General features: G+C 61.2%; 111 protein-coding genes, 1 tRNA gene and 1 pseudogene (2 of these 113 only partly in view). 39 read left to right on the forward strand and 74 right to left on the reverse strand.

Going from position 1 to position 115033, the window contains the following annotated elements:
* Window positions 1-76, reverse strand: the beginning of a protein-coding gene (locus tag HF682_RS05225; protein ID WP_168876166.1) for a hypothetical protein. 311 nt of this gene lie to the left of the window's left edge; the window shows 76 of its 387 coding nt (coding positions 1-76); the start codon lies at window positions 74-76; its stop codon lies off the left edge, out of view.
* 188 nt (window positions 77-264) lie between these two features.
* On the opposite strand from HF682_RS05225, the gene HF682_RS05230 reads away from it, so the two are divergent.
* The 4 genes from HF682_RS05230 (at window position 265) to HF682_RS05245 (ending at window position 3813) form a co-directional block, all read left to right on the forward strand.
* Complete coding sequence (locus HF682_RS05230; RefSeq protein ID WP_168876167.1) at window positions 265-984, forward strand: (Fe-S)-binding protein; 720 nt, start codon at window positions 265-267, stop codon at window positions 982-984.
* Window positions 984-2411 carry a LutB/LldF family L-lactate oxidation iron-sulfur protein gene (locus HF682_RS05235; RefSeq protein WP_168876168.1) on the forward strand — a complete coding sequence of 476 codons (1428 nt, stop codon included), beginning with the start codon at window positions 984-986 and terminating at the stop codon, window positions 2409-2411. The genes HF682_RS05230 and HF682_RS05235 overlap by 1 nt, the downstream gene beginning before the upstream one ends.
* On the forward strand, window positions 2408-3049 hold the full coding sequence (locus HF682_RS05240; protein WP_205881905.1) for a LutC/YkgG family protein: 642 nt from the start codon (window positions 2408-2410) through the stop codon (window positions 3047-3049). The genes HF682_RS05235 and HF682_RS05240 overlap by 4 nt, the downstream gene beginning before the upstream one ends.
* Before the next feature lie 74 nt (window positions 3050-3123).
* The gene (locus HF682_RS05245; RefSeq protein WP_168876169.1) at window positions 3124-3813 is read left to right on the forward strand and encodes a lysozyme inhibitor LprI family protein; all 690 of its coding nucleotides are present in this window, start codon (window positions 3124-3126) and stop codon (window positions 3811-3813) included.
* A gap of 8 nt (window positions 3814-3821) precedes the next feature.
* On the opposite strand, the gene bla is transcribed toward HF682_RS05245, so the two are convergent.
* Entirely contained in the window at window positions 3822-4709 is an 888-nt protein-coding gene (gene bla / locus HF682_RS05250; RefSeq protein ID WP_168876170.1) for a class A beta-lactamase, read from the reverse strand.
* 130 nt (window positions 4710-4839) lie between these two features.
* Between bla and HF682_RS05255 the strand changes: the two genes are divergently transcribed.
* The 4 genes from HF682_RS05255 (at window position 4840) to HF682_RS05270 (ending at window position 7991) form a co-directional block, all read left to right on the forward strand.
* Window positions 4840-5715 (forward strand): LysR family transcriptional regulator, encoded by an 876-nt coding sequence (locus HF682_RS05255; protein WP_168876171.1) that lies wholly within the window; start codon window positions 4840-4842, stop codon window positions 5713-5715.
* Window positions 5716-5807: 92 nt separating this feature from the next.
* Window positions 5808-6512: a BPL-N domain-containing protein gene (locus HF682_RS05260; protein ID WP_168876172.1), complete on the forward strand. Its 705-nt coding sequence runs from the start codon at window positions 5808-5810 to the stop codon at window positions 6510-6512.
* 91 nt (window positions 6513-6603) lie between these two features.
* Window positions 6604-7293, forward strand: a complete 690-nt coding sequence (locus HF682_RS05265; RefSeq protein ID WP_168876173.1) for a helix-turn-helix transcriptional regulator — start codon at window positions 6604-6606, stop codon at window positions 7291-7293.
* Window positions 7294-7370: 77 nt separating this feature from the next.
* Window positions 7371-7991, forward strand: coding sequence for a hypothetical protein (locus tag HF682_RS05270; RefSeq protein ID WP_168876174.1), 621 nt, complete (start codon window positions 7371-7373; stop codon window positions 7989-7991).
* An 18-nt stretch (window positions 7992-8009) separates the two neighbouring features.
* Here the strand turns inward: HF682_RS05270 and HF682_RS05275 are convergent, their stop codons facing one another.
* From HF682_RS05275 to HF682_RS05320, 10 genes are all read right to left on the reverse strand, one after another.
* A complete protein-coding gene (locus tag HF682_RS05275) occupies window positions 8010-8930 on the reverse strand; it encodes an SPFH domain-containing protein (RefSeq protein WP_308418694.1) in 921 nt (306 codons plus the stop codon).
* Window positions 8931-9001: 71 nt separating this feature from the next.
* Window positions 9002-9214 carry a formate dehydrogenase subunit delta gene (locus HF682_RS05280; protein WP_168876175.1) on the reverse strand — a complete coding sequence of 71 codons (213 nt, stop codon included), beginning with the start codon at window positions 9212-9214 and terminating at the stop codon, window positions 9002-9004.
* Window positions 9215-9218: 4 nt separating this feature from the next.
* The gene (gene fdhD, locus HF682_RS05285) at window positions 9219-10043 is read right to left on the reverse strand and encodes a formate dehydrogenase accessory sulfurtransferase FdhD (RefSeq protein WP_308418695.1); all 825 of its coding nucleotides are present in this window, start codon (window positions 10041-10043) and stop codon (window positions 9219-9221) included.
* A gap of 1 nt (window position 10044) precedes the next feature.
* On the reverse strand, window positions 10045-12906 hold the full coding sequence (gene fdhF / locus HF682_RS05290) for a formate dehydrogenase subunit alpha (protein ID WP_168876176.1): 2862 nt from the start codon (window positions 12904-12906) through the stop codon (window positions 10045-10047).
* Complete coding sequence (locus HF682_RS05295; protein WP_168876177.1) at window positions 12903-14456, reverse strand: NADH-ubiquinone oxidoreductase-F iron-sulfur binding region domain-containing protein; 1554 nt, start codon at window positions 14454-14456, stop codon at window positions 12903-12905. The genes fdhF and HF682_RS05295 overlap by 4 nt, the downstream gene beginning before the upstream one ends.
* Window positions 14453-14920, reverse strand: coding sequence for an NAD(P)H-dependent oxidoreductase subunit E (locus HF682_RS05300; RefSeq protein WP_168876178.1), 468 nt, complete (start codon window positions 14918-14920; stop codon window positions 14453-14455). Before HF682_RS05300 ends, HF682_RS05295 begins: the two co-directional genes overlap by 4 nt.
* Before the next feature lie 211 nt (window positions 14921-15131).
* A complete protein-coding gene (locus tag HF682_RS05305; protein ID WP_168876179.1) occupies window positions 15132-15656 on the reverse strand; it encodes a hypothetical protein in 525 nt (174 codons plus the stop codon).
* Window positions 15657-15740: 84 nt separating this feature from the next.
* On the reverse strand, window positions 15741-16076 hold the full coding sequence (locus HF682_RS05310) for a cupin domain-containing protein (RefSeq protein WP_168876180.1): 336 nt from the start codon (window positions 16074-16076) through the stop codon (window positions 15741-15743).
* A gap of 162 nt (window positions 16077-16238) precedes the next feature.
* Complete coding sequence (gene ybiA, locus HF682_RS05315; RefSeq protein ID WP_168876181.1) at window positions 16239-16733, reverse strand: riboflavin biosynthesis intermediates N-glycosidase; 495 nt, start codon at window positions 16731-16733, stop codon at window positions 16239-16241.
* A 4-nt stretch (window positions 16734-16737) separates the two neighbouring features.
* Window positions 16738-17592 (reverse strand): TIGR02452 family protein, encoded by an 855-nt coding sequence (locus HF682_RS05320; protein ID WP_168876182.1) that lies wholly within the window; start codon window positions 17590-17592, stop codon window positions 16738-16740.
* A gap of 145 nt (window positions 17593-17737) precedes the next feature.
* Between HF682_RS05320 and HF682_RS05325 the strand changes: the two genes are divergently transcribed.
* Entirely contained in the window at window positions 17738-18499 is a 762-nt protein-coding gene (locus HF682_RS05325; RefSeq protein WP_168876183.1) for an NUDIX hydrolase, read from the forward strand.
* A gap of 25 nt (window positions 18500-18524) precedes the next feature.
* Here the strand turns inward: HF682_RS05325 and betA are convergent, their stop codons facing one another.
* Together betA and betB are read right to left on the reverse strand one after the other, a co-directional pair.
* Window positions 18525-20186 (reverse strand): choline dehydrogenase, encoded by a 1662-nt coding sequence (gene betA, locus HF682_RS05330; protein ID WP_168876184.1) that lies wholly within the window; start codon window positions 20184-20186, stop codon window positions 18525-18527.
* A 62-nt stretch (window positions 20187-20248) separates the two neighbouring features.
* Window positions 20249-21709 carry a betaine-aldehyde dehydrogenase gene (gene betB / locus HF682_RS05335; protein ID WP_308418696.1) on the reverse strand — a complete coding sequence of 487 codons (1461 nt, stop codon included), beginning with the start codon at window positions 21707-21709 and terminating at the stop codon, window positions 20249-20251.
* Between the two features lie 228 nt (window positions 21710-21937).
* Here betB and HF682_RS05340 point away from each other — a divergent pair.
* The 3 genes from HF682_RS05340 to HF682_RS05350 all read left to right on the forward strand — a co-directional run bounded on the left by HF682_RS05340 (window position 21938) and on the right by HF682_RS05350 (window position 24243).
* A tRNA-Leu gene (locus HF682_RS05340) sits at window positions 21938-22024 on the forward strand.
* Window positions 22025-22184: 160 nt separating this feature from the next.
* Window positions 22185-23228, forward strand: a complete 1044-nt coding sequence (locus HF682_RS05345; RefSeq protein WP_168876186.1) for an acyltransferase family protein — start codon at window positions 22185-22187, stop codon at window positions 23226-23228.
* Window positions 23229-23439: 211 nt separating this feature from the next.
* On the forward strand, window positions 23440-24243 hold the full coding sequence (locus HF682_RS05350) for a hypothetical protein (protein WP_168876187.1): 804 nt from the start codon (window positions 23440-23442) through the stop codon (window positions 24241-24243).
* A gap of 241 nt (window positions 24244-24484) precedes the next feature.
* On the opposite strand, the gene moaC is transcribed toward HF682_RS05350, so the two are convergent.
* The 27 genes from moaC to HF682_RS05485 all read right to left on the reverse strand — a co-directional run bounded on the left by moaC (window position 24485) and on the right by HF682_RS05485 (window position 58450).
* On the reverse strand, window positions 24485-24961 hold the full coding sequence (moaC, locus tag HF682_RS05355) for a cyclic pyranopterin monophosphate synthase MoaC (protein WP_168876188.1): 477 nt from the start codon (window positions 24959-24961) through the stop codon (window positions 24485-24487).
* On the reverse strand, window positions 24958-25560 hold the full coding sequence (mobA, locus tag HF682_RS05360; protein ID WP_168876189.1) for a molybdenum cofactor guanylyltransferase MobA: 603 nt from the start codon (window positions 25558-25560) through the stop codon (window positions 24958-24960). The genes moaC and mobA overlap by 4 nt, the downstream gene beginning before the upstream one ends.
* Window positions 25557-26021 carry a molybdopterin synthase catalytic subunit MoaE gene (gene moaE / locus HF682_RS05365; RefSeq protein ID WP_168876190.1) on the reverse strand — a complete coding sequence of 155 codons (465 nt, stop codon included), beginning with the start codon at window positions 26019-26021 and terminating at the stop codon, window positions 25557-25559. Before moaE ends, mobA begins: the two co-directional genes overlap by 4 nt.
* Before the next feature lie 2 nt (window positions 26022-26023).
* A complete protein-coding gene (moaD, locus tag HF682_RS05370) occupies window positions 26024-26284 on the reverse strand; it encodes a molybdopterin converting factor subunit 1 (RefSeq protein ID WP_168876191.1) in 261 nt (86 codons plus the stop codon).
* Window positions 26285-26312: 28 nt separating this feature from the next.
* Window positions 26313-27521 (reverse strand): molybdopterin molybdotransferase MoeA, encoded by a 1209-nt coding sequence (locus HF682_RS05375; RefSeq protein WP_308418697.1) that lies wholly within the window; start codon window positions 27519-27521, stop codon window positions 26313-26315.
* Between the two features lie 15 nt (window positions 27522-27536).
* Complete coding sequence (gene mobB, locus HF682_RS05380) at window positions 27537-28064, reverse strand: molybdopterin-guanine dinucleotide biosynthesis protein B (RefSeq protein ID WP_168876192.1); 528 nt, start codon at window positions 28062-28064, stop codon at window positions 27537-27539.
* Window positions 28065-28068: 4 nt separating this feature from the next.
* Window positions 28069-29082 (reverse strand): GTP 3',8-cyclase MoaA, encoded by a 1014-nt coding sequence (gene moaA, locus HF682_RS05385; protein WP_308418698.1) that lies wholly within the window; start codon window positions 29080-29082, stop codon window positions 28069-28071.
* A gap of 73 nt (window positions 29083-29155) precedes the next feature.
* Window positions 29156-30376, reverse strand: coding sequence for a methyl-accepting chemotaxis protein (locus HF682_RS05390; protein ID WP_168876193.1), 1221 nt, complete (start codon window positions 30374-30376; stop codon window positions 29156-29158).
* 127 nt (window positions 30377-30503) lie between these two features.
* The gene (locus tag HF682_RS05395; protein ID WP_168876194.1) at window positions 30504-30794 is read right to left on the reverse strand and encodes a flagellar protein FliT; all 291 of its coding nucleotides are present in this window, start codon (window positions 30792-30794) and stop codon (window positions 30504-30506) included.
* Between the two features lie 2 nt (window positions 30795-30796).
* Window positions 30797-31243 (reverse strand): flagellar export chaperone FliS, encoded by a 447-nt coding sequence (gene fliS / locus HF682_RS05400; protein ID WP_168876195.1) that lies wholly within the window; start codon window positions 31241-31243, stop codon window positions 30797-30799.
* 81 nt (window positions 31244-31324) lie between these two features.
* Window positions 31325-32662 carry a flagellar filament capping protein FliD gene (gene fliD / locus HF682_RS05405; RefSeq protein WP_168876196.1) on the reverse strand — a complete coding sequence of 446 codons (1338 nt, stop codon included), beginning with the start codon at window positions 32660-32662 and terminating at the stop codon, window positions 31325-31327.
* A gap of 37 nt (window positions 32663-32699) precedes the next feature.
* On the reverse strand, window positions 32700-33101 hold the full coding sequence (locus HF682_RS05410; RefSeq protein ID WP_168876197.1) for a flagellar protein FlaG: 402 nt from the start codon (window positions 33099-33101) through the stop codon (window positions 32700-32702).
* A 75-nt stretch (window positions 33102-33176) separates the two neighbouring features.
* The gene (locus tag HF682_RS05415) at window positions 33177-34073 is read right to left on the reverse strand and encodes a flagellin N-terminal helical domain-containing protein (protein ID WP_168876198.1); all 897 of its coding nucleotides are present in this window, start codon (window positions 34071-34073) and stop codon (window positions 33177-33179) included.
* 128 nt (window positions 34074-34201) lie between these two features.
* On the reverse strand, window positions 34202-35896 hold the full coding sequence (locus HF682_RS05420) for a tetratricopeptide repeat protein (protein WP_168876199.1): 1695 nt from the start codon (window positions 35894-35896) through the stop codon (window positions 34202-34204).
* Complete coding sequence (locus tag HF682_RS05425) at window positions 35896-42216, reverse strand: glycosyltransferase (RefSeq protein WP_168876200.1); 6321 nt, start codon at window positions 42214-42216, stop codon at window positions 35896-35898. The genes HF682_RS05420 and HF682_RS05425 overlap by 1 nt, the downstream gene beginning before the upstream one ends.
* Before the next feature lie 32 nt (window positions 42217-42248).
* The gene (locus HF682_RS05430; RefSeq protein WP_168876201.1) at window positions 42249-43175 is read right to left on the reverse strand and encodes an NAD-dependent epimerase/dehydratase family protein; all 927 of its coding nucleotides are present in this window, start codon (window positions 43173-43175) and stop codon (window positions 42249-42251) included.
* 4 nt (window positions 43176-43179) lie between these two features.
* Window positions 43180-44181 (reverse strand): NAD-dependent epimerase/dehydratase family protein, encoded by a 1002-nt coding sequence (locus HF682_RS05435; protein WP_168876202.1) that lies wholly within the window; start codon window positions 44179-44181, stop codon window positions 43180-43182.
* A 90-nt stretch (window positions 44182-44271) separates the two neighbouring features.
* The gene (locus HF682_RS05440) at window positions 44272-45405 is read right to left on the reverse strand and encodes a DegT/DnrJ/EryC1/StrS family aminotransferase (protein ID WP_205881907.1); all 1134 of its coding nucleotides are present in this window, start codon (window positions 45403-45405) and stop codon (window positions 44272-44274) included.
* 17 nt (window positions 45406-45422) lie between these two features.
* A complete protein-coding gene (locus HF682_RS05445; RefSeq protein ID WP_168876203.1) occupies window positions 45423-46523 on the reverse strand; it encodes a DegT/DnrJ/EryC1/StrS family aminotransferase in 1101 nt (366 codons plus the stop codon).
* Entirely contained in the window at window positions 46523-47743 is a 1221-nt protein-coding gene (locus tag HF682_RS05450) for a class I SAM-dependent methyltransferase (RefSeq protein ID WP_168876204.1), read from the reverse strand. The genes HF682_RS05445 and HF682_RS05450 overlap by 1 nt, the downstream gene beginning before the upstream one ends.
* Before the next feature lie 27 nt (window positions 47744-47770).
* Complete coding sequence (rfbC, locus tag HF682_RS05455) at window positions 47771-48334, reverse strand: dTDP-4-dehydrorhamnose 3,5-epimerase (RefSeq protein ID WP_168876205.1); 564 nt, start codon at window positions 48332-48334, stop codon at window positions 47771-47773.
* Window positions 48319-49083: an S-methyl-5'-thioinosine phosphorylase gene (locus HF682_RS05460; protein ID WP_168876206.1), complete on the reverse strand. Its 765-nt coding sequence runs from the start codon at window positions 49081-49083 to the stop codon at window positions 48319-48321. The genes rfbC and HF682_RS05460 overlap by 16 nt, the downstream gene beginning before the upstream one ends.
* Window positions 49083-49964, reverse strand: coding sequence for a UTP--glucose-1-phosphate uridylyltransferase GalU (gene galU / locus HF682_RS05465; RefSeq protein ID WP_168876207.1), 882 nt, complete (start codon window positions 49962-49964; stop codon window positions 49083-49085). The genes HF682_RS05460 and galU overlap by 1 nt, the downstream gene beginning before the upstream one ends.
* A 37-nt stretch (window positions 49965-50001) precedes the next feature.
* Entirely contained in the window at window positions 50002-52374 is a 2373-nt protein-coding gene (gene ligA / locus HF682_RS05470; RefSeq protein WP_168876208.1) for an NAD-dependent DNA ligase LigA, read from the reverse strand.
* An 8-nt stretch (window positions 52375-52382) separates the two neighbouring features.
* Entirely contained in the window at window positions 52383-53603 is a 1221-nt protein-coding gene (locus HF682_RS05475) for a cell division protein ZipA C-terminal FtsZ-binding domain-containing protein (RefSeq protein WP_168876209.1), read from the reverse strand.
* A gap of 12 nt (window positions 53604-53615) precedes the next feature.
* Window positions 53616-57092 (reverse strand): chromosome segregation protein SMC, encoded by a 3477-nt coding sequence (gene smc, locus HF682_RS05480; protein WP_168876210.1) that lies wholly within the window; start codon window positions 57090-57092, stop codon window positions 53616-53618.
* A gap of 32 nt (window positions 57093-57124) precedes the next feature.
* The gene (locus HF682_RS05485; RefSeq protein WP_168876211.1) at window positions 57125-58450 is read right to left on the reverse strand and encodes a serine/threonine protein kinase; all 1326 of its coding nucleotides are present in this window, start codon (window positions 58448-58450) and stop codon (window positions 57125-57127) included.
* A 53-nt stretch (window positions 58451-58503) separates the two neighbouring features.
* Here HF682_RS05485 and HF682_RS05490 point away from each other — a divergent pair, with 53 nt between their 5' ends.
* Window positions 58504-59004: a PilZ domain-containing protein gene (locus HF682_RS05490; RefSeq protein WP_168876212.1), complete on the forward strand. Its 501-nt coding sequence runs from the start codon at window positions 58504-58506 to the stop codon at window positions 59002-59004.
* A 3-nt stretch (window positions 59005-59007) separates the two neighbouring features.
* Here the strand turns inward: HF682_RS05490 and HF682_RS05495 are convergent, their stop codons facing one another.
* Window positions 59008-59853 (reverse strand): DMT family transporter, encoded by an 846-nt coding sequence (locus HF682_RS05495; protein WP_168876213.1) that lies wholly within the window; start codon window positions 59851-59853, stop codon window positions 59008-59010.
* A 249-nt stretch (window positions 59854-60102) separates the two neighbouring features.
* On the opposite strand from HF682_RS05495, the gene dapD reads away from it, so the two are divergent.
* The 7 genes from dapD to HF682_RS05530 all read left to right on the forward strand — a co-directional run bounded on the left by dapD (window position 60103) and on the right by HF682_RS05530 (window position 64468).
* Window positions 60103-60957: a 2,3,4,5-tetrahydropyridine-2,6-dicarboxylate N-succinyltransferase gene (gene dapD / locus HF682_RS05500; protein ID WP_168876214.1), complete on the forward strand. Its 855-nt coding sequence runs from the start codon at window positions 60103-60105 to the stop codon at window positions 60955-60957.
* Between the two features lie 15 nt (window positions 60958-60972).
* Window positions 60973-61605: a glutathione S-transferase family protein gene (locus HF682_RS05505; RefSeq protein WP_168876215.1), complete on the forward strand. Its 633-nt coding sequence runs from the start codon at window positions 60973-60975 to the stop codon at window positions 61603-61605.
* Between the two features lie 13 nt (window positions 61606-61618).
* Window positions 61619-62179: a septation protein A gene (locus HF682_RS05510; protein WP_168876216.1), complete on the forward strand. Its 561-nt coding sequence runs from the start codon at window positions 61619-61621 to the stop codon at window positions 62177-62179.
* A gap of 4 nt (window positions 62180-62183) precedes the next feature.
* A complete protein-coding gene (locus HF682_RS05515) occupies window positions 62184-62483 on the forward strand; it encodes a YciI family protein (RefSeq protein WP_168876217.1) in 300 nt (99 codons plus the stop codon).
* A complete protein-coding gene (locus HF682_RS05520; protein ID WP_205881908.1) occupies window positions 62480-62743 on the forward strand; it encodes a BolA family protein in 264 nt (87 codons plus the stop codon). The genes HF682_RS05515 and HF682_RS05520 overlap by 4 nt, the downstream gene beginning before the upstream one ends.
* 78 nt (window positions 62744-62821) lie before the next feature.
* Window positions 62822-63610: a peptidylprolyl isomerase gene (locus tag HF682_RS17940; protein ID WP_205881909.1), complete on the forward strand. Its 789-nt coding sequence runs from the start codon at window positions 62822-62824 to the stop codon at window positions 63608-63610.
* Between the two features lie 63 nt (window positions 63611-63673).
* A complete protein-coding gene (locus HF682_RS05530) occupies window positions 63674-64468 on the forward strand; it encodes a peptidylprolyl isomerase (RefSeq protein WP_168876218.1) in 795 nt (264 codons plus the stop codon).
* A gap of 207 nt (window positions 64469-64675) precedes the next feature.
* Here the strand turns inward: HF682_RS05530 and HF682_RS05535 are convergent, their stop codons facing one another.
* Complete coding sequence (locus tag HF682_RS05535; RefSeq protein ID WP_168876219.1) at window positions 64676-65164, reverse strand: Lrp/AsnC ligand binding domain-containing protein; 489 nt, start codon at window positions 65162-65164, stop codon at window positions 64676-64678.
* 149 nt (window positions 65165-65313) lie between these two features.
* Here HF682_RS05535 and HF682_RS05540 point away from each other — a divergent pair.
* The 3 genes and pseudogenes from HF682_RS05540 to HF682_RS05550 all read left to right on the forward strand — a co-directional run.
* Window positions 65314-66624, forward strand: a pseudogene (locus HF682_RS05540) (D-amino acid dehydrogenase); the annotation flags it as partial.
* 67 nt (window positions 66625-66691) lie between these two features.
* Window positions 66692-67774 (forward strand): alanine racemase, encoded by a 1083-nt coding sequence (gene alr / locus HF682_RS05545; protein WP_168876221.1) that lies wholly within the window; start codon window positions 66692-66694, stop codon window positions 67772-67774.
* Between the two features lie 126 nt (window positions 67775-67900).
* Window positions 67901-68662, forward strand: coding sequence for a transporter substrate-binding domain-containing protein (locus tag HF682_RS05550; protein ID WP_168876222.1), 762 nt, complete (start codon window positions 67901-67903; stop codon window positions 68660-68662).
* Between the two features lie 79 nt (window positions 68663-68741).
* On the opposite strand, the gene rpsT is transcribed toward HF682_RS05550, so the two are convergent.
* Entirely contained in the window at window positions 68742-69014 is a 273-nt protein-coding gene (rpsT, locus tag HF682_RS05555) for a 30S ribosomal protein S20 (protein ID WP_168876223.1), read from the reverse strand.
* Window positions 69015-69226: 212 nt separating this feature from the next.
* Here rpsT and murJ point away from each other — a divergent pair, with 212 nt between their 5' ends.
* Entirely contained in the window at window positions 69227-70774 is a 1548-nt protein-coding gene (murJ, locus tag HF682_RS05560) for a murein biosynthesis integral membrane protein MurJ (RefSeq protein ID WP_168876923.1), read from the forward strand.
* A gap of 57 nt (window positions 70775-70831) precedes the next feature.
* On the opposite strand, the gene HF682_RS05565 is transcribed toward murJ, so the two are convergent.
* The 3 genes from HF682_RS05565 to HF682_RS05575 form a co-directional block, all read right to left on the reverse strand.
* The gene (locus tag HF682_RS05565) at window positions 70832-72517 is read right to left on the reverse strand and encodes a cyclic-di-GMP receptor FimW-related protein (RefSeq protein WP_168876224.1); all 1686 of its coding nucleotides are present in this window, start codon (window positions 72515-72517) and stop codon (window positions 70832-70834) included.
* An 18-nt stretch (window positions 72518-72535) separates the two neighbouring features.
* The gene (locus HF682_RS05570; protein WP_168876225.1) at window positions 72536-72898 is read right to left on the reverse strand and encodes a SpoIIAA family protein; all 363 of its coding nucleotides are present in this window, start codon (window positions 72896-72898) and stop codon (window positions 72536-72538) included.
* A 131-nt stretch (window positions 72899-73029) separates the two neighbouring features.
* Complete coding sequence (locus HF682_RS05575) at window positions 73030-73911, reverse strand: DMT family transporter (RefSeq protein WP_308418699.1); 882 nt, start codon at window positions 73909-73911, stop codon at window positions 73030-73032.
* A gap of 201 nt (window positions 73912-74112) precedes the next feature.
* Here HF682_RS05575 and HF682_RS05580 point away from each other — a divergent pair, with 201 nt between their 5' ends.
* Window positions 74113-74373, forward strand: a complete 261-nt coding sequence (locus HF682_RS05580) for a hypothetical protein (RefSeq protein WP_168876226.1) — start codon at window positions 74113-74115, stop codon at window positions 74371-74373.
* Window positions 74374-74416: 43 nt separating this feature from the next.
* Here HF682_RS05580 and HF682_RS05585 read toward each other — a convergent pair whose 3' ends face one another.
* From HF682_RS05585 to ald, 12 genes are all read right to left on the reverse strand, one after another.
* Entirely contained in the window at window positions 74417-75241 is an 825-nt protein-coding gene (locus HF682_RS05585; protein ID WP_168876227.1) for a hypothetical protein, read from the reverse strand.
* Window positions 75242-75504: 263 nt separating this feature from the next.
* Entirely contained in the window at window positions 75505-76614 is a 1110-nt protein-coding gene (locus tag HF682_RS05590) for an aromatic ring-hydroxylating oxygenase subunit alpha (RefSeq protein ID WP_168876228.1), read from the reverse strand.
* A 230-nt stretch (window positions 76615-76844) separates the two neighbouring features.
* Window positions 76845-78146 (reverse strand): NAD(P)/FAD-dependent oxidoreductase, encoded by a 1302-nt coding sequence (locus HF682_RS05595; protein WP_168876229.1) that lies wholly within the window; start codon window positions 78144-78146, stop codon window positions 76845-76847.
* 86 nt (window positions 78147-78232) lie between these two features.
* Window positions 78233-79078, reverse strand: a complete 846-nt coding sequence (locus HF682_RS05600) for an ABC transporter permease subunit (RefSeq protein ID WP_205881910.1) — start codon at window positions 79076-79078, stop codon at window positions 78233-78235.
* Window positions 79079-79089: 11 nt separating this feature from the next.
* Entirely contained in the window at window positions 79090-80043 is a 954-nt protein-coding gene (locus HF682_RS05605) for an ABC transporter permease (RefSeq protein WP_168876231.1), read from the reverse strand.
* On the reverse strand, window positions 80040-81158 hold the full coding sequence (locus HF682_RS05610) for an ABC transporter ATP-binding protein (RefSeq protein ID WP_168876232.1): 1119 nt from the start codon (window positions 81156-81158) through the stop codon (window positions 80040-80042). The genes HF682_RS05605 and HF682_RS05610 overlap by 4 nt, the downstream gene beginning before the upstream one ends.
* A gap of 104 nt (window positions 81159-81262) precedes the next feature.
* On the reverse strand, window positions 81263-82357 hold the full coding sequence (locus tag HF682_RS05615; RefSeq protein WP_168876233.1) for a polyamine ABC transporter substrate-binding protein: 1095 nt from the start codon (window positions 82355-82357) through the stop codon (window positions 81263-81265).
* Between the two features lie 97 nt (window positions 82358-82454).
* Complete coding sequence (locus HF682_RS05620; RefSeq protein WP_240947051.1) at window positions 82455-83555, reverse strand: polyamine ABC transporter substrate-binding protein; 1101 nt, start codon at window positions 83553-83555, stop codon at window positions 82455-82457.
* 194 nt (window positions 83556-83749) lie between these two features.
* Window positions 83750-85171: an aspartate aminotransferase family protein gene (locus HF682_RS05625; protein ID WP_168876234.1), complete on the reverse strand. Its 1422-nt coding sequence runs from the start codon at window positions 85169-85171 to the stop codon at window positions 83750-83752.
* A gap of 59 nt (window positions 85172-85230) precedes the next feature.
* Window positions 85231-86559, reverse strand: a complete 1329-nt coding sequence (locus tag HF682_RS05630) for a glutamine synthetase family protein (RefSeq protein ID WP_168876235.1) — start codon at window positions 86557-86559, stop codon at window positions 85231-85233.
* A gap of 138 nt (window positions 86560-86697) precedes the next feature.
* Window positions 86698-87450 (reverse strand): gamma-glutamyl-gamma-aminobutyrate hydrolase family protein, encoded by a 753-nt coding sequence (locus HF682_RS05635; RefSeq protein WP_168876236.1) that lies wholly within the window; start codon window positions 87448-87450, stop codon window positions 86698-86700.
* Between the two features lie 134 nt (window positions 87451-87584).
* The gene (gene ald, locus HF682_RS05640; protein WP_168876237.1) at window positions 87585-88700 is read right to left on the reverse strand and encodes an alanine dehydrogenase; all 1116 of its coding nucleotides are present in this window, start codon (window positions 88698-88700) and stop codon (window positions 87585-87587) included.
* A 482-nt stretch (window positions 88701-89182) separates the two neighbouring features.
* On the opposite strand from ald, the gene HF682_RS05645 reads away from it, so the two are divergent.
* The 9 genes from HF682_RS05645 to HF682_RS05685 all read left to right on the forward strand — a co-directional run bounded on the left by HF682_RS05645 (window position 89183) and on the right by HF682_RS05685 (window position 95715).
* Window positions 89183-89734: a cupin domain-containing protein gene (locus HF682_RS05645; protein ID WP_168876238.1), complete on the forward strand. Its 552-nt coding sequence runs from the start codon at window positions 89183-89185 to the stop codon at window positions 89732-89734.
* A gap of 53 nt (window positions 89735-89787) precedes the next feature.
* On the forward strand, window positions 89788-91281 hold the full coding sequence (locus tag HF682_RS05650) for an aldehyde dehydrogenase (protein WP_168876239.1): 1494 nt from the start codon (window positions 89788-89790) through the stop codon (window positions 91279-91281).
* A gap of 154 nt (window positions 91282-91435) precedes the next feature.
* Entirely contained in the window at window positions 91436-92080 is a 645-nt protein-coding gene (locus tag HF682_RS05655) for an FMN-binding negative transcriptional regulator (protein ID WP_168876240.1), read from the forward strand.
* A 39-nt stretch (window positions 92081-92119) separates the two neighbouring features.
* The gene (locus HF682_RS05660; protein ID WP_168876241.1) at window positions 92120-93325 is read left to right on the forward strand and encodes a vWA domain-containing protein; all 1206 of its coding nucleotides are present in this window, start codon (window positions 92120-92122) and stop codon (window positions 93323-93325) included.
* A 65-nt stretch (window positions 93326-93390) separates the two neighbouring features.
* Window positions 93391-93828 carry a type II toxin-antitoxin system RatA family toxin gene (locus HF682_RS05665; RefSeq protein WP_168876242.1) on the forward strand — a complete coding sequence of 146 codons (438 nt, stop codon included), beginning with the start codon at window positions 93391-93393 and terminating at the stop codon, window positions 93826-93828.
* Entirely contained in the window at window positions 93815-94129 is a 315-nt protein-coding gene (locus tag HF682_RS05670; RefSeq protein ID WP_168876243.1) for an RnfH family protein, read from the forward strand. Before HF682_RS05665 ends, HF682_RS05670 begins: the two co-directional genes overlap by 14 nt.
* A complete protein-coding gene (flgA, locus tag HF682_RS05675) occupies window positions 94126-94806 on the forward strand; it encodes a flagellar basal body P-ring formation chaperone FlgA (RefSeq protein ID WP_168876244.1) in 681 nt (226 codons plus the stop codon). The genes HF682_RS05670 and flgA overlap by 4 nt, the downstream gene beginning before the upstream one ends.
* Window positions 94807-94933: 127 nt before the next feature.
* Entirely contained in the window at window positions 94934-95242 is a 309-nt protein-coding gene (flgM, locus tag HF682_RS05680) for a flagellar biosynthesis anti-sigma factor FlgM (protein ID WP_168876245.1), read from the forward strand.
* Complete coding sequence (locus HF682_RS05685) at window positions 95242-95715, forward strand: flagella synthesis protein FlgN (RefSeq protein WP_168876246.1); 474 nt, start codon at window positions 95242-95244, stop codon at window positions 95713-95715. Before flgM ends, HF682_RS05685 begins: the two co-directional genes overlap by 1 nt.
* A gap of 6 nt (window positions 95716-95721) precedes the next feature.
* On the opposite strand, the gene motD is transcribed toward HF682_RS05685, so the two are convergent.
* Window positions 95722-96498, reverse strand: coding sequence for a flagellar motor protein MotD (gene motD, locus HF682_RS05690; RefSeq protein WP_168876247.1), 777 nt, complete (start codon window positions 96496-96498; stop codon window positions 95722-95724).
* A 231-nt stretch (window positions 96499-96729) separates the two neighbouring features.
* On the opposite strand from motD, the gene trxB reads away from it, so the two are divergent.
* Together trxB and HF682_RS05700 are read left to right on the forward strand one after the other, a co-directional pair.
* Window positions 96730-97683 carry a thioredoxin-disulfide reductase gene (gene trxB / locus HF682_RS05695; RefSeq protein WP_168876248.1) on the forward strand — a complete coding sequence of 318 codons (954 nt, stop codon included), beginning with the start codon at window positions 96730-96732 and terminating at the stop codon, window positions 97681-97683.
* 5 nt (window positions 97684-97688) lie between these two features.
* Window positions 97689-98252 carry a Smr/MutS family protein gene (locus HF682_RS05700; protein WP_168876249.1) on the forward strand — a complete coding sequence of 188 codons (564 nt, stop codon included), beginning with the start codon at window positions 97689-97691 and terminating at the stop codon, window positions 98250-98252.
* Here HF682_RS05700 and HF682_RS05705 read toward each other — a convergent pair.
* Window positions 98227-98679: a protein YgfX gene (locus HF682_RS05705; protein WP_168876250.1), complete on the reverse strand. Its 453-nt coding sequence runs from the start codon at window positions 98677-98679 to the stop codon at window positions 98227-98229. The two genes, HF682_RS05700 and HF682_RS05705, sit on opposite strands and share 26 nt — an antisense overlap.
* Before the next feature lie 70 nt (window positions 98680-98749).
* Between HF682_RS05705 and ygfZ the strand changes: the two genes are divergently transcribed.
* Both ygfZ and HF682_RS05715 read left to right on the forward strand, forming a co-directional pair.
* Window positions 98750-99748, forward strand: a complete 999-nt coding sequence (ygfZ, locus tag HF682_RS05710; RefSeq protein WP_168876251.1) for a CAF17-like 4Fe-4S cluster assembly/insertion protein YgfZ — start codon at window positions 98750-98752, stop codon at window positions 99746-99748.
* Window positions 99745-100029, forward strand: coding sequence for a DUF4936 family protein (locus HF682_RS05715; protein ID WP_168876252.1), 285 nt, complete (start codon window positions 99745-99747; stop codon window positions 100027-100029). The genes ygfZ and HF682_RS05715 overlap by 4 nt, the downstream gene beginning before the upstream one ends.
* On the opposite strand, the gene HF682_RS05720 is transcribed toward HF682_RS05715, so the two are convergent.
* The 6 genes from HF682_RS05720 to rluC form a co-directional block, all read right to left on the reverse strand.
* Entirely contained in the window at window positions 100017-101219 is a 1203-nt protein-coding gene (locus HF682_RS05720; protein ID WP_168876253.1) for an MFS transporter, read from the reverse strand. The genes HF682_RS05715 and HF682_RS05720 overlap by 13 nt on opposite strands.
* 152 nt (window positions 101220-101371) lie before the next feature.
* Window positions 101372-101551: a YjfB family protein gene (locus tag HF682_RS05725; RefSeq protein ID WP_168876254.1), complete on the reverse strand. Its 180-nt coding sequence runs from the start codon at window positions 101549-101551 to the stop codon at window positions 101372-101374.
* A 125-nt stretch (window positions 101552-101676) separates the two neighbouring features.
* A complete protein-coding gene (locus HF682_RS05730; RefSeq protein WP_168876255.1) occupies window positions 101677-102648 on the reverse strand; it encodes a S49 family peptidase in 972 nt (323 codons plus the stop codon).
* Window positions 102649-102681: 33 nt separating this feature from the next.
* Window positions 102682-103047: a Rieske (2Fe-2S) protein gene (locus tag HF682_RS05735; RefSeq protein WP_168876256.1), complete on the reverse strand. Its 366-nt coding sequence runs from the start codon at window positions 103045-103047 to the stop codon at window positions 102682-102684.
* Between the two features lies 1 nt (window position 103048).
* On the reverse strand, window positions 103049-103711 hold the full coding sequence (locus HF682_RS05740) for an HAD-IA family hydrolase (protein ID WP_205881911.1): 663 nt from the start codon (window positions 103709-103711) through the stop codon (window positions 103049-103051).
* Entirely contained in the window at window positions 103698-104672 is a 975-nt protein-coding gene (gene rluC, locus HF682_RS05745; RefSeq protein WP_168876257.1) for a 23S rRNA pseudouridine(955/2504/2580) synthase RluC, read from the reverse strand. The genes HF682_RS05740 and rluC overlap by 14 nt, the downstream gene beginning before the upstream one ends.
* Before the next feature lie 848 nt (window positions 104673-105520).
* Here rluC and HF682_RS05750 point away from each other — a divergent pair.
* Window positions 105521-108466 (forward strand): Rne/Rng family ribonuclease, encoded by a 2946-nt coding sequence (locus tag HF682_RS05750; protein WP_168876258.1) that lies wholly within the window; start codon window positions 105521-105523, stop codon window positions 108464-108466.
* 96 nt (window positions 108467-108562) lie between these two features.
* On the opposite strand, the gene HF682_RS05755 is transcribed toward HF682_RS05750, so the two are convergent.
* From HF682_RS05755 to lpxB, 7 genes are all read right to left on the reverse strand, one after another.
* On the reverse strand, window positions 108563-109348 hold the full coding sequence (locus HF682_RS05755) for a TrmH family RNA methyltransferase (protein WP_205881912.1): 786 nt from the start codon (window positions 109346-109348) through the stop codon (window positions 108563-108565).
* Between the two features lie 19 nt (window positions 109349-109367).
* Entirely contained in the window at window positions 109368-110822 is a 1455-nt protein-coding gene (locus HF682_RS05760) for an HDOD domain-containing protein (protein WP_168876259.1), read from the reverse strand.
* 24 nt (window positions 110823-110846) lie between these two features.
* Window positions 110847-111650 (reverse strand): class I SAM-dependent methyltransferase, encoded by an 804-nt coding sequence (locus HF682_RS05765; RefSeq protein ID WP_168876260.1) that lies wholly within the window; start codon window positions 111648-111650, stop codon window positions 110847-110849.
* Entirely contained in the window at window positions 111631-112542 is a 912-nt protein-coding gene (gene motB, locus HF682_RS05770) for a flagellar motor protein MotB (protein WP_168876261.1), read from the reverse strand. Before motB ends, HF682_RS05765 begins: the two co-directional genes overlap by 20 nt.
* Before the next feature lie 27 nt (window positions 112543-112569).
* Complete coding sequence (gene motA, locus HF682_RS05775) at window positions 112570-113424, reverse strand: flagellar motor stator protein MotA (RefSeq protein WP_168876262.1); 855 nt, start codon at window positions 113422-113424, stop codon at window positions 112570-112572.
* Between the two features lie 187 nt (window positions 113425-113611).
* A complete protein-coding gene (rnhB, locus tag HF682_RS05780) occupies window positions 113612-114208 on the reverse strand; it encodes a ribonuclease HII (RefSeq protein WP_168876263.1) in 597 nt (198 codons plus the stop codon).
* Window positions 114205-115033: the 3' portion of a lipid-A-disaccharide synthase gene (gene lpxB, locus HF682_RS05785; RefSeq protein ID WP_168876264.1), read on the reverse strand. It continues 332 nt past the right edge of the window; 829 of the gene's 1161 nt are visible here — the last part of the coding sequence; the start codon falls outside the window, past its right edge — the gene reads right to left on this strand; the stop codon is at window positions 114205-114207. Before lpxB ends, rnhB begins: the two co-directional genes overlap by 4 nt.

Here is a 115033-nt window from a genome sequence, read left to right on the forward strand (position 1 = left end):
ACGGTAACAGCAGGCTGAACTGCCAGCTGTGCTGAATATGGTGCTCCTGCCAGGCTTCCATAATGCACACAGGCATATTGAGCAGTACCAGCACAGCCCAGACCCACCTGGCATGGTAGGGCGACTTTGCATCCGGAGTATTCACACGCAGTCCTTTATAATGGGTTCACACCGCACCTTCACCCCCTGATCGGGTAAGCCCGCATTGACGCCCTCTCCCGCTGCTGGCAGCATCCGTCCCATCTGCTCTGGAGGACATCCTGCATGCGCGTTGGTCTGTTTGTCACCTGTCTGGCTGACCTCAATCGCCCCTCCGTTGCCCTGGCCACCCTCAAGCTGCTGGAGCAAGGCGGGCATGAGGTGGTGGTACCTGCGCAGCAAACCTGTTGCGGGCAACCGGCCCTCAATGGCGGTCACCGGGCGCTGGCACGGCAACTGGCGCAAAAACTGATGGCAGAATTTGCCGATTGCGACTGTGTGGTACTACCCTCCGGCTCCTGTGCCGTCACCTTGCGCCTGCATTATGCCGAGCTGTTTGAGCAGGCGGAAGAACAGGCACGCGCTCGCCAGTTTGGCAGCCGGGTGTATGAACTCTCGCAATTTCTCACTGAGGTCGCGCCACAGCCCGTCACCGTTCAGCGCGCCCTGCGCATCACCTATCATGATTCCTGTTCCGGCCTGCGCGAGCTGGGCATCCAGCAGCAACCCCGCGCCCTGCTGCAACAGGTGGCCGGGCTGGAACTGCAGGAGATGCACGAGGCGGATCAGTGCTGTGGCTTTGGCGGTACCTTTGCCCTCAAGTATGGTGAGCTGTCGTGCAAGATCACCGATCGCAAATGCAGCAACATCGAGGCCAGCGGGGCAGACATGGTGGTGGGGGGCGACCTCGGCTGCCTGATGAATATGGAAGGCCGCCTGCGCGCCCGTGGCAGTCGCGTACAGGTGCGGCACTTTGCCGAATTGCTGGTGGACGGGGAGGACTGATGGAATCCAGCGCACACCAGTTTAGCGGTAACGTCCGGCGGCAGTTGAACAATGAACCACTGCAGCAAGCGCTGACCCGCATTCCGCTCAAGTTTGTCACCAAGCGCAGCCTGGCCATCAACGCGGTTGGCAATTTTGCCGAGCTGCGCGAAGCGGGTGCAGCGATTCGGCAACAAACGCTGGATGATCTGGCGCACTGGCTGTGCCAGTTTGAGACCGCCGCCCAGGCGCGTGGCGTATTTGTACACTGGGCTGAAGATGCCGCCCAGGTGCAGCAGATTGTGCGTGACATTGCACTCAGCAACGGCGTGCAGAAGGTGGTGAAATCCAAGTCGATGGTCAGCGAGGAGTGTGACCTGAACACGGCGCTGGAAGCGGCGGGCATCACCGTGGTGGAAACCGACCTGGGCGAGTATGTGCTGCAACTGGCCAAGGAACCGCCTTCCCACATCATTGCCCCCATCGTGCACAAGCACAAGGAAGAGGTCGCCACCCTGTTTGAGCAACACCACCCGCGCGAACGCGAGCCGGGCTGGGCTGACGATATCGCCGGGCTGTGCCGTGAGGCACGCGAGGTGTTGCGCCCTCACTTCCTCAGCGCGGACATGGGTATCTCCGGTGGCAATTTCCTAGTGGCGGAGACCGGCTCGGTCGCCTTGGTCACCAACGAAGGCAATGGCCGTTTCTGCACCACCCTGCCCCGTATTCATGTGGCGATTACCGGCATCGAGAAAGTGGTGCCCACGCTGGAAGACCTGAGCACCCTGCTGCGGCTGCTGCCCCGCTCGGCAACCGGACAAGGCATCTCCAACTATGTGTCGGTGCTGACCGGCCCCAAGGACGCCGGAGCCAGCGATGGCCCGGAGCAGATGCACGTGGTACTGCTCGATAATGGCCGCAGCCAGCTCCACAGCAGCACCCTCGCCCCCATCCTGCGCTGCATCCGCTGTGGTGCCTGCATGAACCATTGCCCGGTGTATCAGGCGGTCGGCGGCCACGCCTATGGCTGGGTCTACCCCGGCCCGATGGGTTCGGTATGGACCCCCAGCCTAATCGGACTGGAGCACAGTCTGGACTTGCCGCATGCCAGCACCGGCTGCAACCAGTGTTCCGTCGCCTGCCCGGTGAAGATTCCCTTGCCAGACCTGATGCGCGAGTTGCGCACCCGTCAGGTCGAGCAACAGCTACGCCCCTGGCGTGAGCAACTGGCTTACCGCCTGTGGGGCTGGCTGGCGCTGCACCCGCGCAGCTACGCGCTAACTACCCGCATCGCCAGCCGAGTGCTGCGCTGGCTGGGGGGGCGCCAGGGGCAAATCCGCCGACTGCCTCTTGGCCAAGGCTGGACCCAGGGGCGGACCTTCCCGGCCGGTCAAGGCCGCACCTTCCGCGAGCTGTACCGTTCTCGCCAGCAAGGACCATCCTCATGAACAGCGCCCGCGAACGTATCCTTGCCCGCCTGCAGGCACAACAGCCGGACCGGTCCACCAGCGAGCGGCTCACGCAACGCTTGCAACAGCCGCCCCTCGGCCCGCTGCCACCCGGTGCGCAAGTCGAGGATCTGGTGACGCGCTTTACCGAGCAGGCGCTGGCCCTGTCCAGCACGCTGGAACCCCTCCCCGATCTGGCAGCGGTACCCGCCGCCGTAGCGCGCTATCTGCAGCAGCATGCGCTGCCGTCCCGCGCCATCTGCTGGCCGCAATGGCAAGGGCTGGATTGGACTGGCAGCGGCTTGTGGGTGGAAGCCCGCCCAGCCCACGGCGACGATCTGGTCGGCATCACCGGCTGCTTCTGCGCCATAGCCGAAACCGGCACCCTGCTGCTGACCTCGGGCAGCAAAACCCCGGCCGCAAGCAGCTTGCTGCCGGAAACGCATATTGCCATCGTGCCGCGCCAGCGCCTGCTGCCACACATGGAAGCGGCCTGGACCTTGCTGCGGGAAGAGCAAGGCCAGCTGCCACGCGCCTGCAACTTCGTCTCCGGCCCCTCGCGCACCGGCGATATCGAACAAACCATCACCCTCGGCGCCCACGGCCCCTATCGGGTGCATATCCTGCTGGTGGGGTGAGCGACAAACACTCTTGGTTTCTGCCTCGGGTTTGCATTACCATGCCATGACATCATCCTGCCGGGACGTGCATCATGAAGCGGTTCTGCTTGTTGCTGCTGACGAGTATGCTGAGCCTGCCCGTGCTGGCAGCCAGTTTTGATTGCAGCAAGACCAAAGCCGAAGATGAGCGCGCCATCTGCAAGACCCCGGAGCTGTCCACGCTGGACGAAACCATGGCGGCGCATTACAAACGCACGGCGCAGCTGCTCGCCAGCTACCCGGCCCGTCTGAAAGCGTTTCGCCAGAACCAGCAAGAATGGATCAAAGAGCGAGCACGCTGTGGTGACACCGTCGCCTGCCTCAAGCAAGCGTACCTCATGCGCATTAGCTGGCTGGCGCAGCCGTTGCACTTTTACTCCGGTACCTGGGCCAATGCCCGCTACAGCATGACGGTGCTGGTGCAGGCGGAAAGCAACCGCCCGCTGGTCCGGCTCTACCTGGCGCCGCGCAAGGCAGACAAACTGTTGCTGATGGAATTGCAGGCGCGCTTCGTCGATGCTGCACACAACAGCCAGGAAGGGCAGGATGCGGTACAGCTTACTCCGGCGTTCAGCAAAGCCTACCAACAGTATGAGGGCCTGTGCTCAGCGGTCAGCCTCAACTTTACTCGTGATGATGAAGCCTACCTCACCAGTAATGAAAACTGCCCGCTGTTCCGCGATGCCGGGGACGAGACGCTGCGCTTTATCGCACCGGCATACGATTACAGCCCACCGCCCTGACACATCTGTTACAGCCAGGCCCTCGCCAGCTCGCCGACCCGGGCAATGACCGCCTCTTGCTGCTCGCGGCTTTGCTTCGCCTGGGTCAGGTACACCGCGACCAGCAGTGGCTTGCCCTGCGGGCTGACATAGAGGCCGACATCCGCCGCAGTGCCGTTATCCCCCGTACCGGTCTTGTCTGCCAGCGTCCAGCCCTTGGGCAACTGATGGCGCAAGCGCTGATCACTGGTCTCTGTCGCCCGCATCCAGCGCAGCAGCCGGGCGCGTGATGCCGGCTTGAGCGCATCGGCCAGCAGCAGGCGTTGCAGATCGGCCACCATCGCAGCAGAGGTTGTGGTGTCCCGTTCATCGTTGACGATGGCGCTGTTCAGCTCCGGCTCCCACCGGTCCAGCCGGGTGACCTTGTCTCCCAGCCCCCGCACGAACTCGGTCCACATTGACGGGCCGCCCAGCTGCCGCAGCAGCAGGTTAGCCGCAGGGTTGTCACTGGTGGTCACCGTCGCCTCGCACAGCCCGCCAATGGTCATGCCATCCGCCACATGCTGCTCGGTAATGGGCGACCACGGCAGCAACTCCTCCTTGCCATAGTGGATGCGCTTTTGCAGCGACAGCTTACCTTCATCCACCCGCCGCAGGATGGCCGCCGCCAGCAGCCACTTGAAGCTGCTGCACATCGGGAAGCGCTGCTCCGCCTGAAAGGCCAGCGTCCGCTTGCCCTGCACATCCTGCACGCTCACCCCCAGCCGACCGCCCAGCGATTGCTGCAGCGCCTGCAATTGCTGCAGGAAGATCGCATCGCTCACTTTACCCAAGTCAGACTTGGGGTTGCTGGCGTGCGCGAAGCTGGGCAACAACAGGGCCGCAACACTGCCCAACATGAAGGTTCTGCGCTGCATGGGCTACTCCTTGAACAAGACAGGGGGCATGATAATTTGCTGCGCCACCCTGCAACAAACGCATATCCCCATGGCCAGACCCAAGTAAAACTTATGCCATAACCACCTGTCCTGTGGCATGCTTCGCCGCATGAATATCCCCTTGCATGCCTTACGGGCCTTTGCGGCCGCCGCCCGCCACCTGAGTTTTACCCGGGCAGCGGAAGAGCTTTACCTGAGCCAGCCCGCCATCAGTCAGCAGGTCAAACAACTGGAGGAGCGGCTGGGGGTAGCATTGTTCCGGCGTTTACCGCGCGGACTGGTGCTGACCGATGAAGGCGCGGCCCTGCTGCCCGTGGTCAACGACAGCTTTGCCCGGCTGGCGGGCACGCTGAACCATCTGCAAGGCGGCCGCCCCAGCGAGGTACTGAACCTGGGCGTGGTCAACAGCTTTGCCGTGGGCTGGCTCTTGCCACGGCTGGCCGACTTCCAGCGCACCCACCCACAGATCGATCTGCGGCTGTTTACCCACAACAATGCGGTGGATCTGCTGGGCGAAGGGCTGGACATGGCCATCCGCTTTGGCAGCGGTCATTGGCACGGCACCGCCGCCACCGAGCTGCTGCATGCCCCGCTGACGCCAATGTGCAGCCCGCAATTGGCCCTGTCGCTCAAACAGCCTGCCGACCTGCTGCAGCAGCCGCTGCTGCGCTCGTATCGGCAAGATGAGTGGCCACGCTGGTTTGACGCCGCCGGCCTGCCCGCCCCGATGATACGCGGGCTGGTGTTCGACACCTCGCTTGCCATGGCCGAAGCCGCCGCCCAGGGTCTGGGTGTGGCCCTGCTGCCAGCCCTATTGTTCCAGCACGACCTGAGCCAGGGGCGTCTGGTACAGTTGTTCCCCATTGCACTGCACGGCGGCAGCTACTGGCTGACCTGGCTGCAGGGCCGCCCGGTCAGCCGCGCCATGCAGGAGTTCCAGCAATGGCTAGGCAACAGCAGCCGTGCAGGCGGCCTGCAGCCTTAATATCGCCTGCAGGTTTGGCAACCCTTAGGCTTGTGCAGGAACCCGCGCACGCACCGCACCCTCTCAGCGCTTCCTGACCCCGAAAGATCATCATGCTGAAACCTGCTTTGCTGTTGACCACCCTGCTGGCCACCACCCCGGTGATGAGCCAGACCATTGCCATCTTCAATGGCGCCGGTACCTGCGACGGCTGCGCCGAAGCCGTTGGCGAACGCTATCTGGACCGGAACGACAAGGTGATTTACGTCAACGAGCGCACCCTGGGGCCGGATGTGCTGGGTCTCGCCGATGTCTACGTACAACCCGGCGGCTCCGACGACATCGACGAAACGTTGAGGGCGCTGAAGCCCGAACAAGTCCAGGCCATCCGCGATTTTGTAAAAAATGGCGGCCACTACCTTGGCATTTGCGCCGGCGCCTATCTGGCCGCCCAGTACAGCGACAAGGCGAATAACCACAAAGCGTACGGGCTGGTGGCGCTGGATGAGCTCAGCTCAGAGGTGCCCTACGCCAAGCCCTCGCTGCTAAAAATGAAATGGGGTGCCCAGACCCGCATGGTCTACAACCAGAGCGGCCCACACATGGGCAAGCGCGCCCCGGTCGGCAGCAGCGTACTGGCTACCTATGCTGACAGCGGCCGCATTGCAGCCCTGCTCAGCCACTACGGCAAGGGCAAGGTGCTGCTGATCGGCCCCCATCTGGAAGCGGACCAGAGCTGGTATGAAGATGCCAAACTGGATACGCGCCACGGCTACAATCTGGACCTGTTCCGCACGGCCCTCACTTACCTGAAGTAAGCACGGCCTTAACGGGGTAAGCGCACCCATGATGACATAAAATGTCACCATGGGTGTACACTGCAGGCCTGGCCTCTTTCGATTCATCACCATGTCCCGCGCCCAGCGCCTGCTCGACCTGATGCAATTGCTCCGCCGCTACCGCTACCCGGTGGCAGGCAGTGAGCTGGCCAGCAAGCTCGGCATCAGCCTGCGCACCCTCTACCGCGACATCGCCACCCTGCAGGCACAAGGCGCACACATCGATGGTGAAGCCGGTATCGGCTACCTGCTACGCCCCGGCTTCATGCTGCCACCGCTGATGTTCACCGAAGACGAGCTGGAAGCACTGGCGCTCGGCAGCCGCTGGGTAGCCGACCGGGGCGATGCCCGGCTGGGCGATGCCGCCCGGCAAGCCATCAGCAAGATTGCCGCCGTGCTGCCGGATGACCTGCGTTTTCGGCTGGACAGTGCCGCCCTCATTGTCGGCCCCGGACCCAAAGCAGAAGGCGACCCGGAGCAATTGCTGCCGATACGGCTGGCGATTCGCCGAGAAACCAAGCTGGTGCTGCACTACCGCGATCAGCACGGTCAGGCCAGCGAACGCGTCATCTGGCCATTTGCGCTGGCCTTCTTTGACCGCACTCAGGTGGTGGTCGGCTGGTGCGAATTGCGTCAGGGCTTCCGCCACTTCCGCACCGACCGCATCGTCAGCCTGCACGAAACCGGCGAACGCTACCCGCAACGCCGCCAGGCCCTGCTCAAAGCCTGGCAGGTGGAAGAAGGCGTGCCGCCGCAGTAAGTTACCTTACGTATCAAGCGCCTAACAAGCGCCTGCTCATGCTTACCAACCGAGCAATCGAACGCCGGAATATCACAATGAACTTCATACTTGAAATCGTGGATAGCCAAACCGGCTGCATTGTGGCGGATTATTCAATCAAAACGTGCCAGCAGGGTGACATTGCGGAAGTGTTGACCATCCCGGATTACAACCCAGATGCCTGCTATGGTCTGGAGAAAGCCGACATCCATACGTTGGGTCAAACATACGCGCTGGCGCTTGAAGGCACCGAAGAGCAAGGCTACCTGCGCGCCCGCCACTGGCTGGATGATCTCTCGTACAAGGTCCATACCGGGCGGGAGCTGCTGCTGATGCGTTCTGGCCTGAAACCTTTGGCGGTGTTCAGTGAGTGGGAAGCGACTGAGCAGGAAGCCTTTTTTGATCCACTGGTTGAGCAAGGCCTCTTCACAAAACAGGCTTACCTTGAGCCCGCGCCCAGCGCCTCTTTACCCGCTAACCGACTGACCCTGTATGCACTGCCGGAGGAAGCCTGGCGAATTCAGGCCTACCTCCTGATGCGCCGTGCCGCACGCCAGACGGGATGGAATGAGACACTGGAAAGGATGGAGGGCTTATTGCTGGGCTATACCGAAGCACAGAATGATGAATTCATTCACCTTCGCAAAGCAAGCATGCCCCCTATCCGTCCTGCGTAAGGCAACGCCCAGCCCTGATCAATGCCCCGCCGTACTGCTCCCGGTATTGATGATCGGCTGAGTTTCGCGGTCGGAGCAGAGCACCACCAGCAGGTTGCTGACCAGCGCAGCCTTGCGCTCAGTATCGAGGTCGACGATGCCACGGTTTGAGAGGCTGTGCAGTGCTTCTTCCACCATGCTCACCGCCCCTTGTACGATCTTCTGCCGGGCGCTGATGATGGCCTCGGCTTGCTGGCGGCGCAGCATCACCTGAGCAATTTCCGGGGCGTAAGCAAGGTGGGTGAGCTTGGCGTCGACTGCTTCGACACCTGCCGGGGCAAAGCGGGCTTGCAGTTCGCGCTGCAGCGCGTGGGCAACATCATCAATATTGCCGCGCAGGGTGACGGCCTTGGCATCGCCTTCGTCGCCTTCGTCGCCTTCATCGTAGTTGTAGAGGGAGGCGAGGTGGCGCAGCGCGGCCTCAGCCTGCACCGAGACATAGTTCTCGAAGCTGTCCACTTCAAATACCGCCTGCGCGGTATCCTGCACGCGCCAGACAATGGCGGCGCCGATCTCGATCGGGTTACCCCGGCGGTCGTTCACTTTCAGGGTGGGGGTGTTGAGGTTACGCGCGCGCAGCGAGAGCGGGCGGCGGCGGTAGAAGGGGAGCGCCCAGCGCGGGCCTTCGCTACGGTCGGTGCCGGCGTACTGGCCAAATAGCGTCAGCACATAGCTGCTGTTGGGCTGCAGGATGTAGAGGCCGGAAAAGCAGAACCAGGCCACCACCACCATCGCCGCCCCCACCAGAATCTGGAACAGGCTGGGGGTGCCGAACTGCTGCTGGACGATGTCGTAACCCATCCAGCCGAGGATGCCGAGCAGCAGCACGCCAAACAGGGCTACAACATAGCCATTGAAAGAGTAAAACTCGCGTTCCTGATGCGGACCATTCTGACTCACGGGACACCTGCAGCACAGTTAATGATGTCGCCATGCTGGGGGAGCCCTGTGCGGCTGTCAAGCCAGCTGCTTTAGCCGAGCTTGTGCACCGCCTGCTGCACTCTGGGCAGCAACTCCCCTGCTTCGCCTTGAGCCAGCGCAGCCTTGAGCTGCTGCCGCATGCGGGGTGCCCAGAACTTGCTGAGGTGGTTGTGGATTTCCTGCACCGCCAGGGTGTCGTCCGGCTCCACATCGAAGAACTGGCCGATCTGGTTGGCCATCTTGACCAGCTGTTGCAAATTCATGACATTATCCTTGTTTGACCCGCTGCGGGTGGCTGTACAGCGCCACCCCATGGCGCGGATGCCAGCGCAGCAAGGTTTGCCCGGCCTGCTCGGCCAGCCGCACGGCCAGTGCGGTGGGCGCAGAGAGGCTGACCACGATCTCGATTCCGGCCTGCGCGGCCTTGTACAGCATTTCATAGCTGGCACGGCTGCTGAGCAGCAGGCAGCCTGCCGTCAGCTCGGTGCGACGGCTGCGGGCACCAATCAATTTGTCCAGCGCGTTGTGCCGCCCGACATCTTCACGTACCAGTGCCAGTTGCCCATCTGCCGTCCACCAGCCAGCGGCATGGCTGGCGCCGGTGCTGGCAAACAGGGGCTGCTGCTGTTGCAGGGCGGTGAAGGCTTTCGCCAGTGCCGCCACCTGAAGGGTTTGCGTGTGGGTGACGGCGGGAGGCTGCAAGGGCAACTGCGCCAGCGCTTCCACCCCGCACACGCCACAGCCCGTACGCCCGGCCAGCTGGCGGCGGCGCTGCTGTAGCGCCTGCTGGCAGGCGCTGGCAATGTCCAGCCGCAACTCCAGCCCTGCTGCTGCCGCCACGATGTCCACATCGTAGAGCTGATCAGGGCGCTGAATGATGCCTTCACTGAGGCTGAAACCCAGCGCAAAGTCCGGCAGGTCGGCGGGCGTGGCCATCATCACCGCATGGCTAATACCGTTGTAGACCAGCGCCACCGGACATTCTTCGGCCACGGTGTCCGGCTGCGCCTGCCAGCCGTCCTCCCCGGCCCGCCAGACCGGCAGGCTGCAGGAGGGGGGTGCGGGTGTCATCGGCTCGCGTCCGTCGGCCACATCAACGTCCAGGCTCGGTGACCGCCTTGCGCCGCCCTTTCAGCAGCGCTTGCTGCTGCTGGGTAAAGCTGCGGTGGCGCTGCTGCCATTCCGACGGTTGGGTGACTTTCACCACCTGCACCGCCGTGACCTTGTATTCCGGGCAGTTGGTGGCCCAGTCGGAGTTATCGGTGGTGATGACGTTGGCCCCGGACTCCGGGAAATGGAAGGTGGTGTACACCACCCCCGGCTGCACCCGCTCGGTGAGCGTGGCACGCAGCACGGTTTCCCCGGCGCGGCTGTGGATGCCCACCCAGTCACCCTCGGCAATGCCGCGGTCCTCGGCATCGCTCGGGTGCAGCTCCAGCCGGTCTTCATCGTGCCAGGCCACATTGGCGGTGCGCCGCGTCTGCGCGCCGACGTTGTACTGGCTGAGGATACGCCCGGTGGTCAGCAACAGCGGAAAGCGGCTGTTGACCTTCTCGTCGGTCGCCACGTAGCGGGTGAGCATGAAGCGGCCCTTGCCACGCACGAACTGGTTCAGGTGCATGGTTGGCGTGCCATCCGGGGCGTCGTCATTGCACGGCCACTGCAGCGAGCCCTTCTCTTCCAGCCGGGCGTAGGACACACCGTGGAAGGTCGGCGTCAGCCGGGCGATCTCGTCCATGATCTCGGACGGATGGCGATAATCCATGCGGTAACCCAGCGCCTCGGCCAAGGCCACGGTCACTTCCCAGTCCGCCTTGCCAGCCAGCGGCGGCATCACCTTGCGCACGCGGGAGATACGCCGCTCGGCATTGGTGAAGGTGCCATCCTTCTCGAGAAAGGAGCTGCCGGGCAGGAACACATGGGCGTACTGCGCGGTTTCATTGAGGAAGATGTCCTGCACCACCACGCATTCCATGGCCGAGAGCGCCGCGGCGACGTGCTGGGTATTCGGATCGCTCTGCGCGATGTCCTCACCCTGGCAATACAGGCCCTTGAAGCTGCCATCCAGCGCGGCTTCAAACATGTTCGGGATGCGCAGGCCGGGTTCGTTTTGCAGCGACACGCCCCAGGCAGATTCAAACAGGTTGCGGGTGGCATCGTCCGACACATGGCGGTAGCCCGGCAGCTCGTGCGGGAAGGAGCCCATGTCGCAGGAGCCCTGCACATTGTTCTGCCCGCGCAGCGGGTTCACGCCCACGCCCTCGCGCCCGATATTGCCGGTGGCCATCGCGAGGTTGGCAATGGCCATCACTGCGGTAGAGCCCTGGCTGTGCTCGGTCACACCCAGCCCGTAATAGATGGCACCATTACCTTGCGTGGCGTACAACCGGGCGGCGGCACGCACGTCTGCCGCCGGGACGCCGGTTACCGCTTCCATCGCCTCCGGTGAGCACTCGACTTGCGCCACAAAATCGCGCCACTTGCCGAATGCTGCGTCGTCGCAACGTTCGGCAATAAAGGATTCCGCCAGCAGGTTTTCGCTGACGATGACGTGCGCCAAGGCATTGAGCATCGCCACATTGGTGCCGGGGCGCAGCGGCAGATGATGCACCGCGCGGGCGTGGGGTGAATCCACCAGATCAATCCGGCGCGGGTCAATCACGATCAGCTTGGCCCCTTGCCGCAGGCGGCGCTTCAGCCGCGAGGCAAATACCGGATGGCCGTCGGTCGGGTTGGCACCGATCACGATCACCACATCGGTGTGCATCACCGAGTCGAAATTCTGGGTGCCCGCCGATTCGCCCAGCGTCTGCTTCAGGCCATAACCGGTGGGGGAATGGCAAACGCGGGCACAGGTGTCGACGTTATTGTTGCCAAAAGCCGCACGGATCAGCTTTTGCACCAGGTAGGTTTCTTCGTTGGTGCAACGGCTGGAGGTAATGCCACCAATCGCATCCCGCCCATATTGGGTCTGCAGGCGGCGGAATTCGGAGGCAGCGTACTGCAGCGCCTCCTCCCAGCTCACTTCCTGCCATGGGTCGGTGATCTTCTTGCGGATCATCGGCTTGGTAATGCGGTCCGGGTGAGTGGCATAGCCCCAGGCAAACCGCCCCTTGACGCAGGCATGGCCGCGGTTGGCCGGGCCTTCCTTGGCCGGCACCATGCGCACCACCTTGTTGCCCTTCATTTCGGCACGGAAGGAGCAGCCCACGCCGCAATAGGCGCAGGTAGTGGTCACCGAGCGCTCCGGCTGGCCCCACTGGATCACGCTCTTCTCGGTCAGCGTTGCAGTCGGGCAGGCTTGTACACAGGCCCCGCAGGAAACGCACTCAGAATCAAGAAAGTCCTTGCCGCCTGCTGCCGCCACCCGCGATTCAAACCCGCGCCCCTCAATGGTCAACGCAAAGGTGCCCTGCACTTCTTCGCAAGCCCGCACGCAGCGGTTGCAGACAATGCACTTGGCCGGGTCGTAATCAAAGTAGGGGTTGGAGGTGTCTTTCTGGTCCTGCAGGTGGTTGGCGCCCTCCAGCCCGTAGCGGACTTCGCGCAGACCGACCTGACCAGCCACGTCCTGTAGCTCACAGTTGCCGTTAGACGCACAGGTGAGGCAATCCAGCGGGTGATCGGAAATGTACAGCTCCATCACCCCGCGCCGCAGATCCGCCAGTTTGTCGCTCTGCGTGCGCACCACCATACCGGCCTCAACCGGCGTGGTACAGGAGGCCGGGTAGCCGCGCCGCCCCTCGATCTCCACCAGACACATGCGACAAGAGCCAAACGACTGCAGGCTGTCAGTCGCACACAGCTTGGGGATGCTGCCGCCTGCCTCGCTGGCCGCCCGCATGATGGAGGTGCCTGCTGGTACGGTAACCGCCTGGCCGTCGATGGTCAGCGTCACCTGCTGGTCGGACTGCACCGCCGGGGTGCCGAAATCGGTTTCAAACTTTGAAGTCATGGCTGAGCCTCCTCCGGCGTCAGGCCGAAATCCTGCGGGAAATGGCGCAAGGCGCTCTGCACCGGGTACGGGGTCATCCCGCCCAGCGCACACAGCGAGCCGTGCAGCAAGGTGTCGCACAGGTCATGCAACAAGGCCACATTGGCGTGGGTATCCTGCTTGTGCAGGATACGGTCAATCACTTCCACGCCACGGGTCGAGCCAATACGGCAGGGTGTGCACTTGCCACAGGATTCTTCGGCACAGAAGGCCATGGCAAAGCGGGCCATCTGGCCGAGGTTGACGCTATCGTCCGCCACCACCACGCCACCGTGCCCCAGCATGGCTTGCCGTGCGGCAAAGGCCTCATAATCCAGCGGCAGGTCAAAATCACTGAGTGGCACCCACGCCCCCAGCGGACCACCCACCTGCGCGGCCTTGACCGGGCGACCGCTACGGGTCCCCCCGCCCAGCTCGTTGACCAGCTCATGCAACGTCGGGCCAAAAGCCAGCTCATACAAACCGCCAAATCGCACATTGCCTGCCAGCTGGAACGGCAGGGTGCCACGTGAGCGCCCCATGCCCATCGCCTGGTAAGTGGCTGCGCCGTCGGCCAGAATACCCGGCACCGCGGCAAAGCTCAGGACATTGTGCACCAGGGTCGGCTGACCAAACAGGCCGGCCAGCGCCGGGATCGGTGGCTTGGCCCTTACCGTGCCCCGCTTGCCTTCGATCGACTCCAGCATGGCGGTTTCTTCGCCACAGATATAGGCACCGGCGCCGACCCGAACTTCAAGGTGGAAGGTCTGCCCGCTGGCATCCTCTCCCAGCCAGCCCGCGGCTTCGGCGGCGGCAATCGCTGCGCGCAGGGTCGCCACCGCCTGCGGGTACTCAGAGCGGACGTAGATATAACCCTGTGTGGCCCCCACCGCCAGTGCGGCGATCTTCATGCCCTCGATCAGCAGTAGCGGATCACCTTCCATCACCATGCGGTCGGCAAAGGTGCCGGAATCGCCTTCGTCGGCATTGCAGACCACATACTTGCTGGCCGACTGCGCCTGCTGCACAGTACGCCACTTGATGCCCGCCGGGAAGGCGGCACCGCCGCGCCCGCGCAGGCCGGATTGCAGCACCTCTTCCACCACCGCAGCCGCGCTCAGGGTACGGGCGCGTTGCAGACCACGGCCACCGCCATGCGCCTGATAATCGTCCAGCGACACGGGGCGGGTGAGGCCCGCGCGGGAAAAAATCTGCCGCTGTTGCCGTTTAAGCTGGGGAATCTCTGCCACCGGGCCGATGGCCTTGGGGTGCATGGGTGCGCCCGCTGCCAGCAGCGCGGTCAACACACTATCCGCGTCTGCAGCCTGTACTGCGGCCAGGCCATGCCGTACGCCAGCCACCTCCACTTCCAGCAAAGGCTCCAGCCAGAACAGACCACGCGAACTGGTACGCCGCAGCTCCAGTGCAACACCACGCGTCGCAGCCGCAACCTGCAGGGCGTCCGCCACCGCATCTGCGCCCATCGCGACCACCACCGAATCCTGCGGCAGGTACAAAGTGAGTGCACTCATACACCCTCCCGACTGCTTGCCAGCAGTTGTGTCAGCCGCTCTGGTGTCACCTGCACATGCAATTGCCCATCCAGTTGCAATGCCGGTGAACAGGCGCATGCCCCCAGGCAATACACCAGGCGCACCTGCCATTGCCCGTCCGCCGTTTCGCCTTCGCGGATACCCAGTTGCTGCCCGGCGAGCGCTGACAGTGCCTCAGCCCCCGCCACCTGACAGGATTCCGCCATGCACACCCGCAAGCTATGCGCCGCAGGCGGCTGGGTTCGGAAATCATGGTAGAAGCTGATCACCCCGACCACCTCGGCACGGCTCAGATTGAGTGCCTGCGACAGCTGCGGCACCACATCCTCGGGTACCCAGCCCAGTGCATCCTGAATGGCATGCAGTAATGGCAGCAAGGCGCCCGGCTGATGTTGCCAGGTCGCCAGCAGCGCTGCCACGACCTGCTGTTGTTGCTCGTTCATGTGTCATCCTGCAAGGAATGAGAAAGCTGCCGCTATGGCAGCATCATGCTGCACTGTGGCATTGCGCACGGTACAGAAGTTGACTGTGGCCGACAAACGCTGGCGCAAATCAGACATGCCGCGCGAATGCTCACATTGTAGGCTTAAGAGCAGCCAAAGTGCAGACCGGTCACACCGCAGCAGGTCGCTCGGCAGGTCGTTGCAAACCGGATCAGCGCGGGCGGAACCAGGTGGCGAGCTGCTGCACGCGGCGCAGCAGCCCCTTCCAGAGACGGACTTCCAGCCACAGCAGCTTGGCCAGTCCCGGCGGCAAATCATACTGCTGCAGTTTGCGGTGCGCCTCTTGCTCATCGGGCTGGCGGAACAGCAGTCTGTAGAGCCCCAGCAGTAGCATCAACTCCGCCACGAACACACCGATCTCCAGCACGATGAACAGTAGCTCGCCCACCACGCCCGCCGGCGTCAACATCCGCAGCAGATCACGCTCTGCCGCCGGTATCAGCAGGAACGCCAGCCAGAAGCCGAGCATGCTCCACGCTGCCAGCCGCAAACCTCCGCGGCTCCCCTTGGGGTGATAGCAAGCGTAATACGCGAGCGGCAGCAGCAACATCAGATCCACCAGTACTGCCAGCTCCAGCCAACGGTCCACCGGGCCACTACGGACAACCCACCACTCGGTACCCAGCAGCAACAATGCGCCGGGCCAGAACCAATGCTGACGGAGAACGGTGTACATGATCCCTCCCCTGTGTGCGTGGCTCGCCGGGTTTACCCCGGCGCATCACTGCAGCAGCCCCATACGCCTCCGGTTCCCCCCGCGTCAAACGGCTGTGGTGCCTTGCTCAGCTGTCAGCGGCGGCTCCATCAGCAGGAAATACGCTTCCTCGCCCTCGGCTACCACCGGGCGATGCTCCACCCCGCGCGGAATCACATACAGGTCCCCGGCCTCCAGCGCCACCTGCTGATCACGCATCTCCAGCACCAGCCGCCCCTTCAGCACCAAAAACAGATCATCGGTATGCTCGTGCTTATGCCAGGGATACGAACCTTCCCCCTTGCCCACCATCACTTCCAGCCCGTTGTAACGCGCTGCCAGCACCGGTTGCCACGGTGCGGTACAGCCGGAAAACAAGGAAGTGAGATTAACCGCTGACATCGACAGACTCCAATCATGAATGGATCAAATAGCTTGCCGCCTTTTGCCTTAAGACAGGCCAAAGACAGCTACATTGACGATGTGATCGTTGTGAGCACCAAGGCTTGCGCCCATCATCAACGCTATCGTTCCAGCCGTACCTAACCCAATGGCCTCTCCCGCTCAATCTTCGACCCGCAATACATCCCTCACCCGCATCAGCGTCTGCCCTAACAGATTCAAGCCACGCCAGTGCCGGGGCTGTTGGGCGAGCGGATTATCCGGCGCCAGGCCAATCCCCCAGATGCGATCATAGGGACTGGCCTCTACCAGCTGTCGATCGCCGCTGGCCAGCATCTCCACTTGCAGTTGTGGATTGCTGCGGAATTTGGCGAGGCAGACTTCAAACACCAGCTGCTCACGCTGGGCGGTCCATACGCGCTCATCAAAACCTTCGACCTTGCGCCCCAGGTCGCGCACGGTGCGAGGGTCCTGATTATCCAGAATACGCTGCATGATGGCCTGATCACCGAACAGCCGGGCCTTCTGATACATCATGCCCGCCTCACCGTTGCGGAAAGTCTGGCCATGCAGCTCAAAAACCGAGGGCTGGTACCAGTTGGAAAAGATGCTGTCTGCTTGCCAAAACAGCAGCATGGTCTTGGTTTTAACTTCCATAACATCATTCATCCATATGGTGTTGCCCGCCAAACTGTTGGGCAAAGGCGGTATAGGTCCCGTTATTCCTGCGATCCAGCACAGCAAACTCAATATGCTTGAACCGCCCGGCGTAGTCACCCTGCCCCAGCAACGCTTCGGCAAACCAGCGCGCCATGTCTGCAGGCGCATTTCCGAATACGCCACACCCCCATGCGCCCAGCACCAGGGTGTCATGCTGATGGTGCAGTGCCAAAGCGAATAGCTTACGGATTCGCAAACGCATGATATCTTCCAGCTCGGCTACACGCCGCGGCTCATGCTGCAGGACAGCGCCACGATTGACCGCCGGGGCGGTGACCATGCTGACCAGATAGTACTGCTCCAGGCAGGCATAACTGTCATCCCGGAACACTGGCACATCCGGGGAATAGATCATGTCGTCCAGGTAAGCACAGAAACGCTGCTGCCGGTTAGCTTCATAGAACGCTTTTTGTGCCAGCAGGCAAGGGTACAACCCGGATGACTTGGCAAGATTCTCTTCCTGCGCCTCCGCCCCTCCCAGGAATCCGCCGCCGGGATTACGAGCCGACGCAAAATTCAGGCAAAGCACACGGTGATGACCGGCGTGCAACAGTCGGCGTGCTGCCGCCAGGGTCGATTCATTGTGAACCCCTATCACAGTCGGCTCTGTTCCTACCCCCAACTGCCGGTGATGCAGCTGGGCCAGCTCAGCTGAACGGTAGTGTTGAGTATGCATCCTTGCGGCATCCTGCGCTTCCGCAAGGTCGACCATCTGGCCATGACTATTGTGGTAGCAACCTTGCTCAAGGATTTCCAGGGTATGTTGGGCGATTCGAGCCCGATTTTCGCGATTCATGTTTTTGCTCTTTTTTGTCTTTAGTTTTGGTCGTGCGTCTACTCTACAATCACTTAGTTGACAATGTCAACTAAGTTAGTTGATTATTGACAATAAGAGCATATCCTGCACAAAATCCCACCATCCCCACCCTGAAATCACCACCATGCCCCGCATTCCTTCTGCAGAAGAAGCCGACTTCCTGCGGCGCTACTCTATCCATGACTTTGATGTCCCACTCACCACGGTGGATCTTGTGATCTTCACCTTGCGGCAGGAGCGTCTACAGGTACTGTTGGTACGCCGCAGTGATCACCCCTATAAGGGTGAGTGGGCGCTGCCGGGCGGCTTCATTGATGTCCGCCAGGATGTTGATCTTGAAGCAACCGCACGCCGCAAACTGCAGGAAAAGACTGGTGTGGTGACCCCCTATCTGGAGCAGCTACAGGCATTCGGTGGTCCGCAGCGAGACCCAAGAGGATGGTCCGTAACCCTGGCCTACTACGCCCTGCTGTCGGCAGACAGTCTGCAGCACACCAACACAGAGGGCGCCGACGATAGCGACTGGCTTGATCTAGAAGGAGAAGGCGTACCATACGAACTGGCTTTCGACCACGCGCAGATTTTGCGCTGTGCCGTGCAGCGCTTGCGCAGCAAGGTGGCGTACAGTTCGCTGCTGGTACATCTGGTGCCTGTGGAGTTCACCCTCTCGGAGTTGCAGCGTGTGCATGAGCAGGTTCTGAACCGGAGCATCGACAAGAGCGCCTTTCGCAAGCGCATCCGTGATGGCGATTTTCTGGAAGAAGTCCCAGGCAAGATGCGCCATGGCAGTAATCGCCCGGCGCAACTGTATCGGCTGCGGCCCGAGTTAGGCACGCACTACTACCCTCGTTTACTGGGCGGACGAGAGCCGAATCCGGTAGCCTGAGGAATCAAGCAGGCTACCGGGGCACTCAGCGCTGCTGTGTCTGCCAGTGGGGATGGACCCACACCGGGGCGTCGCTGGCGGGGAGTGGGGTGCGGCCGCGGATCAGGTCGGCCATTTTCTCGGCCATCATGATGGTGGGGGCGTTGAGGTTGCCGCTGACCACGTCCGGCATGATGGAGGCGTCCACCACCCGCAGATTCTGCAGGCCGTGCACCCGGCCGTAGCCGTCCACCACCGCCATTTCGTCGTTGCCCATCGCGCAGGTGCAGGAGGGGTGCAGCGCGCTCTCGGCCTTGTCCCGCACGAAGGCGTCGATCTCTTCGTCGGTTTGCGCGGCTTTGCCGGGGGCCAGCTCTTCGCCGCGGAAGGGGTCAAACGCCCGCTGCGCCATGATCTCGCGGGTCAGGCGGATGCCGTTGCGCATTTCCTTACGGTCCTGCTCGGTCTGCATATAGTTGAACAGGATGCGTGGCTTGTCGCGCGGGTCTGCCGTCTTCAGCTTCACATAGCCACGGCTGGTCGGACGCATCGGGCCGATATGGGCCTGATAACCATGTTCGGTTGCGGCGCTCTTGCCGTCGTAGCTCACCGCCATTGGCAGAAAGTGATACTGCAGGTCCGGATGCAGTACGCCGGGCTCAGAACGGATGAAACCGCCCGACTCAAAGTGGTTGGTGCCGCCGAGGCCGCCACCAGTCAGCAGCCACTGCACGCCGATCTTCAGCATGGCCAGCGGATTTTGCGCGCTGTAGAGGGTGATGGGCTGCTTACAGGCGTACTGCACATAGGCTTCGATGTGGTCCTGCAGGTTATTGCCCACGCCCGGCAGGTCGTGCACCACCGGAATACCCAGCTTTTTCAAATCCTCTGCCGGGCCGACGCCGGACAGCAGCAGCGTTTGCGGCGAATTGATGGCACCGCCGCTGAGGATCACCTCACGCTCAGCGTGAACGCGATGCAGCGTGCCGCGCTGGCTGTACTCCACGCCAATGGCACGCTTGCCGTCAAACAGGATGCGCGTCACCAGCGCGCGTGATTCCACCTGCAACTGCTGCGGGCGCTGCTTGAGTGCAGGCCGCAGGTAGGCCATGGCGGTGCTCCAGCGCCGACCTTTGTGCACGGTCATGTCCATCGGTCCCAGCCCTTCCTGCTGGTAGCCGTTCATGTCTGCCGTATAGGGGTAACCGGCCTGCTTGCCCGCCTCGATGAAGGCGTTGTACAGCGGGTTCGTACACGGCCCGGTACTGACGTTGAGCGGACCGCTGTCACCCCGGTAAGCGTCACCACCTTTTTGCCGGGTTTCGGCCTTGCGGAAATACGGCAGGCAGTGGGCGTAAGACCAGTGCTCCAGACCAGGCCGCTTGGCCCAGCCATCATAGTCAAAGGCATGACCACGGATATAGACCATGCCGTTGATCGAGGAGGAACCGCCCAGCACGCGCCCGCGCGGGCAGTACATGCGACGGTTGTCCATCCACGGCTCAGGTTCGGACTCGTAGTACCAGTTGTATTTGTCATCCTTCAGCGGCCAGGCAAAGGCCGACGGCATGTGAATGAAGATGCTGTAATCACGCGGCCCGGCTTCCAGCAGCAGTACGCGTACATCGGCATCCTCGGTCAACCGGTTGGCCAGCACACAGCCAGCCGAGCCCGCGCCGACGATGATGTAGTCAAACCCCTTGCCCATGTTTCCCCCTGTCATTCAATCTGCCGCCCCTGGCCTGCGTTTCTCGGAACCTGCTGCGCAGCTCACTCGTAGGGGCAGTACACTTCACCCATTTCGACGTACACCGTCTTGAGCTGGGTGTAATAGTCCATCGCCACCAGCCCGTTTTCGTGGCCAATGCCGGATTCCTTGAAGCCGCCAAACGGTACTTCGATCGGGGTGATGTTGTAGTTGTTGATCCAGCACACCCCGGCCTGCAGCTGGCCGATCACCCGGTGCGCCCGCGCCAGGTCACGGGTGAACACGCCACCAGCCAGTGCCATGCGGGTATCGTTGGCGCGGGCAATCACCTCGGCTTCGTCACGGAAACTGAGCACCGACATCACCGGCCCGAAGATTTCTTCGCGCACAATGCTCATGTCGTCGCGGCAATCGGCAAACACGGCGGGCTCCACAAAGGTGCCACCAGGGCAACCGGCCACCTCGACCCGACGCCCCCCGATCAGCAGCGAGGCGCCCTCCTGCTGACCACGCTCAACCCAGTTCAGCACCGAATCGGCATGCTGACGCGAAATCAGCGCGCCCACTTGCGTATCCGGGTGCATCGGGTCGCCAATCTTCAGCTTGCGGGTGCGTTCCACCAGCTGGGCGAGAAAAGCCTCGCGAATGTCCTCATGTACAAACACCCGGGTACCGTTGGTGCAAATCTCGCCCTGGGTATAGAAATTGGCCAGCATGGCAGCGGACACCGCTTGTCGCAGATCGGCATCCGGGAAAATGATCAGCGGCGACTTGCCGCCCAGCTCCATGGTCACCCGCTTCAGCGTGCGCGCCGCATCCGCCATGATGGCCTTGCCGGTTTCCACCGAACCGGTGAGCGATACCTTGGCGATGTCCGGGCTGGCAATCAGCTTGCGTGCCACGTCCGACGTACCCTGCATCACGTTGAACACCCCGTCCGGCACCCCCGCCTCGGAGTAGATTTCCGCCAGCTTGGCGGCGGACATCGGCGTCAGGCTCGCCGGTTTGTAGATCATGGCATTGCCTGCCGCCAGCGCCGGGGCTGATTTCCAGCAGGCAATCTGGATCGGGTAATTCCACGCGCCAATGCCCAGGCACACCCCCAGCGGCTCGCGGCGGGTATAGGCAAACGCGTTTTTCAACTGGTGGTGATGGCCATGCAGGCTAGCGGCCAGGCCGGCAAAGTACTCCACGCAGTCGGCACCCGAGAGCACATCCACCGCAATCGCTTCCTGAATCGGCTTGCCGTTGTCGCGCACTTCCAGCTCGGCCAGCTCCTGATTGCGCTCACGCAGCAGGCGTGCCGCCTTGTTGAGGATGCGGCCACGCTCGGCACCCGTCATGGCCGACCACTCGGCAAAACCCTGCTTGGCGGTTTGCAACGCCAGAGCCACCTCGGCATCGCCCGCCTTCTCCACGCGGCACAGCAGCTCGCCCGTTGCCGGATTCAGGTTATCGGACAGCACCGGATTGGCACTCTCCACATAACGCCCCCCGATGTAACTCCGCAAAATCGCATCCACAAGCACTTCCTTTCCAGTTTACGAGCGGCTTCACGCCAGCCCCCGCAGCGTGCCCCATTTGAAAGCAGCCACCGCAAAACCGGCTGCACGTTTGCGACACAAAGCATGCTGCGAACGACATGCCCAAACCCTCATTATAAGAGGCTCACCGCCAGATGACGCCCCCGCCCGCCTCTGCTACAATCCGCCCTCTGCCTCGCAGGCCTAGCACAGCCGCCTGCCCTCGCCGCCCGGATGGTGAAACTGGTAGACACAAGGGACTTAAAATCCCTCGACCGAAAGGTTGTGCCGGTTCGATTCCGGCTCCGGGCACCAGTCTCTCCCCACCACACGATTGCCATGCCTATAATGGCCAGTCTGACTTACACAGCAGGCAGCCCCCACATCGAGCCCCAATCTCAGCAGGTAATGCATTTTTCACGGACACTATTACACAGTGCCACGGCTAAAATGCATTGCCAACCACAATCTTCCCATGAAAAATATTGAATCTCGCATTCCATTGCTAGACCTTCTTAGATCACTTGCAATCGCCTTGGTATTGGCAGTTCATTTTGGCGAATCATTAATGCCAGGTGGCTCTGTGGGTGTTTCTGTATTTTTTTGTCTCAGTGGATTCTTGATAACTCAGACACTGCAGGATAGGAAAATAGGAAACCGTGAATTCTTAGTTCGTCGTTTTTTTAGAATTTATCCGGCATACTTATTTGTCGTGGCTATGTATGTTACGATATTCTACATTTCTGATCAGCAAAAATTTAATGAAATTCTCCAAAAATTACCACTAATCATTTTGACAACTGACGTATCTTGGGTTGCGCTTGGTTTAGGTGTATTGTGGACATTGCAGATAGAGGCTTTCTTTTACCTACTTGCACCATTAATTTTTCGTTTAATTCCAGTCACACTGCAAGTGGCTGCATTGTTTATTTTAATAGCAGTGTCCTTTCTATTAAAAACCGGCGAATTAAAAGGATGGCTTTCAAATTCATTCATTCAAAATGCAGCAGGGTTTTCATTTGTGAAAATGTTTTTTTGGGCTGATAATCTACTTTACGGATCACTTGCGGCATTTGTCACAAGAGCCCTCAACAGGAGAAATTACTCCATTAACAATAAAATCGGATTTGCACTGCCGATACTGTTATTTACAATAATAATCATTATTGCCAAAGCATGGCCTAGCAACAATATCTACTGGCCTTTTCAATCGTCACTTGTTAGTGCACTTACCGCTGTTATTATAGTCCTAGGGCTTGAGAACACATTGTTAAATAACTGCATACCAAGACTTTTCTCCACCATCTCCTTACTTACATACGCCCTATATCTTACACACTCGTTTTTAATTGATTTCTATTTTATTATTCACGATAGAGTGGCAATACAAAAATTCGCCATTCGGTTTCCGTTGCAAGTTTTTTTCACTTGCATAATTGCCGCTGCTGTTTTTGCATTTGTGGAGCGACCAGGCGTCGCGCTCGGAAAGCGCTTACTAGGCAAGCGCAAGGGTCAGTGAAGAGATAATACAATGGGGACCCCTATCATATCATGCATCCCGAACCCATTCATTCATCAGATCAATGGGCCAGTTATGCATTTATGAGTTGAACGCGGGGTAGGCATCCTTTCCCCGCAGATGATGCATAATGCATATACTTATTGCAGGAATCGATTCATAAACGGACCCAGCGGGTTCGCGGAATAACGCTCAGATTTGGGAGAAACGCATGTCGTATGAAATTTCGCAACTGCTGCTCAAGTGCGATGCAAACGATTTTTCTGTATTGATTTCGCAAATCAACAGCTATGTCAATTTCTCATCGGACTCTGAGTTGAACGAATTGCTAGCTGCGTATAAAAAGAACGCGACTGAAGACTCAAAGTCCACACTGGCAAAGGCTGTTGAACGAGAAATTCGCTACCTCGGTAGCTCCGATATTGCATATGCCTTCCGCAAGATGAAAGGTGATAATGATCCTGCAGGGGTAAGCATTCATGAAATCATTGATGATGTCAGCAAGAAATTGAAAGTAAAGCAGAAGCTATTGGGCACCCCAGAGGCTAAGGTCGAGCGCTTGGTAAAGTGGACTGTCGAAAAAACCTTTTTCGCATTGAATGCGGAAAAGCAGTGGGAGCTATTCGAAAAGACTGGGGTGGGAAAAAGACAGCAAGGTGAGTTCTTTGAAAAGATCAAAAAAAACAAGGCACACTTCCTGCCGTTGTTGTTGTCTTTGCTCGGGCATGAAATAACCGCCAAGATTGTTCAAGGACTAGCTATCACAGCCATGGCGGCTTTTATGGGGCGAAAGGCTGCTGAAGAATTATTCAAAAATCTCGCCACTAGGTTTCCATGGTGGGCAGAGTCGCTAGGACCGATCGTTTGGGGTCTAAGCTTGGGATGGCTCGCCATTGACTTGCAAGGAGCCGCAAATAGAAAAACCATTCCAGTTCTCCTATATTTGGGAATCGTTGGCCTACGAGACGGTCCAGAAGACGGTGAGGCCTTCTGGAATGAACCGGCGCAAATCTAACATGTAGAAGTTCAGACTTGATCTGACAGTCGACCCGTTTTGACGATGCCCGACTGTCAGATCAGTTCAGATTGTCCGCCTTCACCTCCCTGAAGCGTTTAACCGCCATCAGCGTTTGCTGCGGCGCGCGACCACAACGCATCTTCCCTTGGCAGCGGTGACGGCCCGATGGTCCCCCGCAATCCGCAAGCCCTTTAGGTATGCAGCAGATATTCAATTGAAACTACTACAAAAAATATGTTTACCCCGCCACCCAATGCCCCGATTTGCCGCCCTGCTTTTCCAGCAGGCGGACATTGTGGATCACCATGCCACGGTCGACGGCTTTGCACATGTCGTAGATGGTGAGCAGGCCAACCTGCAGGGCGGTGAGGGCTTCCATTTCCACGCCGGTGCGGCCTACGGTCTCGGCTTGCACCGTGCAGCGCACGCCGGGCAGGCTGGGGTCCGGGGTGAAGTGGACGGTGACTTTGGTGAGCGGCAGCGGGTGGCATAGCGGGATGAGTTCGGCAGTGCGCTTGGCTCCTTGAATGGCGGCGATGCGGGCGATGCCGAGTACATCACCCTTGCTGGCTTCGCCTGCGGTGATGCGCGCCAGCGTGTCCGGCAGCATGTGGATTTCGCCTGCGGCGATGGCGATGCGGTGGGTTTCCTGCTTTGCGGAAACATCCACCATCCAGGCCTGGCCGCTGGGGTCGAAGTGGGTCAGTTCGCTCATGGGGTGTCCTGTTGCGGGGTGGCGGTGAGGCTATCCGGGGTATTGAGGTTGTCGAAAGCGTGGCGTTCGGTAAACTGCACGTGCCGGTGCGGTACGGCTTGCTGCCAGCGCCACAGTGCACGCTGGCCTTGCTGCCACTGCTGCTGCAGCACCGGCCAGCTGCGGCGGTGGGCGAGGCAGACGGTAGGCTGGCGGTGCAGCGTGTCACCGTCAACAAGAGTGGCAACGGTGAGGTCTACCCCATCACAGGCCTGCTGCAGGCGCCGCAGGGTGTCCGTGGGGAGGTTTGGGGTGTCGCAGGGCAGTATCCAGAGCCAGTCGGCCTTACTGGCAGCAAAGGCAGCGTCAATGCCGGCCAGTGGGCCGGGAAAATCCGCTGTGGCGTCTTGCAGCACCCCGGCGATGCCAGGCAGCGCGCGGTAGCGCTCCAGCTCGCGGTTGGCGGATATCCAGATGCGGCGCGGGGGCTGGCTTTGCCGCTGGACCACCGCCAACATGGCTTCGATCAGCGGCTGGCCGCGCCAGTGTACCCAGCCCTTGTCGACCCCGCCCATGCGCCGCCCGGCACCGCCGCACAGAATGAGGGCGTCGATGTTCATTGCCAGCGGTGCAGCGCCGATTCGTCGCTATCCCGCGCGTCGACCCACCAGGCTTCGCCGTTGGCGGATTGCTCCTTTTTCCAGAATGGGGCACGGGTCTTGAGGTAATCCATGATGAAGGCACTGGCGTCGAACGCGGCTTGCCGGTGGGCACTGGCAGCCAGCACCAGCACGATGCGGTCCAGTGGGGCCAGCGGGCCAATGCGGTGGATGATGCGCACCGCTTGCAGCGGCCAGCGTGCAGCAGCTTGCTCGGCGATGTGCTGCAGCGACTGCTCGGTCATGCCGGGATAGTGTTCCAGATACAAGCTGCTCAGCGCCTTGCCCTGCACCTGATCGCGCACCAGCCCGGTAAAGCTGACGATGGCACCAATCTCGCCATCGCCCGCGTGCAGTTCGCTCTGCTCTGCGTTGCAGTCAAAGTCCTCAGCCTGCACGCTGATGCGAATGCGGGTGACCATGCTTAACCCCCGGTCACCGGCGGGAACAGGGCAATCTCACCCTGCGCCGGTAGCGCGGCGCTGCCATCGGCCAGTACTTGATCTATGGCCACGCGGAACAGCTTCTGCCCGCTGAACTCGTCCTGCCACACGCCGCCCCGGCTAGCCAGCCACGCCACCAGATCGTTGACGGTAGCCACCGTATCCGGCAGCACTACACTTTCTTCTGCTCGCTGGAACTCTTCTCGCAGGCGGGCAAAGTACAATAGCTTCAGGGTTTTCATCTTGTCTTCCAGTCCGGCGCAAGCCGGTTCAATACAGGGTGGAGAGCGGCCAGTAACGCACCCTGTCGCCCTGTTGTACCACGGTTTCCGGCGGCAGCTCGACCAGTCCATCGGCCCAGGCCAGTGAGGTCATCACGCCAGAGCCTTGATTGTCGAACAGGCTGAGCTGGCCATCACCATTGATGCGGGCGCGCAGGAATTCGCGCCGCTTGTCCGGTCGCGGCCAGTTAAAGGCCGCAGGCAGGGTCTGCGGCTGCGGGGTGACGTGCCGTTGCCCTTGCAAAGCCAGCAGGAAGGGGCGCACCACCATCAGCAAAGTGACAAAGCTGGACACCGGGTTGCCCGGCAGGCCAACAAAGTGGGTGGCCCCGATCCGGCCAAACGCCAGCGGCTTGCCCGGCTTCATCGCCAGCCGCCACAGGTGCAGCTCACCCAGCGTTTGCAGCGCGGCCTTGACGTGGTCTTCCTCCCCTACCGACACGCCGCCACTGCTGATCAGCACATCATAGTGCCCGGCGGCCTCGCGCAGCACAGCCTGGGTGGCGTCCAGCCGGTCTGGCACCTGGCCCAGATCCGTGACCTCACAGCCCAGGCGCTTGAGCAAGGCGCTCAGTGCGTAGCGGTTGGAGTTGTAGATGCCACCCGGCGGCAGGGGTTGGCCGGGTTCAGTGAGTTCATCACCGGTAAACAGCAGGCCGACGCTGGGCTTGCGGTATACCGTAACCAGCGGCTCGCCAATTGAGGCAATCAGCGAAAGCTGCGCGGGCAGCAGGCGCTCGCCCTCCGCCACCACCACTTGCCCGGCGGCGATGTCCTCTCCACTGCGGCGAATGTGCTGTCCGACGCGCGCAGGCTGGCTCAGCGTTAGCTGCCCGCCTTCTTCACTGGCATGTTCCTGCATCACCACCGCCACCGTGCCGGGTGGCACCGGCGCGCCAGTAAAGATACGAGCAGCCTCACCCGGCAGCAGCGGCTGCCCGACCTGTCCGGCAGCAATTCGCTGGGTGACGGTAAACACCGCCCCAACCGCCGCCTCGGCAGAGAGCGCGTAGCCATCCATCGCGCTGTTATCAAAGCCGGGTACATCCATGCCGGATTTGACATCGACCGCCAGCACGCGGTTATCCGCGTCCAGCAGGGATACTGTTTCGGTCAGCTCCGGCAGTTTCACCGCAGCCAGCAACTGGGCTATGGCTTCACTCACCTGCATCAGGCCTGCTTTACCTTCTTGTGCCACCGTTTTATCCATTGCTCAGAGGTTATAGGTCCAGGCGCCAGCCTGGTACTGCTGCAGCAGCCAGGCTGCAATTTGCGGCGGATTATTGAGGTCCAGCCAGGCGCAGGTGGCTCCTGCCACCGCCGGGATATCCGAGGCCACCGCCACAATACCGGCATCTTCCGGGTACAGTGGCGGCTTGCCAAGCGCCGGGCGCCACACTTCCAGCCGGGCGTGCTGGCCTCGCTTGAAACTTTCCACCAGCACCAAGTCCACCGGGTCCAGTCGGGTGAGCAACTCGGGCAATTCCGGCTCCGGCGCACCGCGCAGCTCGTTCACCAAAGCCCAGCGCCAGGGTGAGCTGAGCAGCACTTGCTGCGCCCCGGCCACGCGTGCCCGCGCGCTATCTTTGCCTGGTGGCTCCAACGTAACATCGTGGTGACTGTGCTTGATCACACTCACCCGCAGCCCGGCGTGCTGCAGCAATGGCAGCAGCTGCTCCAGCAACTGGGTCTTGCCACTGCCGGACCAGCCCACCAACCCCAATACCGCCGGATACGCCACTCGCTTAGCCTCCGGTCTGCGACATGAAACGGATCACCTTGCCCGGTGCTTCGCGGAACTCATGGCGCTCAGGCTTGAGGGTCAGCGCATGGCGAATCGTCGCTTCCAGCTCGGCATCGCTGGCACCATCGCGCAGCAGCGGTCGGAATTCCACCCGGTCTTCCTGCCCCAGGCACAGGTGCAACACCCCATCCACCGTCAAACGCACCCGGTTACAGGTGGCACAGAAGTGCTGGGAAATGGGGGTAATGAAACCCACCTGCCCACGGCCATCCCGCGTCTGCCAATAGCGTGCGGGGCCACCACCCAGCTCGGCGGCCTGCGGCACCAGGTCAAACCGGCTTTGCAGGCGTTGGCGTACTGATTCCAGGTCCAGATAGGCGGTGTTGCGGCCAGTATCGCCCACTGGCATCGCCTCAATCAGCCGCAGGATGAAACCGTGTTCGATGCAGAAGGCGAGCATGGTTTCAATCTCATGCTCGTTAACGCCCTTCATGGCGACCATGTTGAGCTTGATTGGCGTCAGCCCGGCGGCTTTGGCAGCCTGCAGCCCCTCCATCACTTGCGACAGCACATCACGGCCCACCACTTGCTCGACACAGGCGCGCTCCAGTGAATCCAGGCTGACATTGACGCGGCTGACCCCAGCTGCCTTCAGCGCGACGGCATGGCGGGCCAGCTGGGTGGCATTGGTAGAGAGGGAAAGGTCTTGCAGACCTGGCAAGGCCGCCAGCTGCCCCGCCAGTTGCGGCAGATTGCGGCGCAGCAGCGGCTCGCCGCCCGTCAGGCGAATACGACGCAACCCCAGCCGGGTGAACACCGACATCAGTCGGGTGATTTCGTCAAAGGTCAGCCAGTGCGACGGCTCTTCATAGCCTTTGAAATCCTTGGGCATGCAGTAATTGCAGCGCAGGTCGCAGCGGTCTGTAACGGACAGGCGCAGGTAGTCGATGCGCCGCCCAAAGGGGTCGATCAACGCCGGCAAGGCTTGGGACGAAACAGCAATACGCTCAGACACCACCACTACTCCAACCACAGGACTTGATCCGGCTTGGTCGGCCTCATCCTGTGTTTCTATCGCTCAATACCGCTCAGCTTACCTTGAAGCGGCTGAGCACCGCATTGAGCGCGCGCATTTCTTTTTGCAAAGACTGTGAAACCACACGTGCCCGTTTGACTGAGTCGGCGTTCTCACCCGCCTTCTCCGCAATGGTTTCAATATTCTGTGCCAGCTCATTGCTGGAGGCGCGCTGCTCCATGCTGCCCGCCGCAATATCGCTCACCGTGCGCACCACATCCGTGGCTCCTGACTTGATGCGCTCCATGGTTTCACCGGCCTCTCGCGCCAGCTGCACGCCCTCCTGCAGACGTTGGTTACCATCTTGCATACAAGCCACCGCCCGCTCGGTTTCATGGCGGATCTCGTTGATCATGCCGCCAATCTGCCCGGTCGCGGCGCTGGTGCGCTCCGCCAGTTTGCGTACTTCGTCCGCCACCACGGCAAAACCGCGGCCGACTTCACCCGCGCGCGCCGCCTCAATGGCAGCATTCAGCGCCAGCAAGTTGGTCTGATCGGCAATCTCGCGGATCACCCCCAGAATCTGGGTGATCTGGGCTGAACTTTCTCCCAGCTGATTCACCGTACGCGAGGTTTCATCCATCACCGCTGCAATCTGCTCGACTTCGTGCACCGAAGCCAGCACCACCGTCTGGCCTTCAGCAGAGACTTGCTGCGCATTACGCGCCAGGCCATCGGCCTGCACGGCATAATCCGCAACATTGGCGATGCTCTGGGTGATCTGCTCGACGGCTGCCGCCATGGCAGACGCTGCCTCACTTTGCGTTTCCGCGCTTTCTGACAGTTGTTCATTGGCGCTGGCCAGTTGCTCGGAGGCGACGGATACCTCAGCCAGCATTTGCTGCCCCTGACGAATCACGTCCGCCATATTGCCGGCCATTTTGTTGAAGGAGGCCGCCACATCCGACAGTTCGTCGTCCACTTCCAGCGCGACCCGCGAGCCCAGCTGACCATCGGCCAGCTGCCGGGTGTCATCCACCAGCTGATTCAGCGCCTTGCGGATGGAGAGTGTCGCCCCGGTAAACAGATAGCCGCCCAGCAGTACAAAGCCGATCACCATCAGCAAGACCAGCGTGCGCATCATGCCCTCGGGTTGCCAGACCCCCAAGTTCATCAACAGCAGCAACACAATGGGCGCAACGAATACGGCCTCGATCAACCAGAACTTGTTGGCAAAGCGCAAACGGGAAATCACCCATTCAGCTGGGCGGAACACGGCCAGGATGGCATGCACGATAGGACTCTCCGAAAAAACAGGCGGCTTGGCGGTAAGCCTTATCGTGCCATGTTTTCAGGATTTTGGGGGCGAAATGTTGACCCGCCGCAAACGGGATGCAATCCGCCTGTCCAGGCGGACAGGTTCAGCCCGGGCTATAGGCTTTATTGACGCGTTGCGCCACACTTACCGCCCCCAAATCGTCCTGCAGGGTACGCATGCGCGCCCGAAGTACCGGCTCCAGCTGCGACAATGCCTGCTGCAGGGACTGGATGCGCTGTTGCACGGCTGGCGCAGTGGTGTCATCCACCAGCGGGGTCACCAGTTGTGGCAACAGCTCATGCACTGATTCCCAGTCTTCGCCACGTGCGGCTTCCAGCAAGCGGCTGACCAGACTTTCCAGTTGCTCCAGCGTCAGGGGGATGGACTCGGTCACGTTCAGACCTTGCCGTAGCTGATGGTTGAGGTACCATCTGTCTTGGCAGCCTGGGTGCTGCGCGCCAAATCAGACTTGGCCAAGGTAGCCCAAGCTTCATGCAACTCGGAGAGCAGGCGGTGGCACTCATCCAGTCGCTCGGAACTGTTGTTGAGGTTAGCCTCCATCAAGGCTTTCTCGATATACAGGTAGAGGTCTTTCAGGTTGACGGCAATCTCGCCGCCCTGCGCTTCATTGAGGGCATCCCGCAATGCCGCAACAATCGCTACCGCACGCGAGATCAATGCACCTTTGGCCGCATGGTTCTTCTGGCTGATCTCGCCTTTGGCCCGCTGGATGGCGGTCATGGCGCCGTCGTAGAGCATCACGATCAGTTCAACCGACGATGCCGACAGGATCGCTGAATCCACATCCACACTTCGGTAGGCATCCAGGCCTCGGGCAATCATGCGTACACTTTCCTCATCTAGCAATTCTGTACTGCCCCGGGTGGGACAGTGGTTCCTGATTCCAGTTTACACCATGCCAGCCTAGCGCAGCTGTTGTGCCAGAAAAGCACTGACCTGCTGAATGCGGGCCAGCCCGGCATCCAGTGAAGAGAACTGTGCGGTATAGCGCTTCTTGACGCTTTCCAGCCGGTCTTCGATCCGATCAATCTGCTTCTGGGTATCCTTAACCAGCGTTGACAATCCTTCAGAACGGGTCGACAACAGACCACCGACCGCCTGCATGCCCCGCGCTTTTTCATACAGCCGTACCGCAAACCCCTGGCTACTGTCCGAGAAGAGCTGCTGCACGGCATTGGGATTTTCGTTTACAGCTTTTTCAAACGTCTTCGCATCGAGTGCCAGCTTGCCGTCTTTCTGGAAGCTGATGCCTATCTGGCTCAGATAATTGTAACTGTTGCCGGAAATGTTGGCCTTGACGTTGAACTCCCCCAGCAACTGTTGCTGCATGGTCAGTACTGTATTATCTGCCTCCAGCGCCCCTCCCTTTTTGCGCAAGTCCGAGCTGGAAGTCACGAGCTTGTTATAAGAATCTACAAACGCCGCCACTTTGGCCTTGACCCCCTCCAGGTCGCGGGTAACCGAAATGTTACTGGTCTTGGGGGTGGTGACATCAGCCGATTTCAAGGTCAGCGTCACGCCATCAATCACATCATCAAAACTGTTCTTGGTACGGGTAAAGCTGATACCGTCCACCTTGAACTCCGCATTCTGCGCGGCCTGTACGGTATCGAAACCCGCCGAAACGGTGGTGAACTTGTCCAGCGCCGCCCCACCAGCGGTCTTGCTGACGGTGATGGCAGAGCTGGCCCCGGTATCCTTGGCCGCCAGTGTCAGACGGTAATTGCTGCCGTCATTGATGATGGAAGCCACGATCGAGGTATTACTGCTGTTGGAGTTGATGGCGTCACGAATCTGTTCCAGCGATGAATCCGAGGCCAGCGTCACCGAGAAGGTATTGCCATTGGAGCTGAGTGACAGTGTTCCTGCGGTATCCGCAATGGCACTGGTCTTGCTGGCGTAACCATCGGCTGCCTTGGTGATCAGTTTGTTGGACTGGGCCAGCTTGCTCACAGCCAGACTGTAATTACCAACCGATGCAGAACCATTGCTGGTCGCGGTGGCGACATTGGTGTCACTGCTGCCGGCCTTGCTCAGTGCAAGGCTATCTGCATTGCGAAGGTTGCCCAAGGCAGTCTGCAGTGCAGCCAAGTCATTCTTGATCGAGCCCAGCGCAGAAATCTTGCCATTGTAGGCCGTCTTCTTGCTGTTCAGCGCCGAAATTGGCTGACGCTCCAGCGTCATCAGCTGATTGACTAGTCCGTTGACGTCCAGGACGCTGCCTGAAGAAGTGATGCCCATGATACAACCCCTCTATGGCTGATCCACTGATCTTGCCTCAAACCTTCTGCGAAGTCAGCAAGCCTTTGAACTCATCCAGCCGTTTGGCCAGCTCCAGCATTTCCTCAGAGGGAATCTGCCGCACTACTTCACCGGTATCTTTGTCCTTGACCTTGATGACCGTGGTGCCGGTATCCTTGTCAATGGACAGCTCCAGTGAACGCGCCAGTTGCTGGATGGTTTTGTTGACCTCTTCCACCACCTCACTGAGCGGGCGCTGCGCTGCGCCACGAGACTTGTCACCTTTGCCGTCTTGCTGCTCATCGCGGGATTTCTGGCTGGCACCGCTCTCGCTAACCGTGCGCGGCCCCTTGGGCGGCGCTGGCTGCACCGCCGGGTTGGTCACGCCATCATACTGCGGCGGGGTCACCTTGATGGGTTGAACGTTTCCGATTTCCATGTTCACCACTCCTAGCGAAAACGCCGAGACACGCGCTCAGGCGGTCTCGGCGATACCCGAAGGTCAGTTTCCGGCTTAACGCAGGAGCGACAGGGCGGCTTGCGGCACCGTGTTGGCCTGGGCCAGAATCGCCGTACCGGCTTGTTGCAGAATCTGGTTACGGGTCAGTTGCGAGGTTTCCAGTGCGAAGTCTGCATCCTGAATCCGGCTGCGGGACGACGTGATGTTTTCCACGTAGTTCTGCAGGTTGGCGATCACGGCTTCAAACCGGTTCTGGATGGCACCGAAGGTCGCACGGGAGTTGGAGATCTGTGCGATATCGGTATCCAGCGCTTCAATGTTGGCCGAGGCGTTGGCCGAGGTCAGCACGCTGATCGTCTGCACGGCGGTCAGGTTCACGTTGAAAGTGTTCAGACCTACGGAACCGGTGGCGGTCGAACCCACACCGCTGGTGTCTGCCAGCGCGCTGGCCAGGTTCAGGGAAGCGGAGCCGATGGCAACCTGGTTGGTCGCGGCACCTTCGGAGCCGACCTGGAAGGTCAGTGCCTGGTTACCGGACAGCAGCAGTTGGCCGTTGAACTCGGTGGTGGACACAATACGCGAGATTTCCTGCGTCAGTTGGTCCACTTCCTTTTGCAGTTGCGAGCGGTTGGTGTCGCTGATGGAGCCGTTGGCAGCCTGTACCGCGATTTCACGAATCCGTTGCAGGTTACCGGCCACTTGACCGAGGGAGCCTTCCGCCGTTTGCGACAGCGAGATACCGTCGTTGGCGTTACGCACCGCTTGGGTGTTACCACGGATTTGCGAGGTCAGACCGGCAGCAATGGCCAGACCGGCGGCATCATCCTTGGCGCTGTTCACGCGCAGACCGGAGGACAGGCGCTGCAGCGAAGTAGCAAGTTGCGAGCTGCTGGAGGCCAGGTTGCGCTGGGCATTCAGCGACGAGATATTGGTATTGACGACTAATGGCATGATATTTACTCCTTGGTTACCCAGCACCCCGGCTGGCACATCCCGTTCAGGCACGTATCAACTTGGGCCTTCACTGCCTATATCGGACAGGGTGGCGGAGAACTTTAGGGCAATCTGCAAAAAATTTTTCAAGCACCTGCGGCCCAGCGCTGCAGATCGGCTTGCAGACGCTGCAGAGGTACAGTCCAGTCGCCCAGCGTCGACTGCCGATACTGGCACACACTGGCATACCAGGTCGCATCCGACTCGTCAGCCCCCCAGCGCCAGTCACCATCAAAGCGATTGAGCACCCAGACCGGGACCCCCAGGGCACCCGCCAGATGCACCACGGAAGTATCCACACTGATCAGCAAGTCCAGCTGGGTGAGGCAGGCAGCCGTATCGGCAAAGTCATGGAATGCCGCAGCCGCATCCTCTGGTGGCCATGCCGGCTGATAATCCAGCCGCGCCTCACTGCCATAGCCTTTCTGCAGGCTGACCCAGCTGATACCGGGAATAGCCGACAGGACGGCGTGTAGCCGCGACAGGGGCAGGCTGCGGCGGGCATCCAGCCACTCCGAGCGGGCATTGCCCTGCCGACGGCTCCCCTGCCACACCAGCCCCACCTTGCGCCCCGGCAAGGCCGACAGCATGGTTTGCCAGGTGGCCACCCGCTGTGGGTCCACACGCAGATACGGCACCGTGCAGAGCGGATCAGGATGCGTTGAAAGCAGGCGGGCGGGAATGTCCATCAACGGTACATGGTAATCCGCCTGCACCGGGTCCTGCTCCGATATCGGGATCTCTGGCCATTGCAATCGGAACAGCGCATGCAGTGCGCGGGGCATGTGCAGACTGAGCTGCACCCCGCTGGTCCGCAGCGGCTCCAGATAGCGGATGAACTGCAGACAATCCCCCAGCCCTTGCTCGCCATGCACCAGCAGGCGCTTTCCGGCCAAGGGTTCCCCCTGCCACAACGGGAAGGGATAATGCGGCATCTGCCCATTGATGGCAGCACGCCAGCGAGCCTGATACTCCGGCCAGCCTTCCCGATACCGCCCCTGCGCCAGCAGGACCAGACTCCGGTTCCAGCGGCTCAGCGGGTGATCTGGCTCGCGCTGCAAGGCGGCATCAAACGCCGCTTCGGCTTCCGGCAAGCGCCCCATGCCATGCAGCACGATGCCAAGGTCACACCACAGACCGGCTTCCTCAGGCTGGCGCTGCAAGGCGCGACGCAGCCCGTGCTCGGAATCCTCCCAGCGATCCAGAAACTTGCAAGCCAGCGCATGCTGCAGCAAAGGCTCGGTGGCCTGCGGGGCCAGCCGGGCGGCATGCTCGGCCAGGGCCAGCGCATCCTGATACTGCCCCAGCGCCAGACACAAGGCCGCCATACGGCACAGGGGCACCGGATCAGCCGGGGCCTGCCGCATGGCCTGCTCGAATGCAGCAAAGGCCTGGTCATAGCGCTCCAGCGCCTGTGCGGCATGGCCTTGCAGGCACAGGGCACGGACATCCAGCGGCTGCAACCGGGCAGCGGCCTCCAGATCAGTCAGCGCATGCAGCCATTGCTCCTGCTGTACCTGACACTCAGCCCGCAAGCGCCACAGCCGGGCCTCGGCGGGCAGTTTTTGCAAAGCCTCATCCAGTACGGCCTGCATGGCAGGCCAGTCGCGCAAGCGCTGCAAGGCCAGGGCCAGGTTATGCCAGGAATCCCCGTGGAACGGCGCCACGTGCACCACCTGACGATAGCGCTCGGCAGCCTGGACCGGGTCGGTTTCCTGCAGGGCCACCCCTTCGGCAAACCAGCGCTGCAGGGTGGCGACGATCTCTTCTGCGGTGGCCATCAGCGTCCCAATACCCGCATCCACTCATCCAGATGGTCTTCCAGCATATAGTGCTGCAGCACCCATGCGCGCAAGCGATCCCCTTCCTGTGCCGTGGCGTCCAGATCATGGATGCGGGCGCGGATGGCATCAATCCAGGCCTGGGCCTCATTGGGCACCCGGCATACCGGTGCAGCATTAGTCTGGTAAGGCAGGATGTCGGTGCAGACCACCGGCCAGCCCAGTACGCCATACTCCAACAAACGCAGGTTGCTCTTGGCCTCATTGAAGGCGTTGACTTCCAGCGGGGCCAACGCCAGATCCAGATTCAAGGCCGCCATGCGTGTCGGGTATTGCTCATACGGAATCCACTCCAGATGGTATTCCGCCACAAAAGGCCGGATGTTCTCCGGGCACATGCCCATGAACACCCAGTCCACCTCGCCAGCGGTCGCCCGCACGACATCGGTGATCAGCGCCAGGTCTCCCGCATGCTGCTGCGCCCCGACCCAGCCCACACGCGGCTTGCGCCCTGCCCGCCGTTGCGATTGCAGCGGCAGCCACACCTCTTTTTCCAGCCGGTTTGGCACCACCCGGATATCTTCGATCATGTCAGCGGCAAAGACTCGCAATGGCTCAGTGGTCACCACCAGACGGTCGCAGTGGCGCAAGGTCCGCCGCAGGCGCGAGCGCGCGTCCCGCCAGTGCCGCTGGAAGTGCAGGTGCATACTGCTTTGCTCGGGAATGTCGGACAGCAGGTCGTCCAGCATCTGCACCCGCAGCACCTCAGGTACATGCTGCTGGTAGAGTTTGAGCGCACTTTCGTGCTCATCGGACATCGCGTTCTGCAGCACCAGCGTATCTGGCGCCAGCCGAGCCAGCTCCACCACGCTGGGCAACGGATGCTGGGTGAGCTGGTAGTACTCGGCCTGGGCCAGCCCGGCCTTGCGCACCCCTCGGAATGGCATGCGGATGCGGTACTCACCGCTGCCGCCGGTCAGCGGCAAGCCCAGCAGGCGCGGTCGATCATGCAATCCGGGCTCCCAGCACAGCGGGAAGCGGCTGTCGTACTGCATGTCACCGTTATACACCAGGCTGAGGTGACGATTGAAAGCTGGATCGTGCCGCAAACGGGGCATCCAGCGTGACAGCATGCTGGCGCGTTCAGCTTGCAGTTGCGCCAGCTTCTTCCAGTGTCGCGACGGGTCCGGTGCGGCATTCAGGGATTTACTGCCGTGATGCACCAGGGTGGCATACGGGGTCCAGACCTGCTTGTAGCCTTGTTGATCAATCTTCAGACACAGATCGACATCGTTGTAGAGGGTGGCGAAAGCCTCACCATCCATACCCCCCACTGCTTGGTAGACGCTACGCCGGACCAGCAGGCAGGCTGCTGTCAGCGCGGTATAGTTCTGATCGACCTGCAGGCGGTTCATATAGCCTGGTGCATCCACCTCCTGCTCCAGGAAGATGTGGTTGGCGGCATCGTTACCCAACCCCAACCCCAGCACCACTCCGGCATGCTGGATCCGAGCGGTTTCCGGGTAGCACAGCCGCGCGCCCACCGCACCCACCTCCGGGCGCTGCGCATACTGCATCATGCGGGACAACCACTCGGGATGCATCACCTCGGTGTCATTGTTCAGCAGCAGGATGTATTCCCCGCGCGACGCTTCCACCCCCAGGTTGCACTGAATGGCAAAGTTGAACGGTGCATCATAGCGAACCAGCCGGAAGCGGTCTGCCAGGCGGGCCTGCAGCCGCTGGTAGTAGGCCAGGGTTTCCGGCTCCTCACTCTGGTTGTCGACGATGACCAGTTCAAAATGGGCGTAGTCAGTCTTGGTCAGCAAGGATTCGATGCAGGGCTCGAGGAAAGCCATCTGGTCCCGGTTCGGGATCAAGACAGTCACCAGCGGCTGTGCATCATGCTGATAGCTGACCCGCAAGGTACCCGGCAGGTAGCCAGTCACCACCGTGCCAGCTACCTGTCGCCGCAGCAAGTGGTCTTCCACCGCCGCCTGCAGCGCCGCATCCCGCAGCGGGTGCATCCCGCGCCGCTCTGGCAGGGAAAATACCAGCTCGGCCAGATGACCAAATCCGGCCTCACCTTGCTGGTCCAGCAGGCGGAATGCCAGCTCGGCATGCTCGGCACCGGGATAAGCCGCAAAGCCACCCGCAGCCAGCACGGCATCGGTACGGAAAAATACCGTTTCTGCGACATAATCCTGCGAGCGCAACATGTCCAGGTTGAAATCCGGCTTCAGGATCGGGTTACTGCGCAACCCCTCTGGCGACACATCATCATGGTCGGTGTACACCAGATAGCTGTCCGGATGTTGCAGCACATAATCCCCCAGCTGCAGCAGCCCGTGTGCCGTCAGCCGGGTTCCAGCCGGAACCCGCGCCACCCAGTCCGACGGCAAGGCTTCCAGCACCTGATTGCAGGCTCGGGCCAGCAGGTCCGGGTCTTCCAGCGTCTCCAGCTCCAGCCAGCCCAGCACCTCGGTTTCGTCGAAGATGCTGTCCGGGCTCGGGCTATCGGCGAGCACCACCAACCGCCAGTCGGGATAAAGCTGTTCGCGCAGGCTGTCGATGGTGTCCGCCAGCAAAGCATGGTCGCTACCGCGCACCACCATCAGCAGCGTCACCTGTATCCGTTTGGGCCATTGCAGCACCAGTCGTTCGGCGTGTAACTGTGCATCCACTTCCTGCAGGCTGCGGCGGGCCAGCCAGGTCCGGTAGTGCTCGGCTTCGGTAGACTCCGCCGCCGATACGGCCTCACCACCAATCTGTGACAGGAACAAGGCGCGTCGCCGCAGCAGCAAGGGATCGTCAGTCGGGTGCTTGTGGTAAATGCGGCTGTGCATTTCCAGGAAACGCCCCCGGTTCTTGCGCAGGGTATGGTCAGACCGTGCCTCGTCGCTACGAACCTCTACCGTCTGCTTGGCCACATGACGAAAATCACCCAATGCAGAAGCACGCAGCAGGAAATCCCAGTCCTCCAGAAAATCCAGACTCTCGTCGAACAAACCGATGCGCTCGATCAGCGACCGCCGGTGCGCCCAGGTAGGTGTGGGGATGAAATTGCGCACCAGCAACTGGTCGCGTGAATACACCATCTTGTCAAAGGGGTGCTCACGCGCCAGCTCCTTGATCCGCCCGTCTTCGGTACGCTGAATCAGGTACTCGGCATCAGTGTAGACAAAGTCGCCCTTGAAATCGACGAAGGCATCCCGCACCACCTGCAGGTGGCTGGACAGGTAAACGTCGTCATCGTCCAGGTAACTGATGATGTCGCCACGCGCCAGTTGCAAGGCCCGGTTGCGCGCACCGGATGGACCCAGCGATGCCGGATTGCGGACGTAAACAATGGCCAGCTGGTTACCGTAATACGCCAGCAGGTCTTCAATATTGCAGCCGCCGTCGTTGACGATAATGACTTCAAACTGCTTGAAGGTCTGATGGGTAAGGCATTCGAGGGCGTTGCCCAGCAGGTGAGGCCGGTTGCGGGTCGGGATCACCACTGAAATCAGCGGTCGCTCCAGACGCTGGCGCAACTGCACCATGCGGGACTTTACGGCAGCAGGCGGCTGCGGCGGCTCGCGCAGCTCGCCATGCTCCACCAGATCACGCCAGCCGCGTGCGACCACCTCCCATTGATTGCAGGCTTGCCAGTGCTGCCGCCCGAGTTCGGACAGGGTCCGGCGCAATTCCGGATCGGCCAGCAGGCGGGCAATCAGGTCGGGAAACTGGCTGACCGGCGCGATGAAGCCACCGGATGCCTCATTGGCCGCCCCGCACTCCGGCGTCGCCAGCCACGGCAGACCGTGGCTCATGGCTTCGATGATGGTGACCGGAGACACCTCACCCAGTGAAGGCAGCAGCAGCAGGTCTGCCGCCTGCATGGCGGCGGCCACCCGCTCCGCAGGCACCCCCTCAATCAGGCGGACGCGCGGGTCCAGCTTGACGGCAGCGCGCACCTGCTCCACATAGTCGGCATGGCCCGACGGGTGCCCCAACAGCACCAGTTGCCAGTCACCAGCCGCCGCACGCAGGGCAGCCAGCAAGGCCAGGTGGTTCTTCACCGGCCACAGGTTGGCAACCTGAATCAGCAAGGGCGTGTGTGCATCCAGCCCCAGGCTGGCGCGGAAGTCCACATCCGGCGTCGCCGGGGTGGAGGCATTCGGCAGGTGGACATAGGCAATCTGCTCTTCGTCCAGATAGCGCTTGTCTGGCCCGACCTGGGTCAAGCACACCACCTGCGCGGCTGACAGCGTCTGCTTCAGGCTTTGTCGGAAACCCGCGTTGTCTTTCCAGCTGTTGAAGCCATCATTGTTGATCAGGGGCTGTACCAGCACCCGGGTGTGCGGCGGCAACTGGATGCCGCTCAGTCCCCAGATCACCCAGTTCAACGGGTCGGCCCGCATGATGACGCCACGATAGCGTCCGGTTTCGATCAGGTTACGCAACTGCTGGCTGGCGCGGATGCTGCCATCCGGCAGGCGGCTGCCGGCATCCAGCGAATGGATAAGCATGCCCCGGTATTGGTTACTGTGGCGATTTGGCAGCGCCCGCGCGGCGACTTCCACCCGATAGCCCAGCTTTTGTAACGCCTCGCCCAGATTGGCGACGATGGTTTCCACCCCGCCAATGGAAGGCCAGAAGAAATCGCATGCCAGCAACAAGGTCGGGCGACCATCGTCATCTGCGGCTGCAGCAGGCACCTCTGCTGGCTGCAGTGACTGCTGTAGCAAGGCCGCGGCGGGATTGGGCAGCGCATGGTCGCGCAGGTCGATCAGCGCTTCATGCAGGCTGCGGGACACGGCTTCCAGACTGTCTCGATGCAGTACCAGTTCCAGCGCGGATTTCCCCATGCGCTGGCGCAAGTCGGCATCCCCCAGCAGGATGGCCAGCTTCTCTTCCCACTCGGCCTCGCTGCGCGCCAGCATGCCGTTGACGCCATCATCCACCAGCTCCAGGCACATCCCGGCTGCCTCGGATACCGTCGCCCGCGCGCCGCTCATGTAGATCAGCGTCTTGAGCGGGCCACGGATGGCATAATCGTCCAGATCAAACGGTGCCGGGAACACGCCGATGTCAAAATCCAGCACCTCCTGAATCATCAGGTTTTCGTCGTAGTCCGGCACCACACTGTAGCGGACCCCAGGCAGGTCCAGCGGCTTGGCATTACGGTAATTGAGGCACAGTACCCGCAGCTCCAGATTCGGGAAGCGCTGGCTCAAGCGCGCCAGCGGGCCTGCAATCTGGTATAGCGCCTGCAGGGTACCGTGGGTACCCACCCAGCCGATGCGCAGCTGTCCATCACTGCGCGCGGGCCGGTTTTGCCGCGCTTCCAGAAAGCGCTCGACCTGGGTGCAGGCGTAGATGACCTTGACGTTGGGATTGAAGCGTTGCCCGTAGGCCGCCACATAGGGGTTATCACTGAAGATGCCGTCCACCACGGCCAGCATCATCTCCAGCTGCTGCCAGCCGGTATCGCGGTGGTGCGGCTGCCACAGGGCATCGGTCAGGTCAAAGATCACCTTGGCATGCGTCTCGGCCTTCAGCCGCAGGAAGATCTCAAGGAACGGTACTTTTAGCGCGTAGACCAGATCGTGCTGAGCCGCGCTCTGGATGATGTCGTCAATCGGCGTGCGTGCCACATCCAGATAGGTGACCTGCCATCCCAGCTGCTTCAGCCAGCCTTCAAAGATCAGGCCGCGAATGTGCATGGTGACGGAGCCCATCGGGTAATACAGCAGGAACAGCACCCGCTGGCCGGGCTGCCCCACGGGCACGGTGACCGCACTGACCTCTGCCTCCAGTCGCATGTCGCGCCAGGCGGCATGGGACTGTGTCTCCGTTTGCCGTATCCGGCCAAAACCGGCTGCCTTCAGCTCTGTTTCCAGATGCCAAGGGGTCCAGCTGAATTTATTGGGCACAAACTCGACCTGAGCCTGCATGTGGTCACGGCCAAAGGCGTGCAAGGCCCGCACCCCTTCCAGATAGGCATCCAGATTGCCGCGCTGCCCCTGGATCTGCCCCAGTGCCGCCTCGAGATTGACGGTTTCGATCACCAGCCGCCCGCGCGGGCTAAGCAGGCGCATGGCGGCGGCAAAGAAGCGGCGGGCCTCCCACAGGCTGAGGTAATTGATGACGTGATACATCACGATTTCATCTACCGAACCGGGAGCAAACACGGTTTCCAGTTCCAGCGCACTGAGGTACAGGTCTGCCTTGGCCGAAGGATCGAGGTCGATGTTCACATAACCGGGCCAGTAATCCTGCCCGCAGCCCAGGTGGAGTTTCAGATCGCGTTGCTCTCGGTAGGAGACGGTCATGGGTATGCCAGGTCCAGAGTCAGTTGGGAAGGTCAGGCGCGCAGGCCGGACAACAGGGCAACAGTATCGGCAATCGCCTGCTGCAGGCTGCCGTTTACGCCAAAGCCGGTCGCCGCGAAACGTGCGCCGGAAACATGGTAGGACAACTGGTTCATGATGCGGCTATCCACCAGCTCAACCTGCAAGTCAGGCACATGCTGACGGATGGTCTCCACGATGTCGTTCACCGTATAGTTTTCGGTCACCACGTTGTACACCTGCCGGTTGAACAGGGACTGGCGGATGACATGCGCGATGGCGGCCACCCCGTCATTCAGGTCCAGGTAAGGACGCTTCTGGTGCAAGGCGGTACGCCAGACCGTGATCGGCTGGCCGTTCATCGCCTGCCACACGAACTTGTTCACCGCCGTATGAAAGCGGATGCCCGGCGACACCCCAAAAATGGTACCAAAGCGCAGGACGACATGGCGCAGGTCCGGCAGCGCCGCCAGCCACTGCTCGCTTTTCAGCTTGGATTCGGCATAGGGGCTTTGCGGTTTCAGATCCTCCAGCGGGCACTGCTCATCCACCACCCCATCCTGTACGCCGTAAACACTGGTGGTCGAGAAAAACAGTAGGGGTACCCCCAGCGCCGCACAGGCTTCGGCCACCCGCATGGTGCCGGTGAAGTTGACCGCTTCGACCTCCGCTGCCTTGTCAAAACTGCTGGCGGCATCGGTGATGGCCGCCAGATGAACCACCGCATCCGCGCCTTGCAGCACCGGCAGCAGGTCCGCCTTGAGGATGTCTTGCTCCAGCAAGCGGTAGCGGGCACCGGCAGGCAGATTGAACAGGGCGCAGTAACGCTGGGTCAGCAGGTTATCCAGCACCACCAGTTCCGCACCGGGAAACTGTTGTGGCAGCACTTGCAGCAGGCGGGAGCCGATATGCCCCAGCCCTCCGGTGATGACGATACGCATGCACTTACCTCAGGTAAACAGCCAACTGCGGCTCAAAATAGTGTCGTGTCTGCTGCAAGCCCTCTGCCAGCGAGGTACCCGGCTGCCAGCCCAGCAAACGGCGGGCTTTATCATTGCTGATCACGGCATCGCCGATTTCGATGGCCTTGCGATCCGCCGGCCAGGGCACATAGCGCACCTGCCCGCCAATCTGCGCACAGATGGCTTCGCTGACCTCGGCCACGCTGTGGTGCTGGTCGCCAACGGCAAAGAGGGCTTCGCCCAGGCTGCGCTCATCCATGGCCGCCATGATCAGTGCTTCTGCCACGTCGTCTACAAAGCAGAAATTGCGCAGCTGGCTGCCGTCGCCGAAGATGGTGATGTCCCGGCCCTGCAGCGCCAGCCCGATGAAGTAATTCACAAAGCCAAAATCCGGGCTCTTGATGTTGGAGCGGGGGCCATAGACGTTGGCCAGCCGGACCACCCTCGCCCGCACCCCATAGGCGCGCTGGTAGATGAGGAAATATTTTTCCGACACCGTCTTGTTGGCCGAGTAGATGTCCAGCGGATATTCGGCGTGATCTTCGTCGATCGGAGACTGGCGCAAGGGGCCGATCTGGGTACTGGTGCCCACGTGCACCAGCTCGGCATCCGGGTTGAAGCGGCGCACCGCTTCCAGCAGGTTGATCGCCCCTTTGCAATTGACATCAATGTCAATCAGCGGCTCGCGCATGGAATTGGGGTGCGAGGTATAGGCGGCGCAGTTGAAGATCAGATCCTGATTCAGCACTGCGGCACACAGTGCCTCAAAGTTGCGCACGTCATTGATGATGATCTGGTGCTGGTGGCTGATGTCCTTCATATTGGCCATGTTGCCACCCGAACGTGGGTCCAGCACATCATACACTGTGATCTGCGCGCCCAGCTCCAGGCAACGGTGGGCCAGGTTGCTGCCAATGAAGCCGAGCCCCCCGGTAATCAGCACCCGTTTCCCGCTCAGGTCGGGCAAGGTCAAGGCGACCGTCATGCCTCGTCCCTCAAGCTGCTGGACTTGCCTGCTTGCAGCATCCTGCTCTCCCTTGTTGCCAGGCCACGGCATCCCGCCGGGGCTGACTGATTACACCGCCAGTACGCGACGGATACCGTCGCAGATATGATCAATCTGGGCTTCGCTCAGATTCATGGCGCACGACAGGTTAACCCCCCGGTTGGAGACATCATAGGCCACCGGGTTGATCGACTGGTAGCGCTCTCCCATGCTGCCATACGCCGGCAGCGAGGACAGCGGGTAAAAGAACGGACGTGCCGGCACATCCAGCTTGGCCAATTCGGCAATCAGGGTGGGCTTGTCCAGCCCCCATTTCGGGTCCAGCACCAGTGCGGTGGTCCAGATGCTGTTGAACACGTGCGGCGGCTCTGCATTCCATTGCAGGCCATCAATATCACCAAGCCGGGCACGATACTGCTCGAAAATCCAGCGCTTGCGGGCCACCAGCTCGTCAATCCGGCGGAACTGCCCCAGCCCCAGCGCGGCCTGTACATTGAAAGGCATGTACTTGTAGGTGACTTCATAATTGAAGTAGGTCTGCCCGCCCGGCTTGCGGCCATGGTCCCGCCACATGGCACAGCGCTCATACAGGGCATCATCATCCAGCAGCAGCATGCCGCCTTCACCGGTGGTCAGGGTCTTGGTGCGGTGGAAGCTGAATACAGCCCCCACGCCGAAGCTGCCCGCGCGGCGTCCCCGGTAGGTCGATCCCAGGGATTCGGCGGCATCTTCCACCAGCCATAGCTGGTGTGACTCGGCAATGTCGGTCAGCGCGTCCCAGTCCGCCATATTGCCGAACAGGTCTACGGCAATGATGGCCTTGGTGCGCGGCGTAATGGCCCGGCGTACCGCGCCAGGGTCCAGGCACCAGTTGTCCTTGTTGATATCGCAGAACACCGGCGTTGCCCGCAGGTAGCTGATGGCGGCCGTGCTGCCGATCCAGGTGCAGTCCGGCACAATGACTTCATCGCCCTCCCCGATCCCCAGACCGGTCAGCAGCAGGTGCAAGGCCGTGGTGCAATTGGGCGTCATCAGCGCATGTTTGCGCCCGTGCCAGGCCGCAAACTCCCGCTGGAAGGTTTCCACGTAGTAGTAGGGCTGATCGTACCAGCCTCGGGTCATGGCGTCCGTCACCATGTCCACTTCGCTCTGCGTCACCCACGGTCCGGCCATCGGGATGGTGGGGCTCGGCGGCATTGTCATGTCGGCTTCCTTGTTATTCAGGCTGCAAAGAACCGATGAATGGCATCCGCCACCTCATCGACCTGTTCCAGCGGCAACTCCGGAAACATGGGCAGGGACAGCACCCGTCGTGCCAGCCGTTCTGTCACCGGCAGCGGTTGTGGCAAGCGCTGCGTCGCCTGATAGGCAGGCTGCTGGTGGACCGGCACCGGATAATGTACCAGCGACTGTATCCCGGCCTCCTTCAGCGCTGCCTGCAGCCCATCGCGGTCGTCCAGCTGGATCACAAACAGATGGTATACCGCTTCACAATCTGCCACGTCGGGCGGCAATTGCAGCGGCAAGCCCTGCAGGCGCTCACGGTAACGTTGCGCACGCGCGCGCCGGGCGGCATTGTCTGCATCCAGACACGGCAGCTTGGCAAGCAGGATGGCAGCTTGCAGTTCGTCCAGCCGCGTATTCAAACCATGCATATCGCTGATGTAGCGTTGCTTCCAGCCGTACTGGCGCAGCAGCTGCAGGCGCTCAAACCGTTGCGGATCGCGGCAGGCCACCAGCCCGCCATCACCGATGGCCCCCAGGTTCTTGGTCGGGTAAAAGCTGAAGCAGGACAGGTCGCCGACACTGCCCACCCGCTGCCCTTGCCAGCGGGCCCCATGCGCCTGTGCGCAATCCTCGATCAACAGCAGGCCATGACGCTGCGTAAACGTCTGGATGGCAGCGAGGTCCGCCGGCTGTCCGTACAGGTGGACCGCAATGACCGCCTTGGTACGGGGAGAGTAAGCGGCCTCCAGCAGCGCAGGGGCCAGCGTGTAACGCTGCGGGCAGACATCCACCAGCACCGGCGTCGCCCCGGTCGTGGCCACCGCCGACACCGTCGCCACCGCCGTGTGTGACACCGTGATCACCTCGTCGCCGGGGCCCACCCCTGCCGCGAGCAGAGCCAGCACCAGCGAATCGGTGCCATTCCCGACGCCCACCGCATGCGGCATGCCGGTCCAGTCGGCAAACGCGTGCTCAAACTGGCTGACCGACTCACCGAGGATGTACCAGCCACTGTCCAGCACCCGGTCGATGGCCGCCCGAATCTCGCTGCGGTGCGCCTGATACTGGGCCAGGGGTGATACAAAAGGGATCATCAGAGGATCTCCACTCTGGGCACAAAACGGATGAAGCGGCCTCCTGCCTGCACAAATGCCTGCTCCTTGGCCATGATCTCGGCGGCATGGTTCCAGGCAAACAGTACGGCGTAATCCGGCCAGCGCTCGCTGAACGCTTCATAGGGCCGCACTGGAATGTGCATGCCCGGGGTCAGCTTGCCTTGCTTGATCGGCGTGGTGTCGGAGATGAACTCGATCAGGTCCGGGCCAATGCCGCAGTAATTGAGGATGGTGGTGCTCTTCGACGTTGCGCCATAGCCCACCACCCGCTTACCCTCGGCCTTAAGCCGCTTGAGCAGGGCCACCAGATCGTCCCGCGACTGCATCACCTGCTGCCGGAAGCGGTCGTAGGTCTCCGGCAGGTGCAGCCCCAACGCAGCTTCCTTCTCACGCTGGTGGTGTACGGCCTCGCTGACGGTGTACGCGCCCTGGTGCGCCACCACATAGCGCATGGAGCCGCCGTGCGTGGTCTGCGGCATCACGTCGATGATTTCCAGCTGGTGCCGTGCAAACAGGGTAGTGAGCGAGCCTACGGCGAACAGGTAGACGTGCTCGTCGTAAATCTGGTCGTACGATGTCTTTTCGATGACATCGCCCAGATAGGGGTCTTCAAACATCAACACGCCACGTGGCTTCAGCAAGCGCTTGACCCCTGCGGCCACCTGATCGAGGTCCGGAATATGGCACATGACATTGGCCCCGAGGAAGGCATCCACCTGCCCGTATTGCTGCACCAGTTCCGCAGCCAGCGCATCATCAAAGAAAGCGCTGATCACGTTCATGCCTCGTGCGCGGGCGGCATCCGCCACATTGCTCGACGGCTCAATCCCCAGATGAGCAATCCCGGCCTGGGCAAAATGCTGCAGCATGATGCCGTCGTTGCTGCCGATTTCCATCACCATCGGCTGCTCGCTGAGGTAGCGCGACTTCACCAGCTCGGCAAACTGGCGGAAGTGCTCGGCCATCACCCGTGAGGTGCCAGAGAAAAAGTGGTAATGCTCGTTGAACATCGCCTCTGCAGCAGGCTGATCCACCAGCTGGAACATATGGCAGCTGGGGCAGAACGCCGTCTGCATGTGATAGAAGTATTCACCCTGCATTGCGTCTGGCGGCAGAAAGCCATTGCCCAGCGGCATGCGTCCGAAGTCGTTGACCCCTTGGGTGGGGTGTTGGCAGATACGGCAGGGTCTGGCGCTCATCGGCATGCAATCCTCTTCGGGGTGTTTCTAATCATAGTACGCGGCCTGACGGAAGCCTCCTGCCGCCGCATCGCGCTCCGACAATCTGGCTTCACGGTCGGACAGCGGCCACGGAATGGCCAAATCCGGGTCCTGCCAGTGTATGCAACGCTCGCTTTCCGCGTGGCGATACGCTGTCAGCTTGTACAGCATATCCACTTGATCGGCCAAAGCACAGAAACCATGAGCAAAACCCGGTGGAATCCACAGCTGGCGGCCATTATCGGCGGACAGGGTGGTGGCGTACCACTGTCCAAAGGTGGCTGAATGGCGTCGCAAGTCCACCGCCACATCCCACACAGCCCCCTGCACCACCCGCACCAGCTTGCCCTGGGCGTGTTCCCCGGCCTGATAGTGCAGGCCGCGCACCACATGCTTGCAGGAACGGGAATGGCCTTCAAGCACAAAGTCTGCTGACATGTTCGTCCACTGCTGAAAGGCATCTGCGCGAAATGTGACGGTCTCGACACTTGCAGCAGCCTGCTGCGGTACTGTCTCCAGCACCAGCAGGCCCGCCAGCGGTGTTGCACTGGCCGTCAGCAGGTTGCGCATCCGGTTTCAGCCGCCACCGCCACGGTCGCCGCCAGAATCGACAGCACTTTGGGCATGGCCACGTCCATGGTGGACACCGCCTGGTCAAAGTCGATGTGCTGCTGGCTGCTGCCCTTGCCTGCAGCATGGTTCACCACCACGCACAGCGCGGCGTACGGAATATCCTGCTCACGGGCCAGCACCGCTTCCGGCATGGCGGTCATGCCAACCATGTCGGCACCATCGCTCTCCAGCCGTCGAATCTCGGCAGCGGTTTCCAGCCGTGGCCCTTGCGTTACCGCATAGGTCCCGCCATCCAGTACCGCCTCCCCCAGACGGCTTGCCGCCTGCAGGATGCACTGGCGGGTCGTGGCACAATACGGCTCGGTGAAGTCCCGATGCGTCACCGGACCCGCGCCCCCCTCAAAGAAGGTGCTGGAGCGGCCAAAGGTGTAATCAATCAACTGGTCCGGTACCACCAGCGTGCCTGGTACCAGATCGGCCCGGATCCCGCCAACGGTACCGACGGCAAAAATCCGCTCTACCTTGAGATCGGCCAGCGCCCAGATATTGGCGCGATAGTTGATCTCATGCGGTTGCAGGGTGTGGCCGTAGCCGTGACGCGCCAGAAATACCACTTCGCAGCCGTTGAGGGTGCCGAAGGTCAGACCGCAGGAGGGTTCGCCATACGGGGTACGCACCACTTTGCGATGGGTAATGGTCAGGTTGGGCAGTTGGCCGAGGCCACTCCCGCCAATGATGGCCAGCATCAGGCAGCTCCGGAATGATGTTGTTGCAGGAAGGCGGCAAACGCCTGACTGACTTCGGGGTGTTTCAAGCCCAGCTCTACGGTCGCCTGCAGATAACCCAGCTTGGAGCCGCAGTCGTATCGTATGCCGTCAAACCGATGGGCAAATACCGCCTCTTCGTCCAGCAGGGCCGCAATGGCATCGGTCAGCTGCAGCTCGCCCCCGGCACCACGTGGAATGCGGCGCAGGTGGTGAAAGATGCGCGGTGTCAGCAGATAGCGGCCCACTACACCCTGGTTCGACGGCGCCTGGTCCGGGTGCGGCTTTTCCACGATGCCATCAATTCGCATCAGGTCATCCGCAACCGCGTGGCCAGATACAATGCCGTATTGGCGGGTCTCCTCGCGTGCCACCGTCTGCACCGCCACCACTGATTTTTCCCGCTGGGCAAACACCTCCACCATTTGCGACAGCACTGGCTTGCGTTCAGCGTACAGCAGGTCATCGGCCAGCAGCACGGCAAACGGCTCATTGCCAACGGCAGGCTCGGCACACAGTACCGCATGCCCCAGGCCCAGCGCTTCCGGCTGGCGGATATAGATGCAGCTGACATCCTTGGGCAGAATGTCGCGCACCAGGGCCAGCGTGGCCTCCTTGCCGCGCATCTCCAGCTCGGCTTCCAGCTCATAGGCTTTGTCGAAATGGTCTTCAATGGCCCGCTTGCTGCGGCCAGTGATGAAGATCATCTGCTCGACGCCAGCGGCAACTGCCTCTTCCACCGCGTACTGGATCAGTGGCTTGTCCACCACCGGCATCATTTCCTTGGGGCTGGCCTTGGTGGCGGGCAGGAAACGGGTGCCTAGCCCAGCCACCGGGAAGACGGCTTTCTTGATCTTCTGCATTACCGATAACCCTGTCATGCTGCCTTCGGCAGCGTCATCATTGTCCCAGCAGGGCAAGCAGGCCGGCTTCATCCAGCACCGCCACCCCCAGTTCATTCGCCTTGTCCAGCTTGCTGCCAGCAGCTTCACCCGCCACCACATAGCTGGTTTTTTTCGATACTGAGCCGGATACCTTGCCACCTGCCGCTTCGATCAGCGCACTGGCTTGATCCCGGCTCAAGGTCGGCAGGGTACCGGTCAAGACCAGTGTCTTGCCCGTCAATACCCCAGCGGCAGCACTGGCATGATCCGCCTCAGTCAGCAGGGTATCACGACAGGCCCGCAGTTGCTGCAACGCTTCGCGCTGCCCTTGCCCATTTAACCAGTGCCACAGCGACTGCTGCAGCGTATCGGGCAGGTCCAGCTGTGCCAGTCCGGCTTCATTCAGCGCCAGCAGGCCCTCCATATCGCCCACGGCGGCCGCCAGCGCGCGGCTGCGTGCCTCGGTCAAGCCCGGCACCCCGAGGCTGGCCAGCACTCGCTCCAGGGTCAGCCGCTCACGCAGGGCAGCCGCGGGAGCATGTTCACCTTGGGGCTGCACCCCGCTTGCCAGCAGGTCGTCCAGCGCTTGCTGGTTGTTCGGCTCGCTGAAGAAATCGGCAATCGAGGCCGCCACCGCCGCCCCGACATCCGGCAAGGCACACAGCAGCGGTGCCGGGCAATGCCGGATCAGTCGCAGTTGCCCCAGCCAGTCTGCCAGCGTCTTGGCCGTGGACTCACCGACATGGCGAATGCCAAGGGCAAACAGGAAGCGCGCCAGGGGCGGCTGTTTGCTGGCGGCAATGCCATCCAGCAGGTTTTCGGCCCAGCGGGTCGCCACCTTGCCTTGTTGCACGGTTTCAGGCGTCACGCCGTCGCGCTCATCCGCCTGACGCTTCATGGCAAGAAAGTCATCCAGCGTCAGGCGATAGAGGTCGGCCAGCCGGTGCACCAAACCCAGCTCGACCAGATTATCGATATGCCGCTCGCCCAGACCCTCGATATCCATCGCGCGGCGCGCGGCAAAGTGGCGGATGGCCTCCTTGCGCTGCGCGGCGCAGGACAACCCGCCGGAGCAGCGCAGTACCGCCTCGCCTTCTTCACGACTGGCGTGCGCACCACAGACCGGGCAATGGCTGGGCATGTGGAATACCGGAGCGTCCGCCGGACGACGCTCCGGCAAAGCGCGCACCACTTCTGGAATCACGTCCCCGGCGCGGCGCACCACCACGGTATCGCCGACGTGCACATCCTTGCGGCGAATCTCGTCTTCATTGTGCAAAGTGGCGTTGGTCACCGTCACGCCGCCGACGAACACCGGCGCCAACCGGGCTACCGGTGTCAGCGCACCGGTGCGGCCCACCTGGATTTCAATATCCAGCACCGTGGTCAGCGCTTCCTGCGCCGGGAATTTGTGCGCCACCGCCCAACGCGGCTCACGGCTGACAAAGCCCAGCTCATTTTGCAAATCGCGGCGGTTGACCTTGTACACCACCCCGTCAATGTCAAACGGCAGGTTGTCCCGCAGCGCAGCCACGCGCTGGTGAAAGATCGCCAGCCCCGCTGCGCCGTGCAGCACGTCACGCTCAGCGCAGACGGGCAACCCCAGGGCGGCCAGCCAGTCCAGCACTGACGAATGGCGATCCGGCACACTGCTGCCTTGTACCTCACCCAACCCGTAGGCAAAAAAGGACAAGGGTCGCTGGGCCGTTTCCTGTGAATTGAGCTGGCGCAGGCTGCCCGCCGCCGCATTACGCGGGTTGACGAAGGGTTTGCCGCCGATGGCCTGCTGGCGCTGGTTCAAGCGTTCAAAATCAGCATGGCTCATATACACCTCGCCGCGCACCTCCAGCACCGGCGGTGCTTCGCCGATCAAGCGTAGCGGAATCTGGTGGATGGTTCGCACATTCTGCGTAACATCCTCGCCGGTGGTGCCGTCACCCCGGGTGGCCGCCCGCACCAGCAGCCCCTGCTCATAGCGCAAATTCACGGCCAAGCCATCAAATTTCAGTTCAGCGGCATACTCCACCGCCGGATCGGCATCCGACAACCCAAGCTCGCGACGTACCCGGCCATCAAAGGCGGCGGCGCCGCTGGCTTCGGTGTCGGTTTCGGTGCGGATCGACAGCATCGGCACCACATGCGTCACGGGATCAAAGGCGTCCAGCAAGGCACCACCGACCCGCTGGGTGGGCGAATCGGGCAGCCGCAAGGCCGGATGCGCGGCTTCCAGCGCTTCCAGCTCGCGGAACAACCGGTCGTACTCGGCATCGGGCACGCTGGGCTGGTCCAGCGTGTAGTACTCGTGGGCGTACTGATTGAGCAGGCGGGTCAGCTCGCTTGCGCGCGCTGCGTCACCCGCAGGCGGGGAAAACAGGTCGTCCTGGTTCATGCGGGGTCTCAGGCAAACAGGCGCAGTGCGGTCTGGCTGCCGGGTTCAATGCCTTTCAGGTTCATGGTGCCGTAGATGGCGCGCAGTTGCTGGCGAATGCTGGCAATACCGTGGTCGGACAAGGGCTTGCGGTTGTCATCCACCAGCTTGCCGTTCAACTGGCCGCTCAGTTCAAACGCCAGATCCGACATCTGGGCAAATACATTGAGCCCATCCGCCACCCGTGGCACGTCAAACAGCAGGGTAATACCTTCGGTGTGATCCTTGGGCAAGGGGTGCGGCGGGAAAGGTGCATTGTCAAAGTTGGCAATGCTGAACAGATGCTGCCCTTGCGGATTGACCAGGTGGTAAGCGCCATCGGCCATCAGGCGCAGGCCATTGCGTTCCAGCCAGGAGCGCAGCTGCACCAGCCCGAACGGCGCAGAATCCGCCAGAATGTTGAGGCCGATGGTGACATCGACATCGGCGCAGAAGCTGTCCAGCTTCTGCGCATCGGCCAGCGCCTGCGATAGCGGCGGCAGGCGCAGCTCGGATTCCGACTCATCGGCAAAGGTTTCCAGGGTGGCCACAAACTGGCGCAGCGAGGGCTCATCCAGCGGGCCGCGTCGGTCGGCCAGCTGCAGGCCAATGCGCAAGCCCATGATGGCCAGGTTGGCGTCCACATCCAGCGGGAACCATTCCCCATTGCTCATCAAGGCCTGCCACGACACCCGCTTGCCAATCCGGTTGAGCTGGCGGTGCATGGCGCGGATCAGGTCCACATCCAGTGCCTGGTGTGACAGGATATCTACCAGCAGGTCCACCCTGTCGTCCTGCTGCCCCGGATAGGTCAAGGCTTCCCGCGCCGTCTTCTGTGGCTGCGGGATTGGTGAGCTGAAGGTGCCGGGTGGCGGCGTCTCGTTGCGACTGCCGCCCATCACCGGCTCGCGGCGTTCGCCGCTGACGCGCTCCGGCACAGGGGGCTCCACCGGGCGTGGCGCATGACGTGCATCGACCTGGCCTCGCGCGTTGTACAGCGCCTCCTCATCCGGCAGATCGTCTTCGCCTGCGATGCGGGTATCCTCATCCATCGGCGTCAGCCCGGGCTCCAGCAGCACATCCTGCTGGTAATGCGCAAAGGCCGCCTGGGCTTTCTTCTTGTAACGCTGTTGCTCCCACCAGTTGTAGGCCACCACCAGCAAGATGGCCACCGCACCGACAGCCAGCAACACCAATTGCAAGTCACTCATTCCACATTATCCTCATGCCGCGCCTGACAACTGCATGGCTTCCATGATGTCAACCGCCACAACGCGGGACACCCCTTGTTCCTGCATGGTAATACCGATCAGCTGCTCTGCCATTTCCATGGTGATTTTATTATGGCTGATGTAGAGAAATTGCGTATCCGCGGACATTTTCTTCACCATTTCACAAAAACGGCCGGTATTGGCATCATCCAGCGGCGCATCCACCTCATCAAGCAAGCAAAATGGCGCCGGATTGAGCCGGAACAGCGAGAATACCAGAGCCAGTGCCGTCAACGCCTTTTCTCCACCCGAAAGCAGGTGAATGGTACTGTTTTTCTTGCCTGGAGGCTGCGCCATCAGGTGCACGCCCGAATCCAGGATTTCCTCACCGGTCAGCGACAGCGTGGCGCGGCCACCGCCAAACAGCAGCGGAAACAGCTCCCCCAGCGATGCATTGACCCGTTCGAAGGTATCTTGCAGCAGGCTGCGGGTTTCGCGGTCGATGCGGCGAATGGCCGCCTCTAGCGTGTCGATGGCCTGGTTCAGGTCGCTCGCCTGGGCTTCCAGATAGCCCGCCCGCTCCTGCGCCTGCTGCAATTCCTCCAGCGCCGCCAGATTGACCGCCCCCAGCGCCTCCACCTCGCGGCTGAGCCGCTGGATCTCGCGCGCCAGCCCTGGTGCTTTCAGCCCGCGTTGCTGCAACTGCTCCTGCAGAGCCGCCACATCCACCCCTTCCAGCGCTTCGGCAAACTGGGCTACCGTCAGCCGCGCTTCCTGCGCCTGCAATTCCAGCTGCAGCAAGGCTTCGCGCAGCGGCTCCAGCGCCCGCTCCTGCTGCAGGCGTTGCTCGTCCAGCTGCCGCTGCTGCCGGGTAGCGGCTTCCAGCACTTCCCGCGCCTGCCGCAGCACACCCTCACGTTCTTCCCGTGCGGCAATGGCTGCTTGCAGGTCCAGTTGCAGGTCTTGTTCCTGCAAGCTGTCCTGTTCGAGCAACAAGGCTTGCAATTGTTCCTCGCGTTCGGCCTGCAAGGTCGCCAGCTGCTCACTGCGGTGAACCAGCTCGCTGGCACGCTGGACCCGGCTACTGACCGCAAAGCGCAGGTTTTGCGCTTGGCGTTCAGCATCGCGCAACTGGTTACGCACCTGTCCCAGCCGTTGATCCGCAGCATTCAAGTGCTCACGCGCCAGCTGCAGTCCCGCCTCGTGCTGGCTGAGGGTATCGCGTAGCCCGTCTTGCTCGAACGCCGCTGTTTCCTGTTCTTCCTGCCAGTGCAGACGCTGCGCCTGCAGCTCTTCCTGCTCCTGTTGCAACTGGGTTTGCTGGCTGAGCTGATGCGCCTGCTGTTGTTCGGCCTGACGCCAGGACAGCTCGGCCTGATGTAGCGCCTGCTGCGTCTGCCGCAGGCGCTCCTGTACTTCGCGCTGCGCGGCCCGCGCCTGCTGCTGCTTCACCTGTGCCGCCTGCTGCGCGTTCCGCCCCCCTTGCACCTGCGGCTGATGCGCCGCCAGCGACTGCTCAAGCTGTTGCAAGGCACGTTGCTGCGCCAGCATCTGGTCTGCCGGGGCTTCCGCATGCAGGTGGATGCCGTCTGCCTGCATGCGGTGGCCCTGCGGGCTCACCCACACGCTTTGTGGCGGCAGGGTGTCGGGCACGGGTGCGTCGGCAGGCACAACCTCAACGTCCGCCAGCCACAGGTCCAGCCAACACGACCATTGCGGGTCCGCACACAGGACCTTGCGTCGTAGCGAAGAGGGGGCGCTGGCTGCCGCAGGCGGCGCATCCGGCAGCAGGGTCAACGCCTGTGGCGGGCTGAGGCTGCGCCAGTCCAGCCCCGCGGGCAAGGCTCTCGCCTGCAAGCGCTGCTGTAGCACCGCGGCCACCGCCACCTCCCAGCCCGGCTCCACCTGCACCTGCTGCCACAGCGCCTCTGCCGCCAGACCGTGCGCCTGCAGCCAGTCCTGCAGCGCTTGCCGCCCCTGCCCGGCATGCAGCAGGGTTTGCAGTGCCTTCTGCTCAGACAGCATGGCGCTTTCTTCCCGCTCAAGCTGCTGCAGCTGCTGGCTGGCCTGTTGCAAGGCCAGTTCGGCCTGCTGTTCTGCATGCACGGCTGCTTCAGCGGCCTGCTGTAAGGTGACCAGCGCCACCTCGGCTTGCTCGCGCTCGGCAGCCGCCTGCTGCACGCGCTGCGGGTCCAGCAATACCAGGTTTTGCTGTCGTTGCTGCCAGCGCTGTTCCCGTTGCTGCAGCTGCTGCAATTGTTGCTGTGCCTGTCGCAGCTGGGTATCCAGCACCCCCAGCCGCTGCCTGAGCTGCTGCGCTTGTTGCTGCTGTTGCTCCAGCTGCTGGCGCGCTTGCAGCACCGCCTGTTCATGGTCTGGCAACTGGTCTTCCAGTAGCTGCAATTGCAGCTCGGCTTCTTCCAGTTGTTCGCGGGCTTCTTCGCCCTGCAACTGCAGGCTGTGCTGCTCTTCCTGCAGCTGCTGTTGCTGCTGCAGGCCCTGCCCCAGCTGCTGCTTCAACTGCTGGCTGCGCTGTTGCAATTGCTGCTGCATGGTTTGCTGATGCTGCAATTGCTGCTCCAGGCGAGCCAGATGGGCGTTGGCGTCAAACAAGCGAGCTTGCGCAGCGTGTAGCTGGTCGTTGTGCTGAAAGTGCGCTTCACGCGCCAACTCCAGGCTGGCCTCGGTCTGGCGGAGTGCTGCAATCGCCGCTTCCAGCGCCGTCCCGCCTTCCTGCTGCTGGCGGGAGAGCTGCTCCAGTTTCAGATGCGCTTCCTGTTGCCGCGCCAGGGCCAGCAGACCTTGCGACTGCTGCAAGGCATCCTGCAGCGCGCGATACTGGCGTGCCACTTCGGCCTGACTGCTCAGCTTCTCCACCTGACGCAGCAGCTCCGCCCGTACGTCATCCACCCGCAGCAGGTTCTCGCGGGTATCCGTCAGCCGGTGCTCGGTTTCGCGGCGGCGCTCCTTGTACTTGGAGACTCCCGCGGCTTCTTCCAGAAAGTCGCGCAGTTCTTCCGGGCGTGCCTCGATGATGCGCGAGATCATGCCCTGCTCGATCACCGCGTAGCCGCGCGAGCCGACGCCGGTGCCAAGGAACAGGTCGGTGATGTCGCGGCGACGTACCTGCTGGTTGTTGATGTGATAGGTGGAGCCGCCATCGCGGGTGAGAATCCGCTTGATGCCGATTTCACCATAGGCCGCCCATGGACCACTGGCGCGCTGCAGGCTGTTGTCAAACACCAGCTCGACACTAGCGCGCGATACCGGCTTGCGCCCGCCCGAGCCATTGAAGATGACATCCTGCATGGATTCGCCGCGCAGCTGCTTGGCGGAAGACTCGCCCAGCACCCAGCGCACGGCGTCGATGATATTGGACTTGCCACAGCCATTCGGCCCGACCACGGCCACCAGCTGGCCCGGCACCGCAATGTGCACCGGGTCCACGAAGGATTTGAAGCCAGCCAGCTTGATCTGTTTGAGTCGCAAGGGGCTATTGGGGGCAGGAAAATGCCGTCATTTTAACGAAAACGGCTGTCGCTGTGGCTGAACTGCTCCCATTTCAGCTGGGCAATGGTGTCGCTCGACTGTTTGAGTCGCTCCACCAGCAGATCCAGGAACACCTGATTGAAACGGGCCTGCAGGGTGTCGCTGGCGGCCTTGAGGGCGCTGGCGCTGATCTTCAGCAACATGGCTGACTCACGGGTAGTAATGGTGGCGCTACGGCTGCCGTCACCCGAGAGGTAGGCCATTTCGCCAAAAATCTCGCCCGCACCCAGCGTCGCCAGCTCTCGCCCGGCCTTGCTGACGACCACCTCGCCTTCGGCCAGCACAAAAAAGGAATGCCCCAGCTTGCCTTCTTCAATCAGCACCGAGCGGGCCGGGAAACGCCGCCATTGGCTGATGCGCAACACCTCCCACAGCTCCGACTCACTGAAGCGGTCAAACACCGCCAGCTGGCGCAGTGCATGGAAACGCTCCGCTTCCGGCACTTCATGCGCAGGCAGGGCCAGATGGCGGTTCACGCTGCGTAGCTCTGCCGCAAATGCCGCCCAGTCCGGATAGCGGTCTTCCGGCTGCTTGGCCAGCGCACGCGCCACCACCCGCTGCAGGGCCTCCGGCAGGTCGGGCCGCACACTGCACAAGTCTGGCGGGGTCTCATGGCAGATTTTGTAGATCACGGCAAAGTCGCTGTCTGCCGTAAACGGCAAGCGCCCGGTCAGCAGCTGGTAGAGCACCACTCCCAGCGAGAACATGTCGGATTGTTCTGTCAGCCGCCGTTCCTGCACCTGCTCGGGAGACATATAGGCGGGCGAACCAATCAAACCGCTAACCTGGGTGTGTTCAGACACCTGATAAAACGCCGCACCAAAATCCACCACCTTCACCTGCCCCTCGCCATCCAGCAACAGATTGGCGGGTTTCAGGTCGCGGTGGATCAAGCCATGCTGGCTGGCATAGGCCAACGCGTGGGCGCATTTGAAAGCCAACTCGGCCACCTTGGGCACCGGCAGCAACTGGTCACTACGGGTATAGCGCTCCAGCGTACCGCCCGACACATACTCCATCACCAGCCAGGCATCGTCTGCCGCTACCGCAGCATCCAGCACCTCCACCAGATGTGGGTGACGCAACTTGCCGGCGAGGCTGGCTTCGTTCTCGATCAGCTTGCGGTAACGCTGGCCATGCTGCGGGTGAGTCAGCAGGTGCTGATGCGCCCATTTGAAGGCCACCGTGCGTCCAGCAAAGCGGTCTTCAGCCAGATAAACGGTACCAGTGGTACCTTCGCCCAGCTTTTTTTGGAGTTGATAGCGACCAACACTATGCGGAAGAACGATGGACGACATGGCAAAATGCGGTAAGCTGCCCGTTGGACTCAATGCCACCATGCTACCACACCATGAGCGACGCCGACCTGCTGCTTCCCCTGTACCTTCCTTGCCGTGTCACACCGCTGGACGCTGCAAGCGACCACCGTCAGTGGGATGCACACAATCTGGCCCTGCTGCAGGGGCTGACCCTGCTGGGAGAACTGAACCTGCCAGAGACCCCACTTGACCCGCAACTGACCCGGCTGGAGGGCAAACTGGATCTGGCGGTATTGCTGCTGGGCGAAGTGCTGCGCGTGCGAGGAGAGGTGCCTCCAGCCCAGCAGCTCAGCCTGAACCTGCATACCGTGCAACTGGCCACACAGCCCGAACTTCAACCCGAACAGCCCGTGCTGGTAGAACTGTACCTAGCCCCCACACTCCCCTTGCCGGTCAAACTCAGCGGCAAGCTGCAACAGCAGGATGCATCACAGATGCGCATCGCACTGGATACCCTGCCGGACGAGGTGGACGACCGCCTAGGACAGGCACTGTTCCGCTTTCACCGCGCGCAGTTACGGCAGCGGAGTTAAACGTCAGGCAGCTGGAGCAGCCGCTTTCAGCTCAGACATGTGACCGGAAAACAGGGTGGCCAGCGCAATCATGGCCGCTCCGGCCCATTCGCTGGGCAACAAGGTTTCATCGGTAAGCAGGCTGGCGCTGAATGTTGCCACCACCAGTTCAAACAGCATGATCACCACCGCCTGGGTGGCGCCAAAGTGTTGCAGGCCCATCTGCATGCCCAGGCTCGCCAGCACCAGCATCAGACCCATGCCCACCAGAACCATCCAGGCCGAAGCGGAAGCCTGCCGCAGCGGTGTCAGGTCAGTCTGTAGCAGCAGCAGCGCGACTACGGACACGGCCAGGCAACCCAGCCAGATCGAGAAGGCACGAACGGCCAGATCCACCTCGCGTGCCTGCCGGGCCAGCACATTGTTGAGCGCAAAGCAGATGCCGCCGGATAGCGCAATCCACTCATAGCGGTCACGTGGCCACGGCATGCCCAGCTCGGGCCGCCACAGGATGGTTACCGCCCCCGCCATGGACAGCAGGAAGACCAGCCAGCCGCTGCGGCTGAACCGTGCACCTAACAACCAGCGATCCATCAGCAAGGTCCACAGCGGTGCCAGATAAAACAGCAGGGTGATGCGTACCACCTCACCCTTGATCACCGCAAACACGTAGCCGATATTGGCCCAGCCCGCACTGAGCCCCAGTATCCACACCGCCCAGCTCGTACTCCAGGGGCGGCGCATCACGCCAAACACCAGCAGGCCGCCCAGGCAGCAGGCCACCACATAGTTGGCCATTTGCGCCAGATCGGCGCCAATCTGCAAGCCTGCCAGCCAGCGGTAGGGATACCACATCAAGCCCCAGGTCATTGAGGCCAACAACAGGCCCGGTGTGGCCAACCAACGGCCTGTAGCTGCATGAACCAATCTTCTACTCCTAGGTCTTGGATACAGTTGTAACAAAAATCGCCCAGCCCAGCGCCGGCCCCGTATAATTTCCGCTTGATCTGCCGCGCCGACGGGATTTGACCGGATTGCATTCCTTGGGCAATGCGCTATCGTGGCAGATTATGCCATTCATGGCCCCATTTTCTTGATTGCCACGCCACAGGAGTTGTCATGTCTGTTGAAGTCCGCATCACGCCTGCCCACGAACATCCGCTGCAAGCGCTGATCGAATCTGCCTTTGAAGACCGCGCCAACCTGACCCCGTCCACCACGCCTGCTGACCTGAAAGCCGCGATTGGCCAGGTGGTGGGTGAGCTGGATCGTGGTACCTTGCGGGTGGCCGAGAAAATCAATGGCGACTGGCATACGCACCAATGGCTGAAAAAAGCGGTGCTGCTCTCCTTCCGCATTCGTGACAATGAAGTGATGGCCGACGGCTACAACCGCTATTTCGACAAGGTTGATACCAAGTTTGCCGACTTCTCGACCCATGATTTCCAGCAAGGTGGCTACCGCGTGGTGCCCCCTGCCGTTGCGCGTAAAGGGGCCTTCATTGCCCGCAATGTGGTGCTGATGCCGTCTTACGTCAATATCGGTGCTTATGTGGATGAAGGCACCATGGTGGACACCTGGGCCACGGTGGGTAGCTGCGCGCAGATCGGCAAGAATGTGCATCTGTCCGGCGGGGTGGGTATCGGTGGCGTGCTGGAGCCACTGCAGGCCAACCCGACCATCATCGAGGACAACTGCTTTATCGGCGCCCGCTCCGAAGTGGTGGAAGGGGTGATCGTGGAAGAAGGTTCGGTGATCTCGATGGGCGTTTACATCGGCCAGTCCACCCGCATCTATGACCGCGAAACCGGTGAAGTGAGTTACGGCCGTATCCCGGCGGGCTCGGTGGTAGTGAGCGGTAATCTGCCCTCCAGCGATGGCAAGTACAGCCTGTATTGTGCCGTCATCGTCAAGAAAGTGGATGCCAAGACCCGCAGCAAGGTCGGCATCAACGAACTGCTGCGCGGTATCTAAAGCCCGGAGAAGCTCGTGCTGACCCTGTACATTGGCAACAAAAACTATTCGTCGTGGTCGCTGCGCCCCTGGCTGGTGCTTCGCCACTTTGACATTCCTTTCGAGGAAGTGCTGTGGCCGCTGTACACGCAGGAAGGCACCGCGCTCCTCAAGGCAAACTCCCCCAACGGCAAAGTGCCGCTGTTGCAGGATGATGCCCTGAAAGTGTGGGACTCGCTGGCCATTATCGAGTACTTGGCGGACCGCCACCCCGGCCACGCCATCTGGCCGCGTGACCGGGCCATCCGGGCGCATGCCCGTGCCATCAGCGCCGAGATGCACTCGGGCTTTACCGGCGTGCGCGGCAGCATGCCGATGGATGTACGCAGCCGTCACCCGCAACCGGTATTCAGCGAAGCGGTGCAGCTTGAAATCCAGCGCATCATCGCCATCTGGGAAGACTGCCGCGCCCGCTACGCTGCATCCGGTCCTTGGCTGTTTGGAGAGTTCAGCGCGGCGGACGCCATGTTTGCCCCGGTAGTCTGGCGATTCCGCAGCTATGGCATTGCGCTGCCGGAAGCCTCGGCCGCCTGGTCCAGCGCCATGCAGCAACATCTGGCGATGCGGCACTGGGAGCTGGAAGCCATCGCCGAACCGTGGACCTTGTAATTGAGAGTCGTACATGAAGCTGTTGTTTGATCTGTTCCCCGTCATCCTGTTCTTTGTCAGCTACAAGCTGAGCAGCGGGAACATCTTTCTGGCGACCGGTGTCACCATTGCTGCATCGGTTGCGCAGATCATCTGGCTGAAAGCCCGCCACAAGCCGGTAGAGCCCATGCTGTGGTTCAGCACGGCACTGGTCACCATCATGGGCAGTGCCACCCTCTATTTCCACAATCAAGCCTTCATCATGTGGAAGCCAACCTTGCTGTACTGGGGGTTTGCGCTGGCCTTGCTGCTCAGTCAGGCCATCTGGCGCAAGAACCTGATCCGCAAGGTGCTTGAACAACAAATGACACTGCCAGAGCCGGTCTGGCTGAAGCTGAACCGGGCCTGGGCCGCCTTCTTTGTGTTCATGGGCGCGCTCAACCTGCTGGTGGCGTACCGGTTCAGCGAATCGATCTGGGTCAATTTCAAGCTGTTCGGTGGCATGGGGCTGATGTTGCTGTTTGTCATCGTGCAAGGCATGGTCCTGTCCCGCTACTTGCCGGACCAAACGGATACCCCTCCTTCTGCGGAGTAACACCATGTTGTATTGCCTGTTCGGCGAAGACCGCCCCGATGCCCTCGCCACCCGCCTGCAAGTTCGCCCTGCCCACCTGGCGCGGCTGGAGGCGCTGCGGGATGCGGGGCGTTTGGTTCTCGCCGGCCCCTGCCCGGCGATTGACAGCCCCGACCCCGGCCCCGCCGGGTTCAGTGGCAGCCTGATTGTGGCCGAATTCGCCAGTCTGGCGGACGCCGAAGCCTGGCTGGCGGCCGACCCCTATGTTACCGAAGGGGTATTTGCCATTACCGAAGTACGTCCGTTCAAGAAAGTGCTGCCTTGAGCGACATCGAGGCGCTGTTTGCCGAGCGGCTGGCGCCGCTGCAGCCCAGCCATATCGAGCTGGTGGATGAGAGCGGTGAGCACATCGGCCATGCTGGCAATACCGGGGGCGGGCACTATTGGCTCACCGTGGTGTCAGAGTCGTTTCGCGGGCAGAGCCGACTGGCCCGGCACCGGCTGGTGCTGACCCAGTTCAGTGACCTGATTCCGGGCACCATTCATGCCCTCAGCATTGCAGCCTATGCCCCGGATGAGTTATAAGGGCAGTTTGTCCTGACGGTTACACCCCCGTATCGGGTGCGGAAAACATTCTGGATTTGTTAGATGGAGAGCAAGCTCATGCGTAAAACTGTTCTGGCACTGGCCTTGGCCGCTGGTGTCGCCACCTTGGCGCACGCCGCCGGTTTCAAGGTCAACGGCGTCATGGTGCCGGAAGCCCGGATGGAAGCCATGGTCAAGGAAATGGTCAAGCGTGGCCAGCCTGATACGCCAGAGCTGCGCGCCCAGGTGAAGGACAACCTGATTCTGGTGGAAGCCATGGCCCAGCGCGGTGCCGCCGCCGGTCTGGACAAGGATGCCAACTACCAGACCCAGGTGGAGCTGACCCGCCTGAACCTGCTGGCCAACGCCTATGTCACCGACTACATGGCCAAGAACCCGGTATCGGATGCGGTGCTCAAGGCTGAGTACGACAAGGTCAAGCCGGACCTGGAAAAGGAAGCCGCTGCAGCAGGCGCACAGTACAAGGCTCGCCACATCCTGGTGAAGGACGAGAAGGCTGCCAAGGGCCTGCTGGCTGAACTGAAGAAGGGTGGCAACTTTGCCGAGCTGGCCAAGAAGAACTCCATCGACACCGGCAGCGCGCAAAACGGTGGCCTGCTGGATTACGCCGCACCGGGCAACTACGTGAAGCCGTTTGCCGACGCGCTGGTCAAGCTGAAGAAAGGCCAGTACAGCCAGGAAGTGGTCAAGACTCAGTTCGGTTTCCACCTGATCCTGGTGGAAGACATCCAGGCCGCCAAGGTGCCGACGCTGGAAGAAGTCAAGCCGCAGCTGCAACAGCAACTGCAACAGCAGCAATTGCAAAACCTGCTGGAAGAAGTCAAGAAGTCGGCCAAGGTCGAGTAATACAAACAGGCCGGTGCAGCCCGACTACAGCGATGCACCGGCTTGCAAGGGAGAACCACACGAATGCGCAAGCTCGCACTGGCCTTGGCCCTGTCACTGGGCGGCCTTACCGCCCTGCAGGCAGAAACCCTGAAGGTGAACGGTTATACCGTGTCCGAGTCGCTGTTTAATGCCACGTTGCAACAGATGATCGAAAGCGGGCAGGAAGACAGCCCTGCCCTGCGCAAGCAAGTGCGCGAACGCCTGATCCTGTCGGTTGTTCTGGCCCAGCGTGCACAAGCCGCCCAGCTGGACAAGCAGGTTGACCTCCAGCAGCAACTGGTGCTGGTCGAGCGCATGCAACTGTCCGATGCCTATCTGCGCAACCATATTGCCAAGCTGACCATTGACCAGAAGTCACTGCAAGCGGAGTACGACGCACAGAAGCCCGCGCTCGCCAAAATGATGTCCAGCATGCCAGCACAATGGAAACTGCGCCATATCATGGTGGACAACGCCAAGGATGCGGGCGAGCTGCTGCAAAAGCTGCGCAAGGGGGCCAACTTTGCCGAGCTGGCCAAGCTGTACTCCAGGGCCCCGGAAGCCAAGAGCGGTGGCCTGCTGGTCAATCAGCCGGAAGCGTTTGCCGAGCTGTTTGGCAAGGACGGCATGGCCGCCCTGAGCAAGCTACCCAAAGGCAAGGTGTACGACAAGCCGCTGAAAACCCAGTACGGCTACCATGTGGTGCTGATGGAAGACGTCAGTGCTGCACGCGCCCCGACCCTGCAGGATTTCCGCCCGCAGCTGGAAGCCCGGCTGAAGCAGAAGCGCATTGAGCAACTGCTGGACGAGATTCACAAAAGCACCAAGGTCGAATAAGAACCTGTTTATGGCCTCGCGAGCGGGGGTGAGACAAGGCGAAAACGACTGAGGACGCGGGGTTTACTCGATGTAAATGGGCATTCCAAAGCTGTTTTCAACGCCGTATCGCCGTCGCGCAGCAGACTAGAAACAGGTTCCAAGCACGACGACCGTGCAGCTTCACCACATGCCCGGCCTTGGCCGGGCATGTTCATTTCAAGCGCCTCAGTCGGCAATCGGCAGCGCCAGACTCTCCTTGACCTCTTCCATCACCACATAGCTCTTCGACTCGGTGGCCCCCGGCAGCTTGAGCAGGATGTCACCCAGCAGCTTGCGGTATTGCGTCATCTCACCGATGCGCGCCTTGATCAGGTAGTCAAAGTCGCCCGAGACCAGGTGGCATTCCATCACCTGTGGCAATTTCAGCACCTCGCGGCGAAACTCCTCAAACAGATCGCCCGATTTGGCAGCCAGCCGGATCTCCACGAACACCAGCAAGCTCCCGCCCAGCGCCTTGGGGTTCAGCCGTGCATAGTAACCTGTAATCACCCCTTCCCGCTCCATGCGGCGTACCCGCTCGGCACACGGCGTGGTGGAGAGCCCCACCTGCTCGGCCAATTCCGTCATGGCAATGCGCCCGTTTTGCTGCAGGATGCGCAAGATCTTGCGGTCCAGCTTGTCTAACTCGCGTATGGTTTGCTGCCTTGTTCGCATGGCACACTGCCCAATCTGTATTTATCTAACATTTTAACTACAAAATAGAAAAACTACAGTGAATAAAACTGCAATCATTTCACTATACTGCGCAAAATTCGTGACCTCCATCAAGGAGGCATAGGCGGCCCTGGTGCCGCACGCTCAGTGATCAGGAGACAGCAATGCGGGTTGTGGTTTTGGGCAGTGGCATCATCGGCGTCAGTACCGCCTACTATCTGGCGCGCAATGGCATGGAAGTGACCGTGGTGGATCGCCAGAGCGGCCCGGCACTGGAAACCAGCTTTGCCAACGCCGGTCAGATTTCGCCGGGCTACGCCGCACCGTGGGCCGCGCCAGGCGTGCCGCTCAAGGCGCTGAAGTGGCTGTTCCAGAAGCACGCTCCGCTGTCGATCCGCCCGGATGGCAGCCTGTGGCAATGGCAATGGCTTGCGCGCATGCTGGCCAACTGCACGGCTGCACGCTATGACATCAACAAGGAACGCATGATGCGGCTGGCCGAATACAGCCGCGACGTGATTCGCCAGCTGCGGCAGGACACCGGCATCGCTTATGAAGGTCGCAGCCAGGGCACGCTGCAGGTGTTCCGTAGCCAGGCTCAGCTGGATGCTGTCGGCAAGGATATTGCTGTGCTGGAACGCTGTGGCGTACCTTATGAATTGCTGGACCGTGATGGCTGCGTGCGCGCCGAACCGGCCCTGGACCGCAACCAGATTGTGGGCGGCCTGCGCCTGCCGAACGATGAAACCGGCGACTGCGCGCTGTTCACGCTGGAGCTGGCCAAGGCCGCCGAAGCGCTGGGTGTCACCTTCCGCTATAACCAGCCGATCGACCGCCTGCTGGTGGATGGTGAGCGCATTACCGGCGTGCAACTGGGGCAGGAACGCCTGCAAGCTGATCACTATGTGGTGGCGCTGGGCAGCTATTCGACCCCTTTCCTGCAGCAGGTTGACCTGCCGATTCCGGTCTACCCAGTCAAGGGTTACTCGCTGACCATCCCGATCACCGATGCCAGCCGCGCACCGACTTCCACCGTGCTGGATGAAACCTTCAAAGTAGCAGTCACCCGCTTTGACAACCGCATCCGCGTGGGTGGCATGGCGGAACTGGCCGGTTTCGACCTGGGCCTGAACCCGCGCCGCCGTGCCACACTGGAAATGGTGGTGGACAGCCTCTACCCCGGTAGCGGTGACCTGCCCGCAGCCACCTTCTGGACCGGCCTGCGTCCGATGACCCCGGACGGCACCCCGATCATTGGCGGCACCCGCTACCGCAACCTGTCGCTGAATACCGGCCACGGTACGCTGGGCTGGACCATGGGCTGCGGCTCGGGCAAGCTGCTGGCCGATGTATTGGCCCAGCGCCAGCCGGACATCCGCACCGATGGCCTGTCGATCGCCCGCTATGGCGCGCCGGTACAATCTGCTCACTGGCAAGCGGAACCCGCCGTCGCCCGCTGAGTCCAAGCCAGCCGATGCCTTTCTTATCCGGCACACCCGCAGGGTGTGCCCAGCCGGACCTTTGCCGATGAGCCGCCCTGCTATTGCCGACATCCATCTGGATCACCTGCGCCACAACTACCAACTGGCGCGCCGCGTACACGGTCACCGCGTATTGGCCGCGCTCAAGGCCAATGCCTACGGCCATGGTGCAGTGCCCTGCGCACAGGCGCTGAGCGGACTGGCCGATGGCTTTGGCGTCGCCGCCATTGAAGAAGCACTGGAACTGCGTGCCGCAGGCATCACCGCCCCCATCCTGCTGCTGGAAGGCTTCTTTGATGCCAGCGAGCTACCACTGATTGCACAGCACAAGCTGTGGCTGACCGTGCACCACCGCTGGCAAGTGGACGCCCTGCTGGCGGCAGAACTCAGCCAACCGTTACACGTTTGGCTGAAGCTGGACAGCGGCATGCACCGCGTCGGGCTGGACCCGCAAGAATACCGTGCCGCCCATGCGGCACTGCTGGCTTCCGGCAAGGTGTCAGAGATGGTCTTGATGAGTCACTTTGCCCGCGCCGATGAGCTGGATGCCGAAGCCACTCGCCAGCAACTGGCGCTATTCCAACAGTGTACCGAGGGCCTGAGCGGCGCACGTAGCCTGGCCAATTCACCCGGCCTGATGGGCTGGCCCGCCGCACACAGCGACTGGGGACGCGCGGGCATCATGCTGTATGGCAGCACCCCCTTCCCCCAGTCCCACCCGATCGCCAACGACCTCAAACCCGTGATGCGGCTCAGCAGCAAGGTGATTGGTGTGCGCGAACTGGCTGCCAATGAGCCCATTGGCTATGGTGGGGCTACCCTGACCAGCCGCCCCTCTCGTATCGGCGTGGTGGCGCTGGGCTATGCGGATGGCTACCCGCGTATTGCCCGCAACGGTACCCCTGTCGCCATTGATGGTCAGCACTCGCAATTACTGGGCCGCGTCTCCATGGACATGCTCACCGTGGACCTGACCGATCTGCCCGCTTGCGGGCTAGGCAGCGAGGTAGAGCTGTGGGGGCCGACAGTTCGCGTTGAACAGGTCGCAGCCTCTGCCCAGACCATTTCCTATGAAATCCTCTGCAATGTGAAACGGGCACACTTCCGTTATCACGGCGGGAAGGCCTGAGCTGCCTGCTTCTCCGCGTCATACCACGATGATGTTTCGCATGTGTGACGGGCATGAACTACAATACCGGCTGCAGGCATTGACCTGTCGGCCACGTAGCCGCCCAAAGACACATAGGACTGACACATGCAAAAACTCACCCCCCTGCTGCTCACCTGTCTGCTGCTACCCCTGACAGGCCAGGCCCGTGACCTCAAGGTCGGCCTGCAAGGTGATTACCCCCCGTTTGACTATGAAGTGAAAGGTCAACTGACGGGCTTTAATGTGGATATTGCCAATGCCGTTTGCCGCGAGCTGAAAGCCCGCTGCGTGTTTGTCAAAACGACATGGGCCGATCTGATTCCCGGTATTGAATCCGGCAAGCTGGATGCAGTCATCGCCTCGATGTCGATCACCGAGGAGCGCAAAAAGCGGGTCGCCTTCTCCGACAAGTACAGCCAGATCCCCGGCAGCTTTGTCAGCCGCAAGAAGCGCATCCTCAGCACCTATATCACCCCGCAAGATCTGGCGGGCATGAAGATTGGCGTGCAAGCCAAGACCACCTTTGCCAACCTGATCCAGGCCCGCTTTGCCGCCAGCAACAAGGTGACGGAGTTTGAAGGCACCAAGGAAATGTATGAGGCCATGCGGGCAGGCGAAGTCGACGTGGTGCTGGACGATATGGTGGCCGCCTATGAGGGTTTCCTGAAGAAACCGGAAGGTGCGAGCTATGAGCTGGTGGGCTCGCCGATTCGCGACCGCAAGTATCTGGGCGTCGGGGAAGGGGTGGCGGTCAACCTGAAAAACACCGCGCTACTGGCGGAAGTCAATGCCGCGCTGAAGAACATTCAGAGCAGTGGCGAATACCAGCAGATCATGAAAAAGTACTTCCAGTTCAATATCTATTGATCACAGACCGCCCTTCCGGGCGGGCTGCACAATAAAAAAGCCACCGCATGCGGTGGCTTTTTTCGGAGCAGTAACCTGCTCAGGCAGCAACTGCCATTGCCTTGATGGCAGCGGACAGGCGGCTCTTGTAACGGGATGCCGTGTTCTTGTGGACAATGTTCTTGTCCGCAATACGGTCGATCACGCTCATCGAAGCCTGGAACACACCTTGAGCAGCAGCCTTGTCACCTGCGTCGATGGCCTTGCGCACCTTCTTCACGGCCGTGCGCAGCATGGAACGCTGGCTTGCATTGTGCTGGCGAGCTTGTTCGGCCTGACGCGCACGCTTACGGGCCTGGGCGCTATTTGCCATGGAAACTCCTTAAAATTCGCTTGTAGTAAGTGGTACGGAACAATTGGGGGACTATACGGTTTTCTCGCCCAAAAAGCAAGTTTCGCGTATGATTTGCTGCCAACGAACCTCCACCGGGCGCAGCGAGAATACAACACCTGCTCCAAGGTGTGTTCCCGCCCCTGAATGCCAACGCCCCAGCCTCGGTCTGCTGACTCATGTCCAATAAATCCTTGAACCTGTTGCGTACCGTTTTTACCGTCAGTGGCATGACCCTGATCTCCCGCATCCTCGGTCTGGTACGTGATGCCGCCATTGCCCGAATTTTTGGTGTCAGCGCGGCAACCGATGCGTTCTGGACTGCATTCAAGATTCCCAACCTGCTGCGCCGCACCTTTGCCGAAGGTGCCTTCTCGCAAGCTTTTGTCCCGGTACTGGCCGAATACCGCCGCAACCGCAGCGAAGCGGAAACCCGTACCTTGCTCGATCATGTCACCGGCGTGCTGGGGCTGACCTTGCTGATCGTCACTGTGCTGGGCGTACTGGCCGCCCCCTGGGTGGTGTGGCTGACGGCCTCCGGCTTTACCGCTACGCCAGACCGCTTTGAGCTAACCGTCACCCTGCTGCGCTGGCTGTTTCCCTATATCCTGCTGATCTCGCTGACCTCACTGGCCAGCAGCATCCTCAACGCCTACAACCAGTTTTCCATTCCGGCCTTCACCCCTACCCTGCTGAATGTCGCGATGATTGTGGCCACCGTGTTTGTCGCTCCCTACATCAGCAAACCCATTCTGGCGCTGGCGATAGGCGTACTGCTTGGCGGTATACTGCAGCTGGGTTTTCAGCTGCCCTGGCTGATGAAGCTAGGCATGTTGCCGCGTCCGATCCCCTCTTGGAAAGACCCCGCAGTCCGCCGTATCCTCAAGCTGATGGGCCCCGCCATCTTCGGCGTGTCCATTGCCCAGATCAGCCTGCTGATCAATACCCTGTTTGCATCCTACCTGCCCAGTGGCAGCGTCACCTGGATGTTTAACGCCGAGCGGCTGATGGAATTGCCCAATGGCCTGCTGGGCGTCGCACTCGGGACCGTCTTGCTGCCTTCGCTGTCGCGCCATGCCGCAGGCAAGGATGAAACCGCTTACAGCGCCCTGCTGGACTGGGGCTTGCGCCTGTCGCTGCTGCTGGCGCTCCCCGCCGCAGTGGGTCTCACTTTGCTGGCAGCCCCGCTGCTGGGCACCTTGTACTTGGGCGGACGCTACACCTGGCACGATGTGATGATGACCGAACCGGCGCTGATGGCTTACGCCTTTGGCATCATTGGCTTCATCATGGTCAAGGTACTCGCTCCCGGTTTCTATGCCCGGCAAAATATCAAGACGCCGGTCAAGATCGGCATTGCCGTGCTGGTCACCACCCAGCTGCTCAATCTGGGACTGATGCTGCCCTTCGCCCGCTGGGGCTATGGCCATGTCGGGCTGGCGATTGCATTGAGTCTGGGCTCCTGCATGAACGCGGGTCTCTTGCTGTACTACCTGCTGCGCGGCGGCAGCTACCAGCCTGCCACGGGCTGGCTGCGCTTTCTGCTGAAACTGGTATGTGCCTGCGTGGTCATGGCAGGCGTGTTGTGGCTGCTGCGCGGGTCTCATGATACCTGGCGCCATGGCCACACCCTGACCAAGGCCGGGCATTTGCTGCTGCTGGTGTGTGCCGGTGGCCTCAGCTACTTTGCCACCCTGTTTGCGCTCGGTTTCCGCTTGCGCGATTTCCGCCGTCGCGAGTAAGCCCCAATAACAAGGGCGGCACGCAGCCGCCCTTGTCGATCCCGATCTTGGCTGCGTTCAGCCACCTATGGCAGAGCGCACCTCTGCCCACACCCAGTCCAGCCCCTTTTCGATCACCCGGAGCAGGGTCACCGGGTAAGTTTTGCCTTCCAGATGCAGGTCCAGCTGCTTGCCCACGGCAAAGTCTTCCGCTTGCAGGATCAGGCTGCGGGTGGGTTGCCCGTCAATGCCGATATCGACATAAATCACCGGTTTGGGGGCACGCACATCAACGGCGATCACCCCCTCACGCCCGGCATGCGGAACATGGTGGGCCTGGTCTTCCCGATAGGTTGCCACCAGCGGGTCCAGCCCCAGTACCTGGATGCCGACGTAGAACTGCTTGTTCTCACGCAGCTGCACCCGCCGCAACAGGGCAACGTGCCAGTTATCGTCATCATCAATCCGCACCGCCAACAGACCGCCCGGTCGCAGGTCATCACCTTCACGGGTGAACGGCAGCACGGCACCAAAGCCGCCCGCACTTTCGTTTTGTACCAGCCATGATTCAAACGGAATGTCTTCCTTGGCGGCTTCAACGCTCAGCCGGGTTGCCGCCGCCTGCTTCTCGCGGGTTCGCTGCGACACAAAGCCATACAAACGCATGTCCAGCATCTCGTCGTAGTCCACATCGACGGTCTGCGGCCCACCTTGCTGGGCAATATTGTCTGACTTGATCAGCGCAGCCACCCGCTTGAAGCCCAGCGCCACATCCAGCAGCTTGTTGACCTGCTTGCGCTCGGTATCACGCTTCTTGGCGGCAACGGTATTGGCCCAGTAGCCATAGAGCTGATTCAATAACTCTTGGGCACCCGGCAAGCGGATGCTGTCCGGCATGTCGGCACGCGCGGTTTCGCCGTTGCGCAAGGCCTGCCGAACGGCATCGACCTGCTGCAGCAGCTCGCGACTGTCGATATAGCGAACGCTGCTGCTCTCCTGCGCCTCCGCAATCCGCTCCGCACCCTCCGACTTGCCCAGATCCACCGCATAGTGATGCCGCTCGGCGACAAAGCGCCGATCCAGACCAATGCCCTTGCTCCACACATGCAGCCACTGGTCAACCATGTCCAGCTGGCGGACCCCGAAGCCGCTGGCGCTGACGGTGCCCAGCAGCAGCAGTTGCAGGTATTCATCGGTGCAGGAGCTGACATCGGGGGCCACATTCGGATACAGCGTCACCGGCAGGGCTTCAATATCGGCCATCTCCGCCAAGCGCTGCATCTGGTGAGCGGTCAGCCAATGCGGTGCTGGCAAAGGCTCAAAGCGAAAATAGCGCCATTTGGCGAGTACCGCCACATAGCGCAGCACCAGCACCAGCAGCAAGGCACGCGAGGCCGGTGTCTGCTCTTCATAGCGCTCAGCCTGGATCAGCCGCAACAGTACCCGGATTTGTGTTTCAGCAAAGCGATGAATGGCATTCCACGCTGCCTCTTCCATCGGCTTTGGCATGCGTGGGTTCTGCACATAGTGCTCACGCACAAAGCGGAAGGCGGGTGAGAGCTGTTCATCCAGCCACAGGATGGCGGCCTCATGACCCGCATCCACCTCCGGCAAGGGCTGGTCCGGGGCGACCAAGGCCACATAGCGCGCCAGCCGTGCCGGGGCATCCACCTCCGCCAGCCCTTTGAACCAAGAGGCGGCACCTGCAGCCGAGGTCAGCGGCCCACCGCCTCCGCCCAACAAGGATTTCAGTTTTCCCAGCATGTCATCCGGTTCCTGGGGTCAGACCAGCTCATCGTCACTGCTGGTCACCCATGCTTTGGCTTCATCATAATCGGAAAAGATGGCCAGATTGGTTGGCACCAGCAGGCTTTGCATGCCTGCCAGCCAATTGAGCCACTGGTTGTCGCTGACCATGGCAATCCGGCCAAAATTCGGGGCATTCTCGCGGGTGAAGCGTAATTCTTCCCAAACCACATCCACGCTGTAGCCCAGCATGTCGCGAAAATCGAACAGCAGGTTGGCCACCCCTTTGAACTTCACGCTGTAGCGGACGTGGTCTTCAAACTGCTTGTAATCGTCCAGCGTAAACTGGCCGAGCACGGCAGCGACTACCAAGTCATCTTCTTGCTGGATGGAGATCATAGCAGCCTCCTTTGGGCGGTTATCCACGCCTGGGCGCGTGTCAGTTTAACTGTAGCAGAGCCTGAATGGCACACCGTCAACAGAATGTTACATTTCACCGACGATTTGCCCAGCCATGCGCGCCCTGCCCTTCAGTCCTCCCGCGAACCCAGCACGCTGAGCACCCCGCTCCCCACCACCAGCAGCATGCCCAGGCCCGACCACAGGTCCAGACCATTACCCCAGATGCACCAGCCCAGCAGGGCCGAAAGCAGCACCGTTGCGTAGGAGAGGCTCGCCACCACCAGCGTCTTGCCCTGTCGATAGGCGTGTGTCAGCGCAGTCTGCCCCAAGGTGCCGGTGGCCCCCAGGCCCAGCAGGATCAGAGCCCCACGGGCATCAATGGTATGGAAATGGTCAAACAGCATCAGCCCGCCTGCGGCCAGTGTGGCGGTCAGGGTGAAATAGAACACCACCCGCCAGCCGGGCTCCCCCAGTTTGCCCAAAGTCTTCACATTCACATACGCCAGTGCCGCCAGCAAACCGGACAGCAGCCCCACCAGCGCGGCAGACAGGTTCTGGCTGGAGAAGGTGGGTTTGAGCAGGCTGACCACCCCGAGGAAACCCAGCCCGATGGCCAGCAGCACCGGCAGCGGCGGCCGCTTGCGGTACACCACAACGGTGAGCAGGGCCAGAAACAGGGCCGAGGTGTATTGCAAGGTGCTGGCGGTGGCCAGCGGCAGGCGGGACAGGGTATAGAACGAGGTCATCAGTGCAGCAGTCCCAGCCAGCGAGCGCTGCACATGGGCGCGCACATACTGGGTGCGCAGACTCTGCTTGCGCCACACAATCAGCGCGTACACCATCAACAAGCTCAGTAAGGAACGGTAGAACACCAGCTCCGCCGCCGAGAAATGATGCTCACTGCCCAGCTTGACCAACGCCCCCATACCGGCGAACCCCAGCGACGCCAGCAACATCCAGAGCGCCCCGCGCTGCGTAGCCCCCAAATCCAACCATGAACGGTGCTGCACGTGAATGACCTTGTTGGCAGAAAGCGAATCATTATAGGCTGGCCAGCGTAGGTGCTCCCGGTACAGTCTGGCACAATGTAAACCATGACAGCGCAAACAGCGCAGGCCTGAGCTGGATAGTTCGGGCAGAACAGCGCGGAGTGGAACCCTTGGGGGACCGCACAGTCTGAACCCACACACCAGACCGCGACAGGCTACCCGATGAAACGTATCAGCTTCCTGCTGGGTGCCGTAGCTGGCATCTTGTTTGCACTCTGGAATGCGCTGGTCAGCTGGGCCGATACGGCTGAGCTGGATGCCCATGTCGGCCTCACCAGCCTCAGCTGGCCCGCCCTCAGCCTCACCGCAGCCGTCTATGCCATCCTGGGGGGAGGGGCAGCCCTGCTGGTCACTCTGCTGCTACGGCAGCTCCGCTCGCGCTGGGTCAAGCGCAAGCAGACGAAGCCATCTGACCCGTATTAGCTGGGGCGGCGCAATGCCCTTCGGTTATTGCGCCCTACGCGGGCTACTTCCAGTTATAATTTGATACATGTGCTTGTTCAACATACCCAACCAAACCTCGGTAGTATGGGATAAGCAGGTCAATTTCACGGGAAAAAAGTCGAAAGCTACTCTTCAAGCGCACGACCCCGAATAAATCTATTGTACTTTCGATATGCTTCCCATTATAAGAGCCGTCTTCTAGGCGGGCAGCTGCCAAATCATACTTGAATCGTAAATAGACATCCTCAGCAGCATGCCCATCTGTTAAAAATCTTCGGTCTATTTTATAATATCGACTTGTCTCGTAGTTATTCTTCGCAGCCAAGCCGCTTTCACGCAAACACTCATAAATTCCAGATGCGCGCCTCCAGCATTGCTTACTCTCTGAATATGCTTTCTTAAAAAGATCCTTATAAGAATCCCCATTGAGATTTCGCTGTGGAATAGCATCGTACTGATGAACTCCTGTCGACTCTGTAACAAAATCCCGTCCTGCTATTTTCTTGAACAGCGTCTCTTCAAAAGAGTATATATAAGGCACTGAAACAAATCGGATGGGATTTCCATAACATCCCTTCGGCTCCCTCGGGTCCGGCGCTGGTAGATATTTACCCTTTTGCCAATCATTCATAAAATCATCAACAGGGTAGATCGGCTCATCTGCTTTATACTTAAAGCGGAATACCTGATCCGCTGCTGCCCAGTAGATGAAACCTTTGTCACCCGTTCTGCAGTTTCTCGGATCAATTGCCAATACTCCTGGCGCGGGGGGAGAAATCTTTATATTGGCTTTTACAGGGCAAGTTAGGATCAGTGACATTAATAAAACACATACCGCCCTCTTCATGCCATTTTCTCCGCTGAGAATTTATAATCACGAAAATAACGTGAATAATTTATTGCTGATATACTGCCCTTCCAAATACATTAATAAGTTCAAGCATGCCTCCGGCAGTAATTAGGTACACGTGCCGCCACCACACAATCAATCAAGCCGCGATAATATGCAACAATAAAGAAAATTTCTTTCGGAAAGAGGCAAAAATCATTTAGGGTACGACTGCATATAAAACACGAGGCCGTGATCTACCGCCTCGTGCCAGCTGCCGCTCACACCCGGATATCCCCCATCTGCCGCCGCAGCCATTCGTGAAAATGGCGCATGCCGTCTTCCATTGGTGACTGGTAGGGGCCGACTTCATTGTCGCCACGCAGGTAGAGGGCGCGGCGGCCTTCGTGCATGCGCTCGCAGATGTCGTCGTCCTCTTTGGCGGTTTCAAAGTAGGCGGCTTGCTCGGCGGCCATCAATTCGGGCTCGAACAGCACCACTTCTTCCGGGTAGTAGAACTCGGTGAGCACGGTGCAGTGCTCCGGGCCTTTCGGCAGCACGGCACTGACCACCAGGGTGTGCGGATACCACTCGATCATCAGATTGGGGTAGTAGGTCAGCCAGATGGCACCGTACTTCGGGGTTTGCCCCTGGTTGAAGCCCAGCGCCTGCTCGTGCCAGGCACGGTATACCGCTGAGCCGGGCCGGGCGAGGTCGTTCTTTGGCCCCACCGTCTGCACACTGTAGTGCTCGCCAAATTCCCAGCGCAGGTCGGCACAGTTGACGAACTGCCCGAGGCCAGGATGGAAAGGGTCGACGTGGTAGTCTTCCAGATAGACCTCGATGAAGGTCTTCCAGTTGAAGGCGTACTCGGTGGTTTCAACCCGCGCCAGATGAAAATCGCTCAGGTCCAGATCGGCCTTGCAGCCCAGTCGCGCCAGATCATCTGCCACCGCACGGTTCTGCCCGAACAGCAGGCCATTCCACTCCTGCAGCTCGGTCTTGCCGAGGTGCAGGCAGGGGTTGCCGGGAAAGTGGGGTGCACCCAGCAGCTGGCCATCGTGGTCGTAGGTCCAGCGATGCAGCGGGCAGACCACGTTCGGGCTATTGCCGCGCCCGCGCAGCATCAGCGCCTGGCGGTGTCGGCAAACGTTGGAAAGCAGGTGAAAGCCGCCTTCCGGGCGGTGCACCAGCATCTTGCCATGGTCCATCCAGCCCAGCGTGTAGTAATCGCCGGGGTTGGCCACCATGCTGCGGTGACCATAGTACTGGGGACCATTCTGAAACAGGCGCTGTTGCTCCTGCTCGTAGAACGTGGCATCAAAATAGGTATAAACAGGAAGTTGCGAGCCAAATGCTTGCAGCTGCGCAGCATGCGCCAAGTCGGACATAAACCAAGACCCCCAGAGTTCGAAGGACCAGCCGTGTCTCGCCAGCGAGAAAGGGCGGAAGTGTTAATGAGCAAATAAATAAAAGAGGGCGGATTGTGGCCCAAATCCGCCCCCGGGGCAAGCCCTTTTATCAATCAAATAAGGGACTTAGCCTGTACGATTGACCCTGCTCAAGCCGGGCGTTCGGCCGGGGCCATGGGGATGCCCTCCCCCGCCCCGCCGGTCCAACCTCACAGGTAATCCTTGAGGCGGTAATACATCATGGCCAGCACCAGTGCCGGGGTGCGCAGCAGCTTGCCGCCGGGGAAATCATGGTGCTTGAGCTTGCCGTAAAGATCAAAGCGCTCGGACTGCCCGGCAATGGCTTCCGCCATCAGTTCCCCTGCCAGACCAGTGATGTTGACCCCATGTCCGGAGAAGCCCTGTGCAAAATACACGGTGGGCGTCAGGCGGCCAAAGTGTGGGGCCCGGCTCATGGTGATGTCGACAAAGCCGCCCCAGGCATGGGTCACCTTCACGTCCGCCAGCTGCGGGAACACCTTGAGCATGTCGGCCCGCATGGCTTCCGCCAGATTGTACGGCTGGAAGGTGGAGTAGCTGACCTTGCCGCCCCACAGCATGCGGTGATCCGAAGTACGACGGAAATAATCCAGCACGAAGCGGCTGTCGCAAATCGCCACATTGGAGGGGATCAGCGCCTGGGCACGTTCCTCGCCCAGCGGTTCGGTGGCGATCACATAGGTGCCGACTGGCATGATCTTGGCCCGCAGCTTTGGCGCCAGCTTGTCCAGATAGGCATTGCAGGCCAGCACCACGTGCCCGGCATCGACTTCGCCCTCTGCGGTCTTGACTGTGTGGCGGCCACTGGCCTGGGGCGACAAGGTGAGATCCGTCACCATGCTGTGCTCAAACAACTGCGCACCAGCGGCTTCCGCCGCGCGTGCCAGACCCAGCGTGTAATTGAGCGGGTGCAGGTGGCCGCTGTCCGGGTCGTACAGGCCCCCCACATAGCGGCTGGACTGGATATGCTCGCCCATCTGCCCGGCTTCGACATAACGAAAATCGTGGTAACCATAGCGGTCCGCCGCTTCCTGCTGCCAGTCTTTCAGCTCCGCTACATGGCGAGGCTTGTTGGCGGCGGTGAGGTAGCCCAAGGTCAGGTCACAGTCGATCTGGTGCCGTGCGACCCGCTGCTTGATGATCTCCAGCGAGTACTGCCCCATTTGCCACATGCGCTGCACATCAGCATCCGGCATGTCCTTGGCGAAGGTATCCATGCCGCAGGCAAAACCATAGATCATCTGGCCGCCATTACGACCACTGGCGGCCCAGCCAACCCGAGCGGCTTCCAGTACCACCACCGAGTAGCCTCGCTCGGCGAGGTTGAGTGCAGTTGAGATCCCGGTCAGCCCGGCACCAATCACACAGACATCGGCCTTGAGCTTTCCCTGCAGACGTGGACGGGTCTGACGGTCGTTGGCCGTGGCTGCGTACCAGGAGTCAATATGCTCCTGACTGGCAATGTCAAACATGAGCGCCCCCTTCCCTGCCAATCTACTGCAGGGTGACGGTATACAAGATGGAAGTTCAGCCCCCGCGGGTCAGCGGGGGCTTCAGGTCAGTGAGACTGGCCGCTTGCAGCCATGGCGGCAGCAATCGCCTGCTCGCGGCGCTTCTGCGCGCGCCACATCACCCGGTTGGCCACAATCACCGCAATCGACACCAGCACCACGATTACGGTGGCCAACGCATTGATTTCCGGTTTCAGACCGTGGTGCAGGCGGGCAAACACCAGCACCGGCAAGGTGGTGGCGCCCGGATCACTCAGCATGGAGGACAGCACGAAGTCATCCATCGACAGGGTGAAGGACAGCAACCAGCCGGACACCAGCGCCGGGGCGATGACCGGGATGGTGATCAGGAAGAACACCTTGAACGGGTGACACCCCAGATCCATCGCCGCGTCTTCCAGCGAGCGGTCCATTTCCCGCAGACGGGACTGCACCAGCACTGCCACATAGGCGGTACACAGGGTGGTGTGTGCGGCCCAGATGGCGGTCACCCCGCGCCCGGCCAGCCACGGCAGCAAGTCGTTCATGGTCTGGTTGGTAAACAGCAACACCAGCGACAGGCCCACAATCACCTCCGGCATCACCATCGGCGCCGTGGTCATGCCGGCAAAGAAGCCGCTGCCGGCATAGCGCTTGAAGCGTGCCAGCACCAGACCCGACAAGGTGCCCAGCACCACCGCAGCCGAAGCTGCCGCGATACCGATCTTCAGCGACAGTTTGACCGCCGACTGGATTTCGTCGTCATTCCACAGCTCAACATACCAGCGGGTGGAGAAGCCGGCAAACTGGGTGGTAATCTCGCCTCCGGTGAAAGAGAACACCATCAGGCAGAGGATAGGCAGATAGAGGAAGGCAAAGCCGAACAGCAAATAGCTGCGAGCGCCCCAACTCATGCGGTTACTCATCACTTGCCCTCCAGTTCACGCTGCTCATACTTGTGGAAGACCATGATGGGCACAATCAGCAACAACACCATCACCACTGCCACGGCAGACGCCATCGGCCAATCCTGGTTCGGACCGAAGTCTTCCCAGATCTTCTTGCCGATCATCAGCACATCGCCGCCCCCCAGCAGGTCCGGGATCACGAACTCACCCACCGCCGGGATGAACACCATCATCGAGCCGGCAATGATGCCGCCCATCGACAGCGGCAGCGTGATGGCCACAAAGGTCTTCCACGGTTTGGCACCCAGATCGCTGGCGGCTTCCAGCAGGCGGCCATCCAGCTTCACCAGATGCGAGAACAGCGGCAGCACCATGAAGGGCAGATAGCTGTACACCATGCCCACCAGCACCGCCCACTCGTTGTAGAGCAATTGCAGCGGCTCGTCGATCAGGTGCAGCCCCAGCAGCAGCTGGTTGATCAGCCCCACTTCGCTGCTGTCCAGCAGGCCCATCCAGGCAAATACCCGTAGCAGGAAGGATGTCCAGAATGGCAGCATCACCAGCATCAGCAGGGTATTGCGCGTGGCCTCGCCGGAACGGGCAATGTGATAGGCAAAGGGGTAACCAATCAGCAGGCAGAGAATGGTGGTCATCCCGGCCAGCTTGAGCGAATTCCAGTACGCGCGCAGGTACTGTGGATCGCTGTCTTCCTGCCCCAGGGTCTTCACCTCGGTGATCATGCGATCAAAACTGCTGGTGTCGGCCTTGAAGCTGACGTGCTTCTCCTCCCAGCTGCCCTGCACCGCCGATTTGTACGGCGGAATGCTGAGGTCCGAGGTGGAAAAGCTGACGTTGAGAATCAGCAAAAACGGTAACAGGAAAAAGAACAGCATCCACAACCACGGTATGCTGCCCACCCAGAAGGCGCCGCGCAGGAAAAACAGCGGCTTTTTGGCGGCTTTGGTTTTCATTGCGTCAGCACCACTCCGGCTTCATCACTCCACGACACCCAGACGGTGTCGCCCCAGGTTGGCGGCGTGCTGTCCTTCCAGTGCGAGGACGGCACGGTGGCCGTCACCACCCGGCCCGACGCCAGCTTGACATGGAAGATCGAGAAACTGCCAAGGTAGGCAATTTCACTGACCGTGCCTTGCGCCAGGTTGTGATTCTGGCCGGGCTGCTCGCGCGTCAGATGCACCCGCTCTGGCCGCACCGACACCCAGGCGTCCATCCCCATCGGCCCGGTGATGCCGTGGCCGATGTGCAGGTTTTGCGGCAGGTCTGCGGACTTGATTTCGCAGAAGGACGGCTCGTCCACCACCAGATTGCCCTTGAACAGGTTGGTCTCGCCAATAAACTCGGCGGTGAACCGGCAATTCGGGTGTTCGTAGATCTCGGTGGGTGAACCCACTTGCAACAGCTCCCCCTCCGACATCACGCCGATACGTCCGGCCATGGTCATCGCCTCCTCCTGATCGTGCGTCACCATGATGCAGGTGACGCCCACTTGCTCGATCAGGTTGACCAGTTCCAGCTGGGTCTGCTGGCGAATTTTCTTGTCCAGCGCGCCCAGCGGCTCATCCAGCAACAGCAGCTTCGGCTGCTTGGCCAGACTGCGCGCCAGTGCCACACGCTGCTGCTGGCCTCCGGAGAGCTGATGCGGCTTGCGATTGGCGTATTTGCGCATCTGCACCAAGTCCAGCATCTTGCTGACACGATCATTGATCTCGTCGCGGCTGGGCTTGGGGTTGTCCTGCTTCAGGCCAAAGGCAATGTTCTGCTCTACCGTCATGTGCGGGAACAGGGCATAGGACTGGAACATCATGTTGATCGGACGGCGGTAAGCCGGCACGCCCGTCATGTCCATGCCATCCAGGATGATGCGACCTTCGGTCGGCTGCTCAAAGCCCGCCAACATGCGCAGCAAAGTGGACTTGCCGCAACCCGAGCTGCCCAGCAGGGCAAAAATCTCGTTTTGCCGAATGTTCAGGTTGACGTTGCTGACCGCGGTGGTCGGGCCGAAGCGCTTGACCACCCCTTCAATACGCAAGTAATCAGGCTTGGCTTGTTTTTGTTCAGTCACCATCTGCTCCTTCTCTGGCCAGCTTCTCTGGCTGGCACCCCCCGGTGTAAACCAGGCATCACACGGTTATGGGCAGGGCGCACCCCTGCCCGCGACTTCATATTGAATTATTTGGCGGTCTTGAAGCGGTTAAATCCCAGCGTCAGCCGGCGCTGGTCTTCCTTGGGAATCACCTGTTTAGCCACCAGTTTGGCTTTGACATCGTCCGGAATGTTGAGGGCCGGATCACTCATCAGGGCTTTATCGGTCAAAGCAAGCGCTGCCTTGTTGGCACTCAGATAGAAGGTTTCGCCGGAAATCTGCGCGATCACCTTCGGGTCCATCATGCTGTTCAGCCACAGATTGGCCCCTTCCGGATGCTTGCCATCCTTGGGCAGCGCCATGGTATCAATCCACATCACGGTGCCCTTCTTCGGGATCAGGTATTGCACCTTGGCACCGGTCTTGGATTCTTCTGCACGCTTTTTGGCCTGATAGGCATCCCCACTGAACATGATCGCCACGCACAGCGAGCCCTTGGCCATCTGGTCGATCGGCGAGCTGTTGAAGGTGCGCACATTCTTGCGCACCTTGCTCAGCATCGCCACAGCGGCATTGACACTCTCGTCATCAAACTTGTTGGCATCCCGCCCCAGGTCGATCAGCGCCATCGGCACCAGATCGCTAGGCGAATCCATATAGGAAATGCCGCAGCCCTTCAGCTTGCTGGTCACTTCCGGGTTGAACACCAGATCCCAGGCATTGTCCGGCAGTTTACCGCCCAGTGCTTTCATCACCTTGTCGGTGTTGATGGCTACCGCAGTGGTACCCCACATATAGGGGATCAGGTACTGGTTACCCGGATCAGCCTTTTCCATGGCCTTGAGGATCAACGGGTCAATATTCTTCAGGTTCGGCAGCTTGCTTTTGTCCAGCTGACGGTAGATGCCGGCCTGGATCTGCTTGCCTGCAAATTCGACGCTCGGGTACACCACATCGTAGCCACTGTTACCGGTGAACAGCTTGGCTTGCAGGGTTTCATTGGCGTCGTACAGGTCGTATTTCAGTTTGTAACCGGTCGCCTTTTCAAAATCAACGATGGTGTTCTTGGCGACGTAGTCGTTCCAGTTGTATACGTTCAGCTTCTTTTCTTCTGCTGCCTGTGCAGACAATGCCAGCAGCAGGCCAAGCCCGGTCAGCGCACGGCTCAGTGTGTATTGCATGGTGTGGTCTCCTGTTGTCTCTTCTTCCGATGGTTTTACCAGCCGACCCTGACCTGTTCGTACCGCGGGCCACCGAAGTGGCCCGCGGGCGCTGCCTTTACTTGGCGGTCTTGAACTGATTGAAGGCAGTGCTCATATCACGCTGCACTTCCTTCGACAGCACGGGTTTGGCGCGCAACTTCTGCTTCATGGCGTCCGGCACATTGATGGTCGGATCGTCCGTCAGCTTCTTGTCCATCAGCGGCAGGGCCTGCTTGTTGGCGCTGATGTAGAAGGTTTCGTTGGAGATGACGGACACCACTTTCGGGTCCATCATGGTGTTGATCCAGGCATGGGCATTGCCCGGATGACCGGCATCCTTCGGGATGGCCAGCACATCGATCGACATCATGGCGCCGACCTTCGGGATGATGTACTTGATGTTGGCGCCGGACTTGGACTCTTGCGCCTTGTTCATGGCAATGTGGGCATCGCCGGAGAACATCATCGCCGCGCACAGCGAGCCCTTGGCCATCAGGTCAATCGGCGAGCTGTTGAAGGTACGGATGCTCTTGCGCGCTGGCTTGATCTTGTCGATGGCGGCTTTGATGTCCGCCGGGGCCATCTTGGCAGTGTCCTTGCCCGCGTAAACCATGGCGGCCGGCACCACGTCGCTCGCCTCATCCATCAGTGACACGCCGCAGCTGCTCAGCTTGGACACCACTTCCGGGTTGAACAGCAGATCCCATTCATTGTCCGGCAGCTTGCCACCCAGGGCCTTCTGCACCTTGTCGACATTGATGGCCACACCGGTGGTGAACCACATGTACGGGATTGCAAACTTGTTGCCCGGGTCCGCCGTTTCCATGGCCTTCAGGATCAGCGGGTCGATATTCTTCAGGTTCGGCAGCTTGCTCTTGTCCAGCGGCTGGAAGATGCCTGCCTGGATCTGCTTGCCGGCATACTCCAGGCTCGGGTACACCACATCGTAGCCGGATTTGCCAGTCAGCAGCTTGGCCTGCAGGGTGGCATTGCTGTCGTACAGGTCGTACTTCACCTTGTTGCCCGTTGCCTTTTCGAAGTTGGCAATGGTGTCCTTGGCGATGTAGTCGTTCCAGTTGTAGACGTTCAGTTTCTTTTCTTCAGCAGCATGTGCCATCACACTTGCCGCCATCGCTACCGCAACCAGCACCCGCTTCGGCGTAAACACCCGTTTCATACCACCCTCCAGTAAATAAAAGACGGATCGGGCACCGACAAACCGCTGACCCTCGCTCACGCAAGCAGCCAGGGGTTTGGCGGCGCCCCGTTGGCCCGCGCCAGTAGCGGACCAACGGGGGATTGTCGCTCGCTCCTTGTTGGAAGTCAAAGCAGTGAACTTATATTCAAGTCGACTGCTGTTGCATCACAGTATCAGAGCAGCCCCAGATCCTTGGCGGTCAGGTCCAGGCACAGTTTGGCTTTGCCAACCAGCTCGTCAATTTCCGCCTTGCTGATCACCAGCGGCGGCGACAGCAGCATGCGGTCACCGGTGGCGCGCATGATCAGGTTGTTGCGGAAGCAGTGGTCACGGCATTGCAGGCCGATATCGCCGCCATTGGCAAATCGCTTGCGCGTCTTGGCGTCTTCGGTGAGCTGCATGCCCGCCACCAGACCTGCACCGGCAATCTCGCCGATCAGCGGATGGCCGTCCAGCGCCTGACGCAGCGTGTCCTGGAAATAAGGGCCCGTAGCGTGCTTGACCTGATCAATCACCCCGCCCTCACGCAGCACACGGATGTTGGCCACAGCCACTGCCGCGGCCACTGGGTGGCCAGAGTAGGTCAGGCCATGGTTGAAGTCTCCACCGTCGATCAGCGCATCGGCAATACGGCGGTTGATGGCCACGGCCCCCATCGGCACATAACCGGAGGTCAGCCCCTTGGCCAGGGTCATGGTATCCGGCTCAAAGCCGAAGTGCTGATGGGCAAACCATTCGCCAGTACGGCCAAAGCCACCGATCACTTCGTCGGCACACAGCAGCACATCGTACTTGCGGCAGATGCGCTGGATTTCCGGCCAGTAGGTGGACGGCGGGAAGATCACGCCGCCTGCGCCCTGGAACGGCTCGCCAATGAAGGCTGCCACATTCTCGGCACCCAGCTCCAGAATCTTGGCTTCCAGTTCCTGGGCACGCTGCAGGCCGAACTGCTCCGGCGTCATGTCGCCACCCTCACCGAACCAGTAAGGCTGGTTGATGTGGACGATGTGTGAGACTTGCGACGGCATTTGCTCGTGCATGTAGCCCATGCCACCCAGCGAGGCACCGGCGATGGTGGAGCCGTGGTAGCCGTTCTTGCGGGAGATCACATATTTCTTGCCCGGCTTGCCGACCGATGCCCAGTACTGGTGCACCACGCGCAGTACGGTGTCGTTGCCTTCCGAACCGGAATTGCAATAGAAGAAGTGCTCGAAACCAGCCGGGGTCACTTCAGCCAGCAGTTGCGACAGCTCGATCACCGGCGGGTGGGTGGTCTTGAAGAAGGTGTTGTAGTACGGCAGCTCCAGGATCTGCTGATAAGCCGCTTCGGCCAGGTCCTTGCGCCCGTAGCCGACGTTGACACACCACAGGCCGGCCATGCCGTCGATGATCTTGTTACCGTCCGAGTCCCACAGGTAGACGCCTTCTGCCTTGGTAATCACCCGGCTGCCCACTTTGTTCAGCGAGCCCATGTCGGAGAACGGGTGGATGTGGTGGGCAGCGTCCAGTTGCTGCCATTCACGGGTCGCACGTGCGGCACGGGTCTGGGAAGCCACAGCGTGGGTGGCCGGGCGGGGATCGAAAACGTTACTCATAACAAACGCTCCATCAGGGGGAAGGGGGCCGTCGTGCGGCCCCCACGACAAAAGCAGTCTTAAACGTGCAGCAACAGGTGGCGGCGCTCCCACGAGCTGATCACGCGGAAGAAGGTCTCGTATTCGAGTTCCTTGGTCTGCAGGTAGGCATTCACAAACGGGCGGCCCAGCACATCGGCAATCGGCTCACACACCTGCATGCGGGTCATCGCTTCTTCCAGGTTACGCGGCAGCTCGTACGGCAGGTCATAACCATCGGTGGTCAGCGGCTCGGTCGGGATCAACCCTTCGGTCATGCCGAGGTAACCGCAGGCCAGCGTGGCCGCCATCGCCAGGTAGGGGTTGCAATCCACCCCTGCCACCCGGTTCTCGACCCGACGTGCAGCCGGGCTGGAGCTCGGCACGCGGATGCCCACGGTCCGGTTGTCGATGCCCCACTGCACATTGATCGGTGCAGCGGTAAAACGCGACAGGCGGCGGTAGGAGTTCACGAACGGGGCGAAGATCGGCATCATCGACGGCATGTAAGCTTGCAGACCAGCGATGTAATTGCGGAACAGCGGGGTTTCCTTGCCATCTTCGCCGGTAAAGATGTTCTTGCCGGTCTTCTCATCCACAATGCTCTGGTGCATGTGCATGGCGCTGCCCGGCTCATGCTCCATCGGCTTGGCCATGAAAGTGGCGTACATATTGTGGCGCAGCGCCGCTTCACGCACGGTGCGCTTGAACATGAACACACGGTCAGCCAGATCCAGTGCATCGCCATGCAGGAAGTTGATCTCCATCTGCGCGGCGCCCACTTCGTGGATCAGCGTATCAACTTCCAGCTCTTGCAGGTCGCAGTATTCGTAGATGTCTTCAAACAGCGGATCAAACTCGTTCACCGCTTCGATCGAGTAGGCCTGGCGACCGATCTCCGGGCGGCCAGTACGCCCCACCGGCGGCTGCAGCGGCAGGTCCGGGTCTTTGTTCATGTCGACCAGGTAGAACTCCAGCTCCGGTGCAATCACCGGCTTCCAGCCCTTTTCCTTGTACAGGTTCAGGATACGGCGCAGCACGTAGCGCGGCGAGATTTCCACCGGCGAGCCATCAAAATGCACGCAGTCGTGAATCACCTGCGCGGTCGGATCGACGGCCCACGGCACCAACCGGATGGTATCCGGGTCCGGGACGCAGATCATGTCCGGGTCGGTCGGGGCGGTAGCATCCTCCGGGTATTCCCCGGTCACCGTCTGTACCAGGACGGCTTGTGGCAGGCGCATGTTTTCACCGGCCTCAAACTTGCTGCGCGGAATGATCTTGCCGCGTGCAATGCCGGTGGTGTCCGGAACGGTACACTCCACCTCAGTGATGCGATGCTCTCGCAGGAATTCGGTAATGCGGTCCATGTCTCTTCTCTCTTCGGTTAGAGGTGTCCGATGCGGCGCTTGCTTTCACACCGTCCGGCATGCGGCAGCCTGGGCTGCCGGGACTGCATTACCCAATCAGCCGTTGCCACTGCTGATTGGGTAATGCCATGCCTCGGATCACCGTTGCTGCTGTCGTTGCCGGCACGCCTCACCGAACGCGCTGAAAATCGCGGTCGACAAGGGATTGCTGGCATGCTTCCACTCCGGGTGCCATTGCACCGCGAAGGCAAAACTGCGGGCGTTTGTCACGCTGAAGGCTTCCACCAGACCATCGGGCGCGGTGGCTTCCACGGTCAGGCCCTCACCCAGCCGGTCCACCCCTTGGCTGTGGATGGAGTTCACCATCGCCTCGTCCTGGCCAAACCAGCGATGCAGCTGGCCACCGGGCGCAATCCGGATCGGGTGTGCCGGGCCATATTGCACGTCCAGCGTGTCCTCATCGCGTTCACGGTGATCCATGCGCCCCGGTTGCTCATGCACCTTCTGGTACAGCGAGCCCCCGAACACCACATTCATTTCCTGAAAGCCACGGCAAATGCCCAGTACCGGCACCCCGGCCTCGAATGCGGCACGGATCAGCGGCAGCGTCGTGGCATCCCGGTGCGGATCGTGCAGCGTACCCGGCGCGCTCGGCTCGCCAGCATAGTGGTGCGGCTCAACGTTCGACGGGCTACCGGTAAACAGCAGGCCATCCACCATCGCCAGCGTCTGCTCGATCGACTGCGCATCGCCCAGCGAAGGCAGCAACACAGCAAACGCATGCGCACCTTCGATCACCGCGGTGATGTATTTCTCACCGATGGCGTGAAACGGATGCTTGCCGAGAACTTTGCGATCGGCACAGATGCCGACAACGGGTTTGCGCTGCATGGTCAGGTCATTTCTGGATACTGTGGAACACGTGCCTAGCGTAAGCCAAAGCGGCGAATGCGGGGAGGGGGTAAGCGGGAATGGACTATTGCAATCCAGCGAATAATTCCACGCCCCTTACCCCAGCCTCATGCTCAGGCAATCACACTTTCTGCGGCCACATAAGCATAGCCCAGATCGCGGGCCACGGCTTCGTAGGTCACCTTGCCTTCGGCCACGTTCAGGCCGTTGCGCAAGTGTTTGTCGTCACGCAGCGCCTGCTTCCAGCCCTTGTTGGCCAGCGCAACAGCGTAGCCCAGCGTGGCATTGGTCAGCGCCTGGGTGGAGGTCCGTGCCACACCGCCCGGCATGTTGGCCACGCAATAATGGATGATGCCATCCACCACGTAGGTCGGCTCCTGGTGGGTGGTCGCCTTGGAGGTCTCAAAGCAACCGCCCTGGTCAATCGCCACATCCACCAGCACCGAGCCCGGCTTCATCAGCTTGAGCATGTCGCGGGTGACCAGCTTCGGTGCGGCCGCGCCCGGAATCAGCACGGCACCGATCACGGCGTCCGCCTCTTTCAGTTCACGCTCGATGGCATCCTGGGTGGAGAACAGGGTCTTGATGCGACCACCGAAATCGCTGTCGATTTCTTTCAGGCGCGGCAGCGAGCGATCCAGAATGGTCACCTCTGCCCCGAGGCCCGCCGCCATGCGTGCGGCGTGCAAACCCACCACCCCGCCGCCGATAACGGTCACCTTGCCCGGTGCCACGCCCGGCACGCCACCCAGCAGCACGCCGGAGCCCCCTGCCGACTTTTCCAGTGCCCGCGCAGCAGCCTGGATGGACATACGCCCGGCCACTTCAGACATCGGCGCCAGCAGCGGCAGGCCGCCACGGTCGTCTGTCACGGTTTCATAGGCAATGGCAATGCAGCCACTGGCCACCAGCGCCTTGGTCTGCTCCGGATCCGGAGCCAGATGCAGGTAGGTATAGAGGATCTGGCCCGGACGCAGCATCTGGCATTCCACCGGCTGCGGCTCCTTGACCTTGATGATCATGTCGGCCTTGGCAAAAATCTCGGCAGCAGTCGGGATGATCTGCGCACCCGCGGCCACATACTGGTCATCGGCAAAGCCGATGGCGGTACCCGCATTCTGCTGCACCATCACCTGATGGCCATTGCGGATCAGTTCCTTGGTACCAGCGGGGGTCAGGCCCACGCGGTATTCGTGATTCTTGATTTCCTTGGGTACGCCAATCAACATCGCTGTTATCTCCGTATTGTCGTTTCAGGCTGCGCACTCTTGGGTTGCAGTCCTGCGGCGCGCCATGCGCCCGTTGGTGACCGATCATCTGGCCATGGCGCGGGGGTACACGCCCTGACCAAACGCCCTCTCGCGAGGAAAACACCTGCCACCCTCTGCCCGTCAGGCAGACCATCCACCGGATGGTATTCCGTGCGGGAGGCCGCCCAAGCAGGCGGCCCGCCCTATTGTGTGATGCATCACGCACGCACCGCTCTGATCCAGATCAGTCCATGCGCACTCAACCGTTTAACTTTATCAACAAGCGATTGTTGATATGTCGTGTCATGATGATGAAATTACACAACATTCAACGCACTTGCTGCAACGCAACAACTTATTTTTAAAGCACTTTTTGCTTTATTTCGGCTCATTCTAGTTTAAAAAAATAGACTTTGGCAAGGCTATTGTTTATTATATTTTACACACTGAATGAGGTAGCCATGTCTATTGAGGTTAGCACGCGATTGCGCATCGTCCGGGAAAAGTACGGCCTGTCCCAGCGCGAACTGGCCAAACGGGCGGGCGTCACCAATGGCACCATTTCGCTGATTGAGCAAAACCGGGTCAGTCCCTCGGTGTCCTCCCTGAAAAAGGTACTGGAAGGCCTGCCCATGTCGCTGGCCGAGTTCTTTACCTTTGAGCTGACCGAGAGCAAGCCCTCCCCGTTTTTTGAGGGTGACAGCCTGCCCAATCTGGGCAATGAAAAGATCGAATTCTGTCTGGTCGGTTCCGGCGTCAAGGAGCGCAATATGTGCATCATGCGCGAACGCTACCAACCGCACTCGGATACCGGCGTGGAAATGCTGCGCCATGATGGACAAGAAGGTGGCGTGGTGGTGCAGGGCGAAATCGAGCTGACCGTGGGTGAAGAAACCCGCGTATTGAAAGCTGGTGACGCTTATTACTTCGACAGCAGCCTGCCGCACCGTTTCCGCAACCTGAGCGATGACATCTGCGAGGTGGTTTCGGCCAACTCGCCACCGACATTCTGATCCGAACCATGATGCCGGGCCGCACCCGGCCCAACTGAAGAGGAACACCCAGCATGGCAAGCAAAACCCTCAACGACTGGCAGCAACGGGCGCAATCGCTGAAGATTGAAGGCCGGGCGTTTATTGATGGCGCTTATGTGAATGCCGCCAGCGGCCAGACCTTTGATTGCATCAGCCCGATTGATGGCCGCCTGCTGACGCCGGTCGCCGAATGTGGTGAAGCGGACATCAACGCTGCCGTGGCGGCCGCCCGTCGCGCCTTTAACCAGGGCGTCTGGGCCGGGCTCAATCCGCGTGCGCGCAAGGCGGTGATGCACAAGTTTGCCGACTTGTTGCGGGCCAACTTGGACGAGCTGGCCCTGCTGGAAACGCTGGACATGGGCAAACCGATTGGCGATTCCACCACGGTGGACATCCCCGGTGCCGCCTACTGCGTGCAATGGTATGGCGAAGCCATCGACAAGATCGGCGGCGAGATTGCCCCTGCCGATCACCATCTGGTGGGTTTGGTGGATCGGGTGCCGGTCGGTGTGGTCGCCGCCGTGGTGCCGTGGAATTTCCCGATTCTGATGGCCTCATGGAAGTTTGCTCCCGCCCTGGCGGCGGGTAACAGCGTGGTGCTGAAGCCATCGGAAAAGTCCCCGCTCACCGCCATCCGCGTCGCCGCCCTGGCCAAGGAAGCCGGCATCCCGGACGGGGTATTCAACGTGGTGCCCGGTGGCGGTGCTGCTGGCAAACTGCTGGCGCTGCACATGGATGTGGATTGCCTGGCCTTTACCGGCTCCACCGCTGTCGGCAAGCAGATCATGCAATGCGCTGGCCAATCCAACCTGAAGCGGGTGTGGCTGGAGCTGGGCGGCAAGTCCGCCAATATCGTGCTGCCGGATTGCCCGGACATGGAGCGCGCCGCACGCAGCGCCGCCGGTGCCATCTTCTTCAATATGGGCGAAATGTGTACCGCGGGCTCACGCCTGCTGGTTCATCGCAGCATCAAGGATGCTTTCCTGGAGAAAGTGCGCGAAGCCGCCAAGGCGTATACGCCCGGCCATCCGCTGGACCCGGCAACGAATATGGGCGCCATTGTTGATGGCATCCAGCTGGAGCGCGTGCTGTCCTATATTGCAATTGGCAAGGGTGAAGCCAAGCTGCTGACCGGTGGCGAACGTGCCGAGCCGGTCAGCGGCGGCCACTACGTCCAGCCCACCATGTTCGACTGCCCAACCGGCAAGGAGCGCGTGGCCTGCGAGGAGATCTTTGGCCCGGTGCTGTCGGTGATCACCTTCGACACCGTGGAAGAAGCCATCCGCATTGCCAATGACAGTGATTACGGTCTGGCCGCTGCCGTATGGACCGGCGACCTCACCTGCGCCCACGACACCGCCCGCCAGTTGCGCGCTGGGACCGTGTGGGTGAATTGCTATGACGAAGGCGGCGACATGAATTTCCCGTTCGGCGGCTTCAAGCAATCTGGCAATGGCCGCGACAAATCGCTGCATGCGCTGGAAAAGTACACTGAACTGCGTTCCACCCTGGTGCGCCTGCGCTAAGCACTCCACCAGATTCCCGTCACCCGTTTCCTCATGCCGCCCACCGCAAGGTGGGCTCTTTTTTTGGCCTGTCGCTCTCTCAAAAAGTGGCTCCATGCCACTTCATCCATGTGCGCTATGCTGGGTACCTGATTCAACGAACCGGATGCGCATCATGCCTATTTATTTGCCCCGCCACTTTGAAGGTGACCTGAGTGCCGCTCGCCAGCTGATGTGTGAGCGCCCCTTTGCCACCCTGATCACCGCAGACGGTGATGACCCGTGGATCTCCCATGTCCCGGTGCTCTATCAGCCGGGCGAACAGGAGGACGAGCTGGGTAGCCTGCTATTCCATCTTGCACGCCCCAATCCGCACAATGCGGTATTGCTGCAGGGCGAGAGCACCCTGGTCTTCCATGGTCCCGACGCGTACATCTCGCCCAACGACTACGCCGAGCCCCAGCAGCATGTTCCCACCTGGAATTTTGCCACTGTGCACGCACGGGTACGGGCCATACCGCTGGAGGGAGAGGAGGCGCTGGTCGCCATGCGACAGCAAGTCAAAGCCTTTGAGGAAGATGCCACGCAGCCTTGGCAGCTGGATGAGTCTGACGCAAGACTGATGGGCATGTTCCGTGGCATCTCGGTGTACCGGCTGCAAATCACGCGCCTCACCACCAAATTCAAGCTCAGCCAGAACCGTAACGCGGAAGACCAGCGCCGGGTCCGCCTGAAAACCACGCCACCCGCGCCTTGGGGTCGGACCTGTGGGGAATGGATGCAGCACTTGCAGATCGGGACCGCCAACCCAGCGGATTGACCCCCGCTCACGGCCCGGGGGTCGGTGTACAATGGCAGCATGACCGATCCCCGTGCCCTGCCCGTATTGCTGGACTTCCTGCTGGCCTTGCGTCAAGCCGGGGTGCCGGCTTCACTGCGCGAACACTTGACCTTGCTGGAGGGCATGCAGCGTCGGCTGGTCGAGCCTGGCCTTGAGTCTTTCTACCACTGGGCTCGTCTGTGCTATGTCAAGGATGAGCAACACTACGACCGCTACGACCGTGCCTTCGGCCAGTTCTTCCACGGCAAGGAAGGATTGTTCAGCGACCTGCAGCGCGAGCTGCCTGAGGACTGGCTGCGGCATGAACTCACCCGCCTGCTGAGCGAAGAGGACAAGGCCCGACTGCAGGCCATGGACTGGCAGCAACTGATGGATACCCTCAAGCAGCGGCTGGCGGAACAGCATGAGCGGCACGCAGGCGGCAACAAGTGGATCGGTACCGGCGGCACCTCACCGTTTGGCGCGCAGGGCTACAACCCGGCCGGGGTGCGGATCGGTCAGGCGGAGTCTCGCCACCGCAAGGCGGTCAAGGTGTGGGATCAGCGCCTGTTCCGCAATCTGGATGATCAGGTCGAGCTGGACACCCGCAATCTGAAAGTGGCGCTACGCAAGTTGCGCCGCTTTGCCCGACAAGGCGCGGCGGAGCTGCTGGACCTGCCAGCCACCTTGCGCTCAACCGCCCGGCAAGGCGGCCTGCTGGACCTGCAATGGATGCCTGAGCGCCACAACACCATCAAGGTGTTGCTGCTGCTCGATATCGGTGGCTCCATGGACGACCACATCCGCCTGTGTGAAAAGCTGTTCTCCGCCGCCCGCAGCGAATTCAAGCATCTGGAAACCTGGTACTTCCATAATTGTGTGTACGAGCGGGTCTGGCGTGACAACCAGCGCCGCTGGACCGAGCACACCCCGACCGATCAGTTACTGCACACCTATGACCGCAGCTACAAGCTGATCGTGGTGGGCGATGCCAGCATGAGCCCCTACGAGCTGCTCTACCCCGGCGGCAGTGTGGAGCACAATAATCCCGAATCCGGCCTGACCTGGCTGGGCCGACTCTATCAGGCCTATCCGGATCATGTCTGGCTCAATCCGGTAGCGGAAAACCATTGGCACTTTACCGAGTCCAACCACTTGATCCGTGAGCAGCTGGGCGACCGCATGTTCCCGTTGACGCTGGACGGGCTGGACCGCGCCATCCGTCGCCTGCTGCGCAAGGGCTGACGCAGCGCGGCAGCGAAAACTGTTAAAATGGGCCTGCAGCTGCTCGAAAAAGGACGTTGTTTCACATGGTTCAGGTTGAACAGTCGGTACTGGTGGAATACACCCCGGCCCAGATGTACGCGCTGGTGGAGCGCATTGAAGATTACGCCAGCTTCCTGCCCTGGTGTCAGGCCAGTGAAGTGAGCGAACGGGACGATGTGCAGACGGTGGGCACCTTGCACCTCAACTACCACGGCGTCAAAAGCCAGTTCACCACCCGCAACCAGAAAACCCCGGACCGCGAAATGCACATGACGCTGGTCGATGGCCCCTTCCGTGCGCTGGCCGGTTGCTGGCGCTTTACCCCGCTGGGCGAACACGCCTGCAAGGTAGAGCTTCAACTGCAGTACCAATTTTCCAGCAGCGTGCTGGAAAAGCTGATCGGCCCGGTGTTTCACCGCGTGTCGCACACCTTGGTGGAAGCCTTCGTCCATCGCGCCGGACAGGTGTATGGCAGCGTCTGACCCCATTCCGGTCGAGGTGGTGTACGCTGCGCCACTGCAGCAACAGGTCTACCGCCTGCTGCTGCCTGCAGGCACCACAGCGCAGCAGGCGGTCGAGCTATCCGGGGTGTTGCAGGCCCACCCGGAACTGCAGGCGCAGCCGCTGACCCTGGGCATCTATGGCAAGGCGGTCAAGGCTGAACAGCCATTGCGCGCGCGCGACCGTGTGGAAATCTATCGCCCCTTGCTGGGCGATCCGAAGGAAATTCGCCGACGGCGTGCTGCCGAAGCGCAGCAGCGCCGTACACAAGGAACATCATGACATTTCGCTGGCTGCTCTGCCTGCTGCTCCCCGGCCTGCTGCACGCCGCCACGCAAGACCCTCAGGCACTGCGCGAAGCGGTCGCCGACTTTGCCTATCAGCAATTGCGCAGCATGCCGGGCGAAGTCACGGTCAGCGTGGGCAGCCCGGACCCGCGCCAGAAGCTGCCTGCCTGCCGCAAGCTGGACCCTTATCTGCCAGCAGGGGCGTTGCTGCGTGGTCGCACCCTGCTGGGCGTGCGCTGCCTGGACGGCGCCAACTGGTCGCTCACGCTGCAGGCAAAAATCTCCATCGTTACCGACGTGGTGTTCAGCAGCCGCCCACTGACCGCAGGCACCCCGCTGGTTGCGGGTGATCTGCAACTGCAGCGCCGTGATCTGGCCGACCTGCCTACCAGTGTGCTGACGGACCCTGGCCAAGCAGTGGGGCGCAGCCTGCTCACCTCGGTTGCGGGAGGGCAGCCGCTGCGCAGCGAGCTTTTCCGAGCTCCGTTTGCGGTGTTGCAGAATCAGCAGGTGCGGCTGGTCGCGCAAAGCGACGCCTTCCGCATCGAGACCATCGGCAAGGCACTGAGCAATGCACAGGTGGGTCAGGTGGTGGGTGTGCGTACCGACAGCGGACAGGTGGTACAAGGTGTGGTGCAAGGCCCCGGCGTGGTGCTGGTCACTGTAGAATAAGGCCTGCAAGCCCGGTCAATCCTGGTGCTTTGCTTTTCTGCAGATTTTGGTTAAAGTTTTCTGCGGAACCGTCGATAATGGCTATAGGCGGCCGTGTATTGCTGCGCCGCATGCCGGGAGAAGTACCATGAAAGTCGACAACCAGGGTCGCCCACTGACCACGCAGCCCACGACAGCCGCTCCGGCACGTGCGCGGGTGGACAGTCAGGGCAGCGCGCCTCGTGCCGCACAGCAGGATACCGTCAGCCTGTCCGCCTCGTCACAGCTGCAGGCCGCAGAAAAAGCGCTGGGCAATGTACCGGTTGCCAATGCCGACAAAGTACGCGAAATCAAGGAAGCCATTGCTCAAGGCAAGTTCAGCATCAATGCCGAAGCCATTGCCGATGGCCTGATTGACAGCGTGAAAGACCTGCTCGCCGACCGCAAGGCGCGCTGATGACCGCATTGCCCGATACCCTGTTGAGCCTGCTGGGTGAGCAAACCCGCAGGCTCAATACTTTTTCCAGCCTGCTGGAGCAGGAAACCCTGGCCCTGCAACAGGCCGATATTGAGGCGATGAGTCGCCTGAACCCGGACAAGCTGCAGCACGCCGAACAGTTGCAGTGGCTGGCACGTGAATTACGTCAACTGCTGGCCCCGCTGGCCGGACAGGATGATGTCGCCTTGCAGCGGGACTGGCTGCACCAGCAACTGAGCACGCATCACCCCGCCTTGCTACAGCAATGGGAGGCCGCCGCCCAGGCTTGCCGTGTGCAGAATGAGCGCAATGGCCAGATGATCGAGCAGCAGCTGCGTTTCAATCAGCAGGCGCTGCACACGCTGCTGCCCACCCCTGATCCCTTGTACGGCATTGACGGCCGCATGGGTGACGACAGCAACAACGCCCGCCGCGACTACGGCAAGGCGTAACCCCTCTTACAACGCAGGCAAGCTGGCGGCTTCGTCGGAAGACTCCGCCAGGATCGTGACTTGCACCCGCCGGTTCTTGGAACGCCCACCTTCATCCGCGTTGCTGGCCTTGGCGCGATTCTCGGCGTAACCGATGGCCGACAGCCGGTCCGGCTTCACCCCGCGCTCGACAAACAGCCGGATCACGCTACTCGCCCGCGCCGAAGACAGCTCCCAGTTGGAGGGATACTGTGGCGTGCTGATTGGGGTGTTGTCGGTATAGCCTTCCACTTGAATGGCGTTCTCTTCGCGCGCCAGCAAATCTGCCACCGCCGACAACACTTTCACCGAATCCGGATTCAACCGCGCGTCCGCCGGGGCAAACAGCACACTGGCGCTGATCTCCAGCGAAATACCCCGCTTGGTCTGGCTCACCTTCACCTGACCTTCATTGATCATCGGCTGCATGACTTTGAGCAGGTCGGAGCCCAGGGTCTTCATGCGCTGGGTGGTCTGCTGGGCTTCCGGGTCCGGTTGCACCAGTGGCGGAATCCGGGTGGGGCGGCTGGGTAACTGCGGCACAGGCTGCGTGTCCGGCAAGGTCACCAGCTGACTATTGAGTGCCCCTTGCGCCTGAAACGCCTGCACCAGGGAATCCGACAGTACCCGGTATTTACCCTCGTTGACCTGTGAAATGGCATACATCACCACAAAAAAGGCAAACAGCAGGGTAATGAAGTCCGCGTAGGACACCAGCCAGCGCTCGTGATTTTCGTGTTCTTCTTCGTGCTTGTGGCGCCGCATGCGCTCCTCCTGCCAAAGGGACAGCTGGCCTCATTATAGCCGAGCGCCTATCAGTCCTGCCATAAAGCCAGACTATCAGGGGCTTAGCGAGAATTCATTGCAGGCGGCCCGCGGGCAGACTATGCTGGCGACCAACTCGCCGCCTTGGCCGCGGCCTTGCTAAAATACGCTTGAACCCCATCTTATCGGGAGGGGCAACCAGCCCTACCCCACTCAGACAAGGCAAACATCATGTCCAGTACCCACGCCAAATTGCTGATTCTTGGTTCCGGCCCCGCCGGTTATACCGCTGCCGTCTATGCGGCCCGCGCCAACCTCAAGCCAGTGATGATCACCGGCATGGCCCAGGGCGGCCAGCTGATGACCACTACAGAGGTGGACAACTGGCCGGCTGACGCCGACGGTGTACAAGGCCCGGAGCTAATGCAGCGCTTCATGCAACACGCCGAGCGTTTTGGCACGGAAATGATTTTCGACCAGATTCACACCACCCACCTGAACGAGAAACCGATCCGTCTGGTCGGCGACAACGGCGAGTACACCTGCGATGCCCTGATCATTGCCACCGGCGCCTCCGCCCAATATCTGGGTCTGCCCTCCGAGCAGGACTTTATGGGGCGTGGCGTGTCCGGCTGCGCCACCTGCGATGGCTTCTTCTACCGGGGTCAGGCCGTTGCCGTGGTTGGTGGCGGCAACACTGCCGTGGAAGAGGCGCTGTACCTGTCCAACATCGCCAGCCACGTAACACTGATCCACCGCCGCGACAGCTTCCGCGCCGAGCGCATCATGATCGACCACCTGATGGAGAAGGTGAAGGAAGGCAAGATCACCCTGCAGCTCAACAGCGTGCTGGATGAAGTGCTGGGCGACGACAGTGGCGTGACCGGTGTGCGTGTGAAGGTCAACGACGGTTCGCAGAAAGACATCACGGTCAACGGCTGCTTCATCGCCATCGGCCACAAGCCTAACACCGACATCTTCAGCGGCCAGCTGGAAATGGATGGCGGCTATATCGTCACCCAAGGGGGTCGTAACGGTAACGCCACCGCCACCAGCGTGCCGGGCGTGTTTGCTGCCGGTGACGTGCAGGATCACATCTACCGTCAGGCCGTGACCAGTGCCGCCAGCGGCTGCCAGGCAGCGCTGGACGCCGACCGCTACCTGCAAAGCCTCGGCAAGCTGTAAGCGGCGTGGCCAAGCCACGACACCTGCCCCTGCCCGCCCGCCGCGCACTCAGCGTGGAGGAGCGGGCCTTGTTTCAAGCCGTGGTAGGGGATGTCACACCACTCAGCGTGCCGGAACGACGCAGCCTGCAACCGCGCCGCCTGACGCCGCTACCCGCGCCCGCTCGCCCTGTTGCGCACGCCCCGCTGGCGGTGAGCGCGCCGGAGTGGATCGAACTGCACGCCCACGGCGAGCTGCTGCATTACCGCGACCACAGCGTCAGTCATCGCCTGCTGCACGAGCTGCGACGTGGCCACTGGCCCATCGGCGCCGAGATCGACCTGCACGGCGTCACCCGCGAAGAGGCGCTGCACCTGCTGGGCGCGTTTCTGGGCGAAGTCCGCCAGCGCGGTATCCGCTGCGTGCGCATCATCCATGGCAAGGGTTATCGCTCACCGGGTGGCCAATCCGCGCTCAAGGGCTTGGTACGACACTGGCTGACCCAGCTGCCGCAAGTGCTGGCTTTCAGCGAGACCCGTCCGCAAGAAGGCGGCAGTGGTGCCGTCAAGGTGCTGTTGCGTCAGGCTTAGCCCGCTCCGGCCCCAGCTGGCGCAGCCCCCGCTGCAGCGCCGCCCAGTCATCCGCGGGCAACTGGTCGCGCAACAACAGGCACCGTCTCACCCGGCCTTGCTCATCCCGCAGCGACAGGCTGAGCAAGGCTTGCCACAGGACACTCCGCGCCGGGTCCAGCTGCCACAGCGCTGCGGCCTCGCCCGCCGTTTGCCCAAGCCAGACCCCATCGGCATTCACCCCAATAGTGCGTGGCGTTTGTCGCCGCAGGTGGGCCACGGCACGTGGCCACCACAGCAGCGCCAACAGCAGCACGATTGCACTGCAGATACCCCGCCAGGGTCCGAGTGGCAGCTGCCACGGCACAATCGCCAGCAGCAGGCTTTGTAGAAGCAGCAAGCGGGGCAAACGCTGCGAGGGCTGGAGCGGGTACAAAATGGCGGTCATGCGGTACAATATCCGAGTGTTTTGATCGGGAATAAAGGAAGGCACGATGCAGGCAGCATGGCAGACATTTTTGACAGGTCTTGGCGCCGTTGTCGAGCAAGACCGTGTGCAACACTTTGGTGACGCGCAGCAGGCACTGGACGCCGTTAACCAAGGTACAGTGCTCTGTGACCTGTCGCACTGGGGCTTGCTGCCGTTTGCCGGTGACGAAGTCAAAAGCTTCCTCAACGGCCAGCTGTCCAGCGATGTGCTGCAGCTGGCGGACGATCAAAACCAGTACAGCTGCCACTCCACCCCCAAAGGCCGGATGCTGGGCAACTTCCTGCTGTGGCAGCAGGATGGCCGGGTAGTACTGCAAGTGTCACCGGACCTGAAAGAGGCGCTGCAGAAGCGCCTGTCCATGTACATCCTGCGTGCCAAGGCCAAGCTGACGCCGTGGGAAGAAGCCCCCGTGATGCTGGGTCTGGCAGGTCCCGGCGCGGCCGCCCTGCTGCACACCACACTGGCGGCTCCGGCGCTGGCTGAGCACGGCACCTGGTCGCACGACGGTGTCACCCTGCTGCGCACCCGCGGTGAACGCTATCAATTGCTGTGCAGCGTGGCGCAGGCCATCGCCCTGTGGCCACAGCTGGCAGCTGGCGCCACCCCGGCGGGAGCCGATGCCTGGCTGTTGGGTGAAATCCGCGCCGGCATTCCCTGGATCACCGCCGCCACTCAGGATGCCTTTGTCGCGCAGATGGTCAATCTGGAGCTGCTGGGGGGTGTCAGCTTCCGCAAGGGCTGTTATACCGGGCAGGAGATCATTGCCCGTACCCAGCACCTGGGCAAGGTGAAGCAGCGGCTGTTCCGGGTAGCCTTCGAGGTTCCCGCCCAGGCAGGCGACGCACTGTACAGCCCGGATCTGAATGGCCAGGCCAGCGGTACATTGCTGAATGTGGTACAGACCGCCCACGGTCACTTTGAAGCACTGGCCGTCCTGCGGCTGGGCAGCATGGAACACGGCATGCACCTGCAAGCCATGGATGGTCCGGCCATCCGCGTGCTCAATCTGCCCTACCCGCTGGAATGAGCCTCTCACTCTACGTCTACTACAAGGTCGCACCCACCGAACAGGCCGCGCTATGGCCTGCGGTGCAACAGCTGCAAGCCTGCCTGACGGCCCTCTGCCAACGGTTTGAGCTGCAGCACCGCTGTGATGATGCCAGTACCTGGATGGAGTGCTACCTGGGCATCACCGATCGTGATGCGTTCCAGCAGCACATGCAGGCGGCACTACAGTCCATACCGCAGCCTTGGCCAGCCCGCCATGAGGAGTGGTTTACGCCACTAGACTTTCCTCAGCAACGCTGACTGGCCGGGTTGACCCTGCCTTGCCGCCGTCCCCAGAAACTCAGCACCCCCACCGCTCCCATGAACAGGGCCATGCCCAGCAGCAGGGAGCGCGTCTGTGCCATGCTGTGTACCAGCCCGACCAAGGCCCCTGCCAACGGTTGTGACAGGTTATTGAACAGGATCATGGCCCCGGTCACCTTGCCGAAGTCCCCGGCGGGAATCACCTGCTGGCGCTCACTGCGCATATAGATCGAATACGATTTATCGAAGCCGGTAATCAGCAGATAGCCCAGCCAATAGCCGAGGTACGTCGGGCTCAGCGCTGCCAGCAAGCCACCTGCCATGATGCTGAAATAGCTGAGGATGCCCAGCAAGCGCTGTGGCACGCTGACGCGGGCAATCAGCAGCAAGGTCACGACGGTTACCGCCGCCGCCCACGCCTGCAGCGTGGCATAGCTGGCTTCGCTGCGCAGGTAGAACCCGGTGACCAGCGCGGCGCTGGTCGCCAGTACGCCTCCCAGCAGCAGGTTGATGGCCGCAGCCTGCGCCACCAGCCGTGGCAAGCCCGGCAAACGCCATACTAGCGCAAATGCCCGCAGCAGTGCCTGCCCCCAGGGCTCGCGCTCATTCGGCTGCCACCCGCTCCTCTGACTGTAGCGCAGCCAACGCCCGGCACTGAGGTCGGCCAGCAGAAAAATGGCGGAGGCCACCATGAAGCCACCCTGCCAGTTCCACCATTTCAGCAATCCGGCGGCCAGCAGCGGCCCCAGTACCATCCCCAGCTGGTCTGCCAGCTGGGCCGATGAGGCCACCTGCTGATAGGGTTGCTCAGGAAACGCCTGCGGCAGCACCACTTCACGTGCGACGAAGCCCTGCCCGGTCAGCACCCCGCACACAGCAGACAAGCCAATCAACCAACCCAAGCCGCCCCATGTCATGAAGCAGGCAATACCTACCAGGCTGATGATGGCCCGGCTGCGCTGGCTAATGCGCAGCAGTTTGACGGGCGAGACCCGGTCACACAGAATGCCGAACAGCGGGAACATCAGGTAACGCGGCAAGGTTTCCAGCATGAAGGCAAGGCCGGACCAGCCGACATTGCGCGTTTGCTGGTAGACCACCAGCGGCACCAGAATCAGCAGCACCTGATCGGCCAGTCGGGCCAGAAACAGTGAGCCAAAGAATGAGCTTGCACCTCGGGATGCCATGACGTTCTCCACATGGAGTTGCTACTTTCACGTCAACCAGCATACCCTTGCTTTATTTGAATAAACAGTCAGTTACCAAAAGGGAACCGCTAAAATCGACGCAAAAAAAACCGGCCTTGGCCGGTTTCTGTGTTGTGCATGCTGCAAAGTGCTCAGGCTTTGACATCCACATTCTGCCCCAGGTTGGGCGGATTGTTATAGCTGGGCTTCTGCGGCTCTGGCAGCGACTGCAGCAGGGTACTCACCTCATTACGCTTGGACTCCTGCGCCTTTTTCAGGGCGTAGATCTGGGCCTTGCTGCTTACATCTGCAATCTGGCTGCTGCCGTCCATGGTGAACTCCTGCTGCGCCGAAGGGCGCGGTCTATGCTTGAGCTTACAGCCTAGCGCAAGCCTCGTGAAAATGCAAAGCCGGGCAGGCAACTGTCAGACCAGATGCCCGCCCGGCCGACCAACGGTCAGCGCAGGCGTACTGACTCAGTCTGTCCGGTCACGCCCTCGCTGAAGCTGGTACCAAGTCGCTTGGCTACGCGGTCGGCCAGACTTTCAGTCAGGGTGTAATCCACCAGCTGATCCGCCTTGATCACTTCACGCGCCACACTGTCAGTGGTGCCAAGCGCATCGGTCAGGCCCAGCTCAATACTCTTGGCACCATGCCAGACCAGACCCGAGAACATATCGGGCGTTTCTTTCAGGCGGGCACCACGGCCCTTGCGCACCACGTCGATGAACTGCTGGTGGATGTCAGCCAGCATCTGGGTAACGTAGGCTTTCTGCTTGTCGTTCATCGGCGAGAAGGGGTCGAGAAAGCCCTTGTTCTCTCCGGCGGTAAACAGGCGGCGCTCCACCCCCAGCTTTTCCATGGCTCCGGTAAAGCCAAAGCCATCCATCAGCACCCCGATCGAGCCCACCAGGCTGGCTTTGTCGACATAGATACGGTCCGCCGCCACGGCCACATAGTAGCCCCCGGAGGCGCACAGGTCCTCGACCACCGCATACAGCGGCGTACCCGGATGCAGCTTGCGCAGGCGACGAATCTCGTCATGGATGATGCCCGCCTGCACCGGGCTACCGCCCGGGCTGTTGATCAACAGCACCACGCCCTTGGTGTTCGGATCCTCAAACGCCCGGCGCAGTGCAGCATTGATGTTGTCCGCGCTGGCCACGCTCCCCGGTGCAATCACCCCCTCCAGACGCACCACCGCCGTATGCGGCGTCGTGCGGCCTGCCATCTGGCTACCGGCCAGCCCCAGTACCAGCAGCAGCGGCACCAGCAGGTAGGCAAATCCCAGCAGCTTGAAGAAAATGCCCCAGCGACGCTTGGCACGCTGTTCCTTGACCACATCGCGCACCAGACTCTCGAGAATCTTGCGCTCCCACGGCTGGCTGCCATCCTGCGGCAGGGTTGTCTGCTCCGGCTTGTTTTCCATACGGTCCTTCCAGGTTAATCGCTTGTCTTACCCTCAGGGTAACTGGATCGAGTCTGCTTCGATCGGCCAGCCGCAGTATACGCCATCGGCCTGCTCTGTCAGCGGCACCGCCTGCAGGTAAGCCCCCCGACAGGGTCCGCCCAGACATGCACCGGTATCCGGGGCATACCAAGCCCCATGCATGCTGCAGATCAGGTACTGGCGGGACAGATCAAAGAAGTCGCCAGTTTGCCAGTCCATCATCACCGGCACATGAGCGCAACTGTTCTGGTAGGCATAGACCTGCCCTCGCCAGCGTATGGCAAAAGCCGGCTCAGGTCCGCGTGCAGTCATGACCCGAAAGCAGACGGCCTTGCCGGACTCCTGCAAATCGCTACCTGCACACAGGTAATACGCCATGTCATGGCTCCAGCCAGCCCGCCAGCTCCGCCAGATTGGCCAGCATCACCCGATGCGGCACAAGAACCAATTGTGCAGCATCATGCGCGCCCTGAGTCAGCGCCACAGCCTCCACCCCGGCATTGGCCGCCATCTGCAGATCATGGGTGGTGTCGCCCACCATCAAGGCACGGTCAGCGGGATGAAACAGCTCGTCCAGTAGTTCCAGCAGCATCGCCGGGTGCGGCTTGGAGAAGCTTTCTTCTGCACAACGGGTCGCCGCAAACATCGGGCGCAAGCCGGTCTGATCCAATGCCTGTTCCAGCCCGCGCCGCGACATGCCGGTGGCGACAGCCAGCGTATACCCCGCCTGCTGCAGCGTGCCCAGCAGCGCATGTGCGCCTTCATACAAGGCGGCTTGCCGCCCATAGATGGGCCAGGCCGCGCGGAAGGACTGCCCCAGCGGAATGCGCTCATCCACCGGCAACAGCGGCGCCAGTTGCTGCAAGGCTTCGTCCATGCCCAGCCCGATCACCTGCCGTACGGCGCTGCGCTCCGGTTGTGGCAGACCATGCTCGCGGAAGGCATGCTGCATGGACAGGACGATCCCGGCGGTACTGTCCATCAAGGTGCCGTCCCAATCGAACACGATCAGGTCATAGCGACGTGCATCAGGCATCGGCATCAGGGGCTCCGGCGGTTTGATCTAGCACGCTGAGGTAGTGGCTCAGCTCCGGAGGCAGCGGTGCTTCCAGCTGCAAAGGGACCCCGGTCAGCGGATGGGTGAGCCGCATCCGGCAGGCGTGCAGGAACATCCGCTTAAGCCCTTCACGCGCCAGCTGCTTGTTGCGCGGGAAATCGCCGTATTTGTCATCCCCCGCAATCGGATGGCCCAGGTGCTGCAAATGCACCCGAATCTGGTGGGTACGCCCGGTTTTCAGCTCGGCCTCGACCAGCGCGCAATCCGCCCATTTTTTCTGCAAGCGGAACACCGTGTGCGAGGGCTGGCCACCGGCTTCCACCCGCACACGCCGCTCGCCATCCGGCAGCAGGAATTTATGCAGCGGTGCTTTCACCGCCTGCACCGGCTTGCCCCACGCTCCCAGTGCCAGCGCGAAATAACGCTTGTCGGTCTGGCCCTGCCGAATCTGCTCGTGCAGCTTGACCAGGGCCGAACGCTTCTTGGCAACCAGCAGGATGCCGGAAGTCTCGCGGTCCAGCCGGTGCACCAGTTCAAGGAATTTGGCCTGCGGGCGTTGATGGCGCAATTGCTCGATCACCCCGCGTGAAATGCCGCTGCCACCGTGTACGGCAAGGCCAGCAGGTTTGTTGATCGCCAGCAGCGCATCATCTTCAAACAGAATATCAAACACCACCGTCGGCCCGGCGCCACTGCCAGGCTTGGGCGCCTCTTCGGCCACCCGTACCGGCGGGATGCGTACCTCATCATCCGCCTGCAGGTGGTAACTGACATCCGTGCGCTTGCCGTTGATGCGGACTTCCCCGGCGCGAATGATGCGATAGATGCGGCTCTTCGGCACCCCTTTCAGGATGCGGAGCAAAAAATTGTCCAGTCGCTGACCGGCCTCTTCGGCATCGATGCGACGTTTGGTGACAGTAAGGTTTTCTTTGCGTGACAAGTCCATATTGCTTATACTAGCCCTTGCAGTCCATTCGGGCTGTCCGGCGTGTTGTCTGGCCGGCTCTGCACTGCTCCCGCTCTTTATTCAATGCTGGCTGCTGATTTACGGTTGATGAATGTGATCGGCCCGTCTGGCACGTTGATGGCAGCACTTTATGCCTTGCTGCCCTCCCGGTGTAGCCCCTGTTGGGCTCGAATCCGAATACGCCCTGCGCCCCGCTCCATTCCAGCCCCTTCAGTAGCCATGCTCTGGCTTGGTTCCAGCTTGCCCGACTGCTGCAGTCATGGGCAGCGGCCAGTTCCCTGGATTTTTTCGGGACCTGCTGCCGCCGGAAGCCCGCCCCGACAGAACGGGGCATGAGGTTTTCAACGCATGCAGGGTTAACGTCGCTCACCCTTGAAAGCAGCGATAGTAATAGATTTGCGCGCTAAACGCACCCGCGAGAGATTGCGCAGCTGCCCGTCCGGTTGAAGAGCCGGGCAGGTATGGTGTGGTTTGACTGAGGCCTGTGCCGCCCAAGCATGGCCGCCGCCTCAGCCACCACCGCCCGCCCCGCTACCAGGAGGGGGCAGCTGCTGGACCGGGCAATATTCAACCTGTAACCCGGTCACGTAAAGAATTCGTTGCTGCCCTGTGCAGTATCTGGCAATACCCCGGCTGACGGCGAGCCCCGCCGGGGAGTGTGTTCGCCAGGTGGGTTGCAGCCCGAATTCATGGATGGATCAAGCTACCCCGCCTTCAGCCTGCCTGACGGCGGACCTCACTGGTTGTTCGGATGTGCCGGTTGCCACTGCAACGGCCAAGGAGAGGTGTGATCCGCCCGCCCGTGCATTAGCGCGCGGGGACTGTACATGAAACGCATGTTGTTCAATGCAACGCAGGCTGAAGAGCTGCGCGTTGCCATTGTAGATGGTCAGAAACTGATCGATCTGGATATTGAAACCGTTGGCAAGGAACAGCGGAAAAGCAATATCTACAAGGGTGTCATCACCCGTATCGAGCCCAGCCTCGAAGCCGCTTTCGTCGATTACGGCGAAGAGCGCCATGGCTTCCTGCCCTTCAAGGAAGTATCCCGCAGCTATTTCCTGCCCGGCACCGACGGTCGCGCCCGCATTCAGGACGCGCTGAAGGAAGGCATGGAAGTCATTGTCCAGGTGGACAAGGACGAGCGTGGCAACAAAGGCGCTGCGCTGACCACCTTCATCAGCCTGGCGGGGCGTTATCTGGTGCTGATGCCGAACAACCCGCGCGGTGGTGGTGTTTCCCGCCGGATTGAAGGTGAAGAGCGCAACGAACTGCGCGCCCAGCTGGACCAGCTGGATGCACCGAGCGGCATGAGCGTGATCGGTCGCACTGCCGCGATTGGCCGCACACTGGAAGAACTGCAGTGGGACCTGCGTTACCTGCTGCAACTGTGGTCGGCCATTGATGGCGCGGCCCGTCAGCAAAACGGCGCGTTCCTGATCTATCAGGAATCCAGCCTGGTGATCCGCGCCATCCGCGATTACTTCCAGCCGGACATCGGCGAAGTCCTGATCGACACCGAGAGCCTGTTCGAGCAAGCACGCCAGTTCATGGACCACGTGATGCCGGGCAACGTCAACCGCATCAAGCTGTACAAGGATGACGTTCCGCTGTTCTCGCGTTTCCAGATCGAGCATCAGATTGAAACCGCGTTCCGTCGTGAAGTGCCGCTGCCCTCGGGTGGCGCCATCGTGATCGACCATACCGAAGCGCTGGTGTCGGTGGACGTCAACTCGGCGCGTGCTACCCGTGGTGGCGACATCGAAACCACCGCCTTCAACACCAACCTGGAAGCGGCGGACGAAGTCGCCCGCCAGCTGCGCCTGCGCGACCTGGGCGGCTTGATCGTGATCGACTTCATCGACATGGAAAGCCAGAAAAACCAGCGCGAGGTGGAAAACCGCCTGAAGGATGCGCTGCACCACGACCGTGCCCGCGTACAGATGGGCAAGATTTCGCGCTTCGGCCTGCTCGAGCTGTCGCGTCAGCGCCTGCAGCCGAGCCTGGGTGAAACCGCCCACATGCCCTGCCCGCGCTGCCATGGCACCGGCTTTATCCGTGGCACCGAATCGTCGGCCCTGCACATCCTGCGCATCTTGCAGGAAGAGGCGATGAAGGAGAATACGGGTGCCGTCCATGCCCAGCTCCCGGTCGATGTCGCCACCTTCCTGCTCAACGAGAAGCGCGCCGACATCTACGCCATTGAGGCCCGCCTCAAGGTCAACGTGGTACTGGTACCCAATGTGCACCTGGAAACGCCGAATTACAGCGTGACCCGCCTGCGTCATGACGACCTTAACCACGCCGACGAAGACCTGCCGAGCTACAAACGGGTGGAACAGCAGGCCGAAGACGAGCACAACCACAAGCCGGGCCAGCGCAGCAAGCCGGAAGTACGTCAGCAAGCTGCCGTCAAGGGCATCACGCCGGAGCAACCAGCGCCGGTAGTCGCACCAGCCAGCAAGCCTGCCAGCAGCGAGAACAAGCCGGGCCTGTTGAGCCGCTTCCTCAACTGGCTGAAGGGCGAACCGGAAGCGGCCGCGCCTGCCGCCCAGCCGGCTGCACGTCAGCAAGAACGTCAGTCCGGCCAGCGCCAGCAACGCAATGGCCGTGACCGCAATCGCAATGGCGAGCGCGGCAACCGCGAAGGTGAGCGTCAGGAACGGAGCAACCGCGAAGGTCAGCGTGAACAGCAAGCGCAAGGCGGCCAGAACCGCGAGCGCGATGCCCAGCGTGGCAACCGTCAGGAGCGTGTTGAACGCAATGAGCAGCGCGGTGAAGAGCGTCGCAATGGCCGCAACCGTCAGGACGACAGCCGCAAGGACGACAACAAGCCGGAAGAAACCCGCAATGAGCGCCCGCAGCGTCAGCCGCGCCAGGAAGGCGAGGCACGTGAAGGCGGTCGCGGTCGCAACCGTGCCGAGCGTGAACCGAAGCCGGAAGTGCCGGTCAGTGAGGTCGTCGAAGCGGTGGTGACCGACACCGCCGTGGAAGCCGTGGCGGCAGAGGGCCAGGCCAGCAGCGGTGAAGGCCGTCGTCGCCGCCGCCGTCGTGGTGGCCGGGACCGTCAGAGTGAAGCGGCAGCGACCCCGGGCAGCGATGTACAAGCCGAGTCGTCTGAAGACAGCCAGGATGTAGTGGCAACCAGCAGCGCTCCGGTCGTAGCCGAAGCTGCGCCTGAGGTGGTCACGGCAGCGCCGACTGCTGTAGCCGAAGTGGCGCCGGTCGTGGCAGAAGTTGCAGCAGCCCCTGTCGCCCCGGCTCCTGTGGTCGCGGAGGCACCGGCAGAGGTCATCGCCCCTGCCGTCGCCGAAGTGCCTGTAGTTGCCCCGGTGGTGGTCACTGCTGCTGCTGAAGCGGTCGAGACGGTTGACGTTGCACCGCAAGCGGTGGAAGTCGTCGCTCCGGTCGCTGAAGTAGCGGCTCCGGCAGCGCCGGCTCAGGAAGCAGCTCCTATTGAAGCGGTGGTTGCTGCACCTGCGGAAGAGGTTGCAGAGGTTGTCACCGCAGCGGTAGAAACTCATCCAGTCGAAGCGGTAGCAGAGGTGGTGGAAGCCGCCCCGGCTCGCAGCAGCAACCGCCGTCGCCGCCCCGCCCGCGAAAAGGTGGCTGAGGAGCCGTTGCAGATGGTGGAAACCAGCGATGTCGTGGCACCCGCTCAGCCTGAAGTAGTCGTGGCCAGCGTACCGCGCCCCAGCCGTCCGCGCAGCCGTCGCAAGGCGGAAGACGCTCAGGTCGAAGCCCTGCAGCAGGTGGAAACCCAAGGCGAGTAATCCACCAAGCGCCGCATCCGGGTGCGCCCGGATGCAACAAAGCCCTGAAGTCCGGCAACGCCGGGCATTCAGGGCTTTGTTATTTGCAGCAGGCCGTCAGGGGTGCAGATTTTGCCGCAGTTGCTCGAACAGGCAGATGGCCGCTGCAGCCGCCACGTTAAGGGACTCTACCTTGCCCGGCATGGGAATACGTACCCGCGTGGTACAGCGGGCTTGCAGGGCAGGCCGCACCCCCTGCCCTTCTGCGCCAAACAGCCAGGCCAGCGACCCTCTCAGATCGGTCTGGTAGACGTTGGCAGGCGCATCCAGTGTCGTGCCCACCACGTTGCCCTTGAAGTGATCCAGGCAGGCCAGCAAATCGGCTTGCGCCACCACCCGCACCGCAAAATGCGCCCCCATCCCGGCGCGCAGGGTTTTCGGCGACCAGGGATCGGCACAATCAGGGGACAGTAATACCGCATCAATCCCAGCCGCAGCTGCCGTACGCAAGATGGAGCCGACATTGCCGGGGTCTTGCACACCATCGAGCAAAACAATGCGTTGCTCATGGGGGTGGGGCAGCGCGTGTGCGGCAGGTAGCGGGCAGAGTGCCAGAATGCCCGTTGCTGACGGCAGCTCGCTCAATTGCCCAAACAAGGCCTCGCTGAGCAACAATGTTTCCACCCCGGACAGACGGGCCAGCAAAGGCCGGATTTCCGCATGCTCCAGTGCAGGCTCACTGAGCACCACCGTCTGCGGTGTACTGCCACAATCCAGCAGGCTTTGCAGCAGGTGCACACCATCGAGTACCATCAGGCGAGCTTCCTGCCGGCTGCGGTTATGACTGCACAGTTTTTTCAAGGTTTTGAACCGCGCGTTGGCGGCAGAGCTGATCAACAACACCAGTTTTTCCAGTCAGAGGTCAGGCCGGGCCACCTTTGCCTTCCAGCGCAGCCAGCGCGGTCAGCATCACGGCCTTGAAGTGCGGATAATTGTCGGCATCCAGTTGCGGATGCGTGCTGCCGCCATCCGCGTAGAGCAGGCCCAGCGGATTGGCGCGCACCCACAGCGACATCGCCACCCAGTCCCGCTCCGGCTCAGGCCGCAAGGGCGCAGGCAGGTAGGCTTGCAGATTACGTCGGTTGCTGTCACCGTAGAACAGACTTTGAGTCTTGCCCATCAGTCGGGTAAACAGGTGCGGAGTATTCAGGCCGACGGCCTGATGCCGTAGCGGATGATCATCAGCAAAACCGATGGCAAACCGCAGCTTGAGCTGGTTCGTCGCTTTGTCCTGCGTCAGCAGCGCAACCCGCATCAGGCCGAGACCCAGCCGCAATCCTTTGAACAGCAGGGTCATGATCTGGCCCACATCGGCTTTACGCTCACCGGCCAGTTTCAGCTGGGTGGTCACCTGTTCCAGTATCTTCAGATCCAGTTGCAAGCTGGCCGGCTTGGCCACCGGCGGCTCCGCCCAGTCACCTGGCTGCATGGGAAGCCACATGGCGGGCAAGGCGATGTCCGGGAACGCATTCCACCGGGCGTGCTGCAGCAACAGTCCCTGCTGCCGGGCCGACCATTCTTCGATAGACAGCTTGAGAAACTCGGCCAGCAGCCGGGCAGCCTCTTCATGGTCCGCACGCCACCAGCCCAGCAGGCTGGCACGGGCAGCCTGAACGGCCAGCTGTACGCTGTAATTTCGTGGTTTGTCCAGTTGCTGATCGCACATCAGGCCGGCCAGCAGATAGGGCATGCCAATTTGGCCGACATAGTGCTGCAGCAGGGCCTGATAGCTCAAACCCAGCAATTGCTGCTGCAACGCCGGGTCTGACAGCATGAGGTTAGCATGGCTGTGCCAGTGGATCGGCGCGACACGCTGCGGGTGGGTCAGCAGCAACAAGGGTTCAATCACATCATGCAGCAAAGCCCCCAGAAACACCTCTTCTGCCTTGCTGTCCAGCCGTACCCGAGCCACCTCCCGTGCCAGCAGCCCCGCCAGCAGGCATTGCGACAACCGCCCCTGCAACAGCCGCAACCGTGCAGGATCTTTATCCAGCAGGCGCTCCAGCACGGGCCGCCGGCTGAAGCGGTCATAGAACTGCTCCACGCCGAGCAACATCAACGCATGCTCGAGGCTGGTGATATCACTGGCAAAACTGCCACGCGGGATGGTGTTGACGTAAGACAGGACTTGCAGCGTCAGAAACGGATCGCGTGCCACAATGGCCGCCAGCGCCCCCGGCGAGGACGCCGAGGTACTGACTTGTGCGCTGCGCAGGGCATCTTGCGTCACCTGTAGCATCGGCAGGTTAGCGGGCTGCCAGGCCGTGAGGTAGGGCTCGGCCGCCTTGAGGGTATCCGGAGGTTCTGCAGTGGTCATGCGTGCAGTATAGCGCCTGATGGCTTATTCGGGGACGGCGGCAGCACGCTGGCTTTGCTGCCAGCCATACAATACCGGCTGCAGGGCGTGCCCGGTCTCGCGCTGGAGGTCGGGAGCCTGCCCCGGTATGGCAAAGCTGTTGCTGATCAGCCAGCTGCCGGGCCGCAGCTCCGCTTGTGCCTTTTGCCACACCGCTGGCATGACCAGTGGTGACAGAAAGACGTAGAGCACATCAAAAGCCTGCCAGTCCATGCGCCAGAAGTCTTCGCGCAGCACCCGCACTTGCGGATAGTGGCGCAGGCGCCAGCGGCTCATCAGCCAGGGCAGCCAGGCCACTTCCACGGCCACGTAGTGATGCTGCGGCCAGCGCTGCACCATGGCCGCCACCACGCGGCCCGTGCCACAGCCTAGCTCAGCAATCCGCAAGGGTGCCTCCGACCTGGGCATCAAATCCGGTATGGCCTCCAGCACCGGTGATGCGGACAGAAACAAGGGAACACGCCCCCGCCAGGCCGCCCCCAGCAGCAGGAACAGTACCGCCCCCGCCAGAAGGAACCACCAGGGAGAACCTTGCCACCATTGCATCAGCAGCAGCATGGGGTACAGCAGCAGGGCCGCGACCTGCCAGACACCCGGCAAGCCCAGCACGCGTCCGGGTAGCACGGTCAAGCCCGCCCACAGCAGCAGGGCCAGCCACAGGCGAGGCAGTGCTAATGGGGGAATCTGCTGCAGCAGCCAGGACAGCAGCAGCCAGGCACTCAGTACCAGCAGGGTGAAGCGCCACAAGGCCTGCAGAAAGCGGCCTTGCTCAGGGCGCGCTGCTGGCACCTTGCGCCTGATCCAGCAACTGCTGGGCGGCGGGATCCGACTTGCCGCTGTTTTTCATGATGGCCGTAGTCGTCTCTTCATTCAGCACAATGATGCTGATACGGCGGTTGATCGGCGCATCCGGATGCTCGTCATCCAGCGGCACCGCTGAGCCCAGCCCGACTACGCGCAACACCTTGCCATCTTGCAGGCCGCCAGCAATCATCTCGCGCCGCGAGGTGTTGGCCCGCTCCGCAGACAGCTCCCAGTTGCTGTAACCCCGATCACCACTGCTGTATTGCACGGCATCGGTATGCCCGGACAGGCTGATCCGGTTCGGTACCTCATTCAGCAGCTTGCCGAGGTCACGCAGCAGCTGCACGGTGTAGGGTTGCAGCTTGGCACTGCCACTATCGAACATGGGGCGGTTTTGTTCGTCCACCAGCTGAATGCGCAGGCCTTCCGGTGTCATGTCGATCAGCAGTTGATCCTTGAACTTGGCCAGTTCAGGATTTTGCTCGATCACGGTCTGCACCTTTTCGCGCAGCTTGTCGAACATCATCTTCTCGGCAGCCTGCTTGGCTTTCTTGGCATCATCGTTGGCCGAATCCTGGCCTTTGGACACTTCACCCGAGATGCGTTGCAGATCCTGCCCGCCACCCGGGATGATACTAGTGGCGTTGCCGGTACTGTCGCCACCTTGCAGCGCTACTTTCAGCGGGGTATTGAAATAATCTGAGATACCGGACAGCTTGCCCTTGGACACGGACCCCAACAGCCACATCAGCAGAAAGAACGCCATCATGGCGGTCACGAAGTCAGCATAGGCAATCTTCCACGCGCCGCCATGATGGCCGCCGTGACCCTTGTTGATCTTCTTGACGATTATGGGGCGCTGGGAGTCGTCGCTCATCGCCGCTATCCTTGCCGCTCAGGCGGGTTATTTCTTCTGCTTGACGTGCTCTTCCAGCTCCTTGAAGCTGGGGCGCTCGGTGGAGTACAGCACCTTGCGGCCAAACTCCACCGCCACTTGCGGCGCATAGCCATTCAGGCTGGCGAGCAGGGTCACTTTGACGGTCTGGTACACTTTGGTGGACTCATCGCCCTTGAATTCCAGCACCGTGGACAAGGGACCGACGATGCCGTAAGCCAGCAAAATACCCAAGAAGGTCCCGACCAGGGCGGCACCAATCAACCCCCCCAGTTCAGGCGGTGGCAGGTGCAATGACCCCATGGTGTGCACTACCCCCATCACCGCCGCCACAATACCAAATGCCGGCAGCGCGTCACCCAGCTTGGCAATGGCCGCCGCCGGTACGGCACCCTCGTGGTGATGGGTTTCGATCTCGTTGTCCATCAGGTTTTCGATTTCAAAGGCATTCAGGTTGCCGCCGACCATCAGCCGCAGGTAATCCGTGATGAAATCGACCAGATGATGGTCATGCAGGATTTTGTCGTACTTGCTGAAGATGGGGCTTTTCTCAGGCTCCTCCACATCCGCCTCAATCGACATCAGGCCTTCCTTGCGTACCTTGCCCAGAATCTCGTAGAGCAAGGCAAACAGGTCCATGTAGAAGGCTTTGGTGTAGGCACTGCCCTTGAAAACCGAGGGCAAGGCTTTGAGCGTCGCCTTGAGTGGCTTGCCCCCATAGCCGACGACCAGCGCTCCCAGACCACCGCCAAAAATCATTACCACTTCAGATGGCTGCCACAAGCCACCCAGGTGTCCACCATGCGCAGCATAGGCCCCGAAAATGCAGCCCAGCATGATCACATACCCGATGAGTACAAACATCCGCCTCTTCCCCTCTGTCTGACGTACGAGCGGGTCACGCCTGACGGTGACACCTGCTCAACTCCGCGTACATCAGTATCTAGCCTAGCCGATTATGCCATGATTGCCAGCGTAAACCGTGTGACAGCCCCTGCAATAAATGACATTGTGGTCACTGTTGTGGCATGGATGCCGGTTCACCCACCGCTCAAAACTCGAACACCGCCTGTCCCTTACCATGCATCAGTACCTCCCGTACCGGCGCAAAGCTGCGGCGGTGTTCGCGCAAGACACCGTGCTCGCGAATCGCTGCCAGGTGTTCAGCGGTCGGGTAACCTTTGTGTGCAGCAAAACCATATTGCGGGTAGCTCTGGTGCAAGGCGCACAGCTCGGCATCACGCGCTGTCTTGGCCAGAATGGAGGCCGCCGAAATCGCAGGCTCCAGCGCATCCCCCTTGACGATGGCCGTCGCTGGAATCGCCAATTTAGGGACACGGTTACCGTCAATCAGGGCATGGCTGGCCGCAGGCTGCAGCTGCGCCACCGCCCGGCTCATGGCCAGCAGGCTGGCGTGCAGGATGTTCAGCTGGTCAATCTCCGCCACGCTGGATGAGGCAATGGCCCAAGCCAATGCCCGCTCACGAATCAATACCGCCAGATGTTCGCGTCGGGTGGCGGTCAATTTTTTGGAGTCCGCCAGACCCTCGATCGGGCGAGCGGGGTCCAGAATCACCGCCGCCGCAAACACGGCCCCGGCCAGCGGCCCCCGCCCGGCTTCGTCGACACCGCACACCCACAGCGTCATGCGCGGCTATCCAGTACGGTAGCCACCGCATCAGCAGCACGCTCGGAGGTGTTTTGCCGCAGCAGCTGATGCAGGGTGGTAAACCGCTCGACCAGCGCCTCGCGGAAGGTTTTGTCCCGATACTGCCGCAGCAGCTCGGTGGCCAGTCGTTCCGGTGTCGCCTCTTTCTGCAACAGCTCCGGCACCACAAACTCCTTGCACAGGATATTGGGCAGCCCCACATAAGGGAGGTACATCTTGCGGGTCATCAACCACCAGGAGAGGCGCGACAGCTTGTAGGTAATCACCATGGGGCGCTTGAGCAAGGCCGCCTCCAGCGTGGCGGTGCCACTCGCCACCAAGACCACGTCGGCGGCAATCATGGCATCATGCGCATGACCGTACATCAGCTGGATGTCCCGATCCGCGGCACCGCACTTGTAGACGGCCTGCTCAAACCGCTGCCGGGTTTCCCGTGTCGCCAGCGGCACCAGAAACAGGGCCTCCGGAATCTCATCTGCAATCCGCTTGACGGTTTCAACAAACAGATTGGCATGCAGCGCCACTTCGCTCTGCCGACTGCCTGGCAGCAGGGCAAATACCGGACGGTTGGGCCCAATACGCATTTGTTCCCGCATCTCGCCTTGTTTGGGCTGCATGGGCAGCACATCGGCAAGCGGGTGACCGACATAGGTTACCGGCACCTGCTCGGCCTGATACAGCGCAGGCTCAAACGGGAACAGGGCCAGCATGTGGCTGACCGCCCGCTTGATTTTGTGAATGCGCTTGCCACGCCAGGCCCAGATAGAGGGGCTGACGTAGTGAATGGTGGGGATGCCACGCCTC

Source organism: Leeia aquatica, assembly GCF_012641365.1.
Lineage (GTDB): Bacteria > Pseudomonadota > Gammaproteobacteria > Burkholderiales > Leeiaceae > Leeia > Leeia aquatica.

Coding starts and splice junctions, on each gene's coding strand:
- HF682_RS05230 (WP_168876167.1), top strand. CDS start 265: ATGCGCGTTGGTCTGTTTGTCACCTGTCTGGCTGACCTCAATCGCCCC.
- HF682_RS05235 (WP_168876168.1), top strand. CDS start 984: ATGGAATCCAGCGCACACCAGTTTAGCGGTAACGTCCGGCGGCAGTTG.
- HF682_RS05240 (WP_205881905.1), top strand. CDS start 2,408: ATGAACAGCGCCCGCGAACGTATCCTTGCCCGCCTGCAGGCACAACAG.
- HF682_RS05245 (WP_168876169.1), top strand. CDS start 3,124: ATGAAGCGGTTCTGCTTGTTGCTGCTGACGAGTATGCTGAGCCTGCCC.
- bla (WP_168876170.1), bottom strand. CDS start 4,709: ATGCAGCGCAGAACCTTCATGTTGGGCAGTGTTGCGGCCCTGTTGTTG.
- HF682_RS05255 (WP_168876171.1), top strand. CDS start 4,840: ATGAATATCCCCTTGCATGCCTTACGGGCCTTTGCGGCCGCCGCCCGC.
- HF682_RS05260 (WP_168876172.1), top strand. CDS start 5,808: ATGCTGAAACCTGCTTTGCTGTTGACCACCCTGCTGGCCACCACCCCG.
- HF682_RS05265 (WP_168876173.1), top strand. CDS start 6,604: ATGTCCCGCGCCCAGCGCCTGCTCGACCTGATGCAATTGCTCCGCCGC.
- HF682_RS05270 (WP_168876174.1), top strand. CDS start 7,371: ATGAACTTCATACTTGAAATCGTGGATAGCCAAACCGGCTGCATTGTG.
- HF682_RS05280 (WP_168876175.1), bottom strand. CDS start 9,214: ATGAATTTGCAACAGCTGGTCAAGATGGCCAACCAGATCGGCCAGTTC.
- fdhF (WP_168876176.1), bottom strand. CDS start 12,906: ATGACTTCAAAGTTTGAAACCGATTTCGGCACCCCGGCGGTGCAGTCC.
- HF682_RS05295 (WP_168876177.1), bottom strand. CDS start 14,456: ATGAGTGCACTCACTTTGTACCTGCCGCAGGATTCGGTGGTGGTCGCG.
- HF682_RS05300 (WP_168876178.1), bottom strand. CDS start 14,920: ATGAACGAGCAACAACAGCAGGTCGTGGCAGCGCTGCTGGCGACCTGG.
- HF682_RS05305 (WP_168876179.1), bottom strand. CDS start 15,656: ATGTACACCGTTCTCCGTCAGCATTGGTTCTGGCCCGGCGCATTGTTG.
- HF682_RS05310 (WP_168876180.1), bottom strand. CDS start 16,076: ATGTCAGCGGTTAATCTCACTTCCTTGTTTTCCGGCTGTACCGCACCG.
- ybiA (WP_168876181.1), bottom strand. CDS start 16,733: ATGGAAGTTAAAACCAAGACCATGCTGCTGTTTTGGCAAGCAGACAGC.
- HF682_RS05320 (WP_168876182.1), bottom strand. CDS start 17,592: ATGAATCGCGAAAATCGGGCTCGAATCGCCCAACATACCCTGGAAATC.
- HF682_RS05325 (WP_168876183.1), top strand. CDS start 17,738: ATGCCCCGCATTCCTTCTGCAGAAGAAGCCGACTTCCTGCGGCGCTAC.
- betA (WP_168876184.1), bottom strand. CDS start 20,186: ATGGGCAAGGGGTTTGACTACATCATCGTCGGCGCGGGCTCGGCTGGC.
- HF682_RS05345 (WP_168876186.1), top strand. CDS start 22,185: ATGAAAAATATTGAATCTCGCATTCCATTGCTAGACCTTCTTAGATCA.
- HF682_RS05350 (WP_168876187.1), top strand. CDS start 23,440: ATGTCGTATGAAATTTCGCAACTGCTGCTCAAGTGCGATGCAAACGAT.
- moaC (WP_168876188.1), bottom strand. CDS start 24,961: ATGAGCGAACTGACCCACTTCGACCCCAGCGGCCAGGCCTGGATGGTG.
- mobA (WP_168876189.1), bottom strand. CDS start 25,560: ATGAACATCGACGCCCTCATTCTGTGCGGCGGTGCCGGGCGGCGCATG.
- moaE (WP_168876190.1), bottom strand. CDS start 26,021: ATGGTCACCCGCATTCGCATCAGCGTGCAGGCTGAGGACTTTGACTGC.
- moaD (WP_168876191.1), bottom strand. CDS start 26,284: ATGAAAACCCTGAAGCTATTGTACTTTGCCCGCCTGCGAGAAGAGTTC.
- fliS (WP_168876195.1), bottom strand. CDS start 31,243: ATGATTGCCCGAGGCCTGGATGCCTACCGAAGTGTGGATGTGGATTCA.
- fliD (WP_168876196.1), bottom strand. CDS start 32,662: ATGGGCATCACTTCTTCAGGCAGCGTCCTGGACGTCAACGGACTAGTC.
- HF682_RS05410 (WP_168876197.1), bottom strand. CDS start 33,101: ATGGAAATCGGAAACGTTCAACCCATCAAGGTGACCCCGCCGCAGTAT.
- HF682_RS05415 (WP_168876198.1), bottom strand. CDS start 34,073: ATGCCATTAGTCGTCAATACCAATATCTCGTCGCTGAATGCCCAGCGC.
- HF682_RS05420 (WP_168876199.1), bottom strand. CDS start 35,896: ATGGCCACCGCAGAAGAGATCGTCGCCACCCTGCAGCGCTGGTTTGCC.
- HF682_RS05425 (WP_168876200.1), bottom strand. CDS start 42,216: ATGACCGTCTCCTACCGAGAGCAACGCGATCTGAAACTCCACCTGGGC.
- HF682_RS05430 (WP_168876201.1), bottom strand. CDS start 43,175: ATGCGTATCGTCATCACCGGAGGGCTGGGGCATATCGGCTCCCGCCTG.
- HF682_RS05435 (WP_168876202.1), bottom strand. CDS start 44,181: ATGACGGTCGCCTTGACCTTGCCCGACCTGAGCGGGAAACGGGTGCTG.
- HF682_RS05440 (WP_205881907.1), bottom strand. CDS start 45,405: ATGACAATGCCGCCGAGCCCCACCATCCCGATGGCCGGACCGTGGGTG.
- HF682_RS05445 (WP_168876203.1), bottom strand. CDS start 46,523: ATGATCCCTTTTGTATCACCCCTGGCCCAGTATCAGGCGCACCGCAGC.
- HF682_RS05450 (WP_168876204.1), bottom strand. CDS start 47,743: ATGAGCGCCAGACCCTGCCGTATCTGCCAACACCCCACCCAAGGGGTC.
- rfbC (WP_168876205.1), bottom strand. CDS start 48,334: ATGCGCAACCTGCTGACGGCCAGTGCAACACCGCTGGCGGGCCTGCTG.
- HF682_RS05460 (WP_168876206.1), bottom strand. CDS start 49,083: ATGCTGGCCATCATTGGCGGGAGTGGCCTCGGCCAACTGCCCAACCTG.
- galU (WP_168876207.1), bottom strand. CDS start 49,964: ATGCAGAAGATCAAGAAAGCCGTCTTCCCGGTGGCTGGGCTAGGCACC.
- ligA (WP_168876208.1), bottom strand. CDS start 52,374: ATGAACCAGGACGACCTGTTTTCCCCGCCTGCGGGTGACGCAGCGCGC.
- HF682_RS05475 (WP_168876209.1), bottom strand. CDS start 53,603: ATGAGTGACTTGCAATTGGTGTTGCTGGCTGTCGGTGCGGTGGCCATC.
- HF682_RS05485 (WP_168876211.1), bottom strand. CDS start 58,450: ATGTCGTCCATCGTTCTTCCGCATAGTGTTGGTCGCTATCAACTCCAA.
- HF682_RS05490 (WP_168876212.1), top strand. CDS start 58,504: ATGAGCGACGCCGACCTGCTGCTTCCCCTGTACCTTCCTTGCCGTGTC.
- HF682_RS05495 (WP_168876213.1), bottom strand. CDS start 59,853: ATGACCTGGGGCTTGATGTGGTATCCCTACCGCTGGCTGGCAGGCTTG.
- dapD (WP_168876214.1), top strand. CDS start 60,103: ATGTCTGTTGAAGTCCGCATCACGCCTGCCCACGAACATCCGCTGCAA.
- HF682_RS05510 (WP_168876216.1), top strand. CDS start 61,619: ATGAAGCTGTTGTTTGATCTGTTCCCCGTCATCCTGTTCTTTGTCAGC.
- HF682_RS05515 (WP_168876217.1), top strand. CDS start 62,184: ATGTTGTATTGCCTGTTCGGCGAAGACCGCCCCGATGCCCTCGCCACC.
- HF682_RS17940 (WP_205881909.1), top strand. CDS start 62,822: ATGCGTAAAACTGTTCTGGCACTGGCCTTGGCCGCTGGTGTCGCCACC.
- HF682_RS05530 (WP_168876218.1), top strand. CDS start 63,674: ATGCGCAAGCTCGCACTGGCCTTGGCCCTGTCACTGGGCGGCCTTACC.
- HF682_RS05535 (WP_168876219.1), bottom strand. CDS start 65,164: ATGCGAACAAGGCAGCAAACCATACGCGAGTTAGACAAGCTGGACCGC.
- alr (WP_168876221.1), top strand. CDS start 66,692: ATGAGCCGCCCTGCTATTGCCGACATCCATCTGGATCACCTGCGCCAC.
- HF682_RS05550 (WP_168876222.1), top strand. CDS start 67,901: ATGCAAAAACTCACCCCCCTGCTGCTCACCTGTCTGCTGCTACCCCTG.
- rpsT (WP_168876223.1), bottom strand. CDS start 69,014: ATGGCAAATAGCGCCCAGGCCCGTAAGCGTGCGCGTCAGGCCGAACAA.
- HF682_RS05565 (WP_168876224.1), bottom strand. CDS start 72,517: ATGCTGGGAAAACTGAAATCCTTGTTGGGCGGAGGCGGTGGGCCGCTG.
- HF682_RS05570 (WP_168876225.1), bottom strand. CDS start 72,898: ATGATCTCCATCCAGCAAGAAGATGACTTGGTAGTCGCTGCCGTGCTC.
- HF682_RS05580 (WP_168876226.1), top strand. CDS start 74,113: ATGAAACGTATCAGCTTCCTGCTGGGTGCCGTAGCTGGCATCTTGTTT.
- HF682_RS05585 (WP_168876227.1), bottom strand. CDS start 75,241: ATGAAGAGGGCGGTATGTGTTTTATTAATGTCACTGATCCTAACTTGC.
- HF682_RS05590 (WP_168876228.1), bottom strand. CDS start 76,614: ATGTCCGACTTGGCGCATGCTGCGCAGCTGCAAGCATTTGGCTCGCAA.
- HF682_RS05595 (WP_168876229.1), bottom strand. CDS start 78,146: ATGTTTGACATTGCCAGTCAGGAGCATATTGACTCCTGGTACGCAGCC.
- HF682_RS05600 (WP_205881910.1), bottom strand. CDS start 79,078: ATGAGTTGGGGCGCTCGCAGCTATTTGCTGTTCGGCTTTGCCTTCCTC.
- HF682_RS05605 (WP_168876231.1), bottom strand. CDS start 80,043: ATGAAAACCAAAGCCGCCAAAAAGCCGCTGTTTTTCCTGCGCGGCGCC.
- HF682_RS05610 (WP_168876232.1), bottom strand. CDS start 81,158: ATGGTGACTGAACAAAAACAAGCCAAGCCTGATTACTTGCGTATTGAA.
- HF682_RS05615 (WP_168876233.1), bottom strand. CDS start 82,357: ATGCAATACACACTGAGCCGTGCGCTGACCGGGCTTGGCCTGCTGCTG.
- HF682_RS05620 (WP_240947051.1), bottom strand. CDS start 83,555: ATGAAACGGGTGTTTACGCCGAAGCGGGTGCTGGTTGCGGTAGCGATG.
- HF682_RS05625 (WP_168876234.1), bottom strand. CDS start 85,171: ATGAGTAACGTTTTCGATCCCCGCCCGGCCACCCACGCTGTGGCTTCC.
- HF682_RS05630 (WP_168876235.1), bottom strand. CDS start 86,559: ATGGACCGCATTACCGAATTCCTGCGAGAGCATCGCATCACTGAGGTG.
- HF682_RS05635 (WP_168876236.1), bottom strand. CDS start 87,450: ATGCAGCGCAAACCCGTTGTCGGCATCTGTGCCGATCGCAAAGTTCTC.
- ald (WP_168876237.1), bottom strand. CDS start 88,700: ATGTTGATTGGCGTACCCAAGGAAATCAAGAATCACGAATACCGCGTG.
- HF682_RS05645 (WP_168876238.1), top strand. CDS start 89,183: ATGTCTATTGAGGTTAGCACGCGATTGCGCATCGTCCGGGAAAAGTAC.
- HF682_RS05650 (WP_168876239.1), top strand. CDS start 89,788: ATGGCAAGCAAAACCCTCAACGACTGGCAGCAACGGGCGCAATCGCTG.
- HF682_RS05655 (WP_168876240.1), top strand. CDS start 91,436: ATGCCTATTTATTTGCCCCGCCACTTTGAAGGTGACCTGAGTGCCGCT.
- HF682_RS05660 (WP_168876241.1), top strand. CDS start 92,120: ATGACCGATCCCCGTGCCCTGCCCGTATTGCTGGACTTCCTGCTGGCC.
- HF682_RS05665 (WP_168876242.1), top strand. CDS start 93,391: ATGGTTCAGGTTGAACAGTCGGTACTGGTGGAATACACCCCGGCCCAG.
- HF682_RS05670 (WP_168876243.1), top strand. CDS start 93,815: ATGGCAGCGTCTGACCCCATTCCGGTCGAGGTGGTGTACGCTGCGCCA.
- flgA (WP_168876244.1), top strand. CDS start 94,126: ATGACATTTCGCTGGCTGCTCTGCCTGCTGCTCCCCGGCCTGCTGCAC.
- flgM (WP_168876245.1), top strand. CDS start 94,934: ATGAAAGTCGACAACCAGGGTCGCCCACTGACCACGCAGCCCACGACA.
- HF682_RS05685 (WP_168876246.1), top strand. CDS start 95,242: ATGACCGCATTGCCCGATACCCTGTTGAGCCTGCTGGGTGAGCAAACC.
- motD (WP_168876247.1), bottom strand. CDS start 96,498: ATGCGGCGCCACAAGCACGAAGAAGAACACGAAAATCACGAGCGCTGG.
- trxB (WP_168876248.1), top strand. CDS start 96,730: ATGTCCAGTACCCACGCCAAATTGCTGATTCTTGGTTCCGGCCCCGCC.
- HF682_RS05705 (WP_168876250.1), bottom strand. CDS start 98,679: ATGACCGCCATTTTGTACCCGCTCCAGCCCTCGCAGCGTTTGCCCCGC.
- HF682_RS05715 (WP_168876252.1), top strand. CDS start 99,745: ATGAGCCTCTCACTCTACGTCTACTACAAGGTCGCACCCACCGAACAG.
- HF682_RS05720 (WP_168876253.1), bottom strand. CDS start 101,219: ATGGCATCCCGAGGTGCAAGCTCATTCTTTGGCTCACTGTTTCTGGCC.
- HF682_RS05725 (WP_168876254.1), bottom strand. CDS start 101,551: ATGGACGGCAGCAGCCAGATTGCAGATGTAAGCAGCAAGGCCCAGATC.
- HF682_RS05730 (WP_168876255.1), bottom strand. CDS start 102,648: ATGGAAAACAAGCCGGAGCAGACAACCCTGCCGCAGGATGGCAGCCAG.
- HF682_RS05735 (WP_168876256.1), bottom strand. CDS start 103,047: ATGGCGTATTACCTGTGTGCAGGTAGCGATTTGCAGGAGTCCGGCAAG.
- HF682_RS05740 (WP_205881911.1), bottom strand. CDS start 103,711: ATGCCGATGCCTGATGCACGTCGCTATGACCTGATCGTGTTCGATTGG.
- rluC (WP_168876257.1), bottom strand. CDS start 104,672: ATGGACTTGTCACGCAAAGAAAACCTTACTGTCACCAAACGTCGCATC.
- HF682_RS05750 (WP_168876258.1), top strand. CDS start 105,521: ATGAAACGCATGTTGTTCAATGCAACGCAGGCTGAAGAGCTGCGCGTT.
- HF682_RS05760 (WP_168876259.1), bottom strand. CDS start 110,822: ATGACCACTGCAGAACCTCCGGATACCCTCAAGGCGGCCGAGCCCTAC.
- motB (WP_168876261.1), bottom strand. CDS start 112,542: ATGAGCGACGACTCCCAGCGCCCCATAATCGTCAAGAAGATCAACAAG.
- motA (WP_168876262.1), bottom strand. CDS start 113,424: ATGTTTGTACTCATCGGGTATGTGATCATGCTGGGCTGCATTTTCGGG.
- rnhB (WP_168876263.1), bottom strand. CDS start 114,208: ATGACGCTGTGGGTGTGCGGTGTCGACGAAGCCGGGCGGGGGCCGCTG.